General features: G+C 52.6%; 107 protein-coding genes and 1 tRNA gene (2 of these 108 running past the window's edge). 92 read left to right on the forward strand and 16 right to left on the reverse strand.

What is annotated here, in order from left to right; all coding sequences use genetic code 11:
- Positions 1 to 1,238: the 5' portion of an HD domain-containing phosphohydrolase gene (locus tag ACOCF6_RS21515; protein WP_482462376.1), read on the reverse strand. Its footprint begins 874 nt before the window's first position; only the first 1,238 of its 2,112 coding nucleotides appear in the window; the start codon lies at positions 1,236 to 1,238; the stop codon falls past the left edge of the window.
- Between the two features lie 264 nt (positions 1,239 to 1,502).
- Here ACOCF6_RS21515 and ACOCF6_RS21520 point away from each other — a divergent pair, with 264 nt between their 5' ends.
- From ACOCF6_RS21520 to hrpB, 10 genes are read left to right on the forward strand one after another with little or no spacing between them, the layout of a single operon-like run.
- Positions 1,503 to 2,711 (forward strand): SpoIID/LytB domain-containing protein, encoded by a 1,209-nt coding sequence (locus ACOCF6_RS21520; RefSeq protein ID WP_482462377.1) that lies wholly within the window; start codon positions 1,503 to 1,505, stop codon positions 2,709 to 2,711.
- Positions 2,712 to 2,725: 14 nt separating this feature from the next.
- Positions 2,726 to 3,757 carry a tRNA preQ1(34) S-adenosylmethionine ribosyltransferase-isomerase QueA gene (gene queA, locus ACOCF6_RS21525; protein ID WP_482462378.1) on the forward strand — a complete coding sequence of 344 codons (1,032 nt, stop codon included), beginning with the start codon at positions 2,726 to 2,728 and terminating at the stop codon, positions 3,755 to 3,757.
- An 8-nt stretch (positions 3,758 to 3,765) separates the two neighbouring features.
- Positions 3,766 to 4,896 (forward strand): tRNA guanosine(34) transglycosylase Tgt, encoded by a 1,131-nt coding sequence (tgt, locus tag ACOCF6_RS21530; protein WP_482462379.1) that lies wholly within the window; start codon positions 3,766 to 3,768, stop codon positions 4,894 to 4,896.
- Between the two features lie 4 nt (positions 4,897 to 4,900).
- Positions 4,901 to 5,224, forward strand: coding sequence for a preprotein translocase subunit YajC (gene yajC, locus ACOCF6_RS21535; RefSeq protein WP_482462380.1), 324 nt, complete (start codon positions 4,901 to 4,903; stop codon positions 5,222 to 5,224).
- Between the two features lie 44 nt (positions 5,225 to 5,268).
- Entirely contained in the window at positions 5,269 to 6,861 is a 1,593-nt protein-coding gene (gene secD / locus ACOCF6_RS21540) for a protein translocase subunit SecD (RefSeq protein WP_482462381.1), read from the forward strand.
- A gap of 14 nt (positions 6,862 to 6,875) precedes the next feature.
- A complete protein-coding gene (gene secF / locus ACOCF6_RS21545; RefSeq protein ID WP_482462382.1) occupies positions 6,876 to 7,796 on the forward strand; it encodes a protein translocase subunit SecF in 921 nt (306 codons plus the stop codon).
- A 30-nt stretch (positions 7,797 to 7,826) separates the two neighbouring features.
- The gene (locus ACOCF6_RS21550; protein WP_482462383.1) at positions 7,827 to 8,402 is read left to right on the forward strand and encodes a tetratricopeptide repeat protein; all 576 of its coding nucleotides are present in this window, start codon (positions 7,827 to 7,829) and stop codon (positions 8,400 to 8,402) included.
- Between the two features lie 56 nt (positions 8,403 to 8,458).
- A complete protein-coding gene (gene recJ / locus ACOCF6_RS21555; protein ID WP_482462384.1) occupies positions 8,459 to 10,165 on the forward strand; it encodes a single-stranded-DNA-specific exonuclease RecJ in 1,707 nt (568 codons plus the stop codon).
- A 3-nt stretch (positions 10,166 to 10,168) separates the two neighbouring features.
- Positions 10,169 to 11,068 (forward strand): cation diffusion facilitator family transporter, encoded by a 900-nt coding sequence (locus ACOCF6_RS21560; protein WP_482462385.1) that lies wholly within the window; start codon positions 10,169 to 10,171, stop codon positions 11,066 to 11,068.
- A 2-nt stretch (positions 11,069 to 11,070) separates the two neighbouring features.
- Positions 11,071 to 13,602: an ATP-dependent helicase HrpB gene (gene hrpB, locus ACOCF6_RS21565; RefSeq protein WP_482463418.1), complete on the forward strand. Its 2,532-nt coding sequence runs from the start codon at positions 11,071 to 11,073 to the stop codon at positions 13,600 to 13,602.
- Between the two features lie 63 nt (positions 13,603 to 13,665).
- On the opposite strand, the gene ACOCF6_RS21570 is transcribed toward hrpB, so the two are convergent.
- The 5 genes from ACOCF6_RS21570 to ACOCF6_RS21590 all read right to left on the reverse strand — a co-directional run bounded on the left by ACOCF6_RS21570 (position 13,666) and on the right by ACOCF6_RS21590 (position 21,247).
- Positions 13,666 to 16,074: a M6 family metalloprotease domain-containing protein gene (locus ACOCF6_RS21570; protein WP_482462386.1), complete on the reverse strand. Its 2,409-nt coding sequence runs from the start codon at positions 16,072 to 16,074 to the stop codon at positions 13,666 to 13,668.
- Between the two features lie 106 nt (positions 16,075 to 16,180).
- Positions 16,181 to 17,770 (reverse strand): glucose-6-phosphate isomerase, encoded by a 1,590-nt coding sequence (locus tag ACOCF6_RS21575; RefSeq protein ID WP_482462387.1) that lies wholly within the window; start codon positions 17,768 to 17,770, stop codon positions 16,181 to 16,183.
- An 88-nt stretch (positions 17,771 to 17,858) separates the two neighbouring features.
- Positions 17,859 to 19,253, reverse strand: coding sequence for a sigma-54-dependent transcriptional regulator (locus ACOCF6_RS21580; RefSeq protein ID WP_482462388.1), 1,395 nt, complete (start codon positions 19,251 to 19,253; stop codon positions 17,859 to 17,861).
- Entirely contained in the window at positions 19,254 to 20,780 is a 1,527-nt protein-coding gene (locus ACOCF6_RS21585) for an ATP-binding protein (RefSeq protein WP_482462389.1), read from the reverse strand.
- A gap of 182 nt (positions 20,781 to 20,962) precedes the next feature.
- Positions 20,963 to 21,247 (reverse strand): hypothetical protein, encoded by a 285-nt coding sequence (locus ACOCF6_RS21590; RefSeq protein ID WP_482462390.1) that lies wholly within the window; start codon positions 21,245 to 21,247, stop codon positions 20,963 to 20,965.
- Positions 21,248 to 21,360: 113 nt separating this feature from the next.
- Here ACOCF6_RS21590 and ACOCF6_RS21595 point away from each other — a divergent pair, with 113 nt between their 5' ends.
- The 3 genes from ACOCF6_RS21595 (at position 21,361) to ACOCF6_RS21605 (ending at position 25,044) form a co-directional block, all read left to right on the forward strand.
- Positions 21,361 to 22,275, forward strand: a complete 915-nt coding sequence (locus tag ACOCF6_RS21595; RefSeq protein ID WP_482462391.1) for an AAA family ATPase — start codon at positions 21,361 to 21,363, stop codon at positions 22,273 to 22,275.
- 113 nt (positions 22,276 to 22,388) lie between these two features.
- The gene (locus tag ACOCF6_RS21600; RefSeq protein WP_482462392.1) at positions 22,389 to 23,138 is read left to right on the forward strand and encodes a DUF58 domain-containing protein; all 750 of its coding nucleotides are present in this window, start codon (positions 22,389 to 22,391) and stop codon (positions 23,136 to 23,138) included.
- Positions 23,125 to 25,044 (forward strand): transglutaminase TgpA family protein, encoded by a 1,920-nt coding sequence (locus ACOCF6_RS21605; protein WP_482462393.1) that lies wholly within the window; start codon positions 23,125 to 23,127, stop codon positions 25,042 to 25,044. The genes ACOCF6_RS21600 and ACOCF6_RS21605 overlap by 14 nt, the downstream gene beginning before the upstream one ends.
- Here ACOCF6_RS21605 and ACOCF6_RS21610 read toward each other — a convergent pair.
- Positions 24,996 to 25,613 carry a class I SAM-dependent methyltransferase gene (locus ACOCF6_RS21610; protein WP_482462394.1) on the reverse strand — a complete coding sequence of 206 codons (618 nt, stop codon included), beginning with the start codon at positions 25,611 to 25,613 and terminating at the stop codon, positions 24,996 to 24,998. The genes ACOCF6_RS21605 and ACOCF6_RS21610 overlap by 49 nt on opposite strands.
- 332 nt (positions 25,614 to 25,945) lie before the next feature.
- Between ACOCF6_RS21610 and ACOCF6_RS21615 the strand changes: the two genes are divergently transcribed.
- The 10 genes from ACOCF6_RS21615 (at position 25,946) to yfbR (ending at position 35,159) form a co-directional block, all read left to right on the forward strand.
- The gene (locus ACOCF6_RS21615) at positions 25,946 to 26,137 is read left to right on the forward strand and encodes a hypothetical protein (RefSeq protein WP_482462395.1); all 192 of its coding nucleotides are present in this window, start codon (positions 25,946 to 25,948) and stop codon (positions 26,135 to 26,137) included.
- Positions 26,138 to 26,273: 136 nt separating this feature from the next.
- Complete coding sequence (locus ACOCF6_RS21620) at positions 26,274 to 26,525, forward strand: hypothetical protein (RefSeq protein WP_482462396.1); 252 nt, start codon at positions 26,274 to 26,276, stop codon at positions 26,523 to 26,525.
- A gap of 12 nt (positions 26,526 to 26,537) precedes the next feature.
- Positions 26,538 to 27,587, forward strand: a complete 1,050-nt coding sequence (locus ACOCF6_RS21625; protein ID WP_482462397.1) for a hypothetical protein — start codon at positions 26,538 to 26,540, stop codon at positions 27,585 to 27,587.
- A gap of 20 nt (positions 27,588 to 27,607) precedes the next feature.
- On the forward strand, positions 27,608 to 28,978 hold the full coding sequence (locus ACOCF6_RS21630) for an L-lactate MFS transporter (RefSeq protein WP_482462398.1): 1,371 nt from the start codon (positions 27,608 to 27,610) through the stop codon (positions 28,976 to 28,978).
- 224 nt (positions 28,979 to 29,202) lie between these two features.
- Positions 29,203 to 29,577, forward strand: a complete 375-nt coding sequence (gene gcvH, locus ACOCF6_RS21635) for a glycine cleavage system protein GcvH (RefSeq protein ID WP_482462399.1) — start codon at positions 29,203 to 29,205, stop codon at positions 29,575 to 29,577.
- A 138-nt stretch (positions 29,578 to 29,715) separates the two neighbouring features.
- Positions 29,716 to 31,062, forward strand: a complete 1,347-nt coding sequence (gene gcvPA / locus ACOCF6_RS21640) for an aminomethyl-transferring glycine dehydrogenase subunit GcvPA (protein WP_482462400.1) — start codon at positions 29,716 to 29,718, stop codon at positions 31,060 to 31,062.
- The gene (gene gcvPB, locus ACOCF6_RS21645; RefSeq protein ID WP_482462401.1) at positions 31,053 to 32,501 is read left to right on the forward strand and encodes an aminomethyl-transferring glycine dehydrogenase subunit GcvPB; all 1,449 of its coding nucleotides are present in this window, start codon (positions 31,053 to 31,055) and stop codon (positions 32,499 to 32,501) included. The genes gcvPA and gcvPB overlap by 10 nt, the downstream gene beginning before the upstream one ends.
- A 115-nt stretch (positions 32,502 to 32,616) precedes the next feature.
- Entirely contained in the window at positions 32,617 to 33,759 is a 1,143-nt protein-coding gene (locus tag ACOCF6_RS21650) for a deoxyguanosinetriphosphate triphosphohydrolase (protein WP_482462402.1), read from the forward strand.
- 133 nt (positions 33,760 to 33,892) lie between these two features.
- The gene (locus tag ACOCF6_RS21655; RefSeq protein ID WP_482462403.1) at positions 33,893 to 34,480 is read left to right on the forward strand and encodes a hypothetical protein; all 588 of its coding nucleotides are present in this window, start codon (positions 33,893 to 33,895) and stop codon (positions 34,478 to 34,480) included.
- A 70-nt stretch (positions 34,481 to 34,550) separates the two neighbouring features.
- The gene (gene yfbR / locus ACOCF6_RS21660) at positions 34,551 to 35,159 is read left to right on the forward strand and encodes a 5'-deoxynucleotidase (protein ID WP_482462404.1); all 609 of its coding nucleotides are present in this window, start codon (positions 34,551 to 34,553) and stop codon (positions 35,157 to 35,159) included.
- 16 nt (positions 35,160 to 35,175) lie between these two features.
- On the opposite strand, the gene ACOCF6_RS21665 is transcribed toward yfbR, so the two are convergent.
- The 3 genes from ACOCF6_RS21665 to ACOCF6_RS21675 all read right to left on the reverse strand — a co-directional run bounded on the left by ACOCF6_RS21665 (position 35,176) and on the right by ACOCF6_RS21675 (position 37,220).
- Positions 35,176 to 35,622, reverse strand: a complete 447-nt coding sequence (locus ACOCF6_RS21665) for a heme-binding domain-containing protein (RefSeq protein ID WP_482462405.1) — start codon at positions 35,620 to 35,622, stop codon at positions 35,176 to 35,178.
- Positions 35,619 to 36,629, reverse strand: a complete 1,011-nt coding sequence (locus ACOCF6_RS21670; RefSeq protein ID WP_482462406.1) for a hypothetical protein — start codon at positions 36,627 to 36,629, stop codon at positions 35,619 to 35,621. Before ACOCF6_RS21670 ends, ACOCF6_RS21665 begins: the two co-directional genes overlap by 4 nt.
- Before the next feature lie 96 nt (positions 36,630 to 36,725).
- Positions 36,726 to 37,220, reverse strand: coding sequence for a PAS domain-containing protein (locus tag ACOCF6_RS21675; protein WP_482462407.1), 495 nt, complete (start codon positions 37,218 to 37,220; stop codon positions 36,726 to 36,728).
- Between the two features lie 337 nt (positions 37,221 to 37,557).
- Between ACOCF6_RS21675 and ACOCF6_RS21680 the strand changes: the two genes are divergently transcribed.
- The 47 genes from ACOCF6_RS21680 (at position 37,558) to ACOCF6_RS21910 (ending at position 90,719) form a co-directional block, all read left to right on the forward strand.
- Positions 37,558 to 37,953: a response regulator gene (locus ACOCF6_RS21680; protein WP_482462408.1), complete on the forward strand. Its 396-nt coding sequence runs from the start codon at positions 37,558 to 37,560 to the stop codon at positions 37,951 to 37,953.
- 10 nt (positions 37,954 to 37,963) lie between these two features.
- A complete protein-coding gene (locus tag ACOCF6_RS21685) occupies positions 37,964 to 39,202 on the forward strand; it encodes an EAL and HDOD domain-containing protein (protein ID WP_482462409.1) in 1,239 nt (412 codons plus the stop codon).
- A 120-nt stretch (positions 39,203 to 39,322) separates the two neighbouring features.
- Positions 39,323 to 40,087, forward strand: coding sequence for a 3-deoxy-manno-octulosonate cytidylyltransferase (kdsB, locus tag ACOCF6_RS21690; protein ID WP_482462410.1), 765 nt, complete (start codon positions 39,323 to 39,325; stop codon positions 40,085 to 40,087).
- 32 nt (positions 40,088 to 40,119) lie between these two features.
- Positions 40,120 to 41,727, forward strand: coding sequence for a CTP synthase (locus ACOCF6_RS21695; protein ID WP_482462411.1), 1,608 nt, complete (start codon positions 40,120 to 40,122; stop codon positions 41,725 to 41,727).
- 3 nt (positions 41,728 to 41,730) lie between these two features.
- The gene (gene kdsA, locus ACOCF6_RS21700; protein ID WP_482462412.1) at positions 41,731 to 42,561 is read left to right on the forward strand and encodes a 3-deoxy-8-phosphooctulonate synthase; all 831 of its coding nucleotides are present in this window, start codon (positions 41,731 to 41,733) and stop codon (positions 42,559 to 42,561) included.
- On the forward strand, positions 42,558 to 43,526 hold the full coding sequence (locus tag ACOCF6_RS21705; RefSeq protein ID WP_482462413.1) for a KpsF/GutQ family sugar-phosphate isomerase: 969 nt from the start codon (positions 42,558 to 42,560) through the stop codon (positions 43,524 to 43,526). The genes kdsA and ACOCF6_RS21705 overlap by 4 nt, the downstream gene beginning before the upstream one ends.
- A complete protein-coding gene (locus ACOCF6_RS21710; RefSeq protein WP_482462414.1) occupies positions 43,526 to 44,041 on the forward strand; it encodes a KdsC family phosphatase in 516 nt (171 codons plus the stop codon). Before ACOCF6_RS21705 ends, ACOCF6_RS21710 begins: the two co-directional genes overlap by 1 nt.
- Before the next feature lie 163 nt (positions 44,042 to 44,204).
- A complete protein-coding gene (lptC, locus tag ACOCF6_RS21715; RefSeq protein ID WP_482462415.1) occupies positions 44,205 to 44,780 on the forward strand; it encodes an LPS export ABC transporter periplasmic protein LptC in 576 nt (191 codons plus the stop codon).
- Between the two features lie 65 nt (positions 44,781 to 44,845).
- Positions 44,846 to 45,370, forward strand: coding sequence for a lipopolysaccharide transport periplasmic protein LptA (gene lptA / locus ACOCF6_RS21720; RefSeq protein ID WP_482462416.1), 525 nt, complete (start codon positions 44,846 to 44,848; stop codon positions 45,368 to 45,370).
- Complete coding sequence (gene lptB / locus ACOCF6_RS21725) at positions 45,354 to 46,094, forward strand: LPS export ABC transporter ATP-binding protein (RefSeq protein ID WP_482462417.1); 741 nt, start codon at positions 45,354 to 45,356, stop codon at positions 46,092 to 46,094. The genes lptA and lptB overlap by 17 nt, the downstream gene beginning before the upstream one ends.
- Before the next feature lie 98 nt (positions 46,095 to 46,192).
- A complete protein-coding gene (gene rpoN, locus ACOCF6_RS21730) occupies positions 46,193 to 47,632 on the forward strand; it encodes an RNA polymerase factor sigma-54 (protein WP_482462418.1) in 1,440 nt (479 codons plus the stop codon).
- 53 nt (positions 47,633 to 47,685) lie between these two features.
- The gene (gene hpf, locus ACOCF6_RS21735; protein WP_482462419.1) at positions 47,686 to 48,234 is read left to right on the forward strand and encodes a ribosome hibernation-promoting factor, HPF/YfiA family; all 549 of its coding nucleotides are present in this window, start codon (positions 47,686 to 47,688) and stop codon (positions 48,232 to 48,234) included.
- Between the two features lie 26 nt (positions 48,235 to 48,260).
- A complete protein-coding gene (gene hprK, locus ACOCF6_RS21740) occupies positions 48,261 to 49,220 on the forward strand; it encodes an HPr(Ser) kinase/phosphatase (RefSeq protein ID WP_482462420.1) in 960 nt (319 codons plus the stop codon).
- 3 nt (positions 49,221 to 49,223) lie between these two features.
- A complete protein-coding gene (gene rapZ / locus ACOCF6_RS21745) occupies positions 49,224 to 50,087 on the forward strand; it encodes an RNase adapter RapZ (RefSeq protein WP_482462421.1) in 864 nt (287 codons plus the stop codon).
- 14 nt (positions 50,088 to 50,101) lie between these two features.
- Positions 50,102 to 50,476 carry a PTS sugar transporter subunit IIA gene (locus tag ACOCF6_RS21750; RefSeq protein ID WP_482462422.1) on the forward strand — a complete coding sequence of 125 codons (375 nt, stop codon included), beginning with the start codon at positions 50,102 to 50,104 and terminating at the stop codon, positions 50,474 to 50,476.
- A 54-nt stretch (positions 50,477 to 50,530) separates the two neighbouring features.
- Positions 50,531 to 50,797, forward strand: a complete 267-nt coding sequence (locus ACOCF6_RS21755) for an HPr family phosphocarrier protein (protein ID WP_482462423.1) — start codon at positions 50,531 to 50,533, stop codon at positions 50,795 to 50,797.
- A 1-nt stretch (position 50,798) separates the two neighbouring features.
- Complete coding sequence (gene ptsP, locus ACOCF6_RS21760; RefSeq protein WP_482462424.1) at positions 50,799 to 52,541, forward strand: phosphoenolpyruvate--protein phosphotransferase; 1,743 nt, start codon at positions 50,799 to 50,801, stop codon at positions 52,539 to 52,541.
- Positions 52,542 to 52,551: 10 nt separating this feature from the next.
- Positions 52,552 to 53,340 carry a prepilin peptidase gene (locus tag ACOCF6_RS21765; protein WP_482462425.1) on the forward strand — a complete coding sequence of 263 codons (789 nt, stop codon included), beginning with the start codon at positions 52,552 to 52,554 and terminating at the stop codon, positions 53,338 to 53,340.
- Between the two features lie 3 nt (positions 53,341 to 53,343).
- A complete protein-coding gene (locus ACOCF6_RS21770; protein WP_482462426.1) occupies positions 53,344 to 54,864 on the forward strand; it encodes a sensor histidine kinase in 1,521 nt (506 codons plus the stop codon).
- Entirely contained in the window at positions 54,861 to 56,249 is a 1,389-nt protein-coding gene (locus tag ACOCF6_RS21775; RefSeq protein ID WP_482462427.1) for a sigma-54-dependent transcriptional regulator, read from the forward strand. Before ACOCF6_RS21770 ends, ACOCF6_RS21775 begins: the two co-directional genes overlap by 4 nt.
- Positions 56,250 to 56,252: 3 nt before the next feature.
- Positions 56,253 to 57,731: a leucyl aminopeptidase gene (locus ACOCF6_RS21780; RefSeq protein WP_482462428.1), complete on the forward strand. Its 1,479-nt coding sequence runs from the start codon at positions 56,253 to 56,255 to the stop codon at positions 57,729 to 57,731.
- 108 nt (positions 57,732 to 57,839) lie between these two features.
- Entirely contained in the window at positions 57,840 to 58,712 is an 873-nt protein-coding gene (locus ACOCF6_RS21785) for an EamA family transporter (RefSeq protein WP_482462429.1), read from the forward strand.
- Positions 58,713 to 58,867: 155 nt separating this feature from the next.
- Positions 58,868 to 60,139, forward strand: a complete 1,272-nt coding sequence (locus ACOCF6_RS21790) for a diguanylate cyclase (RefSeq protein WP_482462430.1) — start codon at positions 58,868 to 58,870, stop codon at positions 60,137 to 60,139.
- A 96-nt stretch (positions 60,140 to 60,235) separates the two neighbouring features.
- Complete coding sequence (locus ACOCF6_RS21795; protein WP_482462431.1) at positions 60,236 to 61,441, forward strand: HD domain-containing protein; 1,206 nt, start codon at positions 60,236 to 60,238, stop codon at positions 61,439 to 61,441.
- Between the two features lie 260 nt (positions 61,442 to 61,701).
- The gene (gene pyrR / locus ACOCF6_RS21800) at positions 61,702 to 62,238 is read left to right on the forward strand and encodes a bifunctional pyr operon transcriptional regulator/uracil phosphoribosyltransferase PyrR (RefSeq protein WP_482462432.1); all 537 of its coding nucleotides are present in this window, start codon (positions 61,702 to 61,704) and stop codon (positions 62,236 to 62,238) included.
- A gap of 15 nt (positions 62,239 to 62,253) precedes the next feature.
- Positions 62,254 to 63,189: an aspartate carbamoyltransferase catalytic subunit gene (locus ACOCF6_RS21805; protein WP_482462433.1), complete on the forward strand. Its 936-nt coding sequence runs from the start codon at positions 62,254 to 62,256 to the stop codon at positions 63,187 to 63,189.
- 151 nt (positions 63,190 to 63,340) lie between these two features.
- Positions 63,341 to 64,618: a dihydroorotase gene (locus tag ACOCF6_RS21810; protein WP_482462434.1), complete on the forward strand. Its 1,278-nt coding sequence runs from the start codon at positions 63,341 to 63,343 to the stop codon at positions 64,616 to 64,618.
- Between the two features lie 25 nt (positions 64,619 to 64,643).
- The gene (carA, locus tag ACOCF6_RS21815; protein WP_482462435.1) at positions 64,644 to 65,771 is read left to right on the forward strand and encodes a glutamine-hydrolyzing carbamoyl-phosphate synthase small subunit; all 1,128 of its coding nucleotides are present in this window, start codon (positions 64,644 to 64,646) and stop codon (positions 65,769 to 65,771) included.
- A 3-nt stretch (positions 65,772 to 65,774) separates the two neighbouring features.
- Entirely contained in the window at positions 65,775 to 66,677 is a 903-nt protein-coding gene (locus tag ACOCF6_RS21820; protein ID WP_482462436.1) for a radical SAM protein, read from the forward strand.
- 27 nt (positions 66,678 to 66,704) lie between these two features.
- Positions 66,705 to 67,202, forward strand: coding sequence for a hypothetical protein (locus ACOCF6_RS21825; protein WP_482462437.1), 498 nt, complete (start codon positions 66,705 to 66,707; stop codon positions 67,200 to 67,202).
- A gap of 10 nt (positions 67,203 to 67,212) precedes the next feature.
- Complete coding sequence (locus ACOCF6_RS21830) at positions 67,213 to 67,542, forward strand: DMT family protein (protein ID WP_482462438.1); 330 nt, start codon at positions 67,213 to 67,215, stop codon at positions 67,540 to 67,542.
- A 23-nt stretch (positions 67,543 to 67,565) separates the two neighbouring features.
- Positions 67,566 to 70,817, forward strand: a complete 3,252-nt coding sequence (gene carB, locus ACOCF6_RS21835; RefSeq protein WP_482462439.1) for a carbamoyl-phosphate synthase large subunit — start codon at positions 67,566 to 67,568, stop codon at positions 70,815 to 70,817.
- Between the two features lie 22 nt (positions 70,818 to 70,839).
- Complete coding sequence (gene greA / locus ACOCF6_RS21840) at positions 70,840 to 71,316, forward strand: transcription elongation factor GreA (RefSeq protein WP_482462440.1); 477 nt, start codon at positions 70,840 to 70,842, stop codon at positions 71,314 to 71,316.
- 82 nt (positions 71,317 to 71,398) lie between these two features.
- Positions 71,399 to 71,599 carry a DUF1858 domain-containing protein gene (locus ACOCF6_RS21845; protein ID WP_482462441.1) on the forward strand — a complete coding sequence of 67 codons (201 nt, stop codon included), beginning with the start codon at positions 71,399 to 71,401 and terminating at the stop codon, positions 71,597 to 71,599.
- Positions 71,600 to 71,725: 126 nt separating this feature from the next.
- Complete coding sequence (recG, locus tag ACOCF6_RS21850) at positions 71,726 to 74,062, forward strand: ATP-dependent DNA helicase RecG (RefSeq protein WP_482462442.1); 2,337 nt, start codon at positions 71,726 to 71,728, stop codon at positions 74,060 to 74,062.
- A 92-nt stretch (positions 74,063 to 74,154) separates the two neighbouring features.
- Positions 74,155 to 75,132: a bifunctional riboflavin kinase/FAD synthetase gene (locus ACOCF6_RS21855; RefSeq protein ID WP_482462443.1), complete on the forward strand. Its 978-nt coding sequence runs from the start codon at positions 74,155 to 74,157 to the stop codon at positions 75,130 to 75,132.
- Complete coding sequence (locus ACOCF6_RS21860; RefSeq protein ID WP_482462444.1) at positions 75,129 to 76,139, forward strand: lysylphosphatidylglycerol synthase transmembrane domain-containing protein; 1,011 nt, start codon at positions 75,129 to 75,131, stop codon at positions 76,137 to 76,139. The genes ACOCF6_RS21855 and ACOCF6_RS21860 overlap by 4 nt, the downstream gene beginning before the upstream one ends.
- A complete protein-coding gene (locus ACOCF6_RS21865) occupies positions 76,136 to 78,016 on the forward strand; it encodes a glycosyltransferase family 117 protein (protein WP_482462445.1) in 1,881 nt (626 codons plus the stop codon). Before ACOCF6_RS21860 ends, ACOCF6_RS21865 begins: the two co-directional genes overlap by 4 nt.
- Positions 78,017 to 78,019: 3 nt before the next feature.
- Positions 78,020 to 78,883: a shikimate dehydrogenase gene (gene aroE / locus ACOCF6_RS21870; RefSeq protein ID WP_482462446.1), complete on the forward strand. Its 864-nt coding sequence runs from the start codon at positions 78,020 to 78,022 to the stop codon at positions 78,881 to 78,883.
- A 64-nt stretch (positions 78,884 to 78,947) separates the two neighbouring features.
- Positions 78,948 to 80,654, forward strand: coding sequence for a type IV-A pilus assembly ATPase PilB (gene pilB, locus ACOCF6_RS21875; RefSeq protein WP_482462447.1), 1,707 nt, complete (start codon positions 78,948 to 78,950; stop codon positions 80,652 to 80,654).
- 11 nt (positions 80,655 to 80,665) lie between these two features.
- Entirely contained in the window at positions 80,666 to 81,763 is a 1,098-nt protein-coding gene (locus ACOCF6_RS21880; protein ID WP_482462448.1) for a type IV pilus twitching motility protein PilT, read from the forward strand.
- A 24-nt stretch (positions 81,764 to 81,787) separates the two neighbouring features.
- The gene (locus ACOCF6_RS21885) at positions 81,788 to 83,005 is read left to right on the forward strand and encodes a type II secretion system F family protein (RefSeq protein ID WP_482462449.1); all 1,218 of its coding nucleotides are present in this window, start codon (positions 81,788 to 81,790) and stop codon (positions 83,003 to 83,005) included.
- 2 nt (positions 83,006 to 83,007) lie between these two features.
- Positions 83,008 to 84,639, forward strand: coding sequence for a two-component system sensor histidine kinase NtrB (locus ACOCF6_RS21890; RefSeq protein WP_482462450.1), 1,632 nt, complete (start codon positions 83,008 to 83,010; stop codon positions 84,637 to 84,639).
- 4 nt (positions 84,640 to 84,643) lie between these two features.
- The gene (locus tag ACOCF6_RS21895) at positions 84,644 to 85,810 is read left to right on the forward strand and encodes an ABC transporter permease (protein ID WP_482462451.1); all 1,167 of its coding nucleotides are present in this window, start codon (positions 84,644 to 84,646) and stop codon (positions 85,808 to 85,810) included.
- Positions 85,811 to 85,844: 34 nt separating this feature from the next.
- Positions 85,845 to 86,588, forward strand: coding sequence for a hypothetical protein (locus tag ACOCF6_RS21900; protein ID WP_482462452.1), 744 nt, complete (start codon positions 85,845 to 85,847; stop codon positions 86,586 to 86,588).
- Positions 86,588 to 89,215 (forward strand): cation-translocating P-type ATPase, encoded by a 2,628-nt coding sequence (locus tag ACOCF6_RS21905; RefSeq protein ID WP_482462453.1) that lies wholly within the window; start codon positions 86,588 to 86,590, stop codon positions 89,213 to 89,215. The genes ACOCF6_RS21900 and ACOCF6_RS21905 overlap by 1 nt, the downstream gene beginning before the upstream one ends.
- 25 nt (positions 89,216 to 89,240) lie before the next feature.
- Entirely contained in the window at positions 89,241 to 90,719 is a 1,479-nt protein-coding gene (locus tag ACOCF6_RS21910; RefSeq protein WP_482462454.1) for an alpha-amylase, read from the forward strand.
- A gap of 7 nt (positions 90,720 to 90,726) precedes the next feature.
- Here ACOCF6_RS21910 and ACOCF6_RS21915 read toward each other — a convergent pair whose 3' ends face one another.
- Positions 90,727 to 92,496: a M3 family oligoendopeptidase gene (locus ACOCF6_RS21915; protein ID WP_482462455.1), complete on the reverse strand. Its 1,770-nt coding sequence runs from the start codon at positions 92,494 to 92,496 to the stop codon at positions 90,727 to 90,729.
- A gap of 153 nt (positions 92,497 to 92,649) precedes the next feature.
- Between ACOCF6_RS21915 and ACOCF6_RS21920 the strand changes: the two genes are divergently transcribed.
- Positions 92,650 to 92,747: transfer RNA gene (locus ACOCF6_RS21920), tRNA-Sec, on the forward strand.
- A 407-nt stretch (positions 92,748 to 93,154) separates the two neighbouring features.
- Here ACOCF6_RS21920 and ACOCF6_RS21925 read toward each other — a convergent pair.
- Entirely contained in the window at positions 93,155 to 93,649 is a 495-nt protein-coding gene (locus ACOCF6_RS21925) for a cytochrome P460 family protein (protein WP_482462456.1), read from the reverse strand.
- A gap of 171 nt (positions 93,650 to 93,820) precedes the next feature.
- On the opposite strand from ACOCF6_RS21925, the gene ACOCF6_RS21930 reads away from it, so the two are divergent.
- From ACOCF6_RS21930 to arsS, 21 genes are all read left to right on the forward strand, one after another.
- The gene (locus ACOCF6_RS21930) at positions 93,821 to 94,009 is read left to right on the forward strand and encodes an FmdB family zinc ribbon protein (RefSeq protein WP_482462457.1); all 189 of its coding nucleotides are present in this window, start codon (positions 93,821 to 93,823) and stop codon (positions 94,007 to 94,009) included.
- 134 nt (positions 94,010 to 94,143) lie between these two features.
- Complete coding sequence (locus ACOCF6_RS21935) at positions 94,144 to 94,734, forward strand: class I SAM-dependent methyltransferase (protein WP_482462458.1); 591 nt, start codon at positions 94,144 to 94,146, stop codon at positions 94,732 to 94,734.
- Positions 94,731 to 95,021, forward strand: coding sequence for a J domain-containing protein (locus tag ACOCF6_RS21940; protein ID WP_482462459.1), 291 nt, complete (start codon positions 94,731 to 94,733; stop codon positions 95,019 to 95,021). Before ACOCF6_RS21935 ends, ACOCF6_RS21940 begins: the two co-directional genes overlap by 4 nt.
- A gap of 99 nt (positions 95,022 to 95,120) precedes the next feature.
- Positions 95,121 to 96,257 carry a radical SAM protein gene (locus tag ACOCF6_RS21945; protein WP_482462460.1) on the forward strand — a complete coding sequence of 379 codons (1,137 nt, stop codon included), beginning with the start codon at positions 95,121 to 95,123 and terminating at the stop codon, positions 96,255 to 96,257.
- Positions 96,258 to 96,485: 228 nt separating this feature from the next.
- Positions 96,486 to 96,866, forward strand: coding sequence for a NifB/NifX family molybdenum-iron cluster-binding protein (locus tag ACOCF6_RS21950; protein ID WP_482462461.1), 381 nt, complete (start codon positions 96,486 to 96,488; stop codon positions 96,864 to 96,866).
- A gap of 185 nt (positions 96,867 to 97,051) precedes the next feature.
- On the forward strand, positions 97,052 to 97,570 hold the full coding sequence (locus ACOCF6_RS21955) for a hypothetical protein (RefSeq protein WP_482462462.1): 519 nt from the start codon (positions 97,052 to 97,054) through the stop codon (positions 97,568 to 97,570).
- A gap of 32 nt (positions 97,571 to 97,602) precedes the next feature.
- The gene (locus ACOCF6_RS21960) at positions 97,603 to 97,818 is read left to right on the forward strand and encodes a hypothetical protein (protein WP_482462463.1); all 216 of its coding nucleotides are present in this window, start codon (positions 97,603 to 97,605) and stop codon (positions 97,816 to 97,818) included.
- A 36-nt stretch (positions 97,819 to 97,854) separates the two neighbouring features.
- Positions 97,855 to 98,034, forward strand: coding sequence for a hypothetical protein (locus ACOCF6_RS21965; protein ID WP_482462464.1), 180 nt, complete (start codon positions 97,855 to 97,857; stop codon positions 98,032 to 98,034).
- A gap of 63 nt (positions 98,035 to 98,097) precedes the next feature.
- Positions 98,098 to 98,406 carry a rhodanese-like domain-containing protein gene (locus ACOCF6_RS21970; protein WP_482462465.1) on the forward strand — a complete coding sequence of 103 codons (309 nt, stop codon included), beginning with the start codon at positions 98,098 to 98,100 and terminating at the stop codon, positions 98,404 to 98,406.
- Between the two features lie 63 nt (positions 98,407 to 98,469).
- A complete protein-coding gene (locus ACOCF6_RS21975) occupies positions 98,470 to 100,149 on the forward strand; it encodes an FAD-dependent oxidoreductase (protein WP_482462466.1) in 1,680 nt (559 codons plus the stop codon).
- Positions 100,150 to 100,192: 43 nt separating this feature from the next.
- Complete coding sequence (locus ACOCF6_RS21980; RefSeq protein WP_482462467.1) at positions 100,193 to 100,594, forward strand: thioredoxin family protein; 402 nt, start codon at positions 100,193 to 100,195, stop codon at positions 100,592 to 100,594.
- Complete coding sequence (locus tag ACOCF6_RS21985; protein WP_482462468.1) at positions 100,594 to 101,238, forward strand: cytochrome c biogenesis CcdA family protein; 645 nt, start codon at positions 100,594 to 100,596, stop codon at positions 101,236 to 101,238. Before ACOCF6_RS21980 ends, ACOCF6_RS21985 begins: the two co-directional genes overlap by 1 nt.
- 93 nt (positions 101,239 to 101,331) lie before the next feature.
- Positions 101,332 to 101,736, forward strand: a complete 405-nt coding sequence (locus ACOCF6_RS21990) for an OsmC family protein (protein WP_482462469.1) — start codon at positions 101,332 to 101,334, stop codon at positions 101,734 to 101,736.
- A 551-nt stretch (positions 101,737 to 102,287) separates the two neighbouring features.
- Positions 102,288 to 102,887: a peptidoglycan-associated lipoprotein Pal gene (gene pal, locus ACOCF6_RS21995; protein ID WP_482462470.1), complete on the forward strand. Its 600-nt coding sequence runs from the start codon at positions 102,288 to 102,290 to the stop codon at positions 102,885 to 102,887.
- A gap of 97 nt (positions 102,888 to 102,984) precedes the next feature.
- Complete coding sequence (locus ACOCF6_RS22000; RefSeq protein WP_482462471.1) at positions 102,985 to 104,046, forward strand: alpha/beta fold hydrolase; 1,062 nt, start codon at positions 102,985 to 102,987, stop codon at positions 104,044 to 104,046.
- 33 nt (positions 104,047 to 104,079) lie between these two features.
- A complete protein-coding gene (locus tag ACOCF6_RS22005; protein ID WP_482462472.1) occupies positions 104,080 to 104,670 on the forward strand; it encodes a CHAP domain-containing protein in 591 nt (196 codons plus the stop codon).
- Positions 104,667 to 106,523 (forward strand): tetratricopeptide repeat protein, encoded by a 1,857-nt coding sequence (locus ACOCF6_RS22010; protein WP_482462473.1) that lies wholly within the window; start codon positions 104,667 to 104,669, stop codon positions 106,521 to 106,523. The genes ACOCF6_RS22005 and ACOCF6_RS22010 overlap by 4 nt, the downstream gene beginning before the upstream one ends.
- Positions 106,524 to 106,597: 74 nt before the next feature.
- Positions 106,598 to 107,326, forward strand: coding sequence for a trehalose-phosphatase (locus ACOCF6_RS22015; RefSeq protein ID WP_482462474.1), 729 nt, complete (start codon positions 106,598 to 106,600; stop codon positions 107,324 to 107,326).
- Between the two features lie 458 nt (positions 107,327 to 107,784).
- Entirely contained in the window at positions 107,785 to 108,168 is a 384-nt protein-coding gene (locus ACOCF6_RS22020; RefSeq protein ID WP_482462475.1) for a sulfite exporter TauE/SafE family protein, read from the forward strand.
- 167 nt (positions 108,169 to 108,335) lie between these two features.
- Entirely contained in the window at positions 108,336 to 109,859 is a 1,524-nt protein-coding gene (locus tag ACOCF6_RS22025; protein ID WP_482462476.1) for a mercuric reductase, read from the forward strand.
- A 94-nt stretch (positions 109,860 to 109,953) separates the two neighbouring features.
- A complete protein-coding gene (gene arsS, locus ACOCF6_RS22030; RefSeq protein WP_482462477.1) occupies positions 109,954 to 110,913 on the forward strand; it encodes an arsenosugar biosynthesis radical SAM (seleno)protein ArsS in 960 nt (319 codons plus the stop codon).
- Positions 110,914 to 111,103: 190 nt separating this feature from the next.
- On the opposite strand, the gene ACOCF6_RS22035 is transcribed toward arsS, so the two are convergent.
- From ACOCF6_RS22035 to ACOCF6_RS22050, 4 genes are all read right to left on the reverse strand, one after another.
- Positions 111,104 to 111,271, reverse strand: a complete 168-nt coding sequence (locus ACOCF6_RS22035; RefSeq protein WP_482462478.1) for a hypothetical protein — start codon at positions 111,269 to 111,271, stop codon at positions 111,104 to 111,106.
- A gap of 62 nt (positions 111,272 to 111,333) precedes the next feature.
- Positions 111,334 to 111,651 (reverse strand): STAS domain-containing protein, encoded by a 318-nt coding sequence (locus ACOCF6_RS22040; protein WP_482462479.1) that lies wholly within the window; start codon positions 111,649 to 111,651, stop codon positions 111,334 to 111,336.
- 1,068 nt (positions 111,652 to 112,719) lie between these two features.
- On the reverse strand, positions 112,720 to 114,774 hold the full coding sequence (locus tag ACOCF6_RS22045; RefSeq protein WP_482462480.1) for a nuclear transport factor 2 family protein: 2,055 nt from the start codon (positions 114,772 to 114,774) through the stop codon (positions 112,720 to 112,722).
- A gap of 533 nt (positions 114,775 to 115,307) precedes the next feature.
- Positions 115,308 to 115,343 carry the 3' end of a hypothetical protein gene (locus tag ACOCF6_RS22050; RefSeq protein ID WP_482462481.1) on the reverse strand. The gene runs 96 nt beyond the window's last position, so 36 of the gene's 132 nt are visible here — the last part of the coding sequence; the start codon falls outside the window, past its right edge; the stop codon is at positions 115,308 to 115,310.

A 115,343-nucleotide genomic window follows, 5' to 3' on the forward strand; every position in this document is an offset into this window, starting at 1 on the left:
TTGATAACCCAGGTTGAAACACTGGACTCCTTCATAGGGATCGCTGTTTTAGGGGCGAGCAGTTTTCCGCTCCCGATCAGATTTGTGACATTCAAGCATTTGTTTTCTGAATCATAAAGGATGATATACCCGATGGTTGCCTTTAGTGTCGTTGTTGTTGTGCGCACTATCAAATTGAACAAGCGGTCGATATCCATGGTTGAGTTGATCGCGAGACCGATTTTGTAGATCGTGGATAACCGCTCAACCGCCCGGCCAAGATTCAGATTTTTCTGTTCGAGTTCACTGGCCAGGTCGGTGATGGTATAGTTTGCATGTTCGATCTCTTCGATGCGTTCTTCCAGAGAAATGTTAAGATTTTCAATCTCTTTTAGTTGTTCTTCAAGTTTCAGGTTCATCAGATGTGTTTCATGGTGATGAGCAAGCTTTTCTTCTGCCCGAGTCAGTTCACGTTCATGTGTGATCGTGGTCGAGATCAACTCTTTAAGTTTACTGGTCATCAGGTTGAAGTGATTTGAAAGCAGTGTGAGCTCGTTGCTGCTGGTGATGTTGGTAGTTGCAGAAAAATCGCCGGATTCTACTTTCCGCATTGACGTGATCAACTGGTTGATGGGGTGGTCGACGTACAGCATCAAAAAGATGAATAGAGCGCCAATGATCAGAATTATGATCAGAAATGCAGAAAGAATGGCGGTATGTTGTTCTTTTTTGATGAATTGAACGTGTTGTGAAAGAGACAGTTCCGTTTCCAGATATCCTAGCGATTGTGTCGCCGGGTGGCAGCCGTGACATTCAGCCCCGAGAGGTATGCGTGAGTACGAATCAAAGACATCATTATCGTTGGAAAAGTAGAACCTGTCTTTGGTATTACTGGCAAGCGCTTTGCGTTCATCTGGTGAGAGCGGGTGGCCAATTTGTGTTCTATCGGCTGAGTGGAGCACCATCCCGTTGTTGTCAACAATCCTGAGAGCCTTTATGTAGTCGTGGGATTTAACGCGGTAGAGTATGTCGTCAACCTCGGTCGCATGTCCGAGTTTCATGGCTGTATGGATACTCGTAAGAATACTTTCAGTCAGAACGATCGCGTTCTGTTGTGCGATTTCTTCCAGCATCTCCTTTTGGTGCGTGAAATTGAGCCATGACGAGATACCAATCGTCACAACAACAATGACAGCTACCAGGCCGACAATTTTAATTTTCAGAGAATTAATCACAGCTTCTTTCCCGGAATAGTTCATATAAATGTACGCTGAATAACGAAGTTACGCGTTGCTGCCTTTTGTTGTGAAATATACTGAAACATCACATGAAACTTGAATAGACAGATGTTTTGGCGTCCTGATGCTGTCAAAGCACATTTTAGTCAGGTTCCATGAAGAGCCAGCAATAGCGCCCGGTTCTTGCTACGTTATCACATAATACATAAAAAAATTACTTTTGACGCATAAAATATACAGTAATTGTGCCAAGTTAGCAATTTGTATGCATTAATGAGTTGCTTGATGGCGCGAACGCCGAGATTCCATGCAAAAAAAATTGACGCCGGTCTGAATTTGTGTTTGTATCATCGGGATTTGAGACTATTTGTTATACGCATATTCCTGATAGGGTTTTTAATCAGCCTGTTGCAACTTGTCGCCTACCATGACGTCACTGATGCTGCTTTACCTGATGAATCAATCCGGGTCGCCATTTTAAAAAATGCATCGATTGTCACCGTGGATGGTGAGGGTGTCATTGCAACGCGAGAAAACGGTGATGCCGTGGCAATCAGCCCGCCAGTCCTGGTACGGCCCGGCAGAAACGGTGTTGTCGTAAATGGTTCACTTTACCAGCGCATAACATTTTCTGCAGCATCGGCTATCCTTGTTAATGGAAAACCTTATCGGGGAACAGCAGAAACATCTCTTGGTGAAAAAGGTGTCCTGGTTGTTAACGAACTGGCGCTGGAAGATTACCTTGTTGGGCTGATCAATTGTGAAATATCATCTGCCTGGCCTATTGAGGCGGTTAAAGCGCAGGCGGTCATTGCACGGACCTATGCCCTGAATCGAAAGGAAGCCCGCCGGGCATCTTTGTTCCATCTCGAGTCATCAGTAATCGATCAAGTCTATGATGGGTGCGAAATAGAGGATAATCGGGCGCGTCGCGCTGTTTCCGATACCGCGGGAGAGGTTCTTACCCACGAGGGTTCGATTATTCAAGCATTTTATCATTCCAATTGTGGAGGCCGGACAGAGTCCGCCGAAAATGTTTGGGGTGGACGACTTTCCTATCTTATGGGTGTCGATTGTGCCTACTGCCTCTTGACTCCGTCCACTGCGTGGGAACAAAAGATTCCAGTACGGGACATTGAGGAAAGACTGAAAAGTGCCGGACATAAGGTGTCGGGTGTTACTGATATTCGTCTCGGGCCGCGCAACAGTCGTGGACGACTGAAAAACATTGTGATTTTATCGTCGCGTGGTGAGATATCGCTGACAGGGGATCAGTTCCGTAAAGCCGTTGGCTATGGTGTCATAAAAAGCACCAATTTCACACTGAAGATCGTACATGGTGAGGCTCTCGTAACAGGTCTCGGTAACGGGCACGGGGTGGGGTTATGCCAATGGGGTGCCAAGCAGCGGGCGCTTGATGGTTTCGGTTATGCCGAAATACTTTCGTATTATTATCCCGGCACAGTACTTACAAAGTTCTCTGACATTCGATAAAGCGGTGTTACTACATGCTCGTTAAAGATTTTGATTATGTTCTCCCGCCGGAGTTGATTGCGCGTTACCCTGCAGCGGAGCGGGATGCATCACGACTGATGCTCCTTGATCGCGCCTCACAGAATGTCTCCGAGGATCAGTTTAAAAACCTGGCAGCACATATTGAGCCGGGTGACCTTCTGGTAATGAATGATACGCGGGTCATGCCTGCCCGACTTTTTGGTAACAAGGCTTCCGGCGGCAAGGTAGAAATATTTCTTGTTCGCCGTGACGCAAGTCCCCTGGAACGCTGGCATTGCCTTCTGCGCTCATCGAAAAAGTTTCGGGAGGGTCAGGCAATCCTCCTTGCAAATGGAATGAATGCGACGGTATGCAGCCGCTCAGCTGACGAATCATGGCTGATTGAATTTTCCGGACCTGAGCCTTTCGATATCTGGCTTGAGCGGGAAGGCCACATTCCTCTGCCGCCGTATCTGCAGCGTGCGGATGATGTGGGAGATCGTGAACGCTACCAGACGGTTTATTCCAAGAGCTCCGGGGCTGTAGCAGCGCCAACTGCCGGGCTTCACTTCACGCGGGAGTTGCTGGCTGAACTTGAGGCAAAAGGAATTAGAACTGCTTATCTGACGTTGCACACAGGATTGGGTACCTTTCTGCCGGTTCGGGCAGAGCGCGTGGAAGACCATCGAATTCATACCGAACGATTTCACATCCCTGTTGCAACGGCGGATGCAATCCGTTCAACGAGGGCCGGGGGAGGCCGGGTAATTGCTGTCGGCACCACTACCACCCGAACCCTGGAATATGCCGCCGATTGTGATGGAAATGTCGCGGCAGGGGATGGCGAGGTTGATATTTTCATATATCCCGGATACACCTTCCGGGTAGTAGATGCATTGATCACCAATTTCCATCTTCCAGAATCGACATTACTCATGCTGGTTTCTGCGTTTGCAGGAAGTGAGTATATCCGGGAGTCCTATTGTGAAGCGATCCGGCGAAAATTCAGGTTCTACAGCTACGGCGATGCCATGCTGATTGTGTGAGAGGCCGTGTGTCAGATACTTTTGCTGTAATCCATAAGGATGCTTCGTGTGAGGCTCGTCTCGGTTCTTTGAAAACGCTCCATGGCAGTATTGAGACCCCGATCTTTATGCCGGTCGGAACCAATGCCACTGTCAAGGCCATGACCCCTGAAGACCTGCTGGCGGTTAATGCCCAGATAATTCTGGCTAATACCTATCATCTGTATCTTCGCCCCGGCCACCGTTTGATTGAAAGCATGGGTGGTCTGCATCGCTTCATGAACTGGGACCGCCCGATCCTCACCGACAGTGGAGGGTTTCAGGTGTTCAGTCTGGGCGAATTGCGCAAGATCAGCGAAGAAGGGGTCAAATTTCAGTCCCACCTGGATGGTTCGTACCATTTTCTGACACCTGAGCTTTCGATACAGATTCAACAGTCGCTGGGTGCCGACATCATCATGTGTTTTGATGAATGTCCGCCGGCAACTGCAGATTACGAGTATGTCAGTCGTTCACTCGACATGACTACCCGTTGGGCTGTGCGCTCCAAAGAGACGCTTAATCGGGAAGGCCAGCAGCTCTTCGGCATAATACAAGGGGGTATGCATTACGACCTCCGCGCCCGCAGTCTGGCAGATATCTGTTCGATCGGTTTTGACGGTTACGCCCTGGGCGGACTTTCGGTGGGTGAAGAAAAGGAGCAGATGTACGGGGTCATGGAGTGCTGTTCTTCTTTGATGCCCCAGGATTCCCCGCGCTACATCATGGGGATTGGCGCACCAGAAGACCTGATAGAAGCGGTCTGGCACGGCTACGACATGTTTGATTGCGTCATGCCGACCCGCAACGCCCGCAATGGCATGCTCTTTACCAGCCAGGGGCGGATCAATATCAAAGCCAAGGTGTATGAGCAGGATAGCGGCCCGCTTGATCCCGAATGTTGCTGTCATGTGTGCCGGAGCTATTCGCGCGCCTATCTTCGCCATCTGTACCGGGCCGGGGAAATTCTGGCATCGCATTTGAACACGTATCATAATCTGTATTATTTTCTCGATCTCATGCGAAGGGTGCGTGAAGCTATCAAGGACAATCGCTTTACTGAATTTCGTAAGGATTTTATTGTAAGTCAGTCACATAATCAGAGTGTTAAAGGAGGGTAGTTACATGTTTGGATTAGCTTTTGCAATGGGTGGGGCTCCTGGTGGTGCTGCCGGACCGGCCGGAGGAATGGCGGCTTTTCAGCAGGTTATTCCACTGGTGTTCATGTTTGCCATTTTCTATTTTCTGCTGATTCGTCCCCAGCAGAAAAAGGCCAAAGAGCACAAGGCTCTCCTTGAGGCTGTAAAAAAAGGTGACAATGTTATAACTGCCGGCGGAGTGCATGGTAAAGTAACTTCAGTTGACGACAGCATCGTAACACTTGAGATTGCCACGGGCGTCAACATCAAGATCACAAAAAGCTATATTGCAGCTGTAAAGAAAGACTAGTACCCGATATATTGATATTTTAGATTGAAGGGAGAATAAGCTCCATGCCTAATGGAACTGGCTGGCGTATCAGCTTGATAGGAATTTTTGTCCTACTGTCTTTTTTCTACCTGACGCCGACTCTGGTAACGACTTTACCATCGTGGTGGAAGGGTCCTCTACCCAAAGACAAGATTCATCTCGGTCTTGACCTGCAGGGAGGCACACATCTTGTGCTTGAGGTTGACACGCAGAAAGCGGTTGAGGGAACTCTGGACATTGTTGCAACCGACCTGGAAGATACTTTGAACGGCAAAAACCTGCGTTTTAAACGTATTGCCCGGACCGGGTCCGACAAGGTCTCGGTTGTTCTGTACGAAAAAGGAACGGCCGAAACCGTTCAAAAACTGCTGAAAGACAAGTATCCGGGGTATGATCAGAGTCCGGCTCATGATGAAGGTGGCTTCGTTGCGCTTGAATTGCGGATTAATGACAAGGATTCCCAGGACCGTAAGGATAAATCTGTTCAGCAGGCCCTGGAAACCATCCGCAACAGGATTGACCAGTTTGGTGTTTCTGAGCCGACTATTCAGCGTGAAGGCATCAACCATATCGTTGTTCAGTTGCCTGGCATCAAAGATCCGCAGCGGGCTATTGATCTGATCGGCAAGACCGCTCGCCTGGAATTCAAAATGGTGCGTGAGGATATCCCTCCCACGTCTGCCAGTATCCCCGAGGATGCCGAACTCCTCAAGGAGCGCATTGTTGACCAGACCACCGGATCTGTCAACGAGGTTCCCTATGTAATTCAGAGAAAACCTTTGATCACCGGTGACCTGCTGACCGACGCCCAGGTGCGCATCGATTCACAGTTCAATCAGCCGTATGTGGCCATCGAGTTCAACTCTCTGGGTGCCAAGTTGTTTGATCAGGCGACTGCTGCCAATGTGGGCAAGCGTTTTGCGATTGTACTGGATAACAATATCTATTCAGCACCGGTTATACGTGAGCGCATCTCGGGCGGAAGTGCCCAGATCTCCGGGAGCTTTACCGAGAAGACCGCTGCTGACCTGGCTATCATCCTGCGTGCCGGAGCATTGCCGGCACCGGTCAAGATCATCCAGAACGTAACTGTTGGACCATCCCTCGGCCAGGATTCGATCAACAAGGGGCTGTATGCCGGATTGATCGGAATCTTACTCGTTATAGTATTTATGACGATTTACTACAAACTGTCCGGACTGGTAGCCAACTGGGGAATGGTTCTGAATGTGGTGTATCTGATGGGCGCTCTTTCGGCTCTGGGCGCTACCCTGACCCTGCCCGGAATTGCTGCCATCGTGCTTCTGGTTGGTATGTCGGTTGACTCCAACGTGCTCATATTTGAACGGGTCCGGGAAGAACTCAAACTGGGCAAGACTCCCAAAGCGGCCTTAGATGCAGGATACGACAAAGCATTCATGACCATCATGGATTCACATATCACCACACTGATTACTGCAGCAGTGCTGTTCCAGTTCGGTACCGGACCGGTCAAAGGTTTTGCCGTTTCTCTCAGTCTGGGTGTTATGATCAATCTGTTTACCTCGCTGATCGGCACCAAGGTTATTTTTGATCTGGTCCTTCACAGAGGCAACATTAAGAAAATGAGCATATAGGGGGAGCACCGTACATGGAACTGCTCGGCAAGACCAACATAGACTTTATTGGCAAGCGAAACATTTCCTTTGTCATATCGGCAATTATTTCGATTATTGGCATCATTGCCATCATTCAGATCGCCCGCGGCGAGGCCAATATGGGCATCGACTTCTCCGGCGGAACATCCATGCAGCTTAAATTTACCAAGCCGGTACCCATAGCGGATGCCCGTGCTGCACTTCACAAAAACGGTATTGCCAAGGCCGAGCTACAGGAAATCAAAGACGGCAATAAGTTGCTGATAAAGATCGACAAGAACACCTCTTTGGCTCTCGGTAAAGCTGCGGAAGCTGTACAGACCGCTTTTAAAAAAGAGTTCGCCGACAACATTTTTACGGTTGAAAGTTCGACAGAGATCGGTCCATCAATCGGCGACAAATTACGTAAGGACACCCTGGTGGCAGTTGTCATCTCTCTACTCGGCATCATCCTCTATATCGCCTGGCGCTTTGATTTCAAATTCGGTATCGGAGCCACTCTTGCTACCATGCATGATTGCCTGGCCATGTTTGCGGTGTTCTATGTGATGAACAAGGAGATCAATCTGCTGTTCATTACCGCCGTTCTGACGATTGCCGGTTATTCGCTTACCGATACGGTGGTTGTCTTTGACCGTATCCGTGAGAACCTGCACAAGAATCTCAAGGGTGCCATGCATAACATCTTTAATTTAAGCATCAATGAGGTGCTTTCCCGTACAATCGTAACATCCTTCACCGTGTTTTTGGCAGCAGCGTCATTGTTTCTCTTCGGAGGAGAAGTTATTCATGATTTCTCCTTGGCACTGCTGATCGGAGTTCTGGTTGGGACCTATTCTTCTATCTTTGTTGCCAGCCCGATCGTGGTGCTGCTTGAAAACCGGGCTCTGGCCAAACAGGGCGAAAAAGCGTAATCGGTTTAAATCCATCAAAGGAGACGTCCGTTGAAAAAAGAATCGATTTTAATTTGTGTCGTATCGCTGGTTGTCGGTTTCCTGTTGGGTTTTCTGATCGGTAGCTCCAGCAATGCCGGCAAGAGTGTTCCGGCGACCGCCAGTATTCCTTCCGGCGCAGGTTCACCCACCGATTACACCAGCAGGATTGCCGAGGCTGAGAAGATTGTTGCACAGGATCCAAAAAATCTGAATGCCTGGCTTTCACTCGGCAACGACTATTTTGATACAGAGCAGGCCCAAAAAGCCATTAACGCCTATGGCAAGGTGCTTGAGATAGAACCGAATAATCCGAATGTATTGACAGACCAGGGTGTAATGTACCGCAAGGTTGGCTGGTATGACAAAGCTTTGGCCAATTTCGAAAAGGCTCAGAAGATTGATCCGAAACATCTTCAAAGCCTGTTTAATTCCGGAGTGGTTTATGCGGTTGATCTGAAAGATCATGTCAAGGCTCGGCCATATTGGAAGAAGATACTGGAGATCGACCCGAACAGCGCAACAGCCATGCAGGTCAAGACCATGATGCAGGGTGTGCCGGATACACCACCCACAGGAAAAAAATAACAAAAAAATCCTCCGGAAACGGGGGATTTTTTTTACATATTCAGTCATGAGGAATAATGAGAAAGCGTTGGAAGTTGCGAGATAACGGGAACATTTTGTCCGTTCAGGCAGGCCATAGAGTTCTGTTGCATCCGATCGTTGTTGCCATTCTTGCCGCACGAGGCATGGTGAACGAAGCGGCAGTCCGTTCATTTCTTTCGCCGATGTTATCAGACATGCTGGATCCGAACCTGTTGCATGGCATGTCTGCAGCTGTTGAGCGACTGATGACGGCCCGTTGCACGAAAGAAACCGTTTGCATCTATGGCGATTACGATGTCGATGGAATTTCCGGAACATCCCTGTTGGTCTCATTTCTGCGTGCCTGCGATTTTACCAGCACCTATTTTATCCCGAATCGATTTGACGACGGATATGGGCTTAATGCCGAATCAATCGAGCAGATCATTGCACTCGGAGCAAACCTGATTGTTTCGGTAGATTGCGGCATCACGGCTGTTGATGAAGCAATGCTGTGCAGGACGCGGGGGATCGACCTGATCATTGTCGATCATCATGCTCCCAAGGACGTGATTCCCGATGCCTGTGCCGTACTTAACCCGCTCCAACCCGGTTGCAGCTACCCGTTTAAATCTTTGGCAGGTGTCGGGGTTGCCTTTAATCTCCTGGTTGCCCTGCGATCAGCCCTGCGCGCAGCCGGCGTTTTTGCCGGCTGTGAGGTGCCTGATCTCCGCAGCTGGCTTGACCTGGTGGCTCTGGGTACCATTGCCGACGTTGTGCCTTTGGTCGGCCAGAACCGGATGTATGCATTTCATGGATTAAAACAATTATCCACTTCCTCGAAGCCCGGTATTATGGCACTTAAACGTGTTGCCGGCATAACGGACGACGTGTCCTGCGGGCAGGTCGGTTTTCGACTGGCACCCCGCTTGAATGCCGCCGGCCGTATGGAAAGTGCCGTGCCGGGTGTGGAACTGTTGCTCAGTGATGATGCTGAAAAATCCCGACTGATTGCCGAGGATCTGGATAGCGCCAACGCCGAGCGCCAGACTGTTGAAAAACGAATATTTGATGAAGCAGATGCGATGATACGTGCCGCTGACAACGCATCCGAGCGCCGCAGTATTGTTCTTGCCTCTACCGAATGGCACCAGGGTGTGGTCGGAATTGTTGCATCGCGATTGGTGGAGCGCTATCATCGACCCACCATTTTGATTGCCCTGACCGGGGACGGCTTTGGAAAAGGTTCGGGACGCAGCATCCCGGGATTCCATTTGCTGGATGCCCTTTCATCCTGTTCTCAACACCTGGATCGATTCGGGGGTCATCGCTATGCGGCCGGGGTCACCCTCCGGGCCGATCATGTTGCCGCATTTGCAGACGCTTTTGAAGCCGCTGCCGCCCGCATCCTGACGGACGATGATCTGATTCCGATCCTGGAAATCGATACCGAGGTGCAGCCTGCCGATCTATCCAGAGAATTGGCACTGGAACTCAAGCGGCTGGAGCCGTTTGGAGCGGGCAACCCCGAGCCGGTGCTGATGATGCGCAATTTGACGGTTGTTGAACGGCGGGTGGTCGGTGAAGGTCACGTGCGCTTGAGGCTGAAGAGAGATAAGCATACGTTTACCGCCATAGCCTTCCGCATGGCAGAGCGGGAGATTCCCGAACAGATTGATATCGCCTTCTTCCCGGAAATCAACGAATGGAAGGGCAGTTCCACTGTGCAGCTGAGGATCAAGGACCTGCGTCCGGAGGAGTAATTCATGCAACGTAACGAGAGATTCGACAGTGCCGACCGGATCATCAAGATCGGTTTCTGGGTTAATGCCGTTTTGATGGTCTTCAAGCTTTCAGCGGGTTATTGGGGCCATTCGGATGCGGTCTTTGCCGACGGTATCGAGAGCGCCTGTGACTTCATAGCGATCTTCTCCACCATGGTGGCGCTGAAACTGGGTCGCAAGCCGTTCGACGAAAAGCATCCCTACGGTCATGGCCGGGCCGAGAGCCTCTCTGCGCTGCTGGTCTCGCTGGTGATCCTTGCCACCGGTGGTTGGATCCTGTCTGATTCAATCCATGCCATCATCGACCGGGATTTTCAGACACCTAGTATGATCGCAGTGCTGGCAGCGTTCCTTACGATCATCATCAAGGAATGGCTGTATCGTTTTACCCAGAAGACCGGCGCGTTGCTGGCCAGTCCATCGCTCTTGGCCATTGCCAAGGATCACCGCAAGGATGCCATCACCTCCATCTCGACCCTGGCGGGGGTCGTCGGCGCCTTTTTCGGCTTTGGCATCATGGACCCGCTGGCAGCCGGCCTGACATCCTTTTTTATCCTGCATATCGGCTATCAGACCCTAAGGGAAGCAGCCCATGACCTGATGGACGGCTCTGCGCCGCCTGATTTCATCGCCGAGGTGACCCGCCTGGCCGAGAGTGTCGAGCGTGTGGAACATGTCCACGACATCCGCGGCCGTCGCAGCGGCCAGTATATGGTCATCGATCTCAAGCTGGAGATGGATCCGGCCATGACGGTCAAGGAATCCCATGACATAGCGACCAAGGTCAAAAAGCTGATATTCGACGGTTTCCCCAATGTGGGTGACGTCATGATCCATATCAATCCCCATGAAGAGGAACATGAGGATTTGATCCGATTGTGACCATGACCGCGCTCCCCATTGACGAAATCATCCCGGAACTGCTGCAGACCCTCCGCACCACATCCAACTGCATCTTGCATGCCCCGCCCGGTGCCGGCAAGACCACCCGTGTCCCGCTGGCGCTGCTGGAAATCATCCCGCCTGATGCCGGCCGTATCATCATGCTGGAACCGCGCCGTCTGGCTGCTGTTTCCGCAGCCCGCTGGATGGCTTCTGTCCTGGGCGAGGAGGTCGGCCGGACAGTCGGCTACTCGATCCGCTTTGACAGCAAGGTCTCCCGGACTACTCGCATAGAAGTGGTCACGGAAGCGATCCTGACCCGACGCATACAGAATGATCCCATGCTGGAAGGCGTGGCGATGGTGATCTTTGACGAGTTTCACGAGCGCAGCATCCATGCCGATCTGGGACTGGCACTCTGTCTGGATGTACAACGTCAGGTGCGGAGCGACCTGCGCATCCTGGTCATGTCGGCCACATTGGAGTGTGAAGGTATCTCCCGGCTGATGGACGGCGCTGCCATCATCCGTTCTGCCGGGCGCTCGTTTCCGGTGCAGGAGATCTATCTGGAGGACCAGCCACATGGTCCGCTGCCCCCCCGTATTGTGGCGGCTACACTGCGGGCGCTGGCTGAAACGGAGGGAGATCTGCTGGTCTTTCTGCCCGGTGCCGGCGAGATCCGTTCCTGTGCCGCGCGTCTGTCCGAAGCCGGCCTGACGGAGCGGGGGATAAGCATCCACCCGCTCTACGGCGATCTCCCCTTTGAAGAACAGCAGGCCGCCATCCTGGCGGGCAGACAGCGCAGGGTGGTGCTGGCCACCAGCATTGCCGAAACCAGCCTGACCATCGAAGGGGTGCGGATTGTGATCGACTGCGGCCTGTCGCGCCGCATGCGGCATGACCCGGCCAGCGGCATGAACCGCCTGGTGACGATCCGCGAGTCCCGCTCTTCGGCCGAGCAGCGCAAGGGGAGGGCCGGGCGCCTGGCCCCGGGAGTCTGCTACCGCCTGTTCAGCCGGCATACCTGCTGTGCCATGACTGCGCAGACCCCGCCGGAAATCCTGGACAGCGATCTCTCACCCCTGCTGCTGGAGCTGGCCGCCTGGGGCGTCAGTGAACCCTCGGGCCTGACCTGGCTCGATCCCCCCCCCGCGGCGGCCCTGTTTGTGGCACGGCAACTCCTGGTCGAGCTGGCGGCCCTTGACACCGCCGGTCGGGTCACCCCCCTGGGATCGGCTATGGCACGCATTCCGCTGCATCCCCGTCTGGCCCGCATGCTGCTCAGGTCTCAGGAGAACGGGTGCCCCGGCCTGGGGTCTGATCTGGCCGCACTGCTCTCTGAACGGGATATAGTCCGGCGCACTGTTCCCGGAGGCATCGGGAGAGGCCGGGCACTCGACGTAGCTGAGCGGCTGGAGCTGTTGCGGGAGTGGCGCGCCACCGGCCGCTGCGACGCTGCTGCGGATTACAGCGCACTGAAGAATGTCGAACGGATTTCACGACAGCTGCGGTGCCTGCTGGAAGGTGCCGACAAGAAACCTGTGAACACAGATGTCACTGCTGATATCAGCCGTCTTCTATTGGCCGCTTATCCGGACCGGGTGGCCCGGCAGCGGGTACCGGGAACCGGCAGTTATCTCCTGGCCAATGGACGGGGAGCGCGCCTGTCAGCGGCGGGATCAATTTTCAGCAGCATGTACATTGTTGCCGTATCCGTTGATGCCGGTGATCAGGCCGAGGGGATCATTCATCAGACGTCACCGCTAACGGAGGAATTGCTGCGTGAAGAACTGGGGCACCTGATCAAGCTCAGGGACTGCATCAGCTGGGATATTCGAGAGGGGAGGGTGGTTGCGGTCAGAGAGGAGTGTCTCGGGGCGCTGTCCCTGGCGTCAAGACCGTTTGTGCCGACTCCGGCGACGCAGCTGCCGGTGGTGATCGAGGCGGTGCGCACATCCGGGCTCGATCTGATTACCCGTAATGAAGCCTTTCTTCAGCTTCAGGCCCGGGTAATGCTCCTGCGGCGTGCCTATCCCGGCGACAATTGGCCGGACCTGTCGGACACAGCCCTGTTGGAGTCCCTGGAAACTTGGCTGGCCCCGGCCATTACCGGCGTCCGCAACAGCCAGCAACTGGCAGCGGTCAATTGCTCTGCCGCCCTGCTGTCACTGCTTGATTATCGCCAGCAACAGGCACTGGACGAACTGGCGCCCACGCACCTGGTCGTGCCCAGCGGGTCGCGCATCAGGCTGGATTATTGCCAGGGGGAACTGCCGGTGCTGGCGGTCAAGCTGCAGGAACTGTTCGGGCTGGTTGAAACGCCAACGGTTGCCAGGGGCAGGGTGGGGGTGCTGCTGCACCTGCTGTCACCGGCCGGGCGACCGCTGCAGGTGACCAGGGATCTGAAGGGCTTCTGGGATGGTTCCTACCATCAGGTGAAAAAGGAGATGAAGGGGCGCTACCCCAAACACCCCTGGCCGGATGATCCCTGGAATGCCGCCCCGACCAGGCGGCTGAAACCCAAAGGTACCTGATACTTCAACTTCATCCGCTGTACATTCAGCTTACCTGATTGAAAAACTTCCCAAAATTTCTATTTACATGGTGGCACGGATAGTCAGTCCCTTGACCAATAGTGTGCCACAGAGGACCTTGACGGTACCAAGGATCGTGGTCTGACCGGCTACGGAATCGAAGCCGGAGGCATATCCGCCCCGGAGAGATACAGTTGCGCAACTGTCTAAGGTCAGATCTTCGCTGATCTCAATGTTCCGGGCAAGAAGTAGAGCTGGTGTGCCGAATGTGACGGCAGACAACGCCGAACTAAGGGAAATATGGAAACTGTCCTGCTGATTCGCCATGCTGAGCAGCACATTCCGGGCAACGTTCCAGGAAAAGGCAGCAGGGGTGGGATCATTGTTGCCGGACTGATCTGTGGCCCGCACTGCAAAAGTATGGTTCCCTTCACTGAGTCCCGAGACGGCATGGGGGCTAGCACAGCTGCTCCAGATGCTGCTGTCGAGAGTACAGCTAAAGGTTGCTCCCGCTTCGTTGGCCGCGAAGCTGAAACTGCCTTTCAGCGTGGCTGTCACTCCCGGAGGTGTGGCCAGCAGCTCAGTTTCCGGCGGTACGGTATCGACGCTCCAGGAATAAACGGCTGGGGCAGGTTCGACGGTGCCGGTCAGGTCGATGGCTCGCACGGAGAAAGAGTGATTACCCTCACTTAACCCGCTGATGGTATGAGGAGTGCTGCAGGGGAGAAAACTGCTGTTGTCAAGCCTGCACTCGAAGGTGGCGTTTTCATCGGCAGAGAAGCTGAAGCCGGCGATTGTGGTGGAGGATAGGGGTGCTGGTGTGGCGGTCAGTGTTGTGACAGGCGGGATACCGTCTGACAGGGTGATGTCGGTGCTCATTGTTGCTCCGGCATCGCTGATGGCGGTAAGGCTGAAGCCGGCCGGGTCGCCATTGTAGAGGCGGCTGGCCGGTCTGGTCACGTGGCTGACAGAACGGTTGACGGAGGCGCCGGGGAAGGGATCACCTGCGTCACCCCGATTGGTCTTGTGTTCCAGATCATAGCTGTTGTCAGCCTGGACCAGGGCCACCTTGTAATGACTCAAGCAGGCGCTGCAGCCCGGATACCACTCGGATGCATTACCGCTGCGGGACTCGTCGATATGCCAGAGCAGCATGCCGGAAGCGGGCAGGGCTGCATCAAAGCCGATCTTCTGGCGATTCTCAACCAGGAAATACTCCCCCCCGGTGGAGGGGCTGCCGTTCAGGAACTGCCAGACCAGGCCACTGTCTGTGATTGCCGGAAGTGCCTTGCCGGCTTCGCCAGTAACTATAGGGACCGGTTCGATCCACCCGAGCAGCCGCTTGCTCCAGGGGTCCGGGTGGCTGGGGCGGTCACCGAGCCGCTCGACCTTTCCCCAGGATCCTGATGCCATCAGGCTCCAGTTCCCCACACCTTCCGAATATGCCGGCCGGTCTGTATCGTAGAGATCGATCAACCCCAGGACATGGCCGTACTCATGGGCAAAGACCCCGATGGTGGTCATGCCGGGATCCAGAGCGGGCGGCAGGGTTTCCGGCATCATGATGTAATCATCCACCACCATATAGCGGCCGGGGTCGGTCCGGCATTTGTCGGTGGTGGTGAAGGCGTCGTGATGTCCCAGGCCATAGCTGTAGGTGGAGGACAACGACCAGCTTTGAGACCATATATCTGTAGCATTTGCGCTGGCTTCCTGAGCAGTCCCCTGATGAATAATGGCGACCACATCCACGATGCAATCGCCATCGGAATCATAGGCCGAGAAATCCATGGTTGCATCAGCCTGGGAGACCGCTTCGTACACCAGGTCCCCGGGCCACATGTCCGGAGGGCCCCAGCCGCTGGGCTGGCCGTAATAATCGTGACTATTGGCAGCGGTATACCAGCCCAGCACACCGTCTGGACCGGGGGAGACCGTGAAAACAGCTCTGGAGACTTCCTCGTAGTAATCCTTGAAACTCCAGCTGCCACTGCCAAAGAGCAGGGCCGTAAAGTCATTTGCACTGTACGTTGCAACGGTGTCGTTAAAGTTGATCAGGATGACGGGGATATTGCGAATGGTCTGGGTGCTCGGAGACAGATAAGGGGCGGAAGCAGTGGACAGCGATCCCAGTCCGTTGGACAGGGCGGTATTGTCTGCCCGTCGCATCAGTCCGTGACCTTTTATTGAGCCCAATCCTTTTTTCAGGCCAAGTGGCATGTCTTTTCCGACCCGGTTCCGGCTGCTCGTCAATTCGCCGCTTTGACTCAGTTCGGCGTAGGTCCAGCTGGCAAGATGCAGATCGAAGAGGATGGTATACCCGTCTTCTGTCTCCCAACCGGAGCGGAATTCGTCGCCCCACTGCCGGGCGGCAAAGACAGCGCCATCCGGCTGCCGCAACTGGTGAACGAATGGTGCTGCCGGAACCGCCTGAGACTCAGGCGCCAGCGCAGCCAGCATAGTCAGGAGCATACACAATATCAGAAGGCTCTGCTTCCCGGGCATGGCGATCTCTGTCAGGATAACTGCAAAACAGAAGGCGCTTCGATGTGGTATGTCTTGCTTTCCATTGCTTGGTTCACGGATTTACATGAAAAGTAACGTCCCCGGCAGCACCGCTTCCGGCAGATGAGACCCCGCGGCCAGGGTTGGCTGCCAGATGGCGGAGGATGGCAAATACGGACTCCACATCATCCGGTTTTCCCAGTTCTGCGGCTATCTCCAGGGCCGTCATTTCCCGCTTGCGGGCACCCAGCAAATCCAGCGCCGCCTGCTGCAATGAAATAACCGCGCCGGCTGCCTTTTTGCCAGCCTCAACTCCGGGCTGATGGTAGGCGTTGATGTTGATCAGGCCGGCGTACAGGCCGACCGTGCGCTCGAACAGGGCGATCAGGGCGCCAACCGTCCGGGCATCCACCGTGTCAACGGTGATGGTCATGGATTCACGTCCCATGTCATACAGGGCCGTGCGGGTACCCTGGAAGAATCCGAACAGATAATCGCCGCTGGTGATGCCGGGATCGACCTGCAGGGAGGCGCCGTTCCGGTCTTTGAGTACCTCGATGAAGGTCACGAAGAAGTTCGCTACCCCTTCGCGCAGCTGCTGTACATAGGCATGCTGGTCGGTGGATCCCTTGTTGCCGTAGACGGTCAGCCCCTGGAAAACCTGTCTGCCGTCCAGGTCCAGCTCCTTGCCGATGGATTCCATGATCAGCTGCTGCAGGTAGCGGGAGAAGAGCAGAAGACGGTCCTTGTAGGGGAGCATGACCATGTCCTTTTCGCCCCTGCCGCCCGTGGCGTAGTGCCACATCAGGGCCATCAGGGCAGCCGGATTTTTCAGGGTGTCCGGGGTACGGGTGATCTGGTCGCAGAGTCTGGCCCCCTCCAGCAGGGCGCTGATATCGATGCCCTGCAGCGCAGCCGGTAACAGCCCCACGGCCGAGGTGACGGAGGTGCGGCCGCCGACCCAGTCCCACATGGGGAAACGTGCGATCCAGCCTGCGCCCTGAGCCAGTCTGTCCAGCTCGCTGTCATCGCCGGTCACGGCAACCGCATGGCGGGAGAAGTTCAGTCCGGCACGGCTGTAGGCGGCCTGGGTCTCCAGCATGCCGTTGCGGGTCTCCTTGGTGGAGCCGCTCTTGGAGATGACGATCACGAGTGTGCGGGCCAGATCGCTGCCCAGCCCGGAAATGACGCGGTCCATGCCGTCAGGGTCGGTGTTGTCCAGGAAGTATGCCTTCATCCGGTCATGGGGATGGGAGAGGGCGTCCGCCACGAACTGCGGTCCCAGGGCTGAGCCGCCGATACCGATCACCAGCAGGTTGTTGAACGGTTGGCCGCTTTCCGACCGGATTTGCCCGTTGTGGATATCACGAACAAAGGACAGTACCTGGGCTATGGCTGATTCGATCTGGCTGCGCATGTCAGCATCGGGGGCCAGGGCCGGGTTGCGCAGCCAGTAATGCCCGACCATGCGCCCCTCATCCGGGTTGGCGATGGCGCCCTGTTCCAGGCTGGTCATGGCTGCAAAAGACTTCTGCATGCCAGGTTCCATTCGACCCAGGAAACCATCATCAAATTTCATCCGGCTGATATCAAGCGACAGGCCGATCTGCGGGCAGGTGCACAGGTATGTGTTGTAACGATCCCATAGCTCTCTTTTATCCATGACATCTCCTTTTGGTAAAGCATTCAGAATGACCTTCAGTCGATTGCAGCAGTGCAGCTAGCAATGAAAAGACGATTTGATTGCCCGTCTAGCAGAATTCCTCTTTGCGGATATTGTATTTTTTAATCTTTCGATAAATTGTGGCCATGTTCATGCCGGCTTCGCGGGCGGCCTGCTCCACATTGCCATGGAATTTCTTCAGCAGTCCTTTCAGCAGGTCGGCCTCGAACCTGTCGAGGGCAGCGTTGAAGGGCACCTCTCCTTGCCCCTCCGGCTCCGCTCCCCCGGGCTCGTTCGAATCGGCGAGCACCTCGATGAACTGGATCAAGGTTTCGCGGGAGATGTAGTCGTGACCCTCCATGGCGATACAGGCTTCGATGACATTCCTTAGCTGGCGGATATTGCCCGGCCAGGCAAAGTGGCAGAGTGCCTGCATGGCCTCCTTCTCGAATCCTTTGACCTGCGTTCCGAATTTCTGATTCTGCAGATGAATGAAGTGGGCTGCCAGCAGAGGGATATCATCGATGCGCTCCCGCAGGGGCGGCAGGTGGATGTTGACCACGTTGAGCCGGTAAAAAAGGTCTTCGCGGAATTCGCCGCTCTTGACATTCTGCTTCAGATCGGAATTGGTGGCCGAGAGCACCCGCACATCGACGCGGGTCGGCGCGGTGTCTCCCAGTCGATTGAACTCCTTTTCCTGCAGAAAACGGAGCAGTGTCTTCTGGACGTTCATGGGCAGGTTGCCGACCTCGTCCAGAAAGAGTGTGCCGCCGTCCGCCGCTTCCAGAAGTCCCTGGCGGTTCTCTTTGGCGCCGGTGAAGGCACCTTTCCTGTAGCCGAACAGTTCACTTTCAAGCAGAGTTTCAGGCAGAGCGCCGCAATTGATGGCGATGAATTTGCGCTCGTGACGCGGGGAATTGTAATGAATGGCCTGGGCGATCAGCTCCTTGCCCGAGCCTGATTCTCCGGTGATCAGTACCGAGGTGTCGCGTACCGCCACCTTCTCTACTTTTCCCAGGATGTTCTTGAGTACGTCCGATGCACCGATAATATTATCGAAACAGAATTTGCCCTCCAGTTCCCGGCGCAGTTCCCGGTTTTCTTCCAGGAGTTCCGACTGTTGCAGGGCGTTTTTGACGCGGTAGATCAATTCATCCGGTTCAAAGGGCTTGGTCAACATGTCATAGGCGCCCTTGCGCAGGGCCTGGATCGACATATCCACCGTTGCATAGGCGGTGATCATAATAACCGGGATATCCCTGGATACTTCCTTGACCTTTTGCAGTACCTCCAGCCCGCTCATGCCTGGCATTTTGATGTCGGTTATAACCAGATCCCAGGCGCCGGGACGGAACTCTTCAACAGCCTTTTGGGGTGAAGTATAGGCCTGTGCCAGGTAGCCGTTGTCCAGCAGGATCTGCTCCATCATGCGGCAGAGGCCGGCTTCGTTATCAATCAGCAGGATGCGCTTTTTTTCGGACATCTACAGCTCCTCGTGCTTTATGGCAAGGGTCACTGTTACTGTCGTGCCCTTGTCCGGTTCACTTTGTATCTGGATCTGACCGTGGTGCTGCTCGATGATCTGGCGGGTGATCGCCAGGCCCAGGCCGGTTCCGCGCTCTTTGGTGGTGTAAAACGGCTCGAAAATCTTTTCTATATGTTCACCCGGAATACCGCAACCGTCGTCAATGAAGGCGATCTGGACATGTTCCGCGTCGAGCTGTGACGTCTTTATTGTGAGATGGCCGCCATCCGGCATTGCTCCACCGGCATTAAGAATCAGGTTGATGGCCACCTGGCGCATCTGATCGCCATCCAGCATGACAGCCGGCAGGGTCGGGGCGAAATCTGTTGTGATTGTTACGCCACGCATATCGGTGTGGTTGGCGGCAAAATCAACGATTTGAATCAGCAGTTGGTTTAGGTCGGTAAGTTCCTGTGATGGTCGAGGTGTACGGGCGTAACCTAGCAAGTCCTGGACGATTTTCTTGCAGCGCTTGCTTTCGCGTTTAATCTCGTGAATATATTTGAAGTGCGGGTCATCTTCCGACATTTTGCCTTCAAGATAACCGGCATATCCCAGGATTACACCCAGGGGATTGTTTATTTCATGGGCTACACCCGAAGAAAGCACCCCCAGTGACGCCATTTTGCCCTGTTGTGCCAGGGTTGACTCCATTTCCTTGTTGCAGCGGATTATATCTGTCATGCGGTTGAAGGCAGAGGCCATTTCGGCCAGTTCATCCTGCCCGCTGACTGTCATCTTTTCCTCGAGATTGCCGCGCTTGACGCGACGGATGATCTCGATCATGTGGGTGATGGGACGGGTAAAATGGGTGGATGCCCTGAATACCAGCAATGTTGCTACGGTGCCGACCACGAGAATCAGAAGTACCATGCTGAAAAAAATGTGCGCCTTTATTTTCTTGGCTTCGCTGTAGAACTCATCTTCGTAGGAACCGACCGCGACGATCCAGTTCCAGGGCTGGTAGTACTCATAGTGGACGATTTTCATGCGCGGAGTCATGCTGCCGACGTTTTTCCAGGGGTAGCGGATCCAGCCGCTTTTCTTTTCGCACATCTCCCTGATAAAGGGGAAGCCGCTTGAGTCGCGGGAATCATAGACATTTTTCCCCTCTGCATCCGGGTGAATCGTGAGGGTGCCGGTACTGTCCATACAGAAAATATAACCGGTGTTGCCAACCTTCTTGTTGATAATCTTTTTCTTAAGGGCGGCAAAGGCCAGGGCCTCCTCTTCACCGCTTGCAGCAGCAGGATTTTTGTGCATGCCGCTACGAAAGTGCTGATTGTGCGAATCGAGCAGGTCTATGGTGAAGAAGACCATGTGCTGAAGATCGTCCTTGCTGGCCTGGGTAACCCCCAGATAGGCCTGGTGGTTGGCGATATAGCCAATCATTGCGGCAACGATCAGGATCGGTACAATGACCAGCGGCAGAACCAGTGAAAGCAGTTTCCAGCGAAGTTTGAGATTATTGAAAAATGTATTCACTGCAGCTCCATACGGTATACATTTGTATTTTCAATGATATACCTGAATATGCCTGCTAAATCAAGCAGGGATGCCTGGAGAAAAGCGCATGTCTGTGGTATGGTGACAAAAATGTCGGTGTGGTTCAGTCGCGGATATGCTTGTACGGAAATGGATTGACGGTGACGGCAGTCACGATCTGATCAGCAGCTTTGTTTGCGGTGCTCGATAACGCTGTTTTCCAGCTTGACCTCACGGATGATCTTTTCGGCTTCTTCGGTGCTCAGACCCACGCTGGGGCGATTTCCCATCCAGTGGGTCACATCATCCTTGGGCGGGTCGAGCAGCTGGGGCAGGGCCGGACCGGGGATGTGGCGTCCGCCGACATACAGGGCCGCCTGGAAAGCGTCCTCTTCTTTTACAAGCGCAAAATCGGCTTTCATGCCGTTGGAGAGCATCTTGCTGAAAATAGTGCGTTTGAAAATCATTGATCTCCCCTCCTGCAGAGCCTGAAGTCTCAAGATGAGTAATTGCATGTTATACCCTTATAAATCAAGAGAAATCGAGGATACGAGTGACAGTATATCATCAGAATAGAACCATGAAGGCGATGCTTGAGACCCTGTCCCGCGAGTACCTGCAGGGCAAGGAAGAGGTGTTGCGGCTGTCGGTGATTGCACTGTTGACCGGAGGTCATATCCTGATCGAGGATCTGCCGGGACTGGGCAAAACCACGGTCGCCCTGGCGTTGGCAGCCAGTACCGGTCTCGCCTTTGGACGTGTTCAGTGTACCAGCGATCTGCTGCCTTCCGATATCACCGGACTATCGGTCTTCAACCGCGAGGAGGGCCGCTTTGCGTTTACCCCGGGGCCGATCTTCAATAATATAGTCCTGTTGGACGAGATCAACCGGGCCATGCCGCGGACCCAGAGCGCCATGCTGGAAGCCATGGAGGAACGGCGGGTAACGGTTGAGGGGGTGACGCATCACCTGCCGGACCCGTTCATGGTGTTTGCCACCCAGAACCCGTCCGATCAGAGCGGCACCTTCCTGCTGCCCGAATCCCAACTCGACCGGTTTCTGATCTGCACCGACATCGGCTATCCGCCGGAACAGCTGGAGAAGGGTATCATCGCCGGTGGCGGTATTCGCGAGCGCATTGCCGAGATGTGTGCTACTGCAGAGGCAGAGGATATCCGCGCGGCACGGCGGCTGGTGTCGCAGGTGTACCTCTCGGAGGTGCTGGTCGGCTACATCTATGCCATCGTGGCGGCGACACGCGCCCATTCCGTGATCCAGACCGGACTATCCACGCGGGCGGCCATCAACCTGGCTCAGGCTGCCCGGGCAGCAGCCTTTCTTGAGGGGCGCGATTTTGTTGCCCCGGAAGATGTCAAAGGGCTTGTCCAGGCTGTCTGCGGCCACCGTCTGGTCATGCGGCCCGAACATGAGTCGGTCCACAGGGGGGATTTGCTACGCGCACTCATCAGCGACATACCATTGCCTTTGGTCTGAAGGTCAACAAAACCGGGACGCTGTATATCGTCATTACGCTTCTGCTGGGTTTCGCCGCCGTCAATACCGGCAACAACCTGCTGTTCCTGATTGTGTCGGGATTGCTGGCCTTTATGTCTGTTACCGGTCTGGCCGGGATGCTTAATCTGAAAAGGCTCACACCCGAACTGCTGCCTCCGGCCGAGATATTTGCCGGTAGCCCCGCCCCGTTCCGCCTCTTTCTCCATAATGATAAACGACGACTGCCGTCATTTCTGATCCGAGCCGTCTGTGAAAACGGCCAGGGTATCACTCTGCCGGTCGTGCCGCATGCTTCCACAACTGAATCTGTTGTACTGCTTACCTTTCCCCGCAGAGGTCACGCCAGGATCGGCATGGTCAGCATCAGTTCCCCGTTCCCGGTCAATTTTTTCACCAGGTTCTGGAAATTCAGCATTAATGACCCGTTTGTCGTATTTCCCCGCCTGGTCCCCGGCATTCTGAACGAAAACGGCCGTGAGGAGCGTCCGGCCGGCAGCAACATCCGCCAGGAGCGCGGGCAGGATGGCGAGCTGGAGCGGATAGCCGGCTATTCGGGGCGTGAGCCGCTGCGAAACATACACTGGAAGCTCTCGGCGCGGGGCGATGACCTGCTGGTCAAGGAATTTGGCCGTCAAGCTGCACCGCCGCTTGTGATTGACCTGGATATGCTGCCGGGAGCCTCACTGGAGGAACGCATCTCGCGGGCGGCCTGGCTGGTGCGGCGCTGGGTGCAGCAGCGCCCGGTCGGCCTGTGTCGCAGCGGCAGGACGATCCCGCCCGCCACCGGCAGGGTTCAGGGCGCTCTGTTGCTGAAGGATCTTGCACTGTATGATCTCGATTAACGTACTTACGGCACTATTGTCGTACGCGATCACACTGTGCGGCATGCTGCCGCTTTTCCCCTGGCTGGCGGGTGCGCCGCGTCTGATGTTTGCTGTCGGTATGGTTGCCGGGATCTGGCAGGATCGCCGAGGTGCCTGGCCGCTTAAAAACTGGATGTTCAACGCAGCAATTGTTCCGGTATTTCTGTACTACGCACTTCAGTTCAGCCGGGCAAACCCGGTCCAGCCGGTTGTCAGTGTGTTGGCCATCATGCTGGCGGCGCGCCTGGCCGGCCCCAAGACCGGCCGTCATTACCTGCAGATATCGGCCCTGTCCCTGTTTTGTCTGGCATCTTCCTCCCTGTTTGACCTTAGCCCTCTGTTTCTGCTCTACCTGGCCCTGATGTTGTTTTTGGTGGCTGTCTCACTGGTGCTGCTGACGTTTTACAGCCAGGATCCCCGCATGCAGCTGTATAGCACTGACCTGCGCAAGGTGTTGGCAGCAGGTTTGCTGATGCCGTTGGCCACGCTGCCCTTGCTGGTATTCTTCTTTCCGCTGCTGCCGCGCACCCAGCTGCCGCTCTGGAACTTCCTGGCTGCACCCGCTTCACGCACGTCCGGTCTCGGTGAAACGGTTGATCCAGGGAACAGTGCCACTATCGGCGCTGCCCGGGTGCTGGCTTTCCGTGCCGAAATGCCGCTGCAATCGCAGCAGCAGCTGTACTGGCGCGGCATTGTCTTTAACCGCATTGACGGGCGCAAATGGGTGCGTGTCGTGCCCCCCTCCGAAAATATTCGTTATTCAGGCCGGCGCATCAGCCAGACAATCTATCCTGAGCCGGGACCGTCCCGGGCACTTCTGGCACTGGACGCACCGGCTTCGCTTACCCTGCATCGTTCACGGCGCTTGTCCGATGGTGTTTATGAATACCAGGGATTCGCCAGAAGAAGGTATACCTACTCCGCAGAATCGGTTTCAGCGGGTCTGTTGGCAACTAATGGTGACATCAAGCGTGCCTTTTATCTGACAGTGCCCGACGATTTGTCGGAGCGAATCAGGCAGCTGGCGGACAGTATTCGACGTCAAGGCAGGGATGACGCCGAACGGCTTGAGCGACTGGAGCAATATTTTCGCAATGGTTCCTACAGTTACAGCAAGACCGGATTGCCGACCGGTGATCATGCCCTGGAACAGTTCCTGTTTGAGAGCAAGCGGGGGCATTGTGAATTTTTTGCCTCTTCATTTGCCCTGATCCTGAGGGCTGCCGGTGTACCGGCCCGCCTGGTGGGTGGGTATCTGGGTGGTGAGTATAACCAGCTGGGCGGATATTATCTGGTCAGCGAAGACATGGCCCACGTCTGGGTTGAGGTGTATATCGCCGGTCAGGGCTGGTTGCGGGTTGATCCGAGCCGTTTTGCCCAGAATGCCGCTACGGTCTGGGCAACACCCCGCAAGAGTCTGCTGCTTAAAATCAGGATGACGCTGGACTCGCTGGATCACACCTGGAACCGGACGGTTATTTCCTATGATTTTGAGCGCCAGATCGAGGTTGCCAGCACGATCAGTACGCGTCTGCAGGGATTCGAAGCGGGCAGGGCACTGAAGGCTGTACTGCCCTATCTTGGTAGTGCGGCAGGGATGGTGGGTTTGATTGTGATGCTGTTGCAGCGAAAACGGATCTTCCCCTCACGGGAGGAGCGCCTGTTGCGGGCCTTCTACCGACGCGTCGAACGGGAATGCGGTGTACGTCCGGAGCGGGGCAGGGTGGGGCTGTTCGAGCTGGCGGAACTCACGGGAAATGCCAGGGTGCGGGAGTTTGCAGATATATACGCCGGGGCGGTGTATCGTGACAGAAGGCTGACGGATGAGGAATATTGTCAGCTGAAACAGATTGTCGGGGATGGATTCAGGGTAGATTCCGATTGATCCAGTTTCCTGTACAGCACTCGCGCCGTCGGCATCTCGTCCTCCGGCAGCTCCTCGTAGTACAGGATTTCTCCCGGAAACCCCTCACAGATACGCTGCAGTTCTCCTCGTCGCAGAAAATAGGCCGGGTTGTGCGTGGCCAGCAGTTGGGGCGACTCCATGATGGTGTCGATGATCAGCAAGCCGCCCGGTGACAGTGAGTGGACCTCCTGCTGTATCAGTTCCCGCAGCAGGAAATTGAAGTTGATGATCAGGTCGAACTGCTCAGTCAAGCGGTATTCGTCCAGGTCCACCTGACGGAAATCGACGCTAACCCCTTCTTTTTCAGCCCTCTGTGCCGCTTTGCCAAGACCCACGTCGGAAATATCCAACCCTGTTACCGCAAAGCCGTTGTGCGCAAGAAAAATACTGTTGCGACCTTCTCCGCAGGCGATATCCAACGCCCGTTTGCCGGGGGCTAGCCTGCGGATCCTTCCGATCTCTTGGGTAAGAAACGGTGATGGTTTCTCGCCCAGGAATGTTTCTTCCGATTCAAATCGCTGATTCCACTTGGTTCTATCCGACTCCATAGTTCGTCCTTTTTTTTGCAATATTGCAAAACACATCGGAACAGCTGTTCGCATTTTTGCAAATGTGTTTCCAGATTCTGTATACATTTCTAACATACCGGTATTAAACGGTAAAGTGCGACAACGTAGCTGAAATTATGTATACACGATCTTCGCGATGGTATCTGGCTCCGGTTGGATGCTTCTCGCATAATTGCAAAAAACAAGAACAGTAAATTAACGTTAACGTGTTGTAGGTTGCGCAACTATCTTAATTTAAGGCTGTTTTTAGATATTTTATGACTTGGCCCGCTCGTTGCATTTACTGTTTCATCGAGTTACGAGAGGATGCTATGGCAACTTCAAACATCTGTCCGTTTTACGGCAAAAATGATGATTATTGTGACGTGGGGTGCGGCTACATTTCTACACATGACGTGAATATGATTATTCGCTATTGCAGTGGACGTCATGCCGAGTGTGTCAAATATCTTGAGTTGGCCGACAGGTTCCCCGGCGAACTGAGCAATCTGGTCAAGTGCTAACTATATACAATATCCGAGTGAAGGGAGGAAGCGATGTTTTATAATCTGGCAGTTAACTTCAATGGTTTTTACGCAAGCCTGGCTCTGACCGTTACCATGCTGTTTATAATAATAACATGTACAAAGGAGAGAAAAGATGAGCGAAAGAGAGCTTGAATTGATGCAGAGGATCGAGGATCTGGAGCGTCACACCTGGCGTAACAGTGCCATCCTCCGTTCAGTGGCCATGGTTGCCTTCACGGCACTGATCGGAATTGTCGTTGCTTCAGGAGTAGTCGGTGGCGGCCGCGGCAGTCATTGGTCTGGTCCGGCCTGGAATACCATGTGGCTGTATGGTCTGTTTGCTGCCAATGCTGTGTCCATGTTCTGGACCACTCATAAAGAATAGGGGGATAATCCAATGCCGATGAAGATATCTAACGCAATCCTGCTGCTGGTTGTCTGTGTAATCAGTGCCGCTTTCAGCATGCAGCTTTTTTGTGGTCTGGACGAAATGATGGGCGATCAGTACTGGGTTGTTGATCAGACCCAAGGCGATCATGGCTGGTATGCCATGGGACTGCTGCCGCATGTCAAGAAGATGCCCAAGGATGTTGTCAAGGCCATCAACACCGACGCAGATCCGAAAAACGATCAGATCATCTACGCCCAGAGCGGTGATTTTGCAGGAAAGTCGGTATATGGCATCTGTTTCGGCATTCCCCTGATCATGTATCTGATCTGGTTCGCCTTTATTATCGGTTTTCCCGACAAGGTTGACCCCTATCTGCTGCCGCGCAAGATCTTCACCATCGCGGTTATCATCTGCTGCTCGGTGGTTGCTAATCTGTTCCTGATGCGCATCGCCGGCGACTTTGCCCGCGATCCGATGTCCCGCATTGCCAATTTAGCCGGTAATCATGCCTCTCTGCTGTTCCATAACGCCGGCATCTGGTTTGCCATCCTGTTCTCGGCTCTGGGGACACACAACCACTCCTACAGTGAGGTCCAGGCGCCCGACAGCCGTAAATGGCAGACCCAGGCCAATGAGAAGTTCAACTGGATGTTCACGCTGTTGGGTATTGTGACTGTTCTGGAAGTGGTGCTGGTGCAGAATAAACTGGCACTGCCGGATGCGGCCGTTGATTACTCGGTCTGGATTATCTGGGTTGTCATCTTCATGCGCATGTATGGTTTTTCCCCAAAATACTGGATCAAGCGTCCTACCGGCATCGCCATCATGGTTGTCGGAACGCTGCTGACCCTGCCGGTATTCTACATGCTGGAGCGGGTGACCGGTACACTGGGCGCCGGCTTTGCCTCGCCGATCCTGGCCAAGGCCCTGGGTGCTGAAAACCAGAATATCGGATTGTCGCTGATGGTGTCGATTTATCTGGTGTTCTGGATGGAGTTTGCCACTGCAATTCGTATGAACGGCCCCAGCAAGAAGGCCGTTGTTCAGAAATACTGACCACACGAGGGAGACCTGATATGACTGATGCAATAAAAAATAAAGGGTGGAGTGTCGTAGGCGCGGGTCTGGCCATCAATCTGGCCCTGGGCGTGCTGTATGCCTGGAGTATCTTTAAGGGGGCCATCAAGGCCTCCATCGAAAAAGGTGGCGAAGGTGCCTTTCAATGGGATATCGCCTCTATCAACGACCCATATGCTGTCTGCTGCCTGGCTTTTGCCTTTTCCATGATCCTGGCCGGTAAATGCCAGGACAAGATCGGCCCGGCCCGCACGGCCCTGATCGGCGGCGTGCTGGTTGGCGCAGGCTTTACGCTGATGGGTTTTTCAAACAGTTACATGGCCTGGGTCATGGGCTTTGGCGTCCTGGCCGGTTCCGGTTTTGGATTCGGCTATTCAGCAGCTACACCACCGGCTTTGAAATGGTTCTCTCCTTCCAAAACCGGTCTGATTGCCGGCATTGTTGTGGCCGGATTCGGGATTGCTCCGGTTTATATCGCGCCGTTGGCGTCCTATCTGATCGGTGTGTTCGGCATACCTAAATCCATGCTGTTTCTGGGTATCGGGTTTACGATTGTTGTCTGCGGTCTTTCGTTTCTGCTGGTCAATCCGCCCAAGGGTTTTGTGCCGACCGAGCCCTCCGATCTCGGACCGCTGGCCAAGCTCAATGCGTCCAAGCCGGTTGTCAATGCCACGGTCAGCGAGATGCTGCGCAATTACAAGTTCTATGTCCTGTGGGTCGCCTTTTTCATCGGCTCCGGCGCCGGTCTGATGGTTATCGGCAGTGTAGCCGGTCTGGCCAAAAAGAGCATGGGGCCGATGGCCTTTGTGGCGGTCGCCATCATGGCACTGGGTAATGCCGGCGGCCGTGTGGTAGCCGGGGTGCTTTCTGACAAGATCGGTCGTCGCGCCACCCTGTTCATCATGCTGTCATTTCAGGCCCTGATGATGTTTGTTGCCATGGCGGTCGTGAATTCCGGAAGTGCTGTGCTGCTGGTAATTCTGGCAACCTTCATCGGTTTTAACTATGGATCCAACCTGTGCCTGTTTCCCTCCTTTGCCAAGGATTACTGGGGTACGAAGAATTACGGTCTGAACTATGGTGCCCTGTTTACCGCCTGGGGCGTGGGTGGGTTTGTGATGGGCAAGGTATCCGAGATGATCAATGCCCAGCCGGGCGGCCTTGGCAAGTCATTCATGCTGTCTGGAATCCTGCTGGTCGGCGGCGCAGCCATGACCATCTTCCTGGCTGAACTCAAGCCGGTCACTGAAGAAAACAAGACACCTTCACAGTGGGAAGAATTCTGGTCGGAGTTCAAGCTGGGATTGCGTGTGTTTGCAGGGCTTGAACAGGAAACGATTCGTGTGGCCCGCGAGGTCAAGGTGTCCTGATGTGCAGGTGGCGTTCCGCAGCCATCAGATTGCAAAATGCGGGAATCATATAGCCTTTAGGCACTGTTTACTGCCATGAACAGGAAAGCCCTCGCTGGTACAGGAGGGCTTTCGTATTTTTCGTTTTTGATGACTTGTCTGTTTACTTTGCACGGCAAATATTTTAAAGTCTGCGGATATTTTATCGTCAATTAACTCCCTGCGGGGAAAGGAGAGCATAGGACATGGCAGATTATTTCTTCAGCAAGGAACACGAGTGGATCAAGGTAGAGGGCAGCACGGGCAAGGTCGGTATCAGCGATCACGCCGCCCATGAACTGGGTGATGTTACCTTTGTCGAGCTTCCCAAGGTCGGTGCCCGGGTCAAGCAGTTTGAAATCCTCGGCAGCATCGAATCGGTCAAGGCCGCCAGCGATATCTATGCTCCGGTTTCCGGAACCGTGCTTGCCGTCAACAGCGCTCTGGATACAACCCCGGAACTGGTCAACGAAAGTGCTGAAGAAGGGGCCTGGATGGCGCAAATCGAGATTTCGGATGCCGCCGAACTGAAAAACCTGATGACGAAAGAGCAGTACGACGCCTACTTGAAAACTCTATAATTCTAATCTCACTCGCTCACTGCGTTCGCTAGAGCTCACAGAGGCACAGAGAACATCTTCAAGCAGAAGCGGGCAACTTGGTTTTCTCCGTGAGCTCTGTGTGCTCTGTGAGATCATTTAACTTGGAGAATTCATATCATGAACGATAGTCATTACTGTCCCCATACGCCGGATGAGATCAGCGACATGCTCTCCGTTATCGGCGTCGCCAGTGTCGAAGAGCTGTTCTCTCCGATCCCTGCCGAGTTGCGAGCCAAGACCTTCAATCTGCCGCCCGGACTGTCCGAATTCGAAACCTATGCCCGTATGCAGGCCATTGCCGGCGATAATGTCCAGGGCCTGACCAACTACATCGGCGGCGGATTTTACGACCACGTGATCCCGTCTGTCATCGATCACCTCTCCGGGCGCGCCGAATTCTACACCGCTTACACCCCCTACCAGCCGGAGTGCTCCCAGGGAACCCTGCAGGCGCTGTTCGAGTACCAGACCGCCATCTGTCGTCTGACCGGCCTGGATGTATCCAACGCCTCGCTGTATGACGGCGGTACGGCCTGCGCCGAGGCTGCCATGATGGCCTTGAGGGTCACCGGACGCAACAAGGTCGTCGTTGATGGCTGCGTCAACCCCTTCTCGCGCCAGGTGCTCAAGACCTACCTCTTCAATCTGGATGTGGAGATCATCGAGATCGCGCCTCTGGACGGCATGCTCAATCGTGCCGAACTGGCCCGCGTGCTGGACGACAGCGTAGCCGCCGTACTGGTGCAGAATCCCAACTTCTTCGGTTGTGTGGATGATTTCAGTGCCTTGGCCGCTCAGATCCATGCCGCCGGTGCCCTGCTGATCGCCTCGGTCTATCCGATCTCACTGGGGATTCTCAAGTCACCGGGCGAGATGGGAGTGGATATTGCCGTGGGAGACGGTCAGAGCCTGGGAAACCCGCTTTCCTTCGGCGGCCCATCCTTTGGATTTATCGCTGCCAGGAAGGCCTATATCCGCAACATGCCGGGACGGATCGTCGGCGAGACTGTTGACCGCAATGGCAAGCGCGGTTTTGTTCTGACCCTGCAGGCTCGCGAGCAGCATATCAAGCGCCACAAAGCCACCTCCAACATCTGCAGTAACCAGGGTTTGTGCGCCCTGCGCGGCTTGATCTTCCTGTCATCAGTCGGCAAAGAGGGCCTGGCTGATATGGCCCGCCTCAACCGCGACAAGGCCGAGTATGCCAAGGCGCGTCTTGCCGAGATACCCGGAGTGACGGTGCTGCAAACGGCGCCGACCTTTAATGAATTTACGGTCTCCCTGTCAAAACCAGCGGAAGCAGTGGTTGCAGGCATGCTCAAGGAAGGCATTGCGGCCGGTGTCCCGCTGGGGAGCTACTATGAAGGTTCGGAGCATGCTTTGGTTGTAACGGTTACGGAAAAGCGTACCAAGAAGGAAATCGACCACTTTGCCAAATTGCTGGAGGCGGCCCTATGCAACTGATCTATGAAAAATCCGTCCCCGGTCGTCGCGGTGTCAGGCTGTCCGCTTCCGATGTGCCCGTTGCCCCGGCGCTCCCTGCAGCCCTGCTGCGCAGTGAGCCGGCCGGCCTGGCCGAGGTGTCCGAACTGGACCTGGTACGCCACTTTACCAACCTGTCGCGCCGTAACTTTTCGGTCGATACCAATTTCTACCCGCTCGGCTCCTGTACCATGAAGTACAATGCCAAGGTTCTGGAGAATGCTGCTGTCCTGTTTGCCCCGTTCCACCCCATGACCGCCCTGCTGCCGGGCGGTGTGGACGCCTGCCAGGGCACCCTGGGCATGTTGTACGACCTGGGGCAGATGCTGGCCGACATTACCGGCATGGACGAGGTCACCACCCAGCCGCTGGCCGGCGCCCATGGCGAGATGACAGGCATCCTGCTGATCTCCGCCTACCATGCGGCCAGGGGCAACAAGGCCAAGAAGAAGTATGTGGTTGTGCCGGACTCATCCCACGGCACCAATCCCGCCTCGGCTGCCATTGCCGGGTACGAGATCATCACCGTACCGACCGCTCCCTACGGCGACATGGACCTGGAGCTTTTCAAAAAGGCCATGACCGATGAGGTTGCTGCGGTCATGATGACCTGTCCCAATACACTGGGTCTGTTCAATCCCCACATCAAGGAGATCAGCGACATCGCCCATTCCCACGATGCCCTGATGTACTACGACGGCGCCAACCTGAATGCCATCATGGGCAAGGTCAAGCCGGGTGATGTGGGCTTTGACGTCATTCACGTCAATCTGCACAAGACCTTCGGCACGCCCCATGGCGGCGGCGGACCCGGTTCCGGTCCGGTGGGTGTCAAGAAGGCCCTGATCCCGTTCCTGCCGCAGCCGCGTATCGTCATGGATGACGATGGGCAGTTTCTGCTTGCTACCGATACCCCGACCTCTATCGGCCGCACGGCCAATTTCTTCGGGAACTTCGGAGTGATGGTCAAGGCCTACGCCTACATCATCATGCTGGGTCGCGAGGGGTTGATCCGGGTTTCAGAACAGGCGGTGCTGAATGCCAACTACATCAAGGAACGGCTGAAACCCTACTATGAACTGCCTTACGATATGACCTGCATGCACGAATGTGTCTTCTCGGCCTCAAAGCAGCTGGCCCACGGTGTGCATGCCATCGACATTGCCAAATTCCTCATTGATCGCGGCTACCATCCACCCACGGTCTACTTCCCGATGATCGTCAAGGAAGCCATCATGATCGAGCCGACCGAGACCGAGAGCAAAGCGGTCATGGATGCCTTTATACAGGTCATGATCGAGGCGGCGCAAACCGCCGAGACCAACCCCCAGGCGCTGCTTGATGCACCCCTGACCATGCCGATCTCACGCCTGGACGAAACCAAGGCTGCCCGGGAGCAGAATGTCTGCTGTCTGGTTTGACACATAACCTTTAAAGTTATATTGTTTCTGTTGCGCCTCATTGATGCTGTCAAGGTTTCGGTGAGGCGCCTTTTCGTTGTATGTGACCTGCTGAAGAGTTTCGAGGATCACGACTATGACCGAATCCACTGAACGCACAGACCTGGCCGGATATGCCTGTATCAGTTCACTCTCTCGCGGGCGAAAGCACCGGGAGGAGTTCCGTGATCAGCGTCCCGCCTTTGAACGCGACCGGGACCGGATTATCCATTGTGCTGCATTCCGGCGTCTGGAATACAAGACCCAGGTCTTTGTCAATCATGAAGGTGATTATTACCGCACCCGTTTGACCCATTCCCTGGAGGTGGCCCAGATAGGCCGTGCCATCGCCCGCAAACTGCACCTCAATGAGGAGTTGACCGAGGCCCTGGCCCTGGCCCACGACCTGGGGCATACGCCTTTCGGTCATACGGGCGAGGAGGTTCTGAACCGGCTGATGAAAGGGAAGGGCGGTTTTGAACACAATCTGCAGTCCTACCGTGTTGTGGATGAGCTTGAAGAACGCTATCCGGGGTTTAACGGACTCAACCTGACCTGGGAACTGCGGGAAGGGATCATCAAGCACTCCAGTCCTTACGATGCCCCCACCGAGGCCATGAGCGGTTTTCTGCCGGGCGTGGTTCCTTCCATCGAGGGGCAGATTATCAATTATGCCGACGAAATTGCCTACAATAACCACGACATCGATGATGGTCTGAAATCAGGGTATATCACACTCGCCATGCTGGAGAGCATCACGCTCTGGCAGCGGGTCAGCGCCGCTGTGCGCGGAAAATATCCCGCCATTGACGAGAAGCGACTGGTGTATCAGACCATCAGCGCCCTGATCGGGCTTCTGATCGGTGATATCTGCAGCACCATCACAGCCAACCTTGATCGCTTCTCAATCGCGACCCTGGATGACCTGCGCCGGGTCAACAGGCCCGTTGCACACTTCAGCGATGAGATAACCGCTCTCAATATGGAGCTGAAACGGTTTCTGTTCGATAATCTCTACCGCCATTACAAAGTGGACAAGATGCGGGTCAAGGCCGAGATATTCATCACGCGTCTATTCGAAACCTACCTGCATTATCCCAACCTGTTGCCGCCGAAATATCGTGGGCGTGTTGAGCGCTTCGGCCTGGAACGGACGGTGTGTGACTATATTGCCGGGATGACGGACAGGTTTGCACTGGATGAGTATAAGCGTTTGTTTGAGCCTTATGAGCGGGTGTAACAGGAATGTCAGTGAACATTTTGTGAAGAACCTGTGTTCAATATTGATTGATTGAATTTCCGTTAAAAGTATTTTATGATAACAGTTTGAATTTCGGGAATCTGTCTGAATATTGTTGTTGCGGAGGCACACAATGCCGGTTAAAAAAATCAACGTGATTATCTGGCTGGTCAAGGCTGCCGAGCTGGATGTGATCCAGAAATGCTGTATGAAAAAGCTGATCGGGCTGCATTTCGATCTCATATACACATTGCCGTATGCCATGTGTTTGAATACGGTTTCAGAGATTTTTTCGACACTGGAGATTGAAGACGACCAGAATATTATTGCCACCAGTCGTTTCAGCAGCATCGGCTTGATATCACCAACAGAAATGGCGCAGATGCAGCAGCGTGTGGCCGACTTTGTAAAAGAGACGCCGATTGATGTTGATGTCTGGAACGACGTAGCCGGAAGTTATGTCGACATGGCTGTCGAAAAGGCAAAGGCCAGCATTATTAAAACCTTCGCGGAGCTGTCAAAGAAACCGAGCAATGCCTTCACCCTCCTTGCGGTTACCAATGACCGTCTGCCGTTGCTGGAACTTCTGGCAATCCCGCTCGATGTGGCGCTCAAGATTCCGGGAGAAGGTGAAGTTGTGGAACTGCGTTTCGAGGGACTGGTTGAAGGAAAAGATGTCCGTGCCAGGCTGGTATATGCCGCTCACGGTACCCTGGCATAGCATACCTGCGAATAGTAGTTTGATTGGACAATAGTTGGAAACTGACCGGATGACGAAAGCTGACGAGCCCATGAAAGAAAAAACAACCCAGCCCGAACAATACGATTTCTTCGCTTTCCTTTCGAGAATGCGCTACATCAGCCGCTGGGGACTGATGCGCAATACCGTGCCGGAGAACATTCAGGAGCATAGTCTGGATGTGGCCGTCATCGCCCATGCCCTGGCCACTATCCGCAACACGTATTTTGATGGCCGCCTGGATGCCGGCAGGGCCTCGCTGTTCGGTATCTTCCACGACGCCAGCGAGATCTTCACCGGCGATATGCCGACGCCGGTCAAACATTTCAATCCCAATTTCAAGCGCTCTTTTCATCAGCTTGAGGACCGGGCCCGCCGCAAGCTGCTGGACATGCTGCCGCCCGAAATGGCACGTGAGTATGAACCGCTGTTTTTCTTCGATGATCAGCAGGAGTATGTGACGCTGGTCAAGGCAGCCGACAAGATTGCGGCGCTGGCCAAATGCATCGAAGAGGAAAAGTCCGGCAACCTGGAATTCCGCCGGGCGCGGGCGGAGCATGAGGAAAACCTCAATGCCAGCACTCTGCCCGAGGTGCAATATTTTATGAAAAAGTTTCTGCCGGGGTATCGTTTGTCGCTGGATGAATTAAAGCTGGGGTAGGTGGCGTCTGGGGCTGTTACGGTCGAGCTGAACCGGCGGCTGTTGCGGCCAGGCCATCGATCAGCAGCTTTTTTGTTTGCCCATCAAGCTTGACTTCCGGATGTGCGATGTAGTACTGCAGTGGAGGCATCTCCCCTTCTATAAGCTCCTTTGTTAACTTCTGCGGTTTTTCGCTTTTGCGTGAGCCGCCCCTCCAGTCGGAAAAATTCAAGTGCTCCCGCCCTTCAACCACATCCCAATATACCAGCCAGGACACCGGTGCTATCTTTGAATACCATGGCCAGGTGGTTTCATTGCTGTGGCAGTCGAAGCAGGCCTTTTTTGCCAGCTCCCGGGTCTCCGGACTGTTCCAGACGGGCTCATGAACAACAGGGGGATTGGTATGGTCTTTTCCGTAGGGAATCAACTGGATGAAGATGCCGCTTACGACGGCTGCCAGGATGATTTTTGTCACTATGTTCATGCCACAATATACCGTTCCACATCAGCAGGTTTCATGGTGTTCGCAACAATTATGGTTTGTTCGGTATCGTTTTGCCGAACGTTGATCCTGCAGTCTGCTCCGGCTTCCGCCTTGGTATAGCGCAACAGGAGCTGAGCTGCCAATTCAAGATGTTCAGAGGACTGCCTGCCGCAAATAACACCCACCGGTGTGTTGCCGTCCATCCAGGTGAGGGCCGCTTCGTCTGTCTGACGGGCGGATTCCATCAGGTTGTTGTCCGATTCGTCGCGACCGATGATGACCTTGGTACGTTCTCCGATGCGCATATGCCGTCCGATCTTGAGCAGACGGAAATCGCGCAAATTCAGATCATCGCTGTGGTCAAATACATCGCGCATTTTGGGAACAAACGAAAGCTCGGTCAGCAGGCAGCCGCCGGCCGGACAGGGGTAGTTTGTGACATCCAGCTCATCAGCCAGTTCAAACAGCTCTTTGCGACTGCGTCCCTTGATGGCCAGCAGCTTGTCCCGATCGACCCAGCCCTCTTTTTCCGGGATGGTCGGCTCGAAATGCTGTGCCGAGAGCGGGCGCAGCAATAACCCCTCCAGCCCGCTTTCCCGCTCAATCACCCGCAGAGAATCCCGGCGCTGGCTCATCGGACGCTGGCCAAGCACTTCACCGGTGATGACAAAATCGGCCCCGCATTCAGCCATATACTCCTTGGCCTTGCGCAGCAGGTAAATGCGGCAGTCCACGCAGGGATTGACCCCCTTGCCGTAGCCATGTTCAGGGTTGCGGACGATCTCCAGATAGTCGAGTCCTTTATGGATAACCTTGATGGGGATGTTGAATTCCTGGGCAACGCGCACCGCTTCGGATTTACAGCCGGAATTTTTGCCGGTGCAGGTGCAGAAGGGGGAGGTGAAGTTGAGTGCTTCAACATCAAGGCCCATATCGAGCATCATTTTCACGGCCAGGGTGGAGTCGAGCCCCCCCGAGAGGAGGGCGAGGGCTTTACGTTTTTTCATCAAAGAGCTCCTGGGGCTCCATGGCACAGCCGATCTTGTGGGGTAGGCGCTGTGTCACAGGACCGATTTTTTTTACAGGCTAGCACAGGGGGAACGTTAAAGTAAAGCAGCGGGTACGGTTGAACCGGCCTGTTGCCCCTCCAGTACCCTGATGCGCTCCTTAAGTTCTTTTTCCCTTTGCCAGCGGGCGGATACATCACGAATAACGGCTGCGACCCCCAGTATCTGTCCGGAATCATTCTTGACAATTACCATGGAAAATTCAGTGGAGAGACGCGTACCATCCTTGCGCAGGGCCGGTGCCGAAAGCAGCTCGGTGCTGTAACGGCTTGTACCTTCCTCCATCACCCGGAAATAACCATCCCAGTGCCGTCCCCGAAGGTTTTCCGGGATGATCAGGTCAAGTGATTGCCCCAGAGCCTCAGGTGCGGTGTAACCGAACATGCGTTCAGCCCCTTGGTTCCAAAGCCGTATGATCCCCTGGCGGTCGGAAAACATGATGGCATCACCGGATTCAGTAACGATATGTTGACAGAGCCGGTTCTGTGAAAGTTCCGCACCCGGATTACCCGCTTTCTTTGATAATGGCATGTTACGCCTCCTGCAGATAGTGTTGTTGGATAGTAACGTATGTTGTGAGTAGTAAACTATGATGGAAGTCAAGAAATATAAAGGGGACTTCAGTTGATACGCAGGTGCGTTTATCCTTTTGTTGCTTTAAATTAAGGCTCTTATATGATATATGCCTACATCTGATATTAATGCCTGATTATTTAGATGACGGTATGGGGTAGCTGCGGTGGCTGAAAACGATAGTGCAATACAGATGAGCAGTCAATCTCAGGCTGAGCATACGGAATCAAAAGAATTTCCGATGTTATGGAATTCGCCCGATTCCATGCGGTTTCGCCGCGCAACGGAACGGTCGGTGAGGCCGCATCGAGTGCTGCTGTCCGAAGACAATCCGATCGACCAGATCAGCATACGGCGTCTTCTGGAAAAACTGGGTGTGGAAGTAGTTCTGGCCGGAGACGGCCGCCAGGCGGTGGAGATTTTTGAGAGTGGCATGTTTGATCTGGTGCTGCTGGATATACTCATGCCTGAAATGGATGGTTTTGAAGTTGCCATGCATATCAGGGAGCTTGAAAGGGCATCTGGTGACCATGTTCCCGTTATTGCCCTCACGGCCTATTCGCTGAATGCTGTGTATGATAAATGCAGAAGTGTCGGTATGAACGGGTACCTCTCAAAACCGGTGACCAGCAAAGATTTATACGCGCTCTGTTCTGTGCTGCTGCCGGATTCAGTCAAGCAGCAGGGGTAGGGGTACCTGCATGGGGACTGCACACGAAAAATTCTTTCTGGGCCGCCAGCCGATTCTTGATCGGAACCAGGAAATTATTGGATACGAGCTGCTCTTTCGGGCTGCAGATCGAAATGTGGCTGAATTCGAGAGCTATTCCCAGGCAGCCGCCAGTGTGATTACCAGCGCATTGGCAAGTTTCGGTATTGACGAGGTGCTTGGCGGCAAATTCGGCTTCATTAATGTTCATCTCAGTCTGCTGCTCTCTGAAATGCTCGAAGTGTTGCCGGTTCAGCAAACAGTCCTTGAATTGCTTGAGTTTATCGAATTGGACGATCAGGTGCTTGAGCGCTGTCGTGAACTCAAGGAGCTCGGATTCAAGCTGGCCCTTGATGATCATATCTACGACGAGAAAAACCGTGATATCTATGACGTTGTCGATATTGTCAAGATTGACATACTGCAGTTCGGCATGGAGGCTCTGCCTGCTATCGTTCAGGGATTGCGTCGAACGCCGGTGAAAATTCTGGCAGAAAAGGTTGAGACCTTCGAACAGTTTGATATCTGCTTCCGTATGGGCTTTGACCTTTTTCAGGGATATTTTTTCGAGCGACCGGTTGTTCTCAACAAACGGCGGATTGACGTGTCCGGCATGGCCATGCTCAAGCTGCTGCAGCAGCTCACCATGGACGCCTCCCTTAACGAGATTGAACAGACCTTCAAGGAAAATCCCAGCCTTTCCTACAATCTGCTGCGACTGGTCAATTCGGTTGCCATGGGGATGCGGGAAAAGATCAAAACCCTGCGACATGCCATTTTAATGCTGGGCACCGAGCACCTGCGACGCTGGACCCAGTTGTCCCTGTTCGCAGGAAACGACAGCCGCGGACTGAACAATCCACTGCTGGAGATGGCGGCCGTTCGCGGCAGATTGATGGAGACCCTGGTCAAGCTGCGTAATGGCTCTATGGTAAATGATGAACAGAGTGAGGCCGCCTTTATGACCGGCATCCTTTCTCTGCTGGAAGTGCTGTTTGAGACCCCGATGAGCGAGATCATCGCCAAACTCAATCTGACCGATGATGTAACCAATGCCCTGCTATCCCGCAGCGGTCAGCTGGGGAGCATGTTGACCCTGGCGGAAAAGCTTGAAATTACCGATTTTGACGCAGTCACGCCTCTTCTGGCCGAATGTCGTGTCTCTCTCGACCAACTGCTGACCGCCCAGTTGGAGGCGTTCAACTGGCGTGCCAGTATCGTAGCCCAGTAAGAGGGTCACCAGCCTTTCCATTCTTGACACCCCATGGCTTTTGATGTAGCTTGACACGTCCTACCATTGGACAGCCCGGCGCAGATGCTACGGCACCTCTTTTTCAAGGTCACACTCCACATGAAGATCACAGCAGTTATTCCCGCCCGTTACGCCTCAACGCGTTTTCCGGGCAAGGCCTTGGCCGATATCGGCGGAAAGCCGATGATTCAGCACGTCTACGAGCGTACCTGCAGGGCATCTTTGGTATCACGGGTTATTGTGGCAACCGATGACCAGCGCATCGCCGATGTCGTCAACCGGATCGGCGGCGAAGCAGTCATGACCTCCGCAACTCATGAAACCGGCACCGACCGTCTGGCGGAGGTTGCAGGCGGACTGGATGCTGATCTTGTTGTCAATGTTCAGGGTGATGAACCGCTGATTGATCCCGCCATGATCGATCAGGCCATAGAACCGTTTATGTCCAGTCCGGATCTGCAGATGGGAACCCTGAAAACCCGCGTGTGTTGTCTCCACGATTTTCTCTCACCCAATGTGGTAAAGGTTGTTACCGATAGCAGCGGCAATGCGCTCTATTTTTCGCGCTCGCCCCTGCCTTTCTTTCGCGACAAATGGCAGGACTTGAAGGATGAGTCGTTTGCCAGCGGCAAACTGCTCTGTTACAAGCATGTCGGACTGTACGTGTACCGCCGGGATTTTCTGTTGAAGTTTGCAGCCATGCCGCCGACGTTCCTGGAGTTATCCGAGAAACTCGAACAGTTGCGAGCTATTGAGAACGGCGTGCAGATTCGGGTTGTTGAGACAGAATTCTCGTCTATCGGTGTTGACACACCGGATGACCTGGTCAAAGCCCAGGAACGTTACCGGCAGCATTTGAAATGAAATCAACCCTTTCTTCCATAGGAGCAGATGATATGAAAACCAAGTTTATTTTTATTACCGGCGGGGTTGTCTCGTCCATCGGCAAAGGACTGGCGGCCGCATCGCTGGGTGCATTGCTGGAAGCGCGCGGCCTGCGTGTTACACTACAGAAGCTGGATCCCTATATCAATGTTGACCCCGGTACCATGTCGCCCTTTCAGCACGGCGAGGTGTTCGTAACCGACGACGGCGCTGAAACCGATCTGGACCTGGGGCATTATGAACGCTACACCAGCGCGGTGCTTTCCAAAAAAAGCAACTTCACCACTGGTCAGGTCTATTTTTCCGTCATCAACAAGGAACGTCATGGTGATTATCTGGGAGGGACGGTCCAGGTTATTCCCCATATTACCGACGAGATCAAGTCCAAGATCATCGAAAACGCCAAGGGAGCAGATGTTGCCATTGTAGAAGTCGGCGGAACCGTGGGCGATATCGAATCGCTGCCGTTTCTTGAGGCCATCCGCCAGTTCCGCTTTGACCGCGGCCATGGCAATGCCCTCTATATCCATGTCACCCTTGTGCCGTATATCCGCACCGCCGGTGAACTCAAGACCAAACCGACCCAGCATTCGGTCATGGAACTGCGTAAGATCGGTATCCAGCCCGACATCCTGCTCTGTCGCTGCGACCGTGAACTGCCTCAGGATATGAAGAAAAAGATCGGACTGTTCTGCAACGTCGAGGAGAAAGATGTCATTCAGGTCGTCGATTCCGAACATATCTATGCCGTGCCGCAGGCACTCAACAAAGAGAAGCTGGACGATCAGGTTGTTGAGAAACTCAACATCTGGACCAAGGCCCCTGATCTGACCCCCTGGCACAACGTCGTGGAAACGCTGCGGCATCCAAGCCATGGCGAGGTGCGTATCGCCGTGGTCGGCAAGTACGTCAACCTGACCGAGTCCTATAAATCGCTGGCCGAAGCCTTGACCCACGGCGGCATATCGAACGACTGCCGGGTGTACCTCAAATACATCGATTCCGAGAAGATTGAGCAGGACGGCATCGACGGTCATCTGGATGATGTGGATGGCATCCTGGTACCGGGGGGATTCGGAGAGCGCGGAACCGAAGGCAAGGTCCAGGCGATCGAGTTTGCCCGTACCCGCAAGATTCCCTTCTTCGGGATCTGCCTGGGGATGCAGATGGCTGCCATCGAGTTTGCCCGCAATGTCTGCGGCATCAAGGAGGCCTGTTCCAGCGAATTCCGCAAGGATGGCGGCGAACCGGTCATTCACCTGATGGAGGAACAGAAGACCGTCAGCAAGAAGGGTGGCACCATGCGTCTGGGAGCCTATCCCTGCACACTTACCAAGGGCACCCTGGCTCATATAGCTTACAACCAGACCGATATTTCAGAACGTCATCGTCACCGTTTCGAGTTTAATAACAGCTACCGCGATGCCCTTACCCAAAAGGGTATGGTGCTTTCGGGCGTGTATCGGGATAAGGATCTGGTAGAGGTCGTGGAAATCCCTGATCATCCCTGGTTCCTTGGGTGTCAGTTCCATCCCGAGTTCAAATCGAAACCGCTGGTTCCGCACCCGCTTTTTCGCGCCTTCATCGGCGCTGCCCTGGTTCACCGCAACACGAGGTAATATATGACAAAAGAAATCTCTATCGGCAGCATCAAAATCGGAGCAAACAGGCCCTTGATATTGATTGCAGGTCCCTGCGTCATTGAATCGGAGAGCGCTACACTGCGTCATGCCGAGCGCTTGATGACAATCTGTAACGGCCTGTCCATGCCGCTGATCTTCAAAGCCTCCTATGACAAGGCAAATCGCACCTCAATCGGCGCCTTTCGCGGGCCGGGCATGAAAGACGGGTTGAAGATTCTGGCAAAGGTCAAGGAATCACTGGGCTTGCCGATCCTGTCTGATATTCACTCTATCGAACAGATCGCACCTGCTGCCGAGGTGCTGGACGTACTGCAGATTCCGGCCTTTCTGTGCCGTCAGACCGATCTCCTTGTTGCCGCGGCCCGGAGCGGACGGGTGATCAACGTAAAAAAAGGGCAGTTTTTGGCGCCCTGGGACATGAAAAACGTGGCCGGCAAGCTGGCTGCCGCGGGCAACGAGAATATCATCCTGACTGAGCGGGGCGCCTCCTTTGGCTACAACAATCTGGTGGTGGATATGCGCAGCTTTCCGGTCATGCGGTCGACCGGTTATCCGGTCGTATTCGATGCTACCCACAGTGTGCAGCTTCCCGGCGGGCAGGGCGACAGTTCCGGCGGGCAGCGCGAGTTTGTAGAATATCTTTCCCGGGCGGCTGTTGCCACCGGTATCGACGGCATCTTCATGGAGGTGCATGAAGACCCGGACAAGGCGCTGTGTGACGGACCCAACTCTATTCCGCTGAGCGAATTGGCAGTGCTGCTCAAAAGGCTTCGGGCGATTGATGCGGTTGTGAAGCAGGAAATCCAATGAGTGCCATTGCAGAAGCGCGCAGGGTGATTCAGGTCGAGGCCGATGCACTTCAGGCCATGGCCGGGCGGATCGATGCCTCCTTTGAGCGTGCCGTTGAACTGATTCTGGCCAGCAAGGGCAGGGTGGTCGTCAGCGGTATGGGCAAATCCGGTCTGGTCGGCCAAAAGATCGCCTCTACCATGGCCTCCACCGGTACACCGGCCCTGTTCCTGCATCCCGCCGAGGGCATTCATGGTGATCTGGGGATGATCATGACCGGTGACGTGGTTATCGCCATTTCCAACAGCGGGGAAACCGAAGAGATGCTGCGCATTCTGCCGGCCATCAAGCGCATTGGTGCCCATGTCATTGCCATGACCGGCAGTTCGACTTCAACGCTGGCCTGCAGCAGTGACGTACATCTGGATGTTTCCGTCAAGGAAGAGGCCTGTCCGCTGGGTTTGGCGCCCACCGCCTCCACAACCGCAGCTCTGGCCATGGGAGATGCCCTGGCCGTTGCCCTGCTGGTTCAACGCGGTTTCCGGGCCGAGGACTTTGCCATCTTTCATCCCGGAGGATCGCTGGGGAAAAAACTCCTGTTACGGGTGGAAGACCTGATGCATGCAGGCGAAGAGATTCCGCTGGTATCTGAAAACACACTGATGAAGGAAGCCCTGTTCGTTATCACCGCCAAGGGGCTGGGGGTGACCGGTGTTATTGCCGATGATGGCGCTCTGCGCGGGGTAATCACCGATGGTGACCTGCGCCGGGCCCTGGAGAAGGGCTATGATATTCTCGGACAGCGGGCTGCCGAGCTGATGAAGCTCAATCCGCGCAGGATCAAGCGCCATGAGTTGGCGGCTGCGGCCTTACAGATCATGGAACATTATTCCATCACCTCCCTGTTTGTCTTTGAAGACGACAGCTGTCCTGAACCCTGCGGCATTGTCCACCTGCATGATATCCTCCGGGCCGGAATCGCCTGATGCACGATAAACTTAAAAATATTCGCATGCTGCTTCTCGATGTTGACGGTGTCATGACCGATGGCGGCATTATTTACGATGCCAGCGGTCTCGAAACCAAGCGTTTTAATGTCAAGGACGGTCACGGCATCAAGATGCTTCAGCGCTATGGTGTCGAAGTCGGCATCATTACCGGTCGCACCTCGATTGTGGTGGATAATCGTGCCAGGGAACTCGGCATCAGTCTGGTGTATCAGGGATCACTCAAAAAAATTGACAGCTACGAGGATATCAAGCGGAAAACCGGTTGCACTGATGACCAGATTGCGTACATGGGGGACGACGTCATCGACGTGCCGGTGTTACGGAGGGTCGGTTTTTCTGCGGCACCGCTGGATGGCCTTCCAGAAGTGCGGGCCATAGTTGATTATGTCGCCACCTGTGCAGGTGGTTGCGGTGCCGTGCGCGAAGTCTGTGATCATATCCTCAAGGCCCGTGGTGTCTGGGATGAGATCGCTGTACGCTATGAACTTTAGTAAGTTAGAAAATATTTTCTGCGGTTTCTTGCAGGAAATATTTTAGTTAACGCACGTATCCTGTTTGACAGGGTTAGAGGTTATTCAATCTCTATGCCAACGAGGCGAAAGCAATCACGTTTCGCTGGACACACATGCCCCTCAATGCTATAGTAGCCCCCATATGGCATCGCCTCGGAACATCAGGTTTGTACTGGCCCTGCTCGTCACGACGGCAATTATTGGCATCGTGGCCGCAATCTCCTTAAAAGGCTCTCGATCGGCCCTTCCGGAGCCGGTTTCCAAACAGCTTCCCCAGAACATAGATGTTGCCTTGCATAACGCCCGTTTCTTTGAGATGCGTGACGGCGTTACTGTCTGGGAGCTGGTTGCTGATCGTGCTGAGTACGATAAAACTGGTGAGGTCGTGTATCTATCCGATGTACATATGGTCTTTTCAAAAACACGTACGAACGGTACAATAACGGTTACTTCGGCCAAGGGTGAATATTCCAATGCCAGCAGAAATGTTCGCTTGCGGGGCAAGGTACACGTGGTGACCGAGTCGGGAATGATCTTTGATACCGAATCACTGGACTATCTGGCCGGTGAATCCCTGTTCCGAACCACCGAGCGGGTACAGCTCCATCATGAGCGGCTTTTGTTGACTGCTGTTGGAATGGAATTGTTTGTCAAGACTGAATCTTCACGTTTTTTTAAATCTATCGATGCCGTTGTTGAAGGCTTGCCGTTGCGCTGAACCAGCCGGTATTCGATGGCAGGCTGTAGTTATTTACGATCAAAACCATGGAAAATCAATTGGCTATGAAAAAGTTATCGGCGATTTCCGTATTGTTTATCATGATAATGGTTCTGGCATCAGTTGCCATAGCAGCATCAGCTGTGCGCAAAACCGGTTCGAATCTGCCTATTACGATCAAGTCGAATGAACTGTCAGCGGACAATAAGGGTAAAACTGCAATCTTTACCGGAAAGGTCGTTGCCAAACAGGGTGATGTTACTATCTTCTGCGATAAAATGACCGTGTACTATGGTGCTGTTCAGGGTGATGTCGATAAAATCGAGGCCGATGGCAATGTCCGCATCGTGCAGGAAAACAGGACCGGGCTTGCCGCTCACGCACTCTATGACAGCAGAGCGGGTAAAGTTATTCTTACGGGAGGTGGTCCAAAGGTCATGCAGGGAACGGATACCGTTTCCGGCGAGATAATCACGTATTTTCTGGATGATGACCGCAGCAGTGTCACGGGTGGACGTGTTGAAGCGACCATCCACCCTAAGTCCAAAAACGATACCCGGTCAAAAAAAGGCAATGCCGAACAGCGCTGAGAGGCCATGCCTCAGGACCAGGGATCTGAGAAAGAGTTTTGGTGACCGACAGGTTGTCAGAGGGGTTGACTTATCCATTGATGCCGGCAGTGTGATTGGCTTGCTGGGGCCAAACGGAGCCGGGAAAACTACGACTTTCTATATGGTGGTTGGCCTGGCTCAACCCGATGGAGGTCAGGTTTTTATCAATGAGGATGAAATCACCGGACTGCCCATGTACCAGCGGGCGCGAAGGGGGATCAGTTATCTGCCCCAGGAAGCTTCCGTCTTCCGCAAGCTGACCGTGGCCGACAACCTGCTTGCGATTCTTGAAACCATTGAACCTGATCGTGAAATGCGTCGGCATCGAATGGAACAATTGCTGGAAGAGTTCGGCATCACACATATTGCCGCTGCCAAAGGCTACTCGCTTTCCGGTGGGGAGCGGCGGCGGGTCGAGATTGCCAGGGCTCTGATAACGAAACCGGCTTTCATACTTCTGGATGAACCTTTTGCCGGGATTGACCCAATCGCGGTTGCAGATATTCAAAGCCTGATTGTATCTCTCAAAGAACGAAACATCGGGGTACTCATTTCGGACCATAATGTACGTGAAACCTTGGGTGTTTGTGATCGCGCCTATATTCTCTGTAATGGTGAGGTTCTGGAGTACGGAACACCTGAAGAGATAGCTTCCAGCAGCAAAGCCCGGGCGGTATATCTTGGTGATGATTTCCGTCTTTAATTTACAGCGGCAGTCATCAAGCCTGTACAATTAAGAAGTTGAGCGATGTACATCCAGAATAAATCTGGTTCAAATCTTAGTAAAAGGTAGGAAGCTCCATGGCTATGGAGATGCGCCAACAACTGAAGATGTCTCAGCAACTGGTTATGACCCCCCAATTGCAGCAGGCTATCAAGCTCCTCCAGCTGACACGCCTGGAGCTTCAGGATGTGGTGCGCCAGGAACTGGAGGAAAACCCGCTCCTGGAGGAAACACTCGAAGCTGATGATATCCGTGAAACGGATCAGGTCGAACAGGCCGAGAGTGAAGATACCTCGGATGTTGTCAGTGATGAATTCAAAGAGGTCGAAGCCGGGGACGATACCCTCCGGGATTGGGACAGCTACCTGGATGGCTATACCTACAGTTCGGGCGAGCAATACCGTGATGATGAGGATCGGCCTTCATTTGAAAATCTGCTGACCAAGCGTGGCAACCTGACTGACCATTTACTGTGGCAGCTTCATATGGGACCATTTTCCGATAACGAGGTTGGCATTGGCGAAGAGATCATCGGAAATATCGATGATGATGGTTATCTGCGGGCCTCTTTGGAGGAGATCGCCACGGCCTGTTCGATAGATGAAAGCAGTGTTACCGATGTGCTGGTTCGAATCCAGGAGTTTGATCCCTGTGGTGTTGCGGCCCGCAGCGTTCAGGAATGCCTGTTGATCCAGGCCCGTTTTCTGGGGATGCAGGGTAGCGTAGTCGAAAAGATCCTGCTGCATAATCTCAAGGATCTGGAAACCAGAAAGTATAAACAGATTGCCCGGGACCTGGGTGTCGATATCAATCAGATTCTGATGGCGGCAAAGATTATCGGCGGTTTTGACCCCAAACCAGGGAGCATGTACAGTCCGGAGGATGTGCAGTATATTTCGGCTGACATCTTTGTCTATAAGGTCGGTGACGAGTACCTGGTCATGTTGAACGACGAAGGTCTGCCAAATCTCAAGGTAAGTCCGTATTATGCTGAAGCAAAAACCAATGGCATGGTCGATTCAAAGGCCGACGATTACATCAACGAAAAGGTTCGATCTGCTCTCTGGTTGATCAAGAGCATCCAGCAGCGTCAGCGTACCATCTACAAGGTGGCAAAAAGTATCATCAGATTCCAGCGGGAATTTCTTGATCAGGGGATAGAATATCTGCGGCCATTGGTGTTGCGAGATGTTGCCGATGATATCGGCATGCATGAATCAACCATCAGCCGCGTTACGACAAATAAATATATGCAGACTCCTCAGGGATTGTTCGAGCTCAAGTATTTTTTCAATAGTGGCCTTTCTACCAGTGAAGGGGATTTCGTTGCCTCCGAGAGCGTAAAAAACCGTATCAAGGAAATCATTGAAAAGGAAGATTCGAAAAAGCCGCTCTCTGATCAGAAGATTGCCGATATGCTGTCAGGCCAGACGGTCAACATTGCCCGTCGTACGGTCACCAAATACCGGGAAATTCTTAAACTAGGTTCTTCATCCGAGCGCAAACGACATTTTTAGCGCCACTTGCTCCACAAGAGGCGAATTTCGCACGTAACTAACAGGAGGTATCTATGCAGGTAACAACAACTTTCAGGCACATGGAGCAAAGCGACGCCCTCAAGACATATGCCGAGGAAAAACTTGATCGAGTGGCAAAATATATCGACGAGCCGATCAGTGTTCAGGTCTATTTTTCCGTTGAAAAGAAGATCCGGCATATTGTCGAGATCGTAATTGCCGCCAAAGGCATCAGCACCAAGGCTTCTGAAGCGACTAACGACATGTACGCTGCCATTGATGCTGTCATTGATAAAATCGAACGCCAACTCAAGCGCTACAAGGAAAAGATCAAAGCCCACAAACCCAATGGCGATGACCGGGGCCGACAGTTTTCCAAAAAAATCTTTGAAGCTGAAAGCATTGAGACGAGTGCCGAGCCGGTGGTTATCAGGACCCAGACTGAAACAGCCAAACCGATGTCGGTTGAAGAGGCTGTTATGCAGATGGATCTGCTGCACAAGGATTTTATTGTGTTTACCGATGCCGTTAACAACGATATCAGCGTCATGTATCGCCGCAAAGATGGAAACTTCGGACTGATTGAGCCGCAGCGCGGCTGATCAAATGCTGAATGCGTGAGGCGCCCGTGGAAGGAATCAGCCTTTCTCTGCAGGAAATACTGAATGATTCGGAATATGGCCTCGGTCTGGTACTGCTTGCTGGCGAGCGGGGTCTGGCACATCGCGTGTCGAGTTCACGCATTCAGAAACCTGGTCTAGCGCTGGCTGGATACACTGAGCACCTGCATCCAACCCGGATCCAGGTGCTCGGTAATACAGAAATATCGTATCTGCTACAGATCGATGACCGGGTTGCAGCAGACAGCATCCGCAATCTTTGTTCATTTCCAATCTCATGTTTCATTATTACCAAGGGTTTGATCCCTCCGCAGTTCCTGCTTGACCAGTCTGAAGCGTCCGGTATTCCGGTTCTGGGTACCCATCACCAGTCATCAACGTTTATCTCGCTGATTACCAAGTTTCTCGAGGAGCGACTGCTACCGACGACCCAGATGCACGGGGTGCTGGTAGATGTGCTCGGAGTCGGTATCCTGTTGACCGGTAAAAGCGGAATCGGCAAAAGCGAGTGCGCATTGGATCTGGTTATCCGCGGTCATCGACTGGTGGCTGATGACATGGTTTTCATCAAGAAGAAGATGCCGGCTGCCCTGGTTGGTCAATCCGAAGAAGCGATTCAGCATCTGATGGAGATTCGTGGACTGGGTATCATTAACATCAAGGATCTGTACGGTGTTTCTTCGATCCGGGAGAAAAAAATCATTGATATGCAGCTTGAACTGGTGGAGTGGGATCCGGAGCATGAATATGATCGTCTGGGAATTGATGACCGCCGTGTAACCATACTGGGTGTAGATATTCCTCACATCAGTATTCCCGTGCGGCCTGGCCGCAACCTGGGATCAATTATCGAGGTTGCGGCACGCAACTTTTTGCTCAAGGGGATGGGCTATCATTCAGCACGCGATTTTCAGGAACGCCTGCTGGCACGAATGGAAGTTCGTCCGCTGGGCGACGAGGTAGAATAAATCGTGCGTATCATCGTGATTACCGGCATGTCCGGATCAGGAAAATCAACGGCAGTCAGGGCCCTTGAGGATGAAGGCTTTTACTGCATTGATAACCTTCCCGTGAGACTGTTCAAGCGATTTATCGATCTGATCGATAAATCGGGTGAAGATTTCAAAGGCGTTGTTCTTGTGGCCGATATTCGTGGACGTGAATTTTTCAAGGGCTATGAAATTGCCTTCAAGAAAATTCTGACTGCCGGCCACAGCGTTGAGATACTGTTCTTTGACGCGCTTGATGAAATCCTGGTCCGCAGATTTTCGGAAACACGCCGCCGACACCCCGTTGAAGAATCCAGTTCCGTTATCGAAGGAATCCGTATTGAGCGTGAGCGCCTTTCTGTTTTGCGTCAGATGGCTACCAGATGTATTGACACGTCCGAGTTCAACGTTCATCAACTCAAGGATTTTATCCTGCGGATTGTCCGTGGCGAAGAGCAGGTTAACCCATTTGTCATTGAGGTGCAGTCGTTCGGATTTCGCTACGGAATCCCACTTGAATCAAGTATGGTTATGGACGTACGATTTCTTCCCAATCCGTTTTTTGTACCGGAGCTCAAGGCTGCCTCTGGTCTTGATGAAGCTGTTCGTGACTATGTTTTGGACAATACCCGGACGGCGGCTTTTCTGGACTACTTCTTCCCATTGCTCGATATGCTTGTTCCGGCTCATTGCAGTGAGGGAAAGGTATACCTGACCATTTCAATCGGCTGCACCGGAGGGAGGCACCGTTCAGTGGCAATTGCCGAGGCTACGGGAATGCACCTGCAAACGATGTGGCCGACAGTTCGAATAACACACAGGGATATTGAAAAGGAAAATAAATGATAGGATTGGTTCTTGTGACACATGCTGGCTTGGCTGGTGCGCTACGTGCTTCGGCCGAGATGATTGTCGGCTCTCTCGCTGCATGCTCATCGGTGGAAGTGGCACCGGATGAACGGGCCGACGACATAATGTCTCGGGTTGTTGCCGCAGTAAAAGAAGTTAGTGCGGATGGCGCTGTCATCATGACTGATCTCTTCGGCGGGACGCCATCAAATATGGCTATGTCTTTTCTTAAAGAAGGCAGTGTTGAGGTGCTTACCGGCGTTAATCTGCCTATGGTTATTGAATTCTGTTCAAAACGTGAACGATTGCCGTTGGCTGAATTGGCTATAGAACTCCAGCGTTGCGGCAGGGAAGGGATTATCGTAGCAGGAGAATTTCTGAAATAAATTGTCCTGTTTTTTCTGAAGGATTCATTCGAATGCGAGAGGTACACTCGGCACATGCTCAGTAAAGAATTTCTTATTATCAATAAATTGGGGCTGCATGCCCGGGCTTCAGCACTGTTTGTGAAAACGGCCAGTCGTTTTTCTTCAGAAGTGAAGCTGGCCAAAGAAGGGGTCGAGGTGAATGGCAAGAGTATCATGGGCATTATGATGCTGGCTGCTTCAAAAGGGACGACCGTGACTCTTTCGGCTGATGGTACTGATGAAGATGAAGCGCTGCTGACTATTGGTGATTTGATTGCCAATGGGTTCGGTGAGGAATGATATGCGTATCTTCACGGGAATCGCGGCGTCGCCCGGGATTGTCGTGGGCAAGCTCAAGGTTATTGATCGTCAGCGCTTAGTGGTTCAAGAACATTCCGTGGCTGCAGAACATGTTGGCGTTGAGATCATTCGTCTCAAAAAGGCCATTTCAGCGACACGTGCCGAGCTCGAAATCCTCAAGGTTGATCTTGAAGAAACGACCGCTGATGAACACCTCTTTTTTATCGATACCCACCTGCTGATTCTGGCTGACGAGCGTCTGCTCGTCGAGACGGCCGCCATCATTGAAACCGGTTTGATCAATGCTGAAGGGGCCTTGCGCAGGACGCTCCAAAAATACCGGACTACGTTTGAAGCCATTGAAGATGCCTATCTTCGTGAACGTATCAGCGATGTTGAGACGGTCATCGAAAAAATCCTGCGCACCTTGACCGGCGAGACTCAAGCCGTAATATCCCCCAATGAAGGCCTGACAATCATCGCTGCACACGAAATTACCCCGGCCGATGTGCTCCAGATGGATCGCAAGCATATTGTTGGCATGGTAACGGAGGTTGGTGGCAGGACAACACACGCATCCATATTGGCCCGCGCGTTTGAATTGCCGTCCGTAACCGGTGTGGATGGGATTGCCGATCCGGTGCTGGATGGCGTGGCGGTGATCGTAGACGGTCTAAACGGGCGCGTGATAATCAACCCGGACCGCGAAACCTTTCTTGATCTTCTTCAGCGAAAACGCAGATACGAGTACAGCGAGCTCGAATTGCACAAACTCAGGGATCTGCCGGCACAGACCTTGGATGGATGCCTGTTGTCGCTGGTCGGAAATGTAGAGCTTCCTGAAGAGGGCACATCTGTACTTAATCATGGCGGGGTCGGTATCGGTCTGTATCGGACTGAGATGCTTTTCATGAATCGTCAGCAGATGCCGGACGAGGAAGAGCAGTTCCGCGAGTATGCTGCCATGCAGCAGGCGGTTGCTCCCCATCCTCTCACTATCCGAACCCTGGATGCAGGTGGTGACAAGTTACTGGACGGCATCCCGCGTGTGACCGAACAGAATCCGGCTCTGGGCATGCGGGCCATCAGGCTTTCTCTGAATATGCCGGATGAGTTCAAAAAACAGCTGCGCGCTGTCCTGCGGATCAGTGCCTTGGGCAAGGTGCGCATCATGTTTCCGATGATCTCCGGACTTGACGAACTGCGTCGGGCCAAATCCCTGCTGGGAGAATGCATGTCTGAATTGACTCAGACCGGTATTCCTTTTGACAAGGGCATCAAGGTTGGAATCATGATTGAGATTCCATCTGCTGTTGCCATGGCTGACCTGCTTGCACCTGAAGTGGACTTTTTCAGTATCGGAACCAACGATCTTATTCAGTACACGCTGGCTATTGACCGTTCCAATGAGCAATTGTCAGAATTTTACCAGGCCCTTCACCCGGCTGTACTCCGTGCGTTATACCGGGTTGTTGAGGTGGCTCACGCGGCCGGCATTGAAGCCTGTATCTGTGGCGAGATGGCCGGTGATCCGCTTTATCTGCCGATTCTGCTCGGTTTTGGATTTGATGAACTTTCCATGTCGGCAGCTTCCATCCCGCGTGTCAAACAGATTCTGCGACGTTGTACCTGTCAGCAGGCTTCTGTTATTGCCAAGGCCTGTTTGACATATGCCACTGCCGCCGAGGTCGAGGTATATCTCAAAAGCGAGATCACCAGTCATTTTGCAGAGAGTTTCGACTAACAGGAAAAACATGACGCTTCAGCTATATTTCTACGTAGTTTCTTTCGTCTTCGGCGCAGTTGTCGGTTCGTTCCTTAACGTATGCATCTACCGCATGCCCAGGGATGAGTCGGTTGTATCACCTCCTTCCCATTGTCCGAACTGCGATTACCGCATCCGTTGGTACGATAATATTCCCCTGTTTAGTTATCTCCTGTTACGTGGTAAATGCCGCGGCTGCGGTACACACATCTCGCTGCAGTACCCCCTGGTCGAACTGCTCAATGGACTGCTGGCTCTGGCCCTGTTTATCAAGTTCGGTCCAACACTCTCCTTTCTGACACTGTTTCTGTTCTGCTCGGCCCTGGTGGTCATCACGTTCATCGATCTGGAACATCAGATCATTCCGGATGAAATATCACTGCCCGGCATAGTTATCGGTTTTGTGTGCTCATTTTTTCTTCCCTGGCAGACCTGGATCAATTCATTGCTGGGGATTCTGCTGGGAGGCGGCAGCCTGCTGCTGGTCGCTTATGGTTATCAATGGCTGACCGGCAAGGAAGGAATGGGTGGAGGCGATATCAAGCTGCTTGCCATGATGGGTGCCTTCCTGGGATGGAAGTCGGTGCTCTTCATTGTCTTTGCCAGCTCGCTGATCGGGTCTGTGGTAGGAGTAACCATGATGCTGGTCCAGAAAAAGGATTCCAAGCTGGCTATTCCGTTTGGACCCTATCTGGCCTTTGGTGCCGTACTGTACATCTTTTACGGGCGACAACTCATTCACTGGTATCTCAACTTGGGTGGCTTCACCAGGGGATAGCCCATGCGTACACTCCGCTTCAGTCTCACCGCTTCGATCCTTGCTTTTCTCAGTTGTCTGCTCCTGTTGACCTGGCTGCTGTTCAGCCTGCTGGCATTTAAAACCGCCGCCAATGACTTGTACGCCCAAAAGAATGAGCATGCCCGCATGCTTTTGGCTACCTTTGTCAGTCAGCTGCCGGATACGATTCCAACCTATCCGGACGGCATGATCGCCATTAATTCACCTGCCGTAATCTACGCCCAGAAACTTTCAGAAGAGGTTTCCTTTATCCGCTTGACGCTTCTGGATGCCAACGGTAAACCGATTTTCACCGTTGGCAGGGATGGAGCCGATGTGTACCAGCCGTATACCGGAAACACGCCGCAGATGCGTGAAGGTGGAAGGATTGCGGCTGACGGTTCCGTTATCATGCGTGTGCAGCGGGTGGTCCGCAATGGCGGTGATGTCGGAACCGCCGGGCTGGTTCTCTCGCTGGCGTCAGAAAAAGTGCGTCTTGAGCGTTCCCGCCAATTATTCATGGCCTATTTTGCCATTGATTTTATCTTGCTGCTTGGTTTTGGCTCATTTATCCTGTCCCGTATCGTGGTAACACCCATCAATCGCCTGTTGAACGCTACCGAGAAAATCACCGGAGGACAGTACGGGCAGCAGGTACGAGTATCGGGCAGTGCTGAAATGGTTCGTCTGGCGGAATCATTTAACGATATGTCCATGACCCTGTTCCAGAAGGAACAGGAAGCCAACGTCCATGTTGCCGCGCTGGAAAAGGCTAACAAGGATTTGCGTCAGGCACGCGAAGAGGCTATTCGAACAGAAAAGATGGCTTCCATCGGTCTGCTGGCTGCCGGCATGGCGCACGAAATCGGCACTCCTTTGGCATCAATTATGGGATACGCCGAACTGGTAGCAGGAGAGCCGCTGGACAATTGTACCATTCAGGATTATGCGCAGCGTATTTCCAGCGATTGTGGCCGCATTGACCGAATCGTACGGGGATTGCTCGATTACTCGCGGCCCCGCTCCACTATTGTCGAGCCTTGTGATATTCGAAGCCTTGTCCAGACAACGATAGAGATGCTGATGCAACAAGGTGCCTTCAAGGGAGTCAACATAACGACAGTCTGTGATGAAGACATGCCTGCTGCGAGTGTTGACCCGCATCAGTTGCAGCAGGTGTTGATTAATCTGATCCTGAATAGTCGGGATGCCCTGGCGTCCGATGGGAATATACGGGTCAAGGTTCAGGAATCGAACAAAAAAGCCGGCTCCCGCCTGCCGGAGGGTATTCGCATAGATGTCATGGACAACGGCAGCGGTATTTCGGAAGAACATCTGGGCCGCATCTTTGATCCGTTTTTTACCACCAAACCTCCCGGCAAGGGTACCGGGTTGGGACTGGCTATATCAGCTCGAATCATTGAGGGGTTCGGAGGGAAAATCAGCGTGCAGAGCAAACAGGGAAACGGCACCTGTTTTTCCATTTGGCTGCCGGTGTCTGCCAGGCATGAGGTTACTCCATGAACGAAAGCAGTTCACATATTCTGATAATCGATGATGAAGAAAACCTCCGGCACATGCTTTCTGCCATGCTGTCCCGACAGGGATACCGGGTGGATACTGCCGAAAATGGTGTTGAAGGTCTCCGGTTGCTGGGTGAAAAGGTCTATGACTTTATTCTCTGCGATATACGTATGCCTGAGATGGATGGCAAGGCATTCCTGACTCGTACACTGGAGGAGAGGGTGCCGTCTCCGGTTATCATGATGTCGGCCTACGGTTCTGTTGATACTGCCATCGAATGTATGAAGATGGGGGCCTACGATTTCATCTCCAAGCCGTTCAAAAAAGACGAGATTGTGATGGTGCTTAAAAAGGCGGAGGAGCGGGAGCGCCTCAAATCAGAAAACAGCCGGCTGCGCGGGGTGATCTCCGGTAGTGAGGGCTTCTGTGGTATTATCAGCCGCAATGCTGTCATGCAGGAAATCTTTGCCCAAATCCGGAAGGTGACAGACCTCAAAACGACGGTACTGATTCTTGGCGAATCCGGTACCGGCAAGGAGCTGGTGGCTCGCGCCATTCATATGAGCGGTGTGCGGGCCGGTAAACCTTTTGTGGCGATCAATTGCGGTGCCATTCCTGAAAACCTTCTGGAGAGTGAACTGTTCGGCCATGTACGCGGAGCCTTTACGGATGCCTCCAGCGACAAGACCGGGCTCTTTGAGCAGGCCGATGGCGGTACGCTATTTCTTGACGAAATCGGTGAAATGCCTTTGGCATTGCAGGTCAAACTACTGCGGGTTCTTCAGGAAGAAGAGATTCGCCGGGTCGGAGCGGCCGTATCGCGCAAGGTCAATGTGCGGGTGGTTTCGGCAACCTCCCGCGATCTGGAAGGTGACGTAAAGGCTGGACGCTTCCGCGAGGATCTCTATTTTCGTCTCAACGTATTCTGTATCCAATTGCCGCCGCTACGGGAACGGATCGAGGATATACCGCAGCTGGTGGAATATTTTGCGGCGAAATACCGTGTCGATGGTAATTGTGCTCCAACACGCTGCGCACCTGATGCCATGCGGCTTTTTCTTGGATATGGCTGGCCCGGAAATATCCGTGAATTGGAAAATGCAGTGGAGCGCGGCATGATCCTGTGTGAAGGATCTACCATAACGGCCAGTTGCCTGCCTCTCTCGCTTCAATCTGCCGGTGATGTGTGCGAGTCCGTCCATCCATCAGAAAACCTTTCCATAAAAAGGGCAGAGAATGCCATGGAGCGCGACCTGATCCGCAGGGCACTGATCAAAACAGGCGGCAACCGGACACAGGCGGCCAAGATTCTGGAAATAAGTCATCGATCATTGCTGTACAAGTTGAAAGAGTTCTGCATCGACCAGTCAGATGAAACGAGGTAACCCATGAAGATTGAACTGATAACTGCCAACCCTCTTAGACATGCCACCCCCGCCCTGGTCTTGGGCTGCTGGGAAGATGCGGGTAATGAACTCTTTACAAGCTGTGATAAAGCGCTGGACGGCTGTCTGGGTCGTCTGGCCGCCAGCCGCGAATTCAGCGGCAAAGTCAATACGACCCGTCTGATCCATACACAGGGAAAGCTGCCGGCCGATCGTCTGCTGCTGGTAGGACTCGGGAAAAAGGCCGATCTGGATGATGAGCGGCTCCGTCAGGCTGCCGGAACTGCTGTACAGGCGCTGAGGGGAGCGCGGGTGGCTGTATTCGGCGTGGCGCTGCATCTGGCCGGAACAACCGAATCTGCACTGGAGGCGGTCTGCGAGGGGGCCCTTCTGGGCAGTTACGCATTCGAGATATACAAGACCAAAGACAAGGATGAGCGCTTCTGTTTCGAGGGCATGACCCTGCTGCTGCCCAAAGGGGCTAACAGGAAAGAGGCGAATGCCGGGGTGGAACGCAGTTCGACCCTCTGCCGGGGCGTACAGCTGGCCCGCGACCTGGTGTCGCAGCCGGGCAATGTTGTCACACCTGCCTATCTGGCAGATACTGCGCAGGAGCTGGCAGTCCGCAATAACCTGACGTGCCGGGTCTACGAATTCGAGGAGCTGGTTTCGCTGGGAATGAACGCCCTGGTTGCTGTGGGGAAGGGGTCAGCCGAATTGCCGCGCCTGATCGTGCTTGAATACCGCGGTGCCGGCGAGAAAGAGCGTCCGGTAGTGCTGGTCGGCAAAGGGATCACCTTTGATTCAGGCGGCATCTCCATCAAGCCGGGGGCCGGGATGGAGGAGATGAAGACCGACATGGCCGGCAGCGCCGCGGTATTGGGAGCCATAACAGCGGCAGCCGGGCTGAAGCTGCCGGTTAACCTGGTGGGGATTATCCCGACGGCCGAGAATATGCCTGACGGCAAGGCCTACAAGCCTGGCGACGTGGTTACCTCCCTGTCCGGTATGACCATCGAAATCACCAATACCGATGCCGAAGGGCGCCTGATCCTGTGCGATGCCCTGCACTTTGCCCAGCGGTACAAGCCGACGGCCATGATTGATCTGGCCACCCTGACCGGGGCCTGTGTTGTGGCGCTGGGGCATGAGGCCAGCGGACTGATGGGCAATGACCCCCGGCTGGCGATTGCCCTGAAAAAGGCCGGCGATCGTTGTGGCGAGCGGCTCTGGGAACTGCCCCTGTGGGACGGTTACGGCGAGGCCATGAAGAGTGATATCGCCGACCTGAAGAATGCCGGAAGTCGCGACGGTGGCAGCATCACCGCCGGCTGGTTTCTGAAGCAGTTTGTCGGCACAACGCACTGGGCCCACCTGGATATCGCCGGCACCGCCTGGGGTGACAAGTCCCGGCCCTGTTCCCCCAAAGGGGCAACCGGAATCGGTGTGCGCCTGTTGATCGAGTACCTGCGGAGCCTGTAGCGGGGACGATATTCGCAGCGCTGTGACAATTATTGAACAAACCATTGACTATCCGCAGAATATATCAACAACGAAGCTCTACAGCTTTCGTATTCGGATTTTTACCCCATGAACCAGGCAGCATTTTCCCTGATCATAATCTCTGCAGTCATGCACGCCCTCTGGAACCTGCTGGTAAAGCGCAGTCGCCACAAAACGGTCTTTATCTGGTGGATGTTCATAGCCTCGGGCGGGTTATTCACTCTGCTCATCCCGCTGCTGCCGGAACAGTTCCAGCGGCCCGACACCCATACCTTGTTGATGGTCTCCCTCGGCGCTGTCTGTTTCGTGCTGTACCATCTCTTCAACGGCCGGGCTTACCGGGGCGGCGACCTTTCGGTGGTATACCCGCTCTGCCAGACCTCAATGATCTATGTGCCGATCTGGGGAATCATTCTGTTGGGCGAACGCTTGTCGTTCCAGGGGGCATTTGGTATCCTGCTGGTGATATTCGGTACCTATTCGATCCAACTGCAGCACCTGTCATTTGGCGAATTGGTACGTCCCTTCCGTAACCTGAAGAGCCCGTCGGTGCGGGATGCTCTGACAGCCGGATTCATCTACTCCATCGGCTCGATCGCTGAAAAGAGCGGGGTCAGGTCCTATTCGCCACTGTACTTCACTTATTTCCTGGTGCTGATCATGCTGTTAGTGATGTCTTGTAACATGCTCCGGCCGAAGTACCGGGCCCTGATCGGCGCGGAACTGCGTGAACACTGGGGACTGATTCTGTGTAGCGGACCGATCATGATGACGTCGTTTCTGACCTTCCGTTACGGCCTGAATCTGTCGCCGGTCAGCTATGCCGTTCCGGTCCGGCAGGTCAGCATTATCATTGGTGTTCTGATCGGTATCCTCTTTCTGAGGGAAGCCTTTGGCAGGATCAGATTCACCTCGGCGCTGTTTATTCTGTCCGGCGCAGTACTGATAAGGTTTGGTTAATCCCGTCAGTCAGAATTGCCATAGCGTTTTTTCAGCTTGACGGATTTATTCAAACGCTGTTTAATAAATCAAAAAAGTCAGTGGTCTGGTTCCGTACCATCATTGCAGTATCCAGAATATCCGGATCATGTTCCGACATCTCAGCGGTTACTGCCATGCTACAGTACATACTCAATATTCTTCCGACTCTGCACCTCAAACAGCTGCGTACTTTTCTAATTTCGCTCTGTATCGTTACATCCCTGTGTTTTGCGTCAATCTTCATCTATCTGGACAATCTTACCTCCCAGCTCATGATGCAGCGCGTCAGGGAGCAGGCGGTGGCATATCTCGATCTTATCAATCATACGAAAACCTGGAACTTTGAAAACGGGGGGGTCTATGTACTAAAGTCGAAACAGATCCAATCCAACGCATATCTCAAACAACTGGGCATCGACCCGGATGTAGCGTGCAAGGATGGCAGGATATTTACGATCCGCAATCACGCCATCATGATCAACGAGATATCCCGCCTCAGTGAGAAACAGGAAGGTGGCGGTACGTTCCGTATCACCAGCAATTGGCCGCTTGATCCTGAAAATGTCCCTGATACATTTGAGAAAGCCGGTCTGGCCTTGCTCAGCAAGGAAACACCCGAGCACTATGCAGTCGTCAAACGATACGGAAAAACGTCATTCCGTTATCTGTCTCCCCTGTATGCCGAACCCAGCTGTCTGGGATGCCACCGTGGACTTCCCCTGAAACCGGGTGGAATACTAGGTGCCGTCAGTATATCAATCCCTATTGACCTGATGATCGCACAGACTCAAAAGACACGAATTATTATTTTTCTGTCTGCAATCATGTCGATCGGCCTTCTCATGGCGGCTATCTATGTTATGACGCTGCGTCTTGCGGTGGCCCTGGATAAGGCCCAGCATCAATTGAAAACGCAGGCACTGACCGATGAATTAACCGGTCTGAGCAATCGCCGCCAGGTAATGGACCGCCTGGAACAGGAATTTCACCGCGCCGTCCGCATCAGGGAACCCATCTGCGTGATCTCACTGGACATTGATCATTTCAAAAAGATTAACGACACCTATGGTCACATATTTGGTGACATGGTGCTCAAGAAAGTTGCAGAACGCATGCAGAACTGCCTGCGCCCCTATGACACGATCGGGCGGGTTGGTGGTGAAGAGTTCCTGATTGTCGCGCCGGCATCACCTTCAGAAGAGGCCGTTTCACTGGCACAGAGGGTTATTTCAGCAATCAGCGGCGAGCTCGTGGAAGATAACGCTTCCTCTGTCATTGTTACGGCAAGTGCCGGTGTGGCCGTAATAAACAGCGGCGACGCCGAAGCTGAGGATCTGCTCAGGAGAGCTGACCGTTCCCTGTATGAAGCCAAGGCGCTGGGACGGAACCGTGTCGCGGGCCCCTGAACTCATGTTTTTGAGCTGTTTCCGGTGGGCAATTCTCTACACCAGACCGATTAATCAAAAGGCCCTTGTTATTTCAAAGCGAATCCCGCAATTCCGATGATCAATCCCATTGATTCAGTCAGGCAGATGTTTCCAGCAGACACCCATGACCGGGTTTTCCTGGTCGGCGGCTGCGTACGTGATGTGCTGCAGGGCTTCTCAAGCAGCGATATTGATCTGGTTTCAACCTTGACAGTGGATGAAATCAAGGCCTGCGGTTTTCGGCTGATAACGGGAAAAAGCACTACCCCTGTATGGTTCCGGCATGACGCTAGCGTTGGTTCGATAGAGGCAACGCTGATCCCGGATTGGAAAGACCTGACCTCAGATCTGGCCCGTCGTGATTTTACCATCAATGCCATGGCGATGTCGCTGGAAGGTGAAGTCGTTGATCCGCTGAACGGCATGCCAGATCTGAACCTGCGATTGCTGCGCTCCTGCACACCGCGAACATTCTTCGCCGACCCCCTGCGCATCTTTCGAGCCCTGAGGTTCGAGTCCGGCGGCTGGGAGATGTTTCATGAAACCGAGCGGCTGATACGGGAACATGACTGGTCCCGTATGTGGTCAGCCATCCCGGTTGAACGCTTCAGCCGTGAACTGCTCAAGGCCATTCAGCTGCAAGCACCGGAAAGGTTCTTTCAGCGGATGCTTGAACTCAAGACAGGAGCGGAGTATCTGCCCGAGATCTTCCGCATGCCGCATATCCCTGCCGGCCCCCTGATCCATCATCCTGAAGGCGATCTTTTCACCCATTCTCAGGAAGTGCTGCAACGGGTTGCGACACTGTCCACAGATCCGCTGACTCGCTTCTGTGCTTTCTTCCATGACATCGGCAAACTGACCACTCACCCCGACCTTTATCCCCGGCATCATGGCCATGACCAGGCCGGTTTTGACGTAGCAATCGAATTCTGCCGGCGACTGCGACTGCCGGCACAGTATGGGAAGGCTTTAGCATGGATCAGCAGATTGCACGGTACCTTCAACCTGTGGGGCCAGTTGCGTGATTCAACAAAGCTGAGGGTGGCCGATCAGGCGATCAAGGCTGGAATTATAGATGTCCTGCCATTGGTGGCCGCTGCCGATAAGGTCGGAGGTTGTGAACCAAAAGAGTGGCGCATGACTATAAAAACCGCTTTGCTGTCAGCTTCAAAACTCGGATTGAGTCTTGAGCGTCTGGAGAGCGTACCGGCAAATAATCGAATGGAGGTAATACTGCAAGCCAGGATTGATCGGCTGAGGGGCAGCGTCATGGATTGAATTTCCCGGGACGTTGACCGCGATGTATTGAAATAGGTACCTGTTCAGGAGGCTTCTGAACTCAATTCAGTATACGATGAAACTCTCCTTGACCTGCCGGACGGTCGGTGTTACAGTCTCGCAACACATACACCACTACCTTTTAATCTAGCCCGAGAGGCTAGCAAGGGTTACACCATGATTGATACAGGACACATACCGAGGAGTCTTGCCGTTTAGTGCGGCGAGGCTCTTTTTTTATGCCGGAAAGGAGTGACATTATGGCGGGTGAACAGACAGTAATCATGGATAACAGCGGCATCAAACGAGCATTGACCCGTATTTCCCACGAGATCCTGGAGCGCAATAAAGGGTTGAACGATGTGGTCCTGATCGGCATCCGTTCCGGTGGCGCCTTTCTGGCTGAAGAACTCTGCAGCGTGGCGGAGGTCATCGAGGGGGTAAAGGCCCCGGTTGGCGCCGTGGACATCACCCTTTACCGGGATGATATCAGCGGCCATCTGCCGCATCATGCCGTAGGAAAAACCGATATCCCTTTTTCCCTGGAGGGCAAGCGTGTCGTGCTGGTGGATGACGTACTCTTCACCGGACGTACGATCCGCGCAGCCATGGATGCCCTCATGGACCATGGGCGTCCCCAGTGCATCCAGCTGGCGGTACTGATCGATCGCGGACATCGCGAGCTGCCGATCCGGGCCGATTTTGTCGGCCGCAACGTTCCCACCAGTCTGAAGGAGAACGTTGCCGTAATCTTTGATGCAAAGAATCAACCTCTTGAGGTTGTTCTGGAAAAATAACGAGGGGAGGGCGGCATGGCTGAATTCAAGCATAAGGACATCATTGCGCTGCGTGATCTGAACAAGGAGGAGATCGAACTGCTCCTGTCCACGGCAGAGAGCATGCGCGAGATCAACAGTCGCGACATCAAGAAGGTTCCGACATTGCGCGGCAAGACCATCATCAACCTGTTCTATGAAGCTTCGACGCGTACCCGCACCTCGTTTGAGATCGCCGGCAAGCGTCTCTCGGCCGATACCGTTAATATCACCCCTTCTTCCAGTTCGGCTACCAAGGGCGAGACCCTGGCGGATACGGCCCTCAACCTGCTGGCCATGAAGCCGGACATCATCGTCATGCGACATGCCGTCTCCGGATCCCATTATTTTCTTTCCAGCAAGATGCCGGGCTGCTCGATCATCAATGCCGGCGACGGTACCCATGAACACCCTTCTCAGGGTCTGCTGGACATGCTGACCATGAAGGACCGCTTCGGACGCCTGGATGGTCTCAAGGTGGCTATTGTCGGTGATATCACACACAGCCGTGTTGCCCGCTCCAACATCCAGGGGCTGACCAAGATGGGATCGCAGGTCTTCCTGGCCGGTCCGCCGACCATGATGCCGCCGGGGGCAGAGCGACTGGGCAATGTGACCGTCTGTGCCTCCATGAAGGAGGCCATTCAGGACGCCGACGTGGTCATGATGCTGCGCATCCAGCAGGAGCGTCAGGGTAAGACCTTGATGCCCAATGCCCGCGAGTACTCCCGCTACTTTGGCCTCAATCCGGAGAATCTCAAACTGGCCAAACCGGATGCCATGGTCATGCACCCCGGTCCGATCAACCGCGGAGTGGAGATGTCCTCCTATGTGGTCGACGGCGGTCAGTCCCACATCCTCAAGCAGGTGGAAAACGGTGTGGCGGTACGCATGGCCATGCTCTACCACGTATGCGGCGGCGAACTAGAATGAACCGTTTCTTTTCCGTCATATCTGCGTAAGTCTTCGGGACCACTTGTGCGGCGTAGCGCTGCTACGCCTCCGCGCAATCCCTCGACAGCCTTGATCTGACGAAAAATAAAGCGGTTCAGCAAAAACTACAAATCCTTTATGAGGTGACCATATGAATCTGTTGATCAAGGGTGGCCGGGTGATCGACCCGAGCCAGAAGCTGGATGACACACTGGATGTGCTCGTGGAAAACGGGCTGATCAAGGAGATCGGCAAGGGGCTGAAGGCGCCGGTCGGAGCCGAGGTCATTGATGCCGCCGGCAAATACGTCGTGCCGGGCCTGGTGGATATGCATGTACACCTGCGCGATCCCGGCCTGGAGTACAAAGAGGATATTATCAGCGGAACGCGGGCAGCAGCAGCCGGCGGTTTCACCTCCATTGTCTGCATGCCCAATACCAAGCCGACTATCGACAACAAGGCGATCGCCAGCTATATCATCAACAAGGCCCGGAATGAGGGTTCTGCCAATGTCTTCCCGGTTGGATCCATCACCTACGGTCTGAGCGGTGAGCGGATGTCTGAGATGGGCGAACTGAAGGAGGCCGGTTGTGTGGCGGTTTCGGACGACGGCCGGCCGGTCACCAATCCCGAATTGATGCGCCGGGCCCTGGAATATGCCCGTGGCATGGGCATCCTGGTTATCTCCCACGCCGAAGAACTTTCCCTTGTGGGTGAGGGGGTTATGAATGAAGGGTTTACCTCCACCGAGATTGGTCTGAAGGGTATCCCCCGCATCGCCGAGGACATCGCCACCGCCCGTGATGTCATGCTGGCCGAATACACCAATTCACCCATCCATATCGCCCATGTCTCTACCGCAGGGTCGGTGCGGATCATCCGCGAGGCCAAGGCCCGCGGTGTCCAGGTGACCTGTGAAACTGCGCCCCATTACTTCACCCTGACCGACGACGCCGTGCGCGGCTACAACACCAACGCCAAGATGAATCCCCCGCTGCGGGAGGCTTCTGATGTGGCCGCCATAAAGACCGGATTGGCCGACGGCGCCATCGATGCCATTGCCACCGACCATGCCCCCCATCACCTGGACGAGAAGGACGTGGAATTCGACGCGGCCATGAACGGCATTATCGGCCTGGAAACCTCCCTGCCGCTCTCGCTTAAGCTGGTCAGTGATGGTGTGCTGACTCTTAATCAACTGATTGAAAAGATGTCCTGCAACCCCTCAAATATTCTGGGTTTGCAGCGTGGCAGCCTCGCGTCAGGCAGGGTGGCGGATATTACGGTAATCGACCCGCTGGTCGAGTGGACGGTTGATGCTGATAGACTTGCCAGCAAGTCAAAGAATTCTCCCTTTCTGGGGTGGAGTGTTACCGGCGCAGCCTCTGCAACTATTCTGGCCGGAAAAATCGTACATACAAAAGCCTAACCTACAATAAACGGAGCTTGAAATCATGAAAGCAATCCTTGCGCTCGCCGATGGGCGCATCTTCGAAGGCAGATCATTTGGCGCCTCTGGCGAAGCCAGCGGTGAAGTCGTTTTCAACACAGCCATGTCCGGGTATCAGGAGGTGCTGACCGATCCTTCCTACAAGGGGCAGATGGTCACCATGACCTACACCCAGATCGGCAACACCGGCATCAACCCGGAGGATATCGAGAGTCGCGGACTGTTCCTGTCCGGATTTATTGTCAAGGAATATCAGGATTGCTATTCCAACTGGCGGGCAACCATGAGTCTGGGTTCCTACCTCAGGGAAAACGGCATCGTTGGTATCCATGGTTTGGATACCCGTGCCCTGACACGCCACCTGCGCGACAAGGGCGCCCAGAATGGTATCATCTCCACAACAGACTTCAATCATGAAAGTCTGGTCGCCAAGGCGCGTGCCGTCCCCAGTATGGCCGGCCTCGATCTGGCCAGCGGCGTCAGCTGCGATAAGCCGTACCATTGGACAGAAGGTCTTTGGGACCTGGAAGGTGGGTACCCACAAATTGATACAGCTTCACTCAAATACAAGGTTGTGGCCTATGATTTCGGTATCAAGTACAACATTCTGCGCTGCCTGGTGGATGCCGGTTGTGATGTGACGGTTGTACCGGCCGGATTTCCTGCCGAAGAAGCCCTGGCGATGAATCCTGACGGTATATTCCTCAGCAACGGTCCCGGCGACCCGGAGCCGCTGGTGCAGGTGCAGGCCGAAATCAGGAAATTTGTTGGCAAGCTCCCGATCTTCGGCATCTGTCTGGGACATCAGTTGCTTGGCCTGGCCCTGGGGGGCAGGACCGTCAAGCTGCCCTTCGGCAATCATGGCTCCAATCTTCCGGTTATGGACATGTCAACCCGTAAGGTGGAAATTACCGCCCAGAACCACGGCTTTGCCGTTGACCTGGATTCACTGGGAGATCTGGCCTGCCTGGGACATGAGAACCTCAACGATCAGACCGTGGAAGGTATCCATCACTGCTCGCTGCCGATCTTCTCGGTACAACATCATCCGGAGGCGTCTCCCGGTCCGCATGATTCCCATTACCTGTTTGGCCGCTTTGTTGAGATGATGGAGAAACACAAGGCGGTGTAGGTCGTGAAATACGAAGCTCTGTATCAATCAGGCGAACTGCTGCAACGGGTCAGAGAGGCCTATGGGCGTTTGCATGCGTGTGACCTCTGTCCTCACGACTGCGGAGTCAATCGTATCAGGGGAGAACTGGGTATCTGCGGGGCGGGACTCAAGCCCAGGATCGCCTCGACCAATGTGCATCGCGGCGAGGAACCGCCCATCTCCGGCACACAGGGTTCCGGTACGGTTTTTTTCTCCGGCTGTTCTTTGAAATGCACGTTCTGCCAGAACTTTCCCATCAGTCAACTGGGCAACGGTGAGGAGATCTCGACGGGAGAGCTGGCGGCGCGGATGTTGCGTCTGCAGCGGCAGCGGGTGCACAATCTCAATCTCGTGACCCCGACCCACTATCTGCCTCAGATCCTGGCGGCGCTCTGGCTTGCTATTCCACAGGGCTTCCGGCTGCCGATCGTCTGGAATTCCAGCGGCTATGAAAGGATTGATGCCCTGCAACTGCTGGACGGTGTGGTTGATATCTATCTGCCGGATATGAAATACAGTGAGGAAAACCATTCGGTGGAGCTCTCTGCTGCTCCCGGTTACCGCGACTTCAACCGGGCTGCGGTTGTCGAGATGTTGAAACAGGTCGGACACCTGCAGCTCGACCACCTCGGCATTGCACTACATGGTCTGATCATCAGGCACCTGGTATTACCGGGAGGTCGGGCAGGTTCGCGGGAAACCCTGCGCTGGATTGCTGGGAACCTTGGCTCTGAGACACATATAGCGCTGATGAACCAGTATTTTCCGGCCCATCTGGCCGTCTCCTCGGACGCTCTCGGCCGAAAGATCTGTGACGAAGAGTACGATGAGGCTGTGGCGGCGCTGGAAGAGTTTGGTCTGGAGAATGGTTGGGTACAGGAATAATGGTGCCTACGTAAGGAGACCCTTGATATGAAGCAGCATGATAACGACTTTACAATACCCGTGTATTTTGAAGTCTGCGCCAGGATAGAAGGACTGTGCGCAGAGCTGTATCACTATTACAGCACTGTTTATCAGGAAAATGAAGAGGTCTCACAACTCTGGAAAAAAACTGCGCAGGAGGAAGAAAACCATCAGAAGCAGTTTGAACTGGCATACCGGCTGCGCGACGAGGTTGATTTTGAGCTTGAATCGAATCTGGAGAGTGCCAAAAAAATCTGTCAGAAGTTGAAAAATCTGCTGGATCATGTTCACCGGAATCCGCCGGATATCGTTACGGCACTGACCAAGGCTATCGAGATGGAGGAGCGTCTGGCCAGTCTGCATATGGAAAATTCTGTACGCTTTAAAGACAAAATGGTTCAGAAGCTGTTTCAGGCATTGCAGAATTATGATCAGGATCACATCAAGTCCCTGCAGCATTGTCTTTCCGTTATGACACTGCACCAATCCGAGATGGTCGGCTGAGCCCTGATCTGTGAGAACGATTGTGCTGCTGGTCATATCCAATGTCTTCATGACCTTTGCCTGGTATGCGCACCTGAAGAACCTGAGCAACCGCCATTGGTTCATTGCCGTGCTTGTTTCCTGGGGGATTGCGTTTTTCGAGTACCTTGTTCAGGTGCCTGCCAACCGGATGGGTTATGCAGGCAATTTTTCACTGGCACAGCTAAAGATTACCCAGGAGGTAATCACGCTCTGTGTTTTTGTTCCGTTTGCCGTGTTGTACATGGGATCTAGTCTTAGCTGGAATTACCTCTGGGCTGGCTGTTGCCTTGCTGGAGCGGTGTTTTTCATATTTCGATAATCACACGAAGGAGTTGCGTATACATGCCGAAAAGAACTGACATCAAGAAGATCCTCATCATCGGAGCCGGCCCGATTGTCATCGGCCAGGCCTGCGAATTTGATTATTCCGGAACCCAGGCCTGCAAGGCCTTGAAGGAAGAGGGGTATGAGGTGGTGCTGCTGAACAGCAACCCCGCCACCATCATGACCGACCCGGATTTTGCCGATCGGACCTATATCGAACCGGTTACCCCCGAGATCCTGGCCAAGATCATCGAAAAGGAGCGCCCCGACGCCATTCTGCCGACCCTGGGTGGACAGACCGCACTGAATACGGCTGTTTCAGTGGCCGAGATGGGGATTCTGGAAAAATTCAATGTTGAACTGATCGGCGCCAAGCTGCCGGCCATCAAGAAGGCCGAAGACCGGACGCTTTTCAAGGCCGCCATGGAAAAGATCGGACTGGCCGTGCCCGCATCCGGACTGGCCCACAACTATACCGAAGCCATGCAGGTCATAAAATCGATCGGCTTCCCGGCCATCATCCGCCCCTCCTTTACCCTGGGAGGTACCGGAGGCGGCATAGCCTATAACATGGAAGAGTACGAGAAGATGGCCCTGGCCGGTATCGATGCCTCGCCGACCGATGAGATTCTGATTGAGGAATCGGTCATTGGCTGGAAGGAGTATGAGCTGGAGGTGATGCGGGATACAGCCGATAACGTGGTGATTATCTGTTCGATTGAAAATTTTGATCCAATGGGGGTCCATACCGGCGATTCCATTACCGTGGCACCGGCCCAGACCCTGACCGACAAGGAATACCAGATCCTGCGGGATGCCTCACTCAAAATCATCCGTGAGATCGGCGTGGATACGGGAGGCTCCAACATCCAGTTCGGCATCAATCCGACCAACGGCCGCCTGGTTGTCATCGAGATGAACCCGCGTGTGTCCCGCTCCTCGGCGCTGGCCTCCAAGGCCACCGGTTTTCCGATTGCCAAGATCGCGGCCAAACTGGCTGTCGGCTATACACTGGATGAAGTCACCAACGATATTACCCGCGAAACCCCGGCCTGTTTCGAACCGACCATCGATTACGTTGTAACCAAGATACCGCGTTTCACCTTCGAAAAATTTCCGGCAGCCGATGCCACCCTGACGACCCAGATGAAGTCGGTTGGTGAGGTCATGGCTATCGGCAGGACATTCAAGGAGTCGTTCCAAAAGGCCTTGCGCTCGCTTGAAATCGGTGTTTCCGGCTTTGATTCTCGTCTGTTCGACCTGGGGGCCGAGACCCGTCGGGCACTGACCGCCAAGGAACAGCAACTGCTGCTGGAAAAACTGCGCGTGCCCAATTGGGAGCGGCTGTGGTATGTGGGGGATGCCCTGCGCAGCGGCATGACGGTGGCTGAAATCAACACGCATACCGCCATCGATCCCTGGTTTCTGCACAATATCCTCCAGATTGTCGAAAAGGAAGACGAACTGAAGCGGATTGCACCGGCGTCGATCTCCCGGCAGCAGCTGCGTGAGGCCAAGCAGTTCGGTTTTTCCGATAAAACCCTGGCCAAACTCTGGAGCATGTCTGAGGATGATGTCCGTGCCCTGCGCCATTCCTTGGGGGTCCTACCGGTCTACAAGCGGGTTGATACCTGTGCTGCAGAATTTGAGGCCTATACCCCTTATATGTACTCTACCTATGAAGATGAGTGCGAAGCCGAACCGACCGACCGCAAGAAGATCATCATCCTAGGTGGTGGGCCGAACAGGATCGGCCAGGGCATTGAGTTTGATTACTGCTGCGTGCATGGGGTTTTTGCCCTGGCAGAGGATGGTTACGAAACCATCATGGTTAACTGCAACCCCGAAACCGTTTCTACAGATTATGATACTTCGGATCGCCTGTATTTTGAGCCGCTGACCTTGGAAGACGTGCTGGCGATTGTCGCTGTTGAGAAACCGGTCGGTGTGATCGTGCAGTTCGGAGGTCAGACGCCGCTCAAGCTGGCCGTGGCCCTGGAGAAAGCAGGTGTGCCGATTATCGGCACCTCGCCCGATGCCATCGACCGGGCCGAGGACCGCGAACGTTTTCAGGAGATGCTGTACAAGCTGGGGTTGCGTCAGCCGGAGAACGGCATGGCCCGTTCCTTTGAGGATGCCGAGAAGGTAGCCGACCGTGTCGGCTATCCGGTAGTAGTACGCCCTTCTTATGTACTGGGTGGCCGGGCCATGGAGATTGTCTACGATGTGGACAACCTGCGCCGCTACATGACCACCGCTGTGCTGGCATCACCCGAACATCCCATTCTGATCGACAAGTTTCTGGATGAGGCCATTGAGATCGATGTGGATGCGCTCTGTGACGGCACTGAGGTGGTGATCGGCGGGATTATGGAGCACATCGAAGAGGCCGGTATCCACTCGGGTGACTCGGCCTGTTCTCTGCCGCCGTACTCGATCTCCGACGAACTGGTGGCCGAGATCCGCCGCCAGACTGTTATGATGGCGCTGGAATTGAATGTTAAAGGGCTGATGAACGTGCAGTATGCCATCAAGGATGGCGACGTTTATATCCTTGAGGTTAACCCGCGAGCTTCCCGCACTTCACCCTTTGTATCCAAGGCCACCGGTCGCCCACTGGCAAAAATCGCCGCCCGGGTCATGGCGGGTAAGACACTGAAAGAATTGGGTGTGTCCGGCGACATCATTCCCAAGCATATCTCTGTTAAGGAGTCAGTCTTTCCGTTTGTCAAATTCCCCGGTGTGGATACGCTGCTGGGACCGGAGATGAAATCAACCGGAGAAGTGATGGGAATTGGCGACACCTTTGCGGAGGCCTTTGCCAAGGCGCAACTGGGCGCCAACGTCAAGTTGCCTCTGACCGGCAATGCCTTCATCAGCGTGCGGGACGCGGACAAGAAACATGTTGTCTCTGCGGCGGAAAAGTTGTATAAAAACGGTTTCGGCATCATGGCTACCGGCGGTACTGCAACCTATCTCATCGAGAAGGGTATTCCGGTCAAGCGTGTCAACAAGGTCCTTGAGGGTCGCCCCCACATCGTGGATGCCATCAAAAACGGTGAGGTCAGTCTGGTGCTCAATACAACTCATGGGCCACAGGCGGTAGCCGATTCATTTTCCATTCGTCGGGAAGCACTGATGCATAACATTGCCTATTACACAACCGTGGCAGGCGCTAAAGCGGTAGTGGACAGCATTGTGGCACTGAAAAAACAGGAATTGGGCGTTAAGGCCTTGCAGGACTATTTAGGACTGGATGTATCGAAATAAGCGTTGAGGAGCTGATAGATAGATGTCTCATTCAATACCGTTGACAAAAGAGAGCCATGAGGCGCTGCAGGAAGAGCTGAAACGGCTCATTCGCGTGGAACGCCCGAAAGTGATTCAGGATATTGCAGAGGCGCGTGCGCACGGAGACCTTTCTGAGAATGCTGAGTATGATGCTGCCAAGAACCGTCAAGGTTTTATTGAAGGCAGAATCCAGGAAATTAACGGGAAGCTAGCCCGTGCGTATGTGGTGGACCTGTCCAATATGAATCCGGATAAAGTCGTATTTGGCTGCACGGTTACACTCTATGATACTGCTACTGAAGAGGAAATTACCTACAAAATTGTAGGTGAAGACGAGGCCGACATCAAGTTGGGCAAGATATCCTGCACATCTCCGGTGGGTAAGGCCTTGATTGGGCACAAGCTGGATGATTCGGTCAAGGCTTCTGTACCTTCAGGTGTCAGGGAATACGAGATTATTGACATTAAATACGAGTAAGGCTAAGGCCCGAAATAATGGGCATAACCCGTCTTTTTTGTATGTGGAATGCGAACCGGTCTTAAAACGGAAGGAGTTATCAATGGCGAACACGATTACAAAAGACATGACCTTTTTCGAAGTTATGCGGATGCATCCCGACGCAGTCAAGGTACTTCAAAAGCATAATCTGGGGTGCGTTGGTTGCATGGGCGCCCAGAATGAAAGCCTTGAACAGGGAGCTAATGCCCATGGACTGGATGTTGATGTGTTACTGAAGGATCTAAATGCAGTCGTCAAATGATTTCGTTGTACACCTGAAATGAAAATGCAAGCCCTCATGGTACTCCTGTGAGGGTTTTTATTTAAGTACTGATTGTTGTCACTGTGACTTGGGAATAGTTTGGTTTAAGGGAGCGTTTGCGAGGGTATGAACGCACGGCTTAATAATGACGGCAGTATTATCCTGCCTCTGGAAATCAGGGTCGCTCTTGGTGTGTCATCCGGTGATGAGATAACTTTTGTGCCTTGTGAAGGGGGTTTTAAGCTGTTACGTTTTGTCGACCCCACCACCCAAGATGTTTCTGAACTCATTACGTCGCCGTCCAAGCCTGCTGGAACGGTCGGACTCAAGGAGGCAATTGCCAGGAAAAATCTTCAGACCCCCATGCAGTTTATCAAAGGGGTGGGGCCGAAACTCACCGAATTGCTGTCCAAACGGGGGGTGACAACAGTCGAGGATGCCTTGTATCTGCTGCCGCACCGCTATGAAGACCGGCGCGAGGTGCAATCTGTTGCGCGATTGCGTCCCGGCGTTGTGGAGGTCTTTTCAGGAAAGGTACTTTCCGCCGACCTGACCTCCACCAAGGGAGGGCGTCGTTTTTTTGAGGCCGTCGTTGGAGATGATAGCGGCAGCGTGACACTGAAATGGTTTAATGGTAACCCGACGTTTATGAAACGGGTCTGGCGGATCGGTCGTGTTGGGCTTTTTACCGGTGAGGTTTCCCAGTTCGGATATCAGCGTGAGGTTCACCATCCCGATGTGGAGTGGCTTGAAGAGGGCAAACAGCTGGAAGACGCCCTGGCAGCGGACCCGGTCAATTTCGGCAGGATAGTTCCTGTCTATCCGTTGACTGAAGGGCTCAGCCAAAAGATCATGAGACGGGTCATGAAAGAGGTTGTGGATGGGTATCTTCCGTTTGTTCAGGAATTGATCCCCGGGCATATCCTTGAACCGTTGAACCTGCCCGGAGTGCGTGAAGCATTGCGTGCCGTCCATCTTCCGCCGGTCGAAATGGGTATGGAAATCTTGAATGAAGGCCGGACACCGTCACACCGCGCCTTGGCATTTGACGAGTTTTTCTTCTGGGAACTGGGATTGGCGTTGAAAAAGCGTGGGGTAACACTGGAAAAAGGCATTGCCTTTCAGGTCAGCCACCGTTATACCAAACAGCTGGTCAAACTGCTGCCCTTTGAATTGACTCCTGCCCAGCGGCGGGTGTTGTCCGAAATAAAGAACGATATGATGTCACCCCATCCCATGCACCGCCTGGTGCAGGGGGATGTTGGCTGCGGCAAGACGCTGGTTGCCCTGATGGCTGCCCTGGTAGCGGTCGAGAACGGATATCAGGTTGCCATTATGGCCCCGACCGAAATCCTGGCTGAGCAGCACTGGCTCACGATTCACCGCTGGTGTGCTGATCTGGGTATCGAAACGGTCCTGCTTACGGCAGGGATGAAGGGTAAATCCAAGAGCGAGGCCTTGGCCCGGGTGGCTGACGGTCATGCCCAGATTGTGATTGGTACACACGCGGTCATCCAGGAAAAGGTAGAATTTGCCCGTCTGGGTCTGGGGATTATCGATGAACAGCACCGTTTCGGCGTTCTGCAACGCGGAATCCTCAGGAAAAAAGGGCTTAATCCCGATATCCTGGTCATGACCGCTACACCGATTCCGCGCACCCTGGCCATGACCCTGTTCGGTGATCTTTCCCTGTCGGTGATTGACGAACTGCCGCCGGGTCGATCGCCGGTGGAAACACGGATATTTTTTGAATCACGACGTTCCCAGGCCTATGACATCGTCCGGGATGAAGTCGCAAAGGGGCATCAGGCCTATGTTATCTATCCGCTGGTGGAAGAAACTGAAAAGTCTGATCTGAAGGCGGCCGCTCAGATGGCTGATCTTCTTGATCAGCAGGTATTTCCCGATCTGCGGGTCGGTCTGCTGCACGGCCGGATGAGCCCGGATGAGAAAGAGCTCGTCATGAAGGCTTTCAAGGCCCGTGAAGTGGATATCCTTGTGGCTACGACGGTGATTGAGGTGGGTATCGATGTCCCCAATGCCACGCTGATGATTATCGAACATGCTGAACGGTTCGGTCTTTCCCAGTTGCACCAGTTACGGGGCCGGGTAGGACGCGGGAGTGCACAATCACGTTGTATTCTGCTGACCCCGGGCAGGATGTCGGAGGATGGGGAGAAACGCTTGCGGGTGATGGAGGCTACGGCCGATGGTTTCCGCATTGCCGAGGCCGATTTGGAGATTCGCGGTCCCGGAGACTTTCTCGGTACGCGGCAATCAGGCATGCCTGATTTCAGGGTTGCCAATATTCTTCGCGACGGCGCACTCCTTGAACATGCCCGGCAGGCGGCCTTTGAGCTGCTTGAGTCAGACAGCGAGCTTTCCGCTCCGGGACATGTCAGCTTGCGGCAGGAATTGCTGCGTCGCTGGGGACACCGTCTGGAACTGGCAGCTATCGGTTAGCAAGTTAGAAGATATTTACTGCCATTTTCCGGCAGAAAATATCTTCGTTAATGCGCTAATCCTGTGTATAAGGGTTAGGATGAAAGGGTGCGATGCGTATACTTGATGGTTCAAACATAGGTATACAACAGTTTGCAGGGTCCGTTGTGACTATCGGCAATTTCGATGGCGTACATCGCGGCCATGCCGAATTATTTCGGAACCTGCAAGACCGAGGTGCCCGCATGGGACTGCCAGCGGTTGTAGTCACCTTTGAACCTCACCCACTGGCGGTCCTGGCTCCCGAGGCGGCACCCCCCCTGATCACAACCTTTTCCCAGAAGGTGGAGCTGATACAGCAAGCCGGTATCGAAAGCCTTGTGGTGATCCGGTTCACCCGTGAATTTTCCCGGTTACCGGCCGAGACATTTGTGCGTTCCCATCTCTGTCATGCCTTGGGAATGCGTCATATTGTCATCGGTCATGATTATGCATTTGGTCGGAACCGTTCGGGCAATTATGCCACATTGACCGACTTGGGAGCTGAGTGCGGTTTTACGGTTGAGGATCTCGAACCGATCGGGGATGAAGGCAGAATTTTCAGCAGCAGTCTGGCCCGTCGTCTGATCGGTGGTGGTGACATGTCAGAGGCTGCATCCATTCTGGGCAGATATCATGTTATTTCCGGCAGGGTGGTACATGGTCGTGAAATCGGAACCAGGATCGGTTTTCCCACGGCCAACATTGTTTCGGAAAATGAATTGATACCCCCTGATGGTGTCTACGCGGTCATGGTCACTGTTGGGGATCAACTGATACAAGGTGCCTGCAACATCGGATCAAATCCGACCTTTGAAGGCAGCCATCGAACCATTGAGGTGTTTCTGCTGGATTATTCCGGCCAGCTCTACGACAGCACCCTTGCGCTCAGTTTTGTCCAGCGTCTGCGGGACGTTAAAAAATTCCCTGATACCGAAACTCTGATACGGGCCATTACTCATGATGTCGCAGTGACAAGAACCGTGCTGTCAACTGCTGACAGGGACATGGTCAAACCGCTGCTCGGAACGTCACCATGGGGGATAGAGTGAAAAAAGGCCTGGATATCAAATTCTGGCTTGGCATCGCTGTCAGTGTGTTCTTCATGGCTTTGCTGTTCAGAAAGATTGATTTTGATCAGCTCTGGTCGGCATTGGCAAGAGTGGATTACCGCTATATCCTGCTGGCAGTTGTATGTACCTTTTTCAGTTATTTTTTGAGGTCGGTCCGCTGGCAGTACCTGCTGATCCCCGAGAAACGTATCCCGCTCTCCTCGCTCTATCCGGCCACGATTATAGGCTACATGGCCAATAACCTTCTTCCGGCGCGTCTTGGTGAGTTTGTACGGGCATTTGTTCTGGCGCAGCGGGAAGGATTGCAGACGCCGACTGTTTTTGCTTCGCTGGTGATTGACCGCCTGTTTGATGGTTTTACGGTCATGCTGATCCTCTTGTTCACGCTATTCACCCTGCGGTTGCCCCAGGGTTTGTCTGAAGCGGAGACACTGCTGCGTACCGGTGGAATGGTAACATTCTTACTGTATGCTGGAGTTGTTGCATTTCTTATTTTGTTGAAACGTCAAACCATGCGGACCCTGTCATGGACAGGGGTTCTGTTGAAACCTTTCCCGCAAAAACTGTCGGACCGTATAATCCCCTTACTCGGCTCGTTCATCGGCGGTATCAGGATGTCTTCCAAGGGGGGGCATATTGCAGCGGTGCTGGCGTCATCCCTGGCTATCTGGATATTTTGTGTTATTCCGGTAGACTTGGTGCTGCAGGGTTTTGGTATCCAGCTCCCCATTACCGCTGCCATGTTCATACTGGTTCTGCTGGTGTTTGCCGTAATGGTGCCGGCATCACCTGGATTTATAGGCACCTATCATTATGCCTGTTTCAAGGGGCTTTCCGCCTTCGGTATTGAAGCGTCGATTTCTGTCAGCATAGCACTGGTCATCCATGGCATATCATTTTTTCCGGTGATTATTGCCGGCTTCTACTATCTCTGGAGAAACAAGATATCTTTGAGCATGGTTCGAAAGGCTGGTGATTCAGCTTGATAAAATCAAAATCTGTTGTACGCAACCCAATTAAATACCTGGACATACATGTAGTTCTGTCCGTTGTGATTCCATTTGCCGTGTATATGGCAACCCTGGCACCTTCGGTCACTTTTTTTGACAGCGGTGAATTTCTTACTGCAACGGCTTCGCTGGGGTCGGCACACTCTCCCGGTTATCCGCTCTTCCTGATGTACGCAAAAATGTTTACTTGGATCCCGCTTGGAAATGTAGCATTTCGAGTCAATATGGCCACGGCCTTTTCATCTTCACTGGCGTGTCTTGGTGTCTATCTCTTGACGGTCGCTCTATTAAAGCAAGAGCAGCTCACCGAAAACGAGAAGCTTTCTGCTTTTATAGTGAAAACCTCTGCCTTGGCTGCTGCGGTGGCATTTTCAGTTACTCCGCGGCTCTGGTTGCAGTCAAATCACGACAAGCCATATCCGCTGTTGGCATTCATGACGGCCATAATTTTCTACCTGTTGCTGAAATGGAGGGAACAGTACGCATGTGGTGAAGAACGTCCCGCCTATGTGTATGTCTGTACGTTTCTGGCCGGTCTGGCTATGGCGCTTCACCAGTCAGTCGTACTGCTGCTGCCGGCCTGGATTATGCTGATTGTTCTGGCTGACTGGCGCATGATCACCAGGGTTAAAGAACTGGTTCTCGCCACCGCATTTGCTCTGGTCGGGTTCTCTGTGCATCTCTATCTGCCGATGCGTGCGACTCAGAATCCTTTGCTGAACTGGGGCGATGCCAAGACATCCACCCAGTTTCTCTGGCATTTTCTGCGCAAAGGATATCCGGAAGACCCGCACTCGCGCGATGCCGCATTACTGTTGGCACAGGTCAAGGCGTTCAATATCCCCCGCGAGTTCACATGGCTGGGCGTCGCACTCGTGCTGTTTGCGCTCTACTGTCTCTGGAAACGGCAACGGCACATTGTGGTGGCATATCTTGCAGCAGTGTGTACCTTTCTTCTCTATATTGCAGGCTACCTGAATACGGTTCCCGATATGATCTTCCTGACGGAAGAGTTTTTTACACCCCTCTATCTACTGACCGCGGTACTGGTTGGTGTCGGACTCTTCCATGTACTTGCATATGCCATCCGTAATGCACGACTACCGGAATGCTACGATTTCAAGGTGTATGTCCTGATTGCCATCATGCTGTTTTCACTGCCGGTTTCGCTCTGTGCGGTCAATTACTATGAAAACGATCAGCACAACAACTATATTGCCTACGATTATGCCACCAATTCCTTACGTTCATTGCCTCAAAATGCGGTCATGTTCACCTGGGGAGACAGCGGTGCCTTCCCGCTCTGGTATCTTCAGGGTGTTGAACGCATGCGGGAAGATCTGGATCTTCCGCATACCCCCCATATTGTGTTCGATTGGTACCTTGATTCCATGCCGCGTGTTTTCAAGAACAGCAACCTGAGGATGTATGATATTCAGACCATAGCTCCCGAAACAAGTCTGCGTATCGCCATAACTGATTTGATTGATCAGCGTCCTGTCTACATCGACTTTTCGACCCGCTATTCGGTCACATTCAATGATTTCATTCCGGTTCAAAAAGGCATTGTCTACCGAATCCGCAGTATCAATGAGCCGGGAGGGTTGCCAGATGTTTCCGTGTGGGAAAATTATAACAACCGCGGTATCTTGGAAAAAATTTCGTTTCTTGATCTTGACACCGGCAAAGCGATCCTGATTTACGCCAACAGCTACCTCGAAGCCGGTGAGTTTCTGTTGAGTATCGGCAGGGTTGACATGGGAAAACAGATGCTCAACAAAGCGGTTCAGATATCCCCTGAGATGAAGGCACCCACCCAGCAGGTGCTGATGCGTTTCGGTGTTGCGAGGTAGTCCGTGAGTAAACAGCCACGTGGTACAACTAAAATTCTTGCTATCATCGGGTACCCGGTCAGGCATTCATTGTCACCTTTAATGCAGAATGCCGCTTTGCAGGCCTGCGGTCTGGATTATATCTATGTCCCGTTCGAAGTCTCATCTGAAAATCTCGGTGCTGCAATCAGCGGATTAAAGGCATTGGGAGTGGCAGGCTTCAATGTGACTATCCCGCACAAGACCGCAGTCATGATGCATCTGGATGACCTTGATGAAAGTGCTGTTGCAGCCGGTGCTGTCAATACCGTCAAAAACGTTTCCGGTCGGTTGATTGGCTACAACACCGATGGAGATGGCTTGGTCAGGTCACTTGCAGAAGACCTTGATTTTGATCCACGGAACAGTTCCGTTGCCATTATCGGCGCCGGCGGTGCGGCCCGGGGGGCTATTGAAGCATTATGCCGAGCGGGTGCCAGGCACATTATCATAGCCAATCGAACACATGACAGGGCCTCCAAGCTTGCCTCCGCCATGTCAGCCGGATTTCCCGGCACCGAATTATCGTCGGCAGCCGGATACGAAGAGCTGCAGCAGAGTCTGCCTCAAATCGATTTACTCATCAATACTACGTCGCTTGGCATGAATCGTGAAAATATCCCGTGTCTGCGGTTGAATACCTTGCCACAAACGGCCAAGGTGTACGATATGGTTTACTCCCCGCGTATCACTCCGCTACTGTTAGAAGCTTCTGCGGTGGGGCTTAGGGGAGCCAATGGTTTTGGTATGCTGGCTGCGCAAGGGGAATTGGCCTTCACAATCTGGACCGGAGAAATTCCGCCATCCGGCTTGATGAGAGCTACTCTTGAAGCCATTTGTGCAGTCTAACAACAGCTTGACAACGAGTGTCAATCCGCCTAAAATCGCGCAATCAAACGTTCCCGGGGGACACATGCAGTCAAACCGACTGGGAGAAATTCTGGTTAAAAACAATCTGATCGCTCGCGATCAGCTTGATAAAGCTCTCGAAGAACAGAAACTCTCAGGCGGCCAGGCGCGCCTTGGGTCAATTCTTATCAAGCAAAATCTCATCAGTGAACAAAATCTCACCTCATTTTTATCCAAACAGTTCGGTGTTCCCACTGTCAACCTTTCTGATTACGAAATTGATGCAGCCGTTATCAAGCTAATTCCACCGGAAGTTGTACAGAAATATCAGCTCGTCCCCGTTAACAGGGCTGGGGCCACGTTGATTGTCGCCGTCAGTGATCCTTCAAACCTCTTTGCCATTGAAGACATCAAGTTCATGACCGGGTACAACGTCGAGATGGTAGTTGCATCTGAAAGTGCCATCAAGGCAACCATCGACAAGCATTATGACCAGTCAGCCTCGTTGGCTGATGTCATGGGCGATATGGATCTGGAAGATCTGGAGATTGTCGGTGATGACGATGATGTTGATGTTACCTCTCTGGAAAGGGCCACGGAGGATGCACCGGTTGTAAAAATGGTCAATGCCATTCTCCAAGATGCCATCAGGAAAAAAGCCAGTGATATACATATTGAACCGTACGAACGGCTCTTTCGGGTTCGCTATCGGATCGACGGAATACTTTACGAGGTGATGAAGCCACCTATTAAGCTGAAAAATGCCATCACGTCCCGCATCAAGATCATGGCTGAACTGGATATTGCTGAACGCCGTCTTCCCCAAGATGGACGCATCAAGATAAAACTCGGTGGCGGAAAGGATATGGACTTCCGTGTTTCATGTCTGCCGACGCTATTTGGCGAGAAGATCGTTATGCGTCTTCTGGACAAGGGCAATCTGCAAACGGATTTGACCAAACTGGGATATGAGCCTGAGGCCTTGGCGCATTTCATGCGGGAAATCCATAAACCCTTCGGCATGGTGCTGGTTACCGGTCCAACCGGTAGCGGTAAAACGGTTTCTCTCTATTCGGCCATAGCCGAACTGAATAAAGTCTCCGAGAATATATCAACGGCAGAAGACCCGGTCGAATTCAACTTTGCCGGGATCAACCAGTGTCAGATGCATGAGGATATCGGTCTTAATTTTGCGGCCGCACTGCGTTCATTTTTACGGCAGGATCCTGATATCATCATGATCGGTGAGATTCGTGACTTCGAAACGGCGGAAATAGCTGTCAAGGCTGCCTTAACCGGGCACATGGTTCTTTCAACCCTGCACACCAATGACGCCCCGGCAACTATTAATCGACTGCTCAATATGGGTATTGAACCTTTTCTGGTAGCCTCTGCTGTTAACCTGATCACTGCCCAACGGCTGGCTCGTCGCGTGTGTGCTGAATGCAAGGCCCCTGAGGATATTCCGGCACAGGCGCTGATTGATGCCGGAGTTTCTCCTGAAGATGCACCGACCTATGTCTGTATGAAAGGCAAGGGTTGCACGGTATGCAACAACACCGGATATAAGGGCAGGGTAGGTTTTTACCAGGTCATGCCGATGCTGGAGGAAATCAGGGAATTGATCCTCAATGGTGCCAATACAGCAGAAATAAAGCGTGAGTCCATGCGACTTGGTATCAAAACCATGCGGCAATCAGGACTGACCAAGCTGAAGGAAGGTGTTACGTCCTTTGAAGAGGTATTACGCGTGACGATATCCGATGACTAGAGAGGTACTACATGCTTAATCTTCACCAATTGCTGAAGATCCTCGTTGAGTCCAACGGGTCAGATCTCCATATTTCCACAAATACACCTCCGCAGATTCGTGTTGACGGCAAGATGACCCCTCTTGACTTCCCTCCTTTGAATCAGGTTGAAACCAAGCAACTCTGCTACAGCGTACTGACAGACGCCCAGAAGCACAAGTTTGAAGAGGAAAATGAACTTGATCTCTCCTTTGGAGTCAAGGGACTTTCGCGATTCAGGGGCAATGTCTTCATCCAGCGTGGGGCAGTGGCTGGTGTTTTTCGAGTCATCCCCTATAAGATCATGACGTTTGAAGAACTGAATCTTCCACCCGTTGTGTCTGAACTGGCAGCAAAACCCCGGGGTCTGATCCTGGTTACCGGTCCCACCGGCAGCGGAAAGTCAACGACACTGGCTTCCATTATTGATTATATCAATATATCCCGTCATGAACATATCGTTACGATCGAAGACCCGATTGAATATCTCCATCCTCATAAAGGCTGTCTGGTCAACCAGCGCGAAGTTGGGGCTGATACAAAAAGTTTCAAGAACGCCCTGAAATATATTTTGCGTCAGGACCCGGATGTTGTCCTGGTAGGAGAGCTTCGCGACCTCGAAACCATTGAAGCGGCCTTGACACTAGCTGAAACCGGACATCTCTGTCTTGCCACATTGCACACCAACTCCTGCGCCCAGACCATCAACCGCATAGTCGATGTCTTTCCCCCGTATCAACAGACCCAGATCCGTGCCCAACTGTCGTTTGTGCTTGAAGGTGTCATGTCTCAGGCACTGATGCCCAAGATGAATTCAAAGGGGCGAATCATGGCACTTGAAATCATGGTACCAAATCCTGCCATACGTAACCTGATTCGAGAGGATAAGGTCCACCAGATTTATTCCCAGATGCAGGTTGGCCAGGAGAAATTCGGCATGCAGACCATGAACCAGTCGCTGAGTTCATTGGTTAACAAACGTCTGATATCCCTCGAAGAGGCGCTTGGCCGTTCATCAGACACAGACGAGCTTAAACAGATGATCAGTAATTCGTCGGCTGGCATGCAACGTCGTCCGATGGGACGTTGATAACTATTACAAGGAGAAAGCTCTATGCCGAAATATAACTGGGAAGCGCGTACCAAGACAGGCGGGTCACAGAAGGGTGTGATTGAGGCTGCAAATGTGGAAATGGTGGAAGCCCAGCTGAAAAAATTTGGTTTTACAAATATTGCTATTTCCGAGGCGGTCAAAGGACTCAGTTTCAAGCTTCCCAAATTCGGTGGTGGCGGAAAGATCGCAACCAAGGATCTGGTTATCTTTACCCGTCAGTTTGCTACCATGATCGACTCCGGTCTGCCGCTGGTGCAGTGCCTTGAGATTCTGGCCAGCCAGCAGGAGAACAAGGCCTTTCAGGACATCCTCTACAAGGTAAAGGAGAGTGTCGAAAGCGGTTCCACCTTTGCCGATGCCCTCGGAAAGCATCCCAAGGCATTTGATCAACTCTTCGTCAACCTGGTTGCAGCCGGTGAGGTCGGCGGTATTCTCGATACGATTTTGCAGCGTTTGGCGGCCTATATTGAAAAGGCGGAAAAGCTGAAAAAACAGATCAAAGGTGCCATGGTCTACCCGATAACCATTATGTCTATAGCAGTAGTCGTCGTGGGTGTTATCCTGGTTTTCGTCATCCCGACCTTTGCCAAGATGTTTGCAGATTTCGGAGGAGAACTTCCCGCCCCTACTCGTTTTGTGATTGCACTCAGTAATTTTCTGTCCAAATATATTATTGTTATTATTGCTGCTAGTTACGGCATCATCTGGTTGATAAAAAAATACTATTCAACTCCGATCGGCCAAAAGAATATCGATCGCATGGCTCTTAGGGCTCCTATCGCCGGTCCGCTGATCCGTAAAGTTGCGGTAGCCAAATTTACCCGTACACTTGGCACCATGGTCAGTTCCGGTGTTCCGATCATGGATGGTCTGGAGATCGTAGCCAAAACTGCCGGTAACAAGATTGTCGAAGAGGCGATCTACGGTGTCCGCCAAGCTATATCCGAGGGTAAGACTATGGCCGAGCCATTGGCCGCCTGTGGTGTCTTTCCACCGATGGTGGTACAGATGATTGCCGTTGGTGAGGCCACTGGCGCCATGGATGCCATGTTGAACAAGATCGCCGACTTCTATGATGATGAGGTAGATGATGCCGTTGGCGCCATGACCGCCATGATGGAGCCCCTGTTGATGGTGTTTCTCGGGACTGCAGTCGGTGGTCTGGTTGTTGCCATGTACCTGCCGATCTTCAAGCTGGCGGGGGCTGTTGGCGGATAGGCATGGGTCCTGATCGAAGGCTCAGGTTCTTCATCTATGCCAGGATAGTGGTATCTTTTCTGTTCCTGGCATCAACAATTCTGCTGAATTATCAGGAACCGGACTCAGCCCTGGATTATTTCCGTTCAGGAATAGTCTGGCTGATGGTGTTTTCCTTCCTGTTCTCGGTTGTATCGCATTTTGTTCTCAGATTCGGTAAATTCCGTTTTTTTGTCACCTACCTGCAGTCCATCTGGGATGTCCTTTTCGTAACGCTCCTGCTGCTGTTTACCGGTGGCATCCTTAGTCCTTATTCCTTCCTCTACCTGCTCTCCATTATGAATTCAGGTGTTCTGCTTGGGCGCCGTGAGGCACTCTACACGGCTGCCTTGTGCGGAATCCTGTATGGGGCGATTGTTGATTTCCAGTATTTCGGGATGCTTGAATCAATAGGACTCAGTCAGGCAGTTGCCCGTCAACTGGGAGAATCCCACCTCTTCTTTACAATTTTTCTCAACGTGATCGGCTTCGGAGTGACGGCCGTTATTACCGGTTTTCTTTCGGAGCGGGCGCGGGAGAGTGAGGCGGCACTGCAGGAAAATATTATCAATTATGAAGAGCTTTCCCTGCTGAATACACAGATAGTCTCCAATATCGAGACCGGTCTCCTGACGACAAACCCGCTTGGAAATATCAGGGTATTCAATCCCTATGCAGAATCCCTGACCGGTATTTCCCAGGAGGAGGCCTACGATAAACCGATCAGCTCTGTTTTTCCGGAATTGGCGCATCAATTTGAATCGGGTACCGATGTGATCCGTGGTGAGTTTGAGTATGTCACTCCGGACGGCCTGCGGATGATTCTTGGGTACAGTGCTGCCCAGTTTGAAAACAGCGAAAAAAACGGCGCCAGTGTTATCATAAACTTTCGGGACATCACCGGGATCCGGCGCATGGAAGAGGCGCTCAAGCGTGCAGACCGTTTGGTGGCTCTTGGCGAGCTTTCAGCCCGCATGGCACATGAGATACGAAATCCGCTGGCTGCAATGAGCGGCTCGGTTCAGATGCTGGCCGAGCATGGTTCGATTGTGGGTAACGATAGTCGCTTGCTTGAAATTGTGTTGCGTGAATCTGAACGCCTTAATAAGCTGATCACTGACTTTCTGGTATATGCCAGACCGCCATCGCCAGACAAGGTTGCTATTGATCTGAAGACAATGATTGAAGATATGCGACTTTTGCTGCTGGCCGACAGTCGCTTTGTAAACATTGAAACAATCAACCGTGTACCCTCGCATGTCATGATTCAAGCTGACCTGCATCAGATCAGCCAGGTTTTTTTGAATCTGCTGCACAATTCAGCCGATGCCATGCCTGACGGTGGTTCCATTATCATTGATGCGCGATATCAGCTGAGCGGCGCTAACGGTTTCCGCAAGTCCCCGGTAGTGCTTATTACAGTTGCAGATAACGGAAAGGGGATAGATGCGGAGACCGCCAAACATGTCTTTGAACCATTCTGGACCACAAAAGCTGACGGAACCGGTCTTGGACTTGCTATTGTCTACCGGATTATAGAGGCTCATGGCGGCTCCATCAGTGCTGATTCACCCGCGGATGGCGGCTGTCGCTTTACGATCATCCTGCCGGCGTAATCCTATGGCCATCCCGATTTCATACAGTATCCGCAATCTGCTCACCCGCCGCCTGACGACCTTTCTGACCGCTTCCGGAATGGCGCTGGTCGTATTCGTGTTTGCTTCCATTCTCATGCTTTCGGCGGGTCTGGAAAAGACCCTGATTGAAACCGGTTCTGAAGACAATGTCATTGTCACGCGCAAATCTGCCAATTCCGAAGTGCAAAGCGGGATAGAACGATTGCAGGCGTCCATTGTGGAGAGCGTTCCAGGCATTGCTACCGACAAGGATGGCAGCCCGCTTCTTGCTAAAGAACTGGTGGTACTGATCAGCCTCCCCAAGCGTGACAGTGCCAAGCCTGCCAACGTTGTTATTCGCGGTATCAGTCCCGCATCGATGAGGTTGCGGCCGCAGGTGCAACTTCAGGAAGGCCGTTTTCCCAACCCCGGTTCCACAGAGATCATGGCCGGCAGCAGCATTGCCAAGCGCTTCAAGGGTGCCGGAGTTGGCGAGTCGCTGCGTTTCGGCATGCGCGACTGGACTGTAGTCGGTATCTTTGATGCCGGAGCAACCGGTTTCAGTTCAGAGATATGGGGCGATGCCGTTCAGCTCATGCAGTCGTTCCGCCGCCCTGTGTATTCATCAATCACATTCAAACTTGCCAACAGCAGCGATTTTAAAGAGGTACAAGCCCGTCTGTACAAGGATCCGCGCCTGACAATCGATGTACGCCGGGAAACCCAGTATTACCGAGAACAATCGGAAGTCATGGCCAAATTTCTGCGCATTCTCGGATTATCCCTGACCATCATATTTTCCCTGGGTGCCATTATCGGTGCCATGATCACGATGTATGCCGCTGTAGCCAATCGCGTAGGAGAGATCGGCACATTGCGCGCGCTCGGTTTTCAACGCACCAGTATTCTGGTTTCCTTCCTGCTGGAAGCACTTTTTCTTGGCGGAATCGGTGGGGTAACCGGTCTTGTGTGCGCATCCTTCATGCAATTGATCACTATATCCACTATGAACTGGCAGACCTTTTCCGAACTGGCGTTTTCATTTACCCTTACAATTGATATTGCTTGTAAATCGCTTCTGTTCTCAATCCTGATGGGTTTTATCGGGGGTGTCATCCCGGCTGTTCGGGCAAGCCGACTCAAAATTGTTGATGCCCTGCGGGAAAGTTGACCAACCTGAATTATATGAGATGGAGAATTGTGACATGAAATACATTTCCTTTAAGAAGCATATTGTGCTCGTTATTCTGGCGGTAGTCTCAACGATTCTGTACCTCCTGGATTATTTTATTATCGGCAGTGCCAGGGATATCGCCTCCAGTTTTCTAGGTAATCTCGCTTTCCTGCCTATTTACGTGATATTTGTGACACTGATGATTGAACAGATCATGCGGGAACGGGAACGCCAGAACATTATGCGCAAGCTGAACATGGTGATCGGTGTGTTCTTCAGCGAGGTCGGCAATCGTCTGCTCAAGGAGCTGTCCGCCTATGTTGTAATGTGTGACGAGTTGCGCAGCCGGCTGCTGGTCAACGGGCAGTGGAAAGATGACGATTTTCTGAGGGCGCAGGAGTATCTCAGGTCCCATGACCCACGGATCGACTGCAGCAGCTGTGACAAACAACAGCTCAAAGCGTTACTGGTTTCGAAGCGCAGCTTTCTGGTCGGATTGCTGGAAAACCAGAATCTGCTGGAGCACGAACAATTCACCGACCTGCTCTGGGCGGTTTTTCACCTGGTGGAGGAACTGGATGCCCGGCAGTCCTTCGACAGCATGTCCACTGCGGACCTGGAACATATCAACGGCGATATCAAGAGGGCTTTTGGATATCTTTCCCGCGAATGGGTCTATTACATGAAGCATCTCAAACATGACTATCCCTACCTGTTTTCCCTGGCCGTCCGCCTTAATCCTATGCTTGAACATCCTGATCCACAGGTATACTGATGCAGTGGCATACTGTGGAAACCAGCGAGGCCTGTGCCCATCTCTCGGTTGACCCCACTCGGGGGCTTGATTCCGCCGATGCGGCCCAGCGACTGTTCGGGCAGGGCGCCAATGAGCTGACCGATTCCGGCGGTATTTCACCCTGGCGAATCCTGTGGGAACAGTGCACCTCAACCATGGCGTTGATACTTACGGCTGCGGCCGTGGCCTCGCTGGTGATCGGTTCCTACCGGGATGCATTGACTATTCTGGCGATTGTCTGCCTGTTTGCACTGCTCGGCTTTGTGCAGGAGTATCGGGCCGAACGTTCCATGCGGGCCCTCAAACGATTGGCGGTGCCGACCGTACGGGTCCGCCGGAACGGTACTGTATCCGAAATTCAGGCAACGGAACTGGTGAGCGGGGATGTCATTCTGCTGGAGGCGGGCAATCTGATTCCGGCAGACTGCCGTCTGCTGGGTGCGTTTTCGCTCAAGGTCCAGGAATCCCTTCTGACCGGCGAGACCGAGGCTGTTGAGAAGCATACCCGCCCCCTGACAGATGAAACATTGCCAATCGGTGACCGCCTGAACATGATCTGGATGGGCACCGTCGCTACGACCGGGCGTGGAGAGGCGCTGGTGGTGGCGACCGGCATGCGAACCGAACTGGGGCGGATTGCCGGGATGATCCAGAGCGTGCAGAACGAATTGACACCTCTGCAAAAGCGGCTTGACCGGCTCGGGAAAATCCTCGCCGCACTAGCCGTCCTGATCGCTTGTCTGATCTTCGGACTGGGCATCTGGCGGGGTGAGGCCATGCGGGATATGCTCATGACAGCGGTGAGCCTGGCCGTGGCCGCCATTCCCGAGGGCTTGCCCGCGGTTGTGACGATCACGCTGGCCATTGCTGCGCAGCGGATGCTCAAGCGGCGGGCCCTGATCCGGAAACTGCCGGCTGTGGAAACCCTGGGGTCTGTAACTGTTATCTGTACGGATAAGACCGGCACCTTGACCGAAAACCGGATGACGGTTACGGCACTGGTCAATGCCAGGAAATTGGCCGGCCAATCAGATAATGAGGATGTGAGTATGCTGCGGATTGCGGCGACCCTCTGCAATGATGCCATGCTGCAGAATCTGGACGGACAAGCATCGGTTGTGGGCGATCCGACCGAAGGTGCTCTGCTGCAGGAGGCGGCACGCCAGGGAATCTATCGTCCCGAGCTGGAGGCGCAGTTTCCGCGGATAGCTGAAGTGCCCTTTGATTCAAACGTCAAGCGCATGCTGACAATTCATAGTGTGACAGCTGGAGGGGGGCAACACCACCTGCTGCAGGGGATGTCACTTCAAGACGGCGACCGCCTGTTGTTTGCAAAAGGCGCTTCGGATGCAATCATGCCGATCTGCAGCATCGACGAGTTGCTCCAGTCAGCGGTATCAGAGCAGGTCAATGCCCTGGCCTCCCAGGGACAACGGGTGCTGGCGGTGGCCTACCGTGTTGTTCATGCCTCTGAAATACTGGATCTTGAAGCTTGTCAGCAGGGGCTGTCCCTGCTGGGCCTGATCGCCATGATGGATCCCCCGCGAGCCGAGGCGCGCGAGGCGGTATCACGTTGCCTCAAGGCAGGTATCCGGCCGATCATGATCACCGGGGATCATCCCCTGACCGCACAGACAATCGCTTCGCAGGTCGGTATTATGTCATCCGGAGGGGTATTGACCGGCCGTGAGCTCGATGTTCTCGGTGCCTCCGGACTTGCAGAGCGGATAGATGAGGTCTCCGTCTATTCGCGGGTATCCCCCGAGCACAAGCTTCTGATTGTCCAGACACTGCAGGGGCAGGGTGAGGTGGTGGCCATGACCGGCGACGGCGTCAACGATGCCCCGGCTTTGAAGAAGGCCGGTATCGGTGTGGCCATGGGCATCAGCGGATCCGATGTTGCCAAGGAGGCCGCCGACATGGTGCTGTTGGACGACAACTTTGCCACAATTGTGGCAGCGGTAGAAGAAGGACGTACCATCTATGACAACATCCGCAAATTCATCGAATTCTCTGTGGCCGGCAACCTGGGCAAAATTCTGGCCGTGCTGCTGCTCCCGTTCCTGGGGCTGCCCAATCCGTTGACCCCGCTGCAGCTGCTTTGGCTGAACCTGCTGACCGATGGTCTGCTGGGGCTGGGAATGGGGGTCGAACGACCTGAGCCGGATGTCATGAACCGGCCGCCGATCTTCCCGACCTCGCAGATCTTCGACCGCCGCATGATCCGCCATACACTGCTGACCGGGGGCATGATCGGTCTCACCACGATCCTGCTGACCAGACATTACTGGGCCGGACATCCTGCCGGCACCTGGCAGACCGTACTGTTCACATCCCTGGCCTTTGCCCAGATCGGTCAGGCCATGGCCCTGCGTTCATTTGATCACTCGTTCTTCCGTATGGGCCTGTTCACCAATCCGTTATTGCTGGCTATGGTTGTCGCTGTTATCGTTTTACAGGCCGCGGTAGTGTACCTGCCGGTACTGCAGCCGATTTTCAGGACGATGCCGCTGACCCTCGAATCCTTGGCCTGGGTTATCGGGCCCGGAGTGACAGTATTTACGGTGCTGGAACTGGAAAAAACACTGTCTAAGCCGCGCGTATAAGTGAGTGACTACAAGGAGGATCGTCATGTCTGAAATCAATGGTGTCATGATGCAGTATTTCCACTGGTACATACCCGACGACGGCAGTCTGTGGGAGCAGACGGCTGCCAGGGCAGGTGAGCTGGCAGCCGCCGGCGTAACGGCACTCTGGCTGCCGCCGGCCTACAAAGGAATCGGCGGCAGGAGTGATGTGGGGTACGGCGTGTACGACATGTATGACCTGGGTGAATTTGACCAGAAGGGCTCAGTGCGCACGAAGTACGGCACTAAGGCGCAGTATCTGAAGGCCGTGGAGAGTCTCAAGGCCAACCGCATCCAGGTTTATGGCGACACGGTTCTCAATCACCGCATGGGAGCCGATCAGGCTGAACCCTGCAATGCAACACCCTATCCGCGGGGCGATCGACTCAATCCCAAGGGTCCGGCGCGCCGGATCAGTGCTTACACCGGTTTTACCTACCCCGGCCGCAAGGGTGCCTATTCCGCTTTCCTCTGGACCTGCAAGCATTTCGATGCTGTTGATTACGACGACCTCCAGCCGAATGAGCGCGATACGGTCTATCTGCTGGAGGGCAAACGTTTCGACGATGATGTCTCGCTGGAGTTCGGCAACTACGCCTACCTGATGGGGTGCGATATCGATTTTCAGGATCCCGAAGTACGGGAAGAGATAACCACGTGGGCTACGTGGTACCTGGATACAACCGGAGTGGACGGATTCCGCCTGGATGCCATCAAGCACATTGCGGCCTGGTTCTTTCCGGAATGGCATGATGCCCTAGAAAAACATGCCGGCCGCGAACTGTTCATGGTCGGTGAGTACTGGGCCGACAACCTGGCTGCACTGCTCTGGTATATAAATGATGTCGGCGGCAGGATGTCGGTCTTTGACGTGCCGCTGCACTTCAATTTCCATAGAGCCGGACGACTGGGCAGGGAGTATGACCTGCGCCGCATCCTGGATGGCACGCTCATGCAGACCCGACCGACCCACGCCGTCACCTTCGTGGACAACCATGATTCCCAACCCCTGCAGGCCCTGGAGTCAACGGTGGAAGCCTGGTTCAAGCCGCTGGCCTATGCCCTGATCCTGTTGCGGGGCGAGGGCTACCCATGCGTCTTTTATCCCGATTACTACGGTGCCGAGTACTCAGACAAGGGGCGGGACGGCAATGTTAACAACATCTCCCTGGCAACACACCGTTTCCTGCTCGACAAGTTCCTGTATGCCCGCCGACAGCATGCCTACGGTTCGCAGGTCGATTATTTCGACCACCCCAACACCATCGGCTGGACGCGACTGGGGGACGGGCTGCATCCCAAGGCCCTGGCGGTGATCATGAGCAACGGTCAGGACGGCTTCAAGTGGATGAATGTCGAGCGTCGCCTGGCAACCTTCAGCGACATCACCGGTCATGTGACACAGCCGGTACTGACCAACGGAGACGGCTGGGGCGAGTTCCGCTGTCCGGGCGGCAAGGTTTCGGTATGGGTGGAGGTGTAGTGCCTCTCTAGATGAGTCCCTTCAGTTCCTTGATCAGCCCATCCAGGAAGTCATAGCCCTTCTGCCAGAAATCACCTTCCGTGATGTCGATCCCGGCCAGACGCGCCGTGTCGGCCGGTGACAGTGCGCCGCCCGATTCCAGCAGTTTGCGGTAGCCCGGTTTGAAACTGTCGCCGTCTTCGCGGTATTTCTGGAACAGCGCTAGGACCAGCAGCTCGGCAAAGGTGTAGGAGTAGCAGTAAAAGCGGGAGTGAATGAAGTGGCTGATGTAGCTCCAGCCCCACCGGTAGGCCGGGATCATTTCGACCGCATCGCCGAACAGCTTGGCGTTCTCCTCCAGCCAGATGTTACCGATGCGGTCATTTGAGAGCAGGCCGTTTTTGCGTTCGGCGTGCAGGCGCAGTTCAAAGCGGGTCAGCACGGTCTGACGGAAGGTGGTGGCGATGATATCCTCGATCTTGGCGCAGAGCAGTGACTTGCGTACGATCGGGTCACTCTCGTTGTCCAGCAGCGCCCTGGTCAGCAGCATCTCACCGAAGACCGAGGCGGTCTCAGCCAGGGGCAGGGGGGCGTGATAGTTGAGCATGGTCTGCTTCTGGGCCAGGACGAAATGCAGGCCATGGCCGGCCTCATGGGCGATGGTGGCCAGATCCCGCAGGGTACCGGTGTAGTTGAGCAGCAGGAAGGGGGGGGCTTCGGGCGATACGCCCATGGCAAAGGCGCCCCCTGACTTGCCGGTGCGCGGCATGACATCCACCCGGCGCTCATCAAAGAATGCCCCCACGATCCGGCCGAACTCCGGGTCATAGTCGCCATAAGATGCCACGACCATGTCACGGGCCTCGGTAAAGTCGTACTTCCGTTCGGATTCTACCACCGGTGCATACACGTCGGTATTGCGGATCTTGTCCATACCGAGCATCTTGGCCTTGAGCCGGAAATATTCCTGGGCCAGTCCGAAATTGGCCTCGGTGACCGCCATCAGGTGTTCGACCGCTTCATCCGGAATCTCGTTGCCGATGTTGGTCGGCTGGATCGACGAATCGTAACCGCGCAGTTCCATCTCCTGGCCATGGTCCAGAGCCATGTTGTTGAAGACGGCGTTATAGACGATCCCGTTTTCAGCATGCTTCTCCAGAAAGGTAGTAAAGGCCCGAAAGCGGACATCAGCTGAGGTATGGTGCAGCAGGGAGAGCAGCTCCTCGCCGGTGAAATCACGCTCCGTTCCGTCCATTTCCATGCGGTAGCTGAAGGAGGCCGATAGCTCGTCGAACAGCTTGGTAAAGGCGCGCATGCCGGTCAGTTCCTTGCGGGTCAGCAGGCGTTCTTCGTTTTCCTTGAGGGTGTAGGGGCGGAACTTGCGGATGCCGCTCAGGAAATGTACATATCCTTGAGCCTCGGGCAGTTCGCAGAAGGCCGCAAAACGGTCATCTGTCAGTTCCATCAGCTCCAGATCAAAAAACAGCAATTGCTGGGAAAGTCGGTTTCCCAGTTCCGAGCAGCGTTGTGAAAGGGCCAGATAGGTCTTGTTGCCAGAATCTTCGGCAAAAAGCAGGTGAGCGTAGCAGAAGGCCCTGGTCATGTGTACCTGCAGGCACTCGTATTCCCGAACTGCTGTCAGTATAGCTGCCGCGTCCAGGCCGGCTATTTTTTCAAAGTATCGCTGGCGGAAGTCGGCGGCCAGGGCTTCAAAGGAAGCCAGGTCGTTTTCTAGCTGCGGTGAATCCGGTGCGGGGTACAGCAGTGCGGTGTTCCAGGTAAGGTCAGTGGTGGTCATTTATCGTCTCCATGTGAACGGTGTTTTTATAGTCAGGCAGGGATGTTGGGCTGCACGTCTGCTGCCAATATATCAGATCATCAATATTATGGTGCAAAAAAGTACCGGTTATGTATAATGTCAAAATTATATGTAATAACAGCATGTTGTAGAGGAGAATCTTCGGTCGCTGGTGGGCCGCCCAGTCTTCAAAACTGGTGAGGGGGATGAGAAATCTCCCTGGCAGGTTCGATTCCTGTGATTCTCCGCCATGCTGTACATTTTTTTACCTTCACTTAAACCATTCATGGGAGCGCAGATGGCTTACAGGTGCGCACGGTGACATGGGAGTACAGGATCCGGGAGCAATGCCGTTCAGCGGAAGCCATCAGGTGCGTGCCGACAGCAGGGGGGCTCTTCATTATGAATATGCGGTCAGAGCCGATTCAGCTCGAGAAAAGCTACAACCTGTCCGCCTTTGCCCCATGGATGTATCTTGGTGACTCCTGGAGAATACCTGGTGACTATTCTATTCCTCTTATAAGGGAACGAAAACTATATGAAGATGCAAGCAAGAATCCTGAATTGGGGAGGAAAAGAAGAGTGTTGCACAAATAGGAATGCAGCATCATATAAGCTCTACCGGTTGGTTGTGGCAGAGCTTATATGAATAAGCACATCAAGGTGTCTTGACGATTTTTGTAAAGAGGTAATCATTATTAGCAACCGGTATATGGCACCCGAAACATTCGCTTACAAAACTTGCATCCTTGCCGTATGGTTTTAGTTCATTACCTAAAAAACGGGCAAAGCCCCAGCCACCGGTATCTTTGTACTTCTTGGCATCCTTCACCATAAACTCAACCTGAACAAATGACCCCGGTTCGGTAGCAACCGGAAAGTTGGGATGTTTTTCGGCCTTCCAGGCAACTTTAGCAAGTACGCTGCCATCGGGAAGCGGCTTTTTGCCGGCGCGTAGAGCTGTGATAGCAGTTTCGTTTCCAGTAATGACGCGGATATGACACTTGTCTTCCCGATACGAGGGAGCCACGACCTTCCATGACATATAATCAGGGTAGATGGCAATTCCGTTTGGTGCCGTAGGCAGATCTGCTGCAACGAGAGTTCCTGCAACATAGAGTAAAACTACACAGGCCAAAAAAAATCTCCCCATAAAAACCTCCTTGATATGATTTGAGTTACCCAGACAGCAATGTATGGCTGTTTTAATAATAGCATTAGTACCGTTCATTTCAATAAGCCGGCATGTATATAATTGACAGAATCATGGGGCCCGATTATTGTATTCAATAATTTGAATATTTCATTACAAGGAGACGAGGATATGCCAATTTACGAGTACTCATGCATGAAATGTGGCTACCACTTTGAAAAATTGCAGAAAGACAGCTCCACGCAACCATCTGAATGCCCCTCCTGCAGTTCTTCTGATGTTAAGAGAGAGTTGTCGACTTTTTCGCCTGTTGGAGGAGTGGTGTCGTCGTCAGCCGGATGTTCCAGTGGTGGCGGTTGAAGACCTCGATAACGCCAGGTTGGCGTTACTATTAAAACAGTGTGCGATCATATTTGGTATATCAGTCGAGCCATTAGTAAAGCTCTTTATACCTGCCTGATTTGGCAACCGAGTAAACAAGGAGGAATTCATCCATGGACTGGGATGAACGCTACAGTGAACGGGGCTTTGCATACGGCACGGCCCCGAATGAATTTATCGCTTCGGAAGCTAACAGGATTCCGAAAGGAAAAATTCTGTCTCTTGCAGAGGGTGAAGGAAGAAACGCCGTCTATCTGGCATCACTCGGATATGGGGTAACCGGTGTTGACGGGTCGGAAGCGGGGCTGCGCAAAGCACAAGAACTGGCATTAGAACATGGTGTAACCATCACGACAATCCACGCAGACCTGAGTGAGTTCAAGATCGAGCCGGAACAGTGGGATGGAGTCATCGCCTGTTATTGCCACGTGCCTTCGACAATCCGTATTCCACTCCACCAGGCAGCGGTGCAAGGGTTGAAGCCAGGTGGAGTATTCATACTGGAAGCGTTCAGCAAGGAGCAACGTAACTACAATACTGGTGGCCCACAATCTCCCGATATGCTCATGTCGCTGGATGATCTTATGCAGGAACTTGCCGGGCTGAAGTTTATCCATGCAGTAAAAATAGAACGGGAAGTGCGTGAAGGGAGCAGGCATACGGGATTGGCTTCGGTTGTCCAGATATTAGGCGTTAAGCCATGACGTACGCTGACCTGCAGGAATCTCTTCGGGTACTTGGCTTACGGGATAGAAGCAATCTCAAAGAGATAAAAACTCGTCATCGAGAGTTAGTGAAGCGCCACCATCCAGATACTGGTAACCCTGATGATAAAGATACAATTCAAAGAGTAAATGCTGCTTATAGAACACTACTCGATTACATAACCGAATATCAGTTTTCCTTTGCCGAAGATGAGTTTTACGAACAGAACCCGGATGAACGGTTGCGTCAGCAGTTCATGGACACTCCGTTGTGGGGGAAGCGGTAGTTTTTCCCTGAATTTCTTTTGTCTCGATCATGCAGCAGGTGAGGCAAAGAGCACGAATTGTGTCATTAATTACATCAATTTTTGTTCTGGAAGCCAAGTATGAATACCATCCATCGTATCTGGAAACTCAGCTGCAACGGCATTCGATGTCGTCGGCTGAAAAAATCCGGCAAGCCACATCGGCTTGAGGCATTAAGTCTTGAAATCACACACCATTGCATGTGCCAATGCATTATGTGCAATATCTGGAAGATTCCTGCGCAGATTAAAGATATTGATCTTGCCGGTTGGCTGAAACTCCTCTCATCAGAAGAACTCCGATATCTTAAAGAACTGGATTTAACTGGAGGGGAGCCGTTTTTATGGAAGGATCTGGACAAACTTCTACAGGGAATTTGTGACCTTCAGTCAGCTAACTTTCCGGAACTACGAACAATAGCAATTACCACAAATGGAATTTTGACCGACAGGATTCTGGATCGTACTCGGGAAATAATCGGAGCACTGCAAATAAGGGGCATTGATCTGGTTCTCGCGTGTGGAATGGATGCGGCAGGAGAACTTCACGACCGGATCAGAAACTACTCTGGAGCTTGGAAAAAGCTACAGGAAACCCTGTCAGGGCTCTACAACATCAGAAAGACCAATTCTAACCTAATCCTCGGTATTAAGACCACTATTGTACCGCTGAATGTGTATGAGCTTGATAATATTGCCGATTATGCTGAAGAAAACGGCCTGTTCACTATTATATCTCCACGAATTATTACTTCCAACCGGTTTATAAATAGTGAGAAAGAGGCCGAACTGCATTTCAATCCCGCTGAAATCTTGTCGATCATTCGATTTTACGAAGGTCAACGATTTGCATGGAGCGGGCACCGTGAGGCGCTACTTGGCTACCTGAGGAGCGGCAAGATTCAAAAGCCTTGTTCTGCCGGTTTTAACACCCTGTTTATCAGGCACAACGGCAATGTATTTACCTGCCCTATAGTGCCGATAACACTCGGAAATATTAATGATCAGTCACTGAGTGAACTGTTTCGTAGTCCGGTTGCCGACCGGATTCGAAAAAAAGTCGGGGAATTTCCTGGATGTAACGTTTGCACTGAACCTGGTCTGGAACGTATTGCCTGGCCATTCGAAGGATTTGCCCTTCTGAATATGATGGCAAGAACAGGGTTGAAAGATTTTGACAGACTTGTTCAGCATTTGGGTATTGACAAGTATTTGTGAACCTCTGTATGGACCGTGTGAGCTCAAAACAGCAAGTACACGAATGGCCAATATTTTTTGTTAACGGATGCTTCCGCACGATATCCCCATTCCATTTTATTAGATCCATAAATCCCGTTTGTCATTAAATACCGCATCCACGTATAATTCAATATTACAAATATATTGACATTCATATATCTGTAATAGTAAATTGTGTATATTCACGAAACAACAAGGAGATACACTATGAAAGTTTGTTTTCCGGTAGTGGTAAATCAGGGATTGGCGAGTCAGATATTCAACCATTTCGGGTCAGCACCGGAGTTTTTGATCGTAGATGTGACTACGAGCGAAATTACGTCGATAAGTAACAGCGACCAGATTCATCAACACGGTGCCTGCAATCCGGTAGCAGGACTTGGTGGACATCATGTTGACGCCATTGTTGTTGGAGGTATCGGCGGTGGTGCTCTCCATAAACTAAATATGACCGGGATAAGGGCGTTTAAGGCTCATGACGGATCAATTTCTGAAAATATTGACATGCTGAAAGTCGGAACACTCCAGGAGTATCTTCCGGGCCATACCTGTGGCGGCCATGGTCACGATCACGGGTGTTCACATTAACATGGCGCGACCGCGTAAAACAAGAACATGTGTCTGTCCATACCGAGCTGGTTACTCCGCCGTTTTCAAGCCGGCCGGGACACCTTTGAAAGATCTGGATGTAATTCATCTTGCTCAGGATGAGTTAGAAGCCCTGCATCTGTGTGACGCTGAAACAATGACACAGGAAGAGGCAAGGAGTGAGCATGGGAGTCTCATGTGGCACGGTTCAGCGGCTTCTGGCCGGTGCTCGATTCAAGGTGGCCAAAGCGCTTGTCGGGCAAATGGCGCTGGCTATTTCAGGAGCCGCCCATGAAAAAGACAAAGCCATCAACATGCAGAAATTATATGACTCGGAATATTGCAGTCAAAATCAAACCATACCAATAAGGAGTCTCATTGTGAAAAAAATCTCTTCAATAGTAATCCTGTTCAGCATGTTTGCCATTTTAACATTTGTTTTTGCACAAACAGCCAGTGCTGATGAAGCAAAAATGATTGGTGCGATCTCAACGATTGAGCTGTCCTCAGACGGAAAAGCAGCTACTGCAATTCTTAAAGACACCAAAACGGGAGAATCCGTTACGATTCTCGTTACTGACGAACTGACTTTGGACAAGTTCAAGGACAAGCGGATAGTCGAAGGTGATGAAATCCGATGCAAATATGAAAAAAATGAGGGCAAAAACAACAGCAAGATGTTTAAGAAAACGGCTGGTTGTTAATTAGCGAAATTGGGTAAAGGATGTGAGAACCAATGAATACTCTGCTCGACTATAAGTTCCTCATCCCGCTTGTGCTTTTGCTGGGATTTGCACCATTTTTCCCTCAACCCCACATTGTTGAAAAACTCAGGATGTTGATGGACGGCACACTGAAAAGGCCAATTGATGTCTTTGACCTGTTTTGGCATGCCTGGCCCTTTGTGTTGCTGGCTTACCGGATATTCAGAGATATCAGTCATAAAATTTAAATAAGTGTTATTAAATCGGCTTCAAAAACAGGAGCAATGCCGGCCTCATATTATTATGTCAGCCAAGAAGTGGCTCCCAAAGAAGAAGCTCTTCAGTGTGGTGAGTGTCACCTTGGTGGCACACGCATGGGTTGGAAAGCACTTGGCTACAAGGGAGGCCCGATGGTGACAGGCGGCAGGTTTTCAAAAGCTGTTGGTGAAGAAGCAAAGAAATAACTCTAGAGCCTCCCCAATGACAGTGGATTGACTGTGGCTGGAGAGAAAAAAAGGAATTTTACAATGCTCCCCCAAGAATTGTTGAAACGAATGAAGTCCAAGCAGCCTCCCACTGTTCTTGACGTCCGCAGCGGTTTTGAATTCCGGAGTGGACATATACCAGGAGCACTTCATTCGCCTGCATTCAAGATCCTGTTTCGGATGGCTCGTATACCATCAGACAAAAACACTGAACTGGTGGTGACTTGTGAGCACGGCCCTCGTGCCCAAATTGTCAAGAGTCTGTTGGGTGTTTTAGGTTATCGAAATATTACACTCCTCGAAGGGCATATGTCTGCCTGGAGACAAGCTGGTCGGCGTCAGGAAAAATAGCAGAGAGATATTGTTAATTGCAGTTCTGAAGGGCTGCCTATTTATTCATACGGGAGAGTAAGCATGAAGATGCGGATTGTTGTAATCGGAGCAAATGCTGCCGGAGCCAAGGCTGCCTCGAAAGCGAAGCGGATTAACCCCAAAGCCGACGTAACCATGGTTGATAGAGGTGCTTTTATCTCGTACGGAGCGTGCGGCATTCCCTATTTTGTTTCAGATACTGTTGCAGACGTGAAGGAATTGATGAGTACGGCGGTTGGTGTTGTACGGGATGCAAATTTCTTTAAAAAGGTCAAAGGCGTAACTGTTAAGACACATGCCGAAGTAACCAGTATTGATCGTGAAGCAAAGGTTGTTCACCTGCTTGAAACAACATCAGGCCAATATTCTACTCTTGCCTATGACCGTTTAATTCTTGCAACAGGCAGCACACCCTTTATTCCCAAAATCAATAATGTGCATCTGGCCAACATTCTGACCGTTAAATCCATTGAAGATGCTGAGCTGTTGAAGGCGTGCGCTATTTCTGGCAGCAAGGCATGTATTGTCGGTGGTGGATTGATCGGTCTGGAAACTGCAGAGGCATTACAGCAAAAAGGAATGCAGGTGACGGTCATCGAAATGCGTGATCAGCTCCTACCTGGAGTGCTGGACCCTGAAATGGCCTTTCTGGTAGAAAAACAACTCAAGCAGCATGGTGTGATGGTCATTACGGGCTGTGCAGTAACAGGTTTTATTGGGAATACCTCTGTGGAAGCGGTGCTCATCGGCGAACAGGAATTGCCTGCAGACCTGGTTGTCCTTGCCCCCGGTGTTACTCCCAATATCGGACTGGCCAGCGCCGCCGGTCTTGAAATAGGTGCGACCGGAGCCATTTCGGTTGATCTGCGACTATGCACCAACGATCCCGATATATACGCCTGCGGTGACTGCTGTGAAACCACACACCTGATCACAGGAAAAAAGGTACACATTCCGCTAGGCAGTACGGCCAATAAGCAGGGGCGTGTTGCCGGAATCAATGCTGCCGGTGGTGAAGCCTCCTTTGCCGGTGTTATCGGCACCAGCATACTGAGAGTTTTCAATATCAATGCGGGCAAGACCGGACTGAGCGAAACCGAGGCGCGGGCCAATGGTTTTGATATAGAAACAGCTCTCTCTCCGGCCCATGACAAAGCCCACTTTTTCCCCGGTGCAAAACCGATTGTCCTCAAGCTGATTGCAGAGCGTAAAACAGGCCGGCTTCTCGGCCTGCAGGCAGTAGGTGAAGGTGCCGTAGACAAGCGCCTCGACGCTGCTGCAACCGCCATAACCTTCCACGCAACAGCTGACCAGTTGTCCCAGTTAGATCTTGCCTATGCTCCGCCATATTCGGCCGCTATGGACAACCTCATTGTGGCAGCGGATATCCTTAAAAACAAACTTGCCGGCCATGCCAGAGGTATCTCGCCGCATGAAGTCAAACGCAAATTTGATGAAGAGGTCGATTTCATCCTGCTTGATGTGCGCTCTCCGGCAGAACATGGCGAGATTGGCATCGAGGGGGCGAAGCTGATTCCCTTGGGTATGCTGAGAGAAAAGCTGGAGGAACTACCGAGAGATAAAGAAATAGTCACCTTCTGCAAGGTCAGTCTGCGTGGTTACGAAGCCCAAAAGATTCTTGATGCAGCCGGATTTGAAAATACCAAGTTCATGGATGGCGGCATACTTGCCTGGCCGTACGATCTAAGAAACACAATCTAAGCCGTTCCTGACGGTGAACATAAAAATACAATGGAGAGTAGAGATGAAAACAACAATCGTAACTGCGGTAACTGCAGCATTATTGATGGCCGCCGGGTTCGCTTTTGCCGGGGGAACGCCTGCACCACTCAGCACACCGGAACTGAAGCAGACAATTGGAGCCAATGGGAAAGCAACACTCGTATTTTTCCAGAACCCATACGGTGGGCCATGCAAGGCACAGAAAGGAATCCTTGATAAGCTGACAAAGGATAAAAAAGCCAGCTTTAATATTGCCAGTGTAAATGCCATGGATCAGAACGATCAGAAAGCGTTCTACGATTATGGCGTCAGAAGCCTTCCATCCCTCGTGCTGGTCGATAAGACGGGCAAAATAAGCAAGGTGTTTCCTCCGGGCATCCAAAGTATCGAGACGCTGTCATCTGCTCTGGACGGCCTGAAATAATGGACGTCAGCATCATAAACATCATGATGGCTGTTGGCGCAGGACTAGCAAGTGTACTATCGCCCTGCGTCCTTCCGGTCATTCCGATCATTATGGCGGGAGCGGAGCGGAATGACCGCCTCCGGCCAGTGATAGTCGTAACCGGCCTGTCGCTATCCTTCATGGCAATGGGAGCGATCTCGTCACTTTTCGGGGCGCTCTTGATTGGTAAAACCCGTTATATCGAGATCGTGGGTGCGGCGATAATCGTTTTGATGGGATTGATGGTTATGTTCGACGTGAGCATTTTTAAACAGTTTTACCAGCTTTCCAACATCCGGGTTAAAGGTGAAGGGCGTATTGGCGGTCTGATCCTCGGTATGGCACTCGGTGTCATCTGGGTGCCGTGTGTTGGACCGTTTCTTTCAAGTACCCTGACCATGGTTGCCACAAGCGGGCAGTTGGCAAGCGGCATACTATTGCTGGGTTTTTATTCCATAGGCCTGGCAATACCCATGCTGATTGTAGGCTATTCATCGCAACTGTTACAGAACAAAATCAAAGGGTTGTTGAAGCATGATTCAATTCTGCGCTATGTGACCGGAGGCATACTGGTCGCTTTCGGGTTATATTCGATCATTGCAGGCAATGTAGCATTTAAGTAATTTAGCCGTTTTTGCTGCGAGTATTATAATGGAGAAATAAGTCAGTCAGGTGGTTAAGAGTAGTATGTTAACTCGCATGGAAGGAGGAAAAAGTTGGAGATAAAAATAACGTTCCCTGGCGGGAAGAAAGTCAATGCGGAAATGGGTGGGATTGTCATTCCAACAGACCAACCGGTAGAAGATGGTGGAGAAGGCACTGCTCCAAGTCCCTTTAACTATTTTTTGGCATCGCTCGGCACCTGCGCGGGGATTTATGTCCTCAGTTTCTGTCAGCAGCGTGGGATAGACACAGAGGGTATGCTGCTGACACAAAATATGGAGTTTAGCGCCGATGAAGCGGGGAAAAACAGGCTCTCAAGGTTGACATTGGATATCTTGCTTCCACCCGATTTCCCCGAAAAATATCATAACGCTATAATAAAGACAGCGGAACTCTGCACGGTCAAAAAGGTTATTGCAGATCCGCCTGAATTTGTAATAACCGCCAAGAGGCCATAGACTGCAATCGGGATTGAAGCTTGTCCAGTGTCGTTCGGGTACTGAAAAGTGCTGCCCTGTTCAGAATTTAACCGTCTTGTATTGATTTAAAGAATCTGGTACGTTGGCACTATGAGTATGTTTGCAAAACACAGCCGTTGCATACGCTTCATAACCTTCATGATCCCACTGTTTCTGGTTTTTGTGGGGATGAGGGTGCCCGACTTTTCGCGTCCGCATAAGCCCAAGCCGATGCGGCGTGCGGTTCTGGAAAATACTTCTGCCCGCACAATTGTACAGTCTGTCGTAAAGATCGATGTAGACCCCGTTATAACAAATCTGCCGACCCTCGTTTTTCTTCCCACTGAAGATTTTTCCCCTGCAGTACATCCCGTTTATTTGCCCGTACCTCTGTTGTCGCTGAGCCCTTTACCGCCACGAGCTCCCCCGGTATTACCCCCTCTCGCATAAGTTTTAACTTCTAATCCAGACCGTTACCTGACTCTGAATAAGGTGCATCCGTGCGCCTGTATTCTGTATTCTACAATTCCATATTTAAAGGAGTAATTCCCATGCTAATGCGCAAATCGTTGTATGTTGCTGCCCTGTTTTCAATTGCCATGTCCATGACTGCCGGTTGTGCAACTCAGGACGTTGTAAAAAAAGACGAAGGTATCGTTTCTTCATCAGTTGCCAAACAGGCTGATCAATCAAAGCCCACCGTAACATCACCCAAACAGGCCGCTACAGCTCCTGCTTCTCAGGTTGCCACCACGAACAACACCATTGCTCCTGGCCAGCAGGAACAGAAATCTTCATCTACCTCACAACTTCAGACCGCTCTGGAAAAGATTTATTTCGATTTTGATTCAGCCAACCTGTCTGAGTCCGCACGTAACACATTGATAAAAAATGCCTCAGTTCTGATGAAAGAATCCTCGGTTAAAATCCGTATCGAAGGTAACTGCGATGAACGCGGATCTGCAGAGTACAATCTGGCGCTTGGCGAGCGCCGCGCCAAATCTGCCCAGCAGTACCTGCTAACTCTTGGCATCAAGCCTGCCAGGCTTTCAACAATCAGCTACGGTAAAGAAAAACCTGCTGTTCTGGGAAGTGATGAGGCCGCCATGGCAAAAAACCGGCGCGATGAATTCGTTGTTATAACGAAGTAAGTCGAAACAGCGATGGGCCGGTGATACCTGCCGGCCCTGGTTCTGACCTCCTGAGATATCGAGGCTTTTATTGCTATAAAGTTTATAGGCAAAAATTATGAATAATTTTTTGTTAACGATTATCCTGTTAATTGCATTTACCAGTTCTGGAATGGCAACGGATAAACCTGTTACTTCCCATCAACGTCAGAGGGTAGAATTAGGCAAAGGTGTGGGGAAATATAACTTCTCCGTCTATGCCAGCAGGTCTATGAATTCAGATCTGAGTCGAATCAAGCATGTAGTTGTTATCCAGCACGGCTTACAGCGAAACGGCCTGGATTATTTCAAGGCCGTAATGAAGCAGATGATGGCTAGCGGCATAAACACGGATAAGACTCTGCTGATTGCACCAGACTTCTTTGCTACTCCGGACATCGGGGTTGAAGATCTTCAATATTTTCCCTTCTGGAGGATTATGGGCTGGCCGAGTGGTGATGTTTCAATTAACACTCCGCATCTAAGTTCGTATCAGGTATACGACGACATGTTGTCTCTTGTGACTGATAAGAGCCGTTTCCCTTCCCTGGTAAGTATCGTACTAGCGGGGCATTCGGATGGCGGGGCATTTGTTCAGCGTTATGCGGCCTTAAATAAAATCCACAAAAAAATTCAATCTGCAGGTGTAGATCTGCACTACGTTGTTGCAAACTCCCCGTCTTATCTATACTTCACCCACGAAAGACCAAGTGGACACGGTTTTACTTCCTACGATGCCGGGGCCTGTCCCACCTACAATGATTACCGTTATGGAACGGATAAATGCATACCTTATGCGGGAAACCGCTCAGGGCAACAGCTATTTATGCGTTATGCAAATCGCGATGTCACCTATCTGCTGGGGACTGAAGATAAAGATTCGAATCACAGGCTGCTGGACAAATCTTGCGGTGCCGAGGCCCAAGGTGGAAATCGTCTGAAACGTGGCTTGGCATATATACGTTATGAACATCACCTGGCCGACAATCAGACCAAGCTCAAGCACCATGCCTATGAAGTTATTGGAGTAGGGCACAGTTATGAAGAAATGTTTGCTTCGAAGTGCGCATCAACCTTGATTTTCGGAGTACCTGAAGAAAAGAATCAATCTGGAGCCGCCTGTAGGGAAATCAGCTATTGATACGTAGGAATAAGGTGCGTTAACGGAGGTTTTATGAAGCTTTGCTTTGAAATTATTATGATATTTACACTGATTGCTGTGAGTGAAAATAGTTTTGCCCGCTGCAACTGTGATGACTGGATGAATAGGGGAGGATATTGCGTTGATTATGTCAAATCCAAAGTCCCTTCTTTCCCTATACCGAAAACCGATGCTGAAATTACAGCCCTCAAAAACAAGGAGACTGCAAAAGTCGAGGAAGGAGATGTCGCTATATTCGACCTCGGAAATTACTGGCATGTCGCCTATGTTGAAAAAGTGCACCTGGATAGCCAGGGCACAGCAACTACAATTGATGTAAGTGAGATGAATTTAGGAGGGCAAATATCCTATGATGAGTATAAAAAACGCTGGCATACAAAAAATGAGGGTGAGTGGAAGAGAGCTCTCTGTTGTGGTGTCACGAAGAAATATTATCAAAGGAGTTTACGAAAAAATATAGCGCTTACTTCCGTTGAGCAAATCTGGTCTCCTGAATTGGCTGAATCGCAAGAAATTAGCGAATGGCGTAATGATGACAGTCTACTTGATAAATTCAGGGAAACCTTGAATCAGTTTATCCAGTTCACCGTGAGAGAACTATGAGCTATTGCCGATCAACGGTCTCCAGTATAGCTCTGCTGTTGGCGGTGATTCTGTTCTGTTGCGGATTTGGCTGGGGTCTGGGAAAATCTGACCCCTGTGTAGAAACGCGTACAACCCTCGACACACTTTCAGCAACGTCAGACCCCATCAAACGATCAAAACTGGAAGAAACCATTCTCAAGGCGTGTCCGGATGGTTCCGCCGGATTGTTCATAAAGGCCCGCCAGTCAGAGAAAACCGCAAAGCCAGATACCGCAATGGCTCTCTACCGTGAGGCGCTGGCCAAGGACACAACTATTGCCGAAGCCCATGGCAACCTGGGGCTGCTTCTAAGTGAACACGGATTTAAAGAAGAAGCCTCAGTTGAGCTGACCAAAGGACTCATGGGACGATCCGATCCCCGCTATCACCGCGCCCTTGCTCATATCATGGGCAATGGTTCTCTCCCCTCACTGGTTCTCTTTCACTATAGTGAAGCACTCAAAGCCTTTCCCGATGACGTAGAAATCCATACCGGTTGTGCGCAGGCATATATGCAGCTTGGGCAATTTGACAAGGCAGAAGAAGAGTTTGTCCGGCTAAGGAAACTTAAACCCACCGAAGTGAAGTTTCAGTTGGGATTGGCAGATGTCTATCGAAAGGCCGGTCGACTTGACCGGGCGATTGAAGAGCTGAATTCGTACATTCGCAACAATTCATCTGAAAAGGAAGGCCACCGTCTGCTGGCAGAAGTACTCATGGAGAAAGGTGAGCGTGAGGCTGCACGAAAGGAGTTTCTTCTGGCTGGAGTTGATGTCTCCATCAATCCCGATGATTTCGCCCGCAAGGGTGATGAGTTAATGAAAGTCAGGGAATTTGGTCAGGCGATCAGTGCCTATCAGACGGCACTTGATGGTCGTCCCACCTGGCAGTACGTACAGTATAAATTGGCAAAAGCCCAAATGTCGGCCGGTCGAGACGATGCCGCCTTGGCAACGCTCACAGCGCTTATCAAGGCCGGTTTCAAAGACGGTACTGCGTTCTATGACTTGGGTTTACTCCGTGAACGAGGTGGTCAGCTTGATGAAGCAATCTCGGCTTATCGTTTGTCCATAATTCACGAACCAGGAAACGTTAACGCTCATCGCAGGCTGGCGGAAATATTTACCTGGCGTGGCAGCTTCAAGGAAGCAGCAGACCAGTACCGGGAACTGATACATCTCAGGGAAGACAATCCCCTCTATCACCTGAATTTGGGGCGGGTATACGACCGGATGAAGGATCTAAAAAATGCCGTGACTGAATATGAAACAGCGGTCCGGCTGGACACGAACAATCTTGAAGGGCACCGCGAACTGGCAAGAATATTCCTGCGAGGTGCCCAAACCGCGAAGGCTGAACAGCATTACAAGGATGTTCTCAGGTTGTTCAGCGAGGATGATGCTGCACGCAATGCACTGATAACCCTGTATGTTAAGCAGAAGCGATACGATGATCTTACTACATTCGTAAAGGATTGGTTGGAAAGGGCTCCGGATGATCCCCAACGTCACTACCGCTTGGGAATAGTCTATGAGCTCAAGAAAGAATACGACCTGGCTGTCACTGAGTACAAAAAGGCGATCGAATTGCAACCGGGTAATGCCAAAATGCTTTTGGCTCTGGGGCGAACCTACATGAAAACCGGTAGAATCTCCGAATCGCGCGAGACCCTTGAAGCAGCCAGCAATGCAGACCCAACGTTAGCAGAACCACAACTGCTTCTCAGCAGCATAAGAAGTAATTCTAAGCTCCATAAAAAGAGCATTTCAAAAAAAGGTAGGCGTGTTGGAAAAAAGCAGGCGCCCAGCAAGAAAGCAACTAAAAAAAAGTGAGTTACGCATGAGGAATACTGCATCTGGCGCTTCCGGATATTATACGAAACCTACACTGAAGGGACGCTGCTGATATGCGCTTATGGATATTTGACTTCGACGGAACTACAGCTACGGATGGAATTAATTGCGCTACAACCCAATTGGATCCTGCATGCGACGCTCTATTGAGAAGACTGGCAGACGTTTCATCGGATCAAGTGGTTATTGTTTCGAGCAGGAATATTTACGATATAGCCGGGCTGATCAACATACCAGGTTGTATCATTGGCGGTTGTAACGGCATTGAATGGCAACTTCCGAGTGGCTACCGCATTGGAACATTCAGGGAGCGTGAGGACGACCTGATACGATGTCGTCTTAAAATCCTACCAGAGCTGAGTAAAATTGTTTCCGGGGCAGGCATTAAAATGGATGACAAGCTATGGTCGATTGCAGTTGATACCAAGCGATTAAAGTTTAATTCCTGGATTAATGTTGAAAGGAAAATATGTGCATGGTCAGTGAAACACGGGTTAACTGTAAACTGCGGGCTTGATCGGATTGATATTCAGTTGATCCCAGGATTTAATAAGTCCGTCGGAATCAGCTATCTTGCTCGGATGTTCGATATTGATCCAACAGTTGATTCCATCATATATGCGGGCGGAGATGAAAGCGATGCTGTAGCGTTGTGGTGGACGATGTTATTTGGCGGTACAGCCATAATGGTTGGTAACGACCTCAATGTGCCTGGTGCAAACTATGTAAAGGACTCCTCAGCCCTTATTGCTATGATTGATACTATAGTGAATAAGCCATGAAAATCCTATCTATGTTGATGGTTGTACATTTTATGTTTCTATAACATTCCTAAGCAACGCTGGATTATTGCTGCTTACACTACGAAGGTGATTCTATGTCACAGGAACCATCGAAGGCAATTGTCGAACTTGATCTTACAATCCATATTTTTACCGTCTCGGCGACTCTTGTCGGTGTCTGTTTGACCGTCATAGGGATAATGCGACACTTAGGTGGAGTGCGGGCGTCTCATTACGGGCAGGAATTAATCGCCGTCGACGCATTTCTGTTTCTCATCTGTTGTATTCTTTCTTATGCTGCCTTGAAAATGAGGAATCATCTCAAACGAAAAAACCTGTTGACGAATATCGCAGACTACCTGTTCATTGTTGCCCTGTCTTTAATGGCAGTCAACTGTGGACTTATTGTATATGAGATTATTTAAACAGATGTCATACTGCTGAACGGAGAAATTATTATGTCTCAGTGGCTTGTTTTTGCAATAATTGGATTATTTGGAGGTGCGGCGTCAGGTCTTTTCGGTGTCGGTGGAGGTATTGTCATTGTCCCGGCTCTAATCTACTGGGCCGGATTTTCACAACACAAAGCAACAGGAACCAGTCTGGCCGTATTGCTTCCACCTATCGGACTTGCAGCGACTCTTGAATTCTATCGGAACGGGAATGTGGATATCAGAGCTGCAATGATTATTGCAGCTACCATGTTCATTGGCGCCTGGGGAGGTTCATTCCTTGCAAATCAGATGAAAGGTCCCCATCTACGTCTCGTATTCGGGTTGTTTGTTTCCTGCGTGGGAGTCTACCTTGTCTACGGTGCATGTAAACGCCTCGGTTGGTTGTGAACGTCTTTGCATGATAGCTGCAGACGCGTTGTTGCACCTAAGTTGTCACTGAAAAGAGAAAAAATAAAAAAGCAGAGATTGTGCACCGGCGACGACTTAGGAGTCAGCTGGCGACCCATGCAGTGGCGGGTCCTGCTGCTGAAACTGATTTGTAACGGAGTAACACCATGGCCGCGAATATTGATGTATTACCCCATGATGCACACAATGAAACCCTGGTAACCAATGTTCATCCGTCAGACTGGGGCAATCCCGAGCCGGCACCGTGCTACAACCTGGTAGTGATCGGTGGCGGTACGGCCGGCTTGATATCGGCTGCCGGTGCAGCCGGACTGGGGGCAAAAGTGGCCCTGATCGAGCGGCATCTGCTGGGGGGCGACTGCCTGAATGTCGGCTGCGTACCATCCAAGGCGGTTATCCGGGCGTCCCGTGTGCTCCATGATGCGCGAACCTCCGCTGAATTTGGAATACAGGGTGGTGCAGGTCTTGGTTTTGACTTTGGCACTGCTATGGAACGGATGCGCCGCCTGCGGGCTGATATCAGTCATCATGACTCGGCCCGTCGCTTCCGCGACGAACTGGGGGTTGATGTATTTATTGGGCAGGGAAGTTTCAGCGGTCGCGGCACGGTTGAGGTGGCGGGCAAGGCCCTGCGCTTCAAGAAAGCCGCGGTCTGCACCGGCGCCCGTGCCGCCGTGCCCCCCATACCGGGGCTGGAAGAGGCCGGGTACCTTACCAACGAGACCATCTTCGCCATTACCGAACTTCCAGCGCGCATGGCGGTTATCGGTGCCGGCCCCATCGGTTGCGAGATGGCACAGTCATTTGCCCGTTTTGGCAGCCGCATCACCCTGATCGAAGCGGGAGCCCAGATACTTGGCCGCGAAGATGGCGATGCCGCCGGGATTCTCCATGGCGCGTTTGTTCGAGAGGGGATTGATCTGCAGCTGGGGGTGAAGATCATCGGAGTCACAACAAGCGGCAGCGACAAGATTCTCCAGCTGGAACGTGATGGCAGGCAACTGGATGTGACCGTGGACGCCATATTGGTAGGAGTTGGACGCGCGCCCAATCTGGATGGACTCGGTCTGGAGAAGGCCGGCATCACGTTTGACCGGACAGGTGTCCTGGTCAGTGACAAGCTGCAGACCTCAAATCCGAATGTTTATGCCGCCGGCGACATCTGCTTCCCCTTCAAGTTCACCCACACTGCCGATGCCCTGGCCCGCATCCTGATTGCCAACGCCCTCTTCATGGGAAGACAGAAGACATCGGCCCTCACCATTCCCTGGTGCACCTACACCGACCCGGAGATTGCCCATGTGGGGATGTACGAAGCTGATGCCAGGGAAAAAGGGATTGAATTCACTACACTCACGGTGCCGCTGTCCGACATCGACCGGGCTGTGCTTGACGGTGAAGCCGCAGGTTTTGCCCGTGTTCATCTGCGCAAGGGAACGGACAGGATACTTGGTGCCACCATTGTCGCCCGCCATGCCGGCGAGATGATCAACGAGTTTTCGCTGGCCATCACCAATGATCTCGGAATCGCGGCCATCGGCAAGACCATTCACCCCTATCCGACCCAGGCCGAGGTTATCAAACGTCTGGCTGACGCCTATAACCGGACGCGGCTGACGCCTTTTGTGAAGAATCTGCTTTCCGGCTGGCTGAAATGGCAGAGGGGATAGTTCTATGAATATCAAAATGATCGCACTGGCTCAGGTCAGAATTTATATTTCAACAGCATCCGGGAAACTACTATAAAAGGAGTTATCACGTAACATGGTGCCATCATTCAAAGACCGCCTTCAGTCGGTAAATCCGGAATACGAGACCTTTGAAAGCCTGCATACCCTGCAGGTAAATCTGGGCAACCTTTGCAACCTGCATTGCACACACTGCCATGTCAACGCCTCCCGTCGTGGCACGGAAGCCATGGGGCAGGACGTTATGGAGCAGATCGCCGGTTTTCTCATGCGTCATCCCGGTCTTACTCTGGACATAACCGGTGGTTGTCCTGAGATGAATCCGAACTTCCGGTTTTTGATTGAACAGACAGCGGGATTGGCTCCACACCGGATGCTGCGCAGCAATCTTGCAATCATGGCCGAGCAGGGGTGGGAGTGGCTGCCGGAGTTTTGTCGAAGACATGAACTGACCATCATCGGTTCGCTCCCCTGTTACCTGGAGGAGAATGTTGACGGGCAGCGTGGCAGCGGTGTGTATCAGAAGTGCATTCAGGTGCTGAAGCGTCTGAACTCCCTCGGCTATGGAACAGAGGTGGAGCTCAATCTGGTCTACAATCCGGGGGGTGATTTTGTTCCCGGCAGTCAGCAGGGGTTGGAAGCAGCGTACAAGACCGAACTGTTCGTCAACCACGGTATCATCTTCAACCATCTTTTCACCATCACGAACGCTCCGATTGGGCGTTTCCGTGAGCATCTCGAAGCCGCCGGCACGTACCCTGATTACCTGCGCATGCTGGCAGGTCGCTTCAATCCCGAGGCCGCCGGCAATATCATGTGTCGCACACTGATCAGTGTCGATTGGGAGGGAAAGATTTACAACTGCGATTTCAATCAGGCCCTGGGGATGCCGATTACGGCGGATGACGGCTCTGAGATAACAATTTCAGAACTGGATGATGCGGGGATGAACGGGAAACAAATCGACCTTGCCCAGCACTGTTATTGCTGTACCGCTGGCGAGGGTTCCAGCTGTACCGGGGCTTTGGTGCAGTAGCTCACGGTAACAGTATGACATAACGGTCACTCCGGGGATCTTGATGGTGGAGTTGCCCCGTGTCATGCTACCGATATTACCGGCAGTCATTTGACAACAACGGCCGGAACCTCCCCAGGTTTCGGCCGTTGTTGTTCTAAATATTCAATCATTGAAGGCAGATCATGTTCTTACTTCATTGTCCGGATGGTTATGCTTCTGCAGTTCGTTCACACTCGAATACATTCTCGATCGGCATCCCGATCAGATCAGATATATCCGTATCCAGGCTTGAGTTGCGATAGATATAATACGCCTGGAACTGAATCAGAACTGTTACCACCGCTAATGCATATAAAAAACTAAAATAGTTGAACATACTTTCCCCCTTCCATTCCCGTGTAAGAAATTATTACCTGCCTTACTACAAAATTACGTACATTACTTTTGATTGCTGACGCCGGTAAAACAATACTCAAACCCCATTCTCTGCATATCCTTCCGCAGGCTGTTGGGCAGATTGATCAGTTCGGGTTCCACCCCTCTGGTTCTTGCGCTCTGGGTCCATACGTATAGAATTTGCAGCCCCCTGATGTCAGCTTTACCTATCTTTGCGCAATCAATGCGAATTTTCTTATACCCTCCGGATACGATCTTCTGTAGTGAGACAGCTAAGAAGTTGATAATATTATAAACAACCCCGGATTGTGTCAGGTCGCCCTTTAAATGTGCTACCGTTCGATCCATATAAACTTTCATGTCAGACCCCTGAGCTCAATTGAAACCGCAATTACTTTATTACTTCACAATTTGCTGCATATCCAGGGTGACGGTCGGCATCGGATAATGTAAGGTTCCAACCCGCTAGACTGAATCAGCTTGATACAAATTGAAGCTCTTTGAAATGTTGTGCATCAAATAAACGACTTGTTGCAGATGATCAGTACGCAGTAGTGAGAGCAATATGCCTGCCAAAAGCTGAGCAAGTATTGTATGGCAGCACAAACCCTGTAATTGCAGCAAGATAGGCTGGTACGATAGTCGTCAGGCAGTTTACGGCACCACGTTTGACCTCAATAACTGGTGGAAATCCGCAAGGCACTGGCGTGGGCCTCAATTTACTGTGGGTTATTGTAAAGGGTAGGGGACATCAGGGGAATTCAACCTGCATGCAGCCGTCATCTGACTCTCAACCCCTTATTCCGGAGGAGCGACAGCAGTTCGGTACGTTTGTCCATGATCTGAGGAAGAAGGATACGCTTCTGACCGTAATATGGTATGATGAGGTATCGCAGGAGAACAGATAAAACAAGAAGAAGGTGGTAATAATGTTGGTTTTTTCGTTGATATTACTGGCGCTGATTTTGGTAGCGTATACTATCCAGTTTTATGAATATAATCATACGCATCACTAAGAGAGCTGGGGGTGAAGGGCCTAAAATTTAAACTTGATAATTATAAACTGTTATTATATATCTCTAAGCATGACCACTGACACACATCAACTGATTAAAGATTACACCACCGGCATTGCCGCCCAGGTGGGTATACCGTTGACTGCTATAAATTTGGTCGAAGGCAATAAGGTTGGCTGTCTTGACATACACCTCATGAATCTTTCATCTCAGGGCCATCTCGTCAGTGTGCTGGTCTATCAGGCTGACATAGATCATCTTCAGGCCGGGAAGAGTTGCGATCGGCTTGAGATGAAGATTCAGACAGCCTTATCACGCTTGAACAGCATGAAATTAGTAAGCTCATCATAACATCCCTCGCTCTCAGCGTCCCTGCCCATCCACCTGTGTTTATCAGCTTCAACTTCATTATCTATCGATTTGACAGTGACGAACGCAGTATTTGCGCCAGTTCATTGATCCTGTATGGCTTCGCAATTGCTCCGGTAAATCCATAGGTACTGTAGTCAGACATTATCGGATCATTTGAGTAGCCGCTCGAAACGATCAGGCACACGGCCGGATCAATCGCAAGAAGCTTTTCAGCCGCTTCCTTGCCGCCCATACCTCCTGGAATCGTCAGGTCCATGATCACTGCGGAGAACGGCGTTCCTGATTCCCGGGCTTTTTTGTAGAGGCAGATGGCTTCTGATCCGTCGACACAGGTTGTCACCTGATACCCGATTTCTTCCAGCATTCCTACCGCCAGTTCCCGGATCATCTCCTCGTCGTCCATGACAAGAATTGAATCGCTGCTATGGTCTCCGTTAATCTGTGTATCTGATTCGGTCTGAAATTCTGAAATGGTCTCACCGATTGACGGCAGAAGGATTGTGAAGACCGTTCCCTTGTCTACAATAGAACTGACGCTGATATGTCCGCCATGCTTGATGATTATTGAGTGGCTTGAGGCAAGTCCCAACCCGTTTCCACTGACCTTGGTGGTGAAGTAGGGGTCAAAGATTTTACACAGATCAGCTTCCGATATACCGCAGCCTTCATCGCTAAAGGTCAGACAGGTATAGGTGCCGGGAGAAAGTGACAAAACATTATTGCCTCCAAGCGTCTCGTTTCTGGCTAAAACGGTTAAGACGCCTCCGCCGGGCATCGCTTGCGTAGCGTTGATGATAATGTTGTGGAATACCTGGCTGATCTGACCTTCATCCGCTTGTATGGCATGAATTGAATCGGGGATGTTGACGATACCCTTGACATTGGAACCGTGCAGCACCAGTGACACTGATTCGTGTACGAGCTGCTGGAGTGAAACAACCTTCTTTACGGGTTCACCTCCACGGGCAAAGGTCAGGAGTTGGCGAGCCAGTTCCGTGGCCCGTACCGATGCCTTTTCGGCTCCCAACAGCGCATTGTATGATTTGTGCGAATCATCAATGGACATCTTCGCCAGGGATATGTTCCCAATGATCCCCGTAAGAATATTGTTGAAATCGTGAGCAATACCGCCGGCAAGCACGCCCAGCGATTCCAGCTTCTGAATTTTCAGTTCTTCTTTTTCGTGCTCCTTGCGGCCGGAAATATCCAGGGCAATTCCGGTTGTACCGGCTATCATACCCTGAACATCAAAGAGCGGAGTCTTGTAGGTGAGGTGCCATTTTATCCCGTCCTGCGTAGCGATCAGTTCTTCCACCTGCTTCTTTTTGCCTGTGCTGCACACCTCACGGTCATCAGCGATATACATCCTGGCCATTTCCATGGGGAATAACTCAAGATCACTCCTGCCAATACAATCCTCCACCGTATGACCACAGACTTTGGCAAACTGTTCGTTTACCATTTCGAGGCGACTTTCCGAGTCCTTGAGCCAGGCCATCATGGGCAGATTGTTCAATATGGCGTGCTGTTGCAGCAATAATCTTGCATTGGCTGATTCCGTCTGCTTGTGTTCTTCAATCTCTCTGGTCAGCTTTTCATTTGTCTCGGATAACTGACGAGTCCGTTCTGCAATCTGCTCTTCCAGGAGCTGATTGCGTTCGACCAACTCCTGCAGAGGGTAGACCTCCCCCTCACGAACCAGGTAATAAGGAATGGAGATACTGCTGTGTGAGATTTTCCAGCCTGTGGATTCCTTGCGGAATATCAGTACAAGGCGGGCGGTCTCTCGTGACAGGATGTGGTCTTCAATGGGCAGATGAATGACGAAGAAGCCGGTAGTTACAGCGATCGTGTCAGACAGAGACTGGATTGCCAGATCCTTGAGCTCGATACGGATCGGATCCTTGACCTGAGTAAAATCCTGGCGGGTAATCGCGACCCATTCCTCCCGATTCTTGACGAGAAAATCCCCGCCTCCGGTAAATCCGGAAAAATCATCACTGAAATACGTGGTAAGGCGATCATCGCGGGACGAGTACATCTGCAGGTATTCGTCAAACTGCTGCCTGATTTCCTGGTAGTCGCTTGCAACCATTGGGCGAACCTCTTGTCTTAGATGCGGATGAGTTGTGCAGGTTGATAGGAGGATATCACGTGAAAACGCTAAATGGCGATTTTTTATTGGGCAGTCAATCCTGTTTTTGCACTATCCGGCCACACAGTTACCATTAGCAATTACATACCGACGTTGCCTGGAGACATCGTTCAGGCCATGGCGTCCCAAAGCAAGTGCACTGCGAAGTGGACGAACTGAAACGCGGATAAACGCACTCAGGGGTAATTACCTGTTATAAGGTCGCCTCGTGCAGGATGCAGAAAATGTTGTATCGATAAAACCACATAAATTTATGTAGTATTTTTATGGAGTTGTATATTGTATTTAAATGGTAGGAAATGTTTGGATCCGTTCTTATTTTTGTTGAGCCCCGGTATGATTTATGCTTTAATGTAAGCTATCGTCAGCAGAAAATGTATGCTGTCGCAACATCGTATTTAGTTTTGCACGAAGGTAATTGCTCTAGGATAGATTGAATGAAACCAGGTCAGCTTCAGACATACATCATTTCATTACTGCTGGTATTCGCTGTTTGCGGAACCGGAGTA

It is taken from the genome of Geobacter psychrophilus, assembly GCF_056821595.1.

Bases quoted from the DNA above. Each gene is read 5' to 3' on its own strand.
- secF (WP_482462382.1), top strand. From the start codon at position 6,876: ATGGAACTGCTCGGCAAGACCAACATAGACTTTATTGGCAAGCGAAAC.
- ACOCF6_RS21710 (WP_482462414.1), top strand. From the start codon at position 43,526: ATGCACGATAAACTTAAAAATATTCGCATGCTGCTTCTCGATGTTGAC.
- ACOCF6_RS21780 (WP_482462428.1), top strand. From the start codon at position 56,253: ATGAAGATTGAACTGATAACTGCCAACCCTCTTAGACATGCCACCCCC.
- ACOCF6_RS21580 (WP_482462388.1), bottom strand. From the start codon at position 19,253: ATGTCCGAAAAAAAGCGCATCCTGCTGATTGATAACGAAGCCGGCCTC.
- ACOCF6_RS21885 (WP_482462449.1), top strand. From the start codon at position 81,788: ATGCCGAAATATAACTGGGAAGCGCGTACCAAGACAGGCGGGTCACAG.
- ACOCF6_RS21685 (WP_482462409.1), top strand. From the start codon at position 37,964: ATGGGGACTGCACACGAAAAATTCTTTCTGGGCCGCCAGCCGATTCTT.
- ACOCF6_RS21950 (WP_482462461.1), top strand. From the start codon at position 96,486: ATGAAAGTTTGTTTTCCGGTAGTGGTAAATCAGGGATTGGCGAGTCAG.
- ACOCF6_RS22020 (WP_482462475.1), top strand. From the start codon at position 107,785: ATGTCTCAGTGGCTTGTTTTTGCAATAATTGGATTATTTGGAGGTGCG.
- carB (WP_482462439.1), top strand. From the start codon at position 67,566: ATGCCGAAAAGAACTGACATCAAGAAGATCCTCATCATCGGAGCCGGC.
- rpoN (WP_482462418.1), top strand. From the start codon at position 46,193: ATGGCTATGGAGATGCGCCAACAACTGAAGATGTCTCAGCAACTGGTT.
- ACOCF6_RS21945 (WP_482462460.1), top strand. From the start codon at position 95,121: ATGAATACCATCCATCGTATCTGGAAACTCAGCTGCAACGGCATTCGA.
- pal (WP_482462470.1), top strand. From the start codon at position 102,288: ATGCTAATGCGCAAATCGTTGTATGTTGCTGCCCTGTTTTCAATTGCC.
- ACOCF6_RS21805 (WP_482462433.1), top strand. From the start codon at position 62,254: ATGGCTGAATTCAAGCATAAGGACATCATTGCGCTGCGTGATCTGAAC.
- ACOCF6_RS21915 (WP_482462455.1), bottom strand. From the start codon at position 92,496: ATGACCACCACTGACCTTACCTGGAACACCGCACTGCTGTACCCCGCA.
- ACOCF6_RS21615 (WP_482462395.1), top strand. From the start codon at position 25,946: ATGGCAACTTCAAACATCTGTCCGTTTTACGGCAAAAATGATGATTAT.
- ACOCF6_RS21620 (WP_482462396.1), top strand. From the start codon at position 26,274: ATGAGCGAAAGAGAGCTTGAATTGATGCAGAGGATCGAGGATCTGGAG.
- ACOCF6_RS22010 (WP_482462473.1), top strand. From the start codon at position 104,667: ATGAGCTATTGCCGATCAACGGTCTCCAGTATAGCTCTGCTGTTGGCG.
- ACOCF6_RS21755 (WP_482462423.1), top strand. From the start codon at position 50,531: ATGCTCAGTAAAGAATTTCTTATTATCAATAAATTGGGGCTGCATGCC.
- ACOCF6_RS21935 (WP_482462458.1), top strand. From the start codon at position 94,144: ATGGACTGGGATGAACGCTACAGTGAACGGGGCTTTGCATACGGCACG.
- ACOCF6_RS21795 (WP_482462431.1), top strand. From the start codon at position 60,236: ATGATCAATCCCATTGATTCAGTCAGGCAGATGTTTCCAGCAGACACC.
- ACOCF6_RS21520 (WP_482462377.1), top strand. From the start codon at position 1,503: ATGGCGCGAACGCCGAGATTCCATGCAAAAAAAATTGACGCCGGTCTG.
- ACOCF6_RS22045 (WP_482462480.1), bottom strand. From the start codon at position 114,774: ATGGTTGCAAGCGACTACCAGGAAATCAGGCAGCAGTTTGACGAATAC.
- yajC (WP_482462380.1), top strand. From the start codon at position 4,901: ATGTTTGGATTAGCTTTTGCAATGGGTGGGGCTCCTGGTGGTGCTGCC.
- ACOCF6_RS21810 (WP_482462434.1), top strand. From the start codon at position 63,341: ATGAATCTGTTGATCAAGGGTGGCCGGGTGATCGACCCGAGCCAGAAG.
- gcvPB (WP_482462401.1), top strand. From the start codon at position 31,053: ATGCAACTGATCTATGAAAAATCCGTCCCCGGTCGTCGCGGTGTCAGG.
- ACOCF6_RS21610 (WP_482462394.1), bottom strand. From the start codon at position 25,613: ATGGAGTCGGATAGAACCAAGTGGAATCAGCGATTTGAATCGGAAGAA.
- ACOCF6_RS21930 (WP_482462457.1), top strand. From the start codon at position 93,821: ATGCCAATTTACGAGTACTCATGCATGAAATGTGGCTACCACTTTGAA.
- yfbR (WP_482462404.1), top strand. From the start codon at position 34,551: ATGAAAGAAAAAACAACCCAGCCCGAACAATACGATTTCTTCGCTTTC.
- ACOCF6_RS21570 (WP_482462386.1), bottom strand. From the start codon at position 16,074: ATGCTCCTGACTATGCTGGCTGCGCTGGCGCCTGAGTCTCAGGCGGTT.
- ACOCF6_RS21605 (WP_482462393.1), top strand. From the start codon at position 23,125: ATGATCTCGATTAACGTACTTACGGCACTATTGTCGTACGCGATCACA.
- ACOCF6_RS21630 (WP_482462398.1), top strand. From the start codon at position 27,608: ATGACTGATGCAATAAAAAATAAAGGGTGGAGTGTCGTAGGCGCGGGT.
- ACOCF6_RS21970 (WP_482462465.1), top strand. From the start codon at position 98,098: ATGCTCCCCCAAGAATTGTTGAAACGAATGAAGTCCAAGCAGCCTCCC.
- ACOCF6_RS21790 (WP_482462430.1), top strand. From the start codon at position 58,868: ATGCTACAGTACATACTCAATATTCTTCCGACTCTGCACCTCAAACAG.
- pyrR (WP_482462432.1), top strand. From the start codon at position 61,702: ATGGCGGGTGAACAGACAGTAATCATGGATAACAGCGGCATCAAACGA.
- ACOCF6_RS21980 (WP_482462467.1), top strand. From the start codon at position 100,193: ATGAAAACAACAATCGTAACTGCGGTAACTGCAGCATTATTGATGGCC.
- ACOCF6_RS21785 (WP_482462429.1), top strand. From the start codon at position 57,840: ATGAACCAGGCAGCATTTTCCCTGATCATAATCTCTGCAGTCATGCAC.
- ACOCF6_RS21595 (WP_482462391.1), top strand. From the start codon at position 21,361: ATGAAGGCGATGCTTGAGACCCTGTCCCGCGAGTACCTGCAGGGCAAG.
- ACOCF6_RS21650 (WP_482462402.1), top strand. From the start codon at position 32,617: ATGACCGAATCCACTGAACGCACAGACCTGGCCGGATATGCCTGTATC.
- ACOCF6_RS22035 (WP_482462478.1), bottom strand. From the start codon at position 111,271: ATGTTCAACTATTTTAGTTTTTTATATGCATTAGCGGTGGTAACAGTT.
- ACOCF6_RS21675 (WP_482462407.1), bottom strand. From the start codon at position 37,220: ATGCCATTATCAAAGAAAGCGGGTAATCCGGGTGCGGAACTTTCACAG.
- kdsB (WP_482462410.1), top strand. From the start codon at position 39,323: ATGAAGATCACAGCAGTTATTCCCGCCCGTTACGCCTCAACGCGTTTT.
- recJ (WP_482462384.1), top strand. From the start codon at position 8,459: ATGAGAAAGCGTTGGAAGTTGCGAGATAACGGGAACATTTTGTCCGTT.
- ACOCF6_RS21705 (WP_482462413.1), top strand. From the start codon at position 42,558: ATGAGTGCCATTGCAGAAGCGCGCAGGGTGATTCAGGTCGAGGCCGAT.
- ACOCF6_RS21880 (WP_482462448.1), top strand. From the start codon at position 80,666: ATGCTTAATCTTCACCAATTGCTGAAGATCCTCGTTGAGTCCAACGGG.
- ACOCF6_RS21890 (WP_482462450.1), top strand. From the start codon at position 83,008: ATGGGTCCTGATCGAAGGCTCAGGTTCTTCATCTATGCCAGGATAGTG.
- ACOCF6_RS21845 (WP_482462441.1), top strand. From the start codon at position 71,399: ATGGCGAACACGATTACAAAAGACATGACCTTTTTCGAAGTTATGCGG.
- gcvPA (WP_482462400.1), top strand. From the start codon at position 29,716: ATGAACGATAGTCATTACTGTCCCCATACGCCGGATGAGATCAGCGAC.
- ACOCF6_RS21695 (WP_482462411.1), top strand. From the start codon at position 40,120: ATGAAAACCAAGTTTATTTTTATTACCGGCGGGGTTGTCTCGTCCATC.
- ACOCF6_RS21655 (WP_482462403.1), top strand. From the start codon at position 33,893: ATGCCGGTTAAAAAAATCAACGTGATTATCTGGCTGGTCAAGGCTGCC.
- ACOCF6_RS21910 (WP_482462454.1), top strand. From the start codon at position 89,241: ATGTCTGAAATCAATGGTGTCATGATGCAGTATTTCCACTGGTACATA.
- ACOCF6_RS22040 (WP_482462479.1), bottom strand. From the start codon at position 111,651: ATGAAAGTTTATATGGATCGAACGGTAGCACATTTAAAGGGCGACCTG.
- ACOCF6_RS21900 (WP_482462452.1), top strand. From the start codon at position 85,845: ATGAAATACATTTCCTTTAAGAAGCATATTGTGCTCGTTATTCTGGCG.
- ACOCF6_RS21625 (WP_482462397.1), top strand. From the start codon at position 26,538: ATGCCGATGAAGATATCTAACGCAATCCTGCTGCTGGTTGTCTGTGTA.
- greA (WP_482462440.1), top strand. From the start codon at position 70,840: ATGTCTCATTCAATACCGTTGACAAAAGAGAGCCATGAGGCGCTGCAG.
- hpf (WP_482462419.1), top strand. From the start codon at position 47,686: ATGCAGGTAACAACAACTTTCAGGCACATGGAGCAAAGCGACGCCCTC.
- lptB (WP_482462417.1), top strand. From the start codon at position 45,354: ATGCCGAACAGCGCTGAGAGGCCATGCCTCAGGACCAGGGATCTGAGA.
- ACOCF6_RS21590 (WP_482462390.1), bottom strand. From the start codon at position 21,247: ATGATTTTCAAACGCACTATTTTCAGCAAGATGCTCTCCAACGGCATG.
- ACOCF6_RS21560 (WP_482462385.1), top strand. From the start codon at position 10,169: ATGCAACGTAACGAGAGATTCGACAGTGCCGACCGGATCATCAAGATC.
- hrpB (WP_482463418.1), top strand. From the start codon at position 11,071: ATGACCGCGCTCCCCATTGACGAAATCATCCCGGAACTGCTGCAGACC.
- recG (WP_482462442.1), top strand. From the start codon at position 71,726: ATGAACGCACGGCTTAATAATGACGGCAGTATTATCCTGCCTCTGGAA.
- ACOCF6_RS21765 (WP_482462425.1), top strand. From the start codon at position 52,552: ATGACGCTTCAGCTATATTTCTACGTAGTTTCTTTCGTCTTCGGCGCA.
- ACOCF6_RS21600 (WP_482462392.1), top strand. From the start codon at position 22,389: ATGTCTGTTACCGGTCTGGCCGGGATGCTTAATCTGAAAAGGCTCACA.
- ACOCF6_RS21955 (WP_482462462.1), top strand. From the start codon at position 97,052: ATGGGAGTCTCATGTGGCACGGTTCAGCGGCTTCTGGCCGGTGCTCGA.
- ACOCF6_RS21960 (WP_482462463.1), top strand. From the start codon at position 97,603: ATGAATACTCTGCTCGACTATAAGTTCCTCATCCCGCTTGTGCTTTTG.
- ACOCF6_RS22025 (WP_482462476.1), top strand. From the start codon at position 108,336: ATGGCCGCGAATATTGATGTATTACCCCATGATGCACACAATGAAACC.
- ACOCF6_RS21895 (WP_482462451.1), top strand. From the start codon at position 84,644: ATGGCCATCCCGATTTCATACAGTATCCGCAATCTGCTCACCCGCCGC.
- ACOCF6_RS21665 (WP_482462405.1), bottom strand. From the start codon at position 35,622: ATGAACATAGTGACAAAAATCATCCTGGCAGCCGTCGTAAGCGGCATC.
- lptA (WP_482462416.1), top strand. From the start codon at position 44,846: ATGAAAAAGTTATCGGCGATTTCCGTATTGTTTATCATGATAATGGTT.
- ACOCF6_RS21925 (WP_482462456.1), bottom strand. From the start codon at position 93,649: ATGGGGAGATTTTTTTTGGCCTGTGTAGTTTTACTCTATGTTGCAGGA.
- ACOCF6_RS22015 (WP_482462474.1), top strand. From the start codon at position 106,598: ATGCGCTTATGGATATTTGACTTCGACGGAACTACAGCTACGGATGGA.
- ACOCF6_RS21670 (WP_482462406.1), bottom strand. From the start codon at position 36,629: ATGAAAAAACGTAAAGCCCTCGCCCTCCTCTCGGGGGGGCTCGACTCC.
- ptsP (WP_482462424.1), top strand. From the start codon at position 50,799: ATGCGTATCTTCACGGGAATCGCGGCGTCGCCCGGGATTGTCGTGGGC.
- ACOCF6_RS21775 (WP_482462427.1), top strand. From the start codon at position 54,861: ATGAACGAAAGCAGTTCACATATTCTGATAATCGATGATGAAGAAAAC.
- ACOCF6_RS21575 (WP_482462387.1), bottom strand. From the start codon at position 17,770: ATGGATAAAAGAGAGCTATGGGATCGTTACAACACATACCTGTGCACC.
- queA (WP_482462378.1), top strand. From the start codon at position 2,726: ATGCTCGTTAAAGATTTTGATTATGTTCTCCCGCCGGAGTTGATTGCG.
- kdsA (WP_482462412.1), top strand. From the start codon at position 41,731: ATGACAAAAGAAATCTCTATCGGCAGCATCAAAATCGGAGCAAACAGG.
- ACOCF6_RS21770 (WP_482462426.1), top strand. From the start codon at position 53,344: ATGCGTACACTCCGCTTCAGTCTCACCGCTTCGATCCTTGCTTTTCTC.
- ACOCF6_RS21965 (WP_482462464.1), top strand. From the start codon at position 97,855: ATGCCGGCCTCATATTATTATGTCAGCCAAGAAGTGGCTCCCAAAGAA.
- secD (WP_482462381.1), top strand. From the start codon at position 5,269: ATGCCTAATGGAACTGGCTGGCGTATCAGCTTGATAGGAATTTTTGTC.
- ACOCF6_RS21940 (WP_482462459.1), top strand. From the start codon at position 94,731: ATGACGTACGCTGACCTGCAGGAATCTCTTCGGGTACTTGGCTTACGG.
- ACOCF6_RS22000 (WP_482462471.1), top strand. From the start codon at position 102,985: ATGAATAATTTTTTGTTAACGATTATCCTGTTAATTGCATTTACCAGT.
- pilB (WP_482462447.1), top strand. From the start codon at position 78,948: ATGCAGTCAAACCGACTGGGAGAAATTCTGGTTAAAAACAATCTGATC.
- carA (WP_482462435.1), top strand. From the start codon at position 64,644: ATGAAAGCAATCCTTGCGCTCGCCGATGGGCGCATCTTCGAAGGCAGA.
- arsS (WP_482462477.1), top strand. From the start codon at position 109,954: ATGGTGCCATCATTCAAAGACCGCCTTCAGTCGGTAAATCCGGAATAC.
- gcvH (WP_482462399.1), top strand. From the start codon at position 29,203: ATGGCAGATTATTTCTTCAGCAAGGAACACGAGTGGATCAAGGTAGAG.
- ACOCF6_RS22005 (WP_482462472.1), top strand. From the start codon at position 104,080: ATGAAGCTTTGCTTTGAAATTATTATGATATTTACACTGATTGCTGTG.
- ACOCF6_RS21905 (WP_482462453.1), top strand. From the start codon at position 86,588: ATGCAGTGGCATACTGTGGAAACCAGCGAGGCCTGTGCCCATCTCTCG.
- ACOCF6_RS21855 (WP_482462443.1), top strand. From the start codon at position 74,155: ATGCGTATACTTGATGGTTCAAACATAGGTATACAACAGTTTGCAGGG.
- ACOCF6_RS21825 (WP_482462437.1), top strand. From the start codon at position 66,705: ATGAAGCAGCATGATAACGACTTTACAATACCCGTGTATTTTGAAGTC.
- ACOCF6_RS21985 (WP_482462468.1), top strand. From the start codon at position 100,594: ATGGACGTCAGCATCATAAACATCATGATGGCTGTTGGCGCAGGACTA.
- lptC (WP_482462415.1), top strand. From the start codon at position 44,205: ATGGCATCGCCTCGGAACATCAGGTTTGTACTGGCCCTGCTCGTCACG.
- ACOCF6_RS21975 (WP_482462466.1), top strand. From the start codon at position 98,470: ATGAAGATGCGGATTGTTGTAATCGGAGCAAATGCTGCCGGAGCCAAG.